At 31.0% G+C, this 115,343-nt stretch carries 95 protein-coding genes, 9 tRNA genes, 2 rRNA genes and 1 other RNA gene (1 of these 107 running past the window's edge); 28 read left to right on the top strand and 79 right to left on the bottom strand.

What is annotated here, in order from left to right; translation table 11 throughout:
* The 10 genes from prfB to ISS06_01690 all read right to left on the bottom strand — a co-directional run.
* Positions 1–978: the 5' portion of a peptide chain release factor 2 gene (gene prfB, locus ISS06_01735; GenBank protein MBL7053900.1), read on the bottom strand. 57 nt of this gene lie to the left of the window's left edge; only the first 978 of its 1,035 coding nucleotides appear in the window; its start codon is at positions 976–978; its stop codon lies off the left edge, out of view.
* A 70-nt stretch (positions 979–1,048) separates the two neighbouring features.
* Entirely contained in the window at positions 1,049–2,371 is a 1,323-nt protein-coding gene (locus ISS06_01730) for a trypsin-like peptidase domain-containing protein (GenBank protein MBL7053899.1), read from the bottom strand.
* Between the two features lie 12 nt (positions 2,372–2,383).
* Positions 2,384–2,884 (bottom strand): CvpA family protein, encoded by a 501-nt coding sequence (locus ISS06_01725; GenBank protein ID MBL7053898.1) that lies wholly within the window; start codon positions 2,882–2,884, stop codon positions 2,384–2,386.
* Positions 2,885–2,894: 10 nt separating this feature from the next.
* Positions 2,895–4,394, bottom strand: a complete 1,500-nt coding sequence (metG, locus tag ISS06_01720; protein ID MBL7053897.1) for a methionine--tRNA ligase — start codon at positions 4,392–4,394, stop codon at positions 2,895–2,897.
* A gap of 63 nt (positions 4,395–4,457) precedes the next feature.
* Entirely contained in the window at positions 4,458–5,132 is a 675-nt protein-coding gene (gene rsmI, locus ISS06_01715) for a 16S rRNA (cytidine(1402)-2'-O)-methyltransferase (GenBank protein MBL7053896.1), read from the bottom strand.
* A 7-nt stretch (positions 5,133–5,139) separates the two neighbouring features.
* Positions 5,140–6,492, bottom strand: a complete 1,353-nt coding sequence (locus tag ISS06_01710) for a hypothetical protein (protein MBL7053895.1) — start codon at positions 6,490–6,492, stop codon at positions 5,140–5,142.
* Between the two features lie 7 nt (positions 6,493–6,499).
* Entirely contained in the window at positions 6,500–7,627 is a 1,128-nt protein-coding gene (dnaJ, locus tag ISS06_01705) for a molecular chaperone DnaJ (protein ID MBL7053894.1), read from the bottom strand.
* A 29-nt stretch (positions 7,628–7,656) separates the two neighbouring features.
* Positions 7,657–7,730 (bottom strand) — tRNA-Trp (locus tag ISS06_01700).
* Positions 7,731–7,886, bottom strand: coding sequence for a 50S ribosomal protein L33 (rpmG, locus tag ISS06_01695; GenBank protein MBL7053893.1), 156 nt, complete (start codon positions 7,884–7,886; stop codon positions 7,731–7,733).
* Between the two features lie 24 nt (positions 7,887–7,910).
* Positions 7,911–7,982: transfer RNA gene (locus ISS06_01690), tRNA-Thr, on the bottom strand.
* A gap of 178 nt (positions 7,983–8,160) precedes the next feature.
* Between ISS06_01690 and ISS06_01685 the strand changes: the two genes are divergently transcribed.
* The 5 genes from ISS06_01685 (at position 8,161) to ISS06_01665 (ending at position 11,003) form a co-directional block, all read left to right on the top strand.
* Positions 8,161–8,937 (top strand): SIMPL domain-containing protein, encoded by a 777-nt coding sequence (locus ISS06_01685; protein MBL7053892.1) that lies wholly within the window; start codon positions 8,161–8,163, stop codon positions 8,935–8,937.
* A 4-nt stretch (positions 8,938–8,941) separates the two neighbouring features.
* A tRNA-Leu gene (locus tag ISS06_01680) sits at positions 8,942–9,024 on the top strand.
* Positions 9,025–9,039: 15 nt separating this feature from the next.
* Positions 9,040–9,122, top strand: a tRNA-Leu gene (locus ISS06_01675).
* A 14-nt stretch (positions 9,123–9,136) separates the two neighbouring features.
* Entirely contained in the window at positions 9,137–9,622 is a 486-nt protein-coding gene (locus tag ISS06_01670; GenBank protein ID MBL7053891.1) for a hypothetical protein, read from the top strand.
* 85 nt (positions 9,623–9,707) lie between these two features.
* A complete protein-coding gene (locus tag ISS06_01665) occupies positions 9,708–11,003 on the top strand; it encodes a nickel-dependent hydrogenase large subunit (protein MBL7053890.1) in 1,296 nt (431 codons plus the stop codon).
* Here the strand turns inward: ISS06_01665 and ISS06_01660 are convergent.
* The 7 genes from ISS06_01660 to ISS06_01630 all read right to left on the bottom strand — a co-directional run bounded on the left by ISS06_01660 (position 10,933) and on the right by ISS06_01630 (position 20,141).
* Complete coding sequence (locus tag ISS06_01660; protein ID MBL7053889.1) at positions 10,933–11,355, bottom strand: hypothetical protein; 423 nt, start codon at positions 11,353–11,355, stop codon at positions 10,933–10,935. The two genes, ISS06_01665 and ISS06_01660, sit on opposite strands and share 71 nt — an antisense overlap.
* Positions 11,356–11,367: 12 nt before the next feature.
* Positions 11,368–11,760 (bottom strand): iron-sulfur cluster assembly scaffold protein, encoded by a 393-nt coding sequence (locus tag ISS06_01655; GenBank protein ID MBL7053888.1) that lies wholly within the window; start codon positions 11,758–11,760, stop codon positions 11,368–11,370.
* Between the two features lie 16 nt (positions 11,761–11,776).
* Positions 11,777–12,964: a cysteine desulfurase gene (locus tag ISS06_01650; GenBank protein MBL7053887.1), complete on the bottom strand. Its 1,188-nt coding sequence runs from the start codon at positions 12,962–12,964 to the stop codon at positions 11,777–11,779.
* Between the two features lie 181 nt (positions 12,965–13,145).
* On the bottom strand, positions 13,146–14,831 hold the full coding sequence (locus tag ISS06_01645) for a hypothetical protein (GenBank protein MBL7053886.1): 1,686 nt from the start codon (positions 14,829–14,831) through the stop codon (positions 13,146–13,148).
* A 20-nt stretch (positions 14,832–14,851) separates the two neighbouring features.
* A complete protein-coding gene (locus ISS06_01640) occupies positions 14,852–16,063 on the bottom strand; it encodes a DNA helicase UvrD (protein MBL7053885.1) in 1,212 nt (403 codons plus the stop codon).
* Between the two features lie 35 nt (positions 16,064–16,098).
* A 5S ribosomal RNA gene (gene rrf / locus ISS06_01635) occupies positions 16,099–16,206 on the bottom strand.
* Between the two features lie 55 nt (positions 16,207–16,261).
* A 23S ribosomal RNA gene (locus ISS06_01630) occupies positions 16,262–20,141 on the bottom strand.
* A gap of 367 nt (positions 20,142–20,508) precedes the next feature.
* Between ISS06_01630 and tsaD the strand changes: the two genes are divergently transcribed.
* On the top strand, positions 20,509–21,585 hold the full coding sequence (gene tsaD / locus ISS06_01625) for a tRNA (adenosine(37)-N6)-threonylcarbamoyltransferase complex transferase subunit TsaD (GenBank protein ID MBL7053884.1): 1,077 nt from the start codon (positions 20,509–20,511) through the stop codon (positions 21,583–21,585).
* A 13-nt stretch (positions 21,586–21,598) separates the two neighbouring features.
* On the opposite strand, the gene ISS06_01620 is transcribed toward tsaD, so the two are convergent.
* Genes ISS06_01620 through lexA form a run of 3 tightly spaced genes read right to left on the bottom strand, consistent with a single transcriptional unit; the run spans position 21,599 to position 22,838 of the window.
* A complete protein-coding gene (locus tag ISS06_01620; GenBank protein ID MBL7053883.1) occupies positions 21,599–21,814 on the bottom strand; it encodes a DUF167 domain-containing protein in 216 nt (71 codons plus the stop codon).
* A gap of 8 nt (positions 21,815–21,822) precedes the next feature.
* Complete coding sequence (locus ISS06_01615) at positions 21,823–22,182, bottom strand: YraN family protein (GenBank protein MBL7053882.1); 360 nt, start codon at positions 22,180–22,182, stop codon at positions 21,823–21,825.
* An 11-nt stretch (positions 22,183–22,193) separates the two neighbouring features.
* Positions 22,194–22,838 (bottom strand): repressor LexA, encoded by a 645-nt coding sequence (gene lexA, locus ISS06_01610; protein MBL7053881.1) that lies wholly within the window; start codon positions 22,836–22,838, stop codon positions 22,194–22,196.
* A gap of 281 nt (positions 22,839–23,119) precedes the next feature.
* Here lexA and tsaE point away from each other — a divergent pair, with 281 nt between their 5' ends.
* Together tsaE and ISS06_01600 are read left to right on the top strand one after the other, a co-directional pair.
* Positions 23,120–23,566, top strand: a complete 447-nt coding sequence (tsaE, locus tag ISS06_01605) for a tRNA (adenosine(37)-N6)-threonylcarbamoyltransferase complex ATPase subunit type 1 TsaE (GenBank protein MBL7053880.1) — start codon at positions 23,120–23,122, stop codon at positions 23,564–23,566.
* The gene (locus tag ISS06_01600; GenBank protein ID MBL7053879.1) at positions 23,563–25,923 is read left to right on the top strand and encodes a valine--tRNA ligase; all 2,361 of its coding nucleotides are present in this window, start codon (positions 23,563–23,565) and stop codon (positions 25,921–25,923) included. Before tsaE ends, ISS06_01600 begins: the two co-directional genes overlap by 4 nt.
* A gap of 78 nt (positions 25,924–26,001) precedes the next feature.
* Here the strand turns inward: ISS06_01600 and ISS06_01595 are convergent, their stop codons facing one another.
* The 3 genes from ISS06_01595 to dnaA are packed head-to-tail and all read right to left on the bottom strand — an operon-like array spanning position 26,002 to position 29,941.
* Positions 26,002–27,696, bottom strand: a complete 1,695-nt coding sequence (locus tag ISS06_01595) for a type II/IV secretion system protein (protein ID MBL7053878.1) — start codon at positions 27,694–27,696, stop codon at positions 26,002–26,004.
* A 12-nt stretch (positions 27,697–27,708) separates the two neighbouring features.
* Positions 27,709–28,569 (bottom strand): hypothetical protein, encoded by an 861-nt coding sequence (locus ISS06_01590; protein MBL7053877.1) that lies wholly within the window; start codon positions 28,567–28,569, stop codon positions 27,709–27,711.
* A 13-nt stretch (positions 28,570–28,582) separates the two neighbouring features.
* Positions 28,583–29,941: a chromosomal replication initiator protein DnaA gene (gene dnaA / locus ISS06_01585; GenBank protein ID MBL7053876.1), complete on the bottom strand. Its 1,359-nt coding sequence runs from the start codon at positions 29,939–29,941 to the stop codon at positions 28,583–28,585.
* 215 nt (positions 29,942–30,156) lie between these two features.
* Between dnaA and rpmF the strand changes: the two genes are divergently transcribed.
* The 4 genes from rpmF to ISS06_01565 are packed head-to-tail and all read left to right on the top strand — an operon-like array spanning position 30,157 to position 33,730.
* On the top strand, positions 30,157–30,384 hold the full coding sequence (rpmF, locus tag ISS06_01580; GenBank protein MBL7053875.1) for a 50S ribosomal protein L32: 228 nt from the start codon (positions 30,157–30,159) through the stop codon (positions 30,382–30,384).
* 40 nt (positions 30,385–30,424) lie between these two features.
* Positions 30,425–30,847, top strand: a complete 423-nt coding sequence (nusB, locus tag ISS06_01575; protein MBL7053874.1) for a transcription antitermination factor NusB — start codon at positions 30,425–30,427, stop codon at positions 30,845–30,847.
* Positions 30,831–31,514 (top strand): ribonuclease III, encoded by a 684-nt coding sequence (gene rnc / locus ISS06_01570; protein MBL7053873.1) that lies wholly within the window; start codon positions 30,831–30,833, stop codon positions 31,512–31,514. The genes nusB and rnc overlap by 17 nt, the downstream gene beginning before the upstream one ends.
* Positions 31,515–31,516: 2 nt before the next feature.
* The gene (locus ISS06_01565) at positions 31,517–33,730 is read left to right on the top strand and encodes an AAA family ATPase (protein MBL7053872.1); all 2,214 of its coding nucleotides are present in this window, start codon (positions 31,517–31,519) and stop codon (positions 33,728–33,730) included.
* Positions 33,731–33,740: 10 nt separating this feature from the next.
* Here the strand turns inward: ISS06_01565 and ISS06_01560 are convergent, their stop codons facing one another.
* The 21 genes from ISS06_01560 to ISS06_01460 all read right to left on the bottom strand — a co-directional run bounded on the left by ISS06_01560 (position 33,741) and on the right by ISS06_01460 (position 55,948).
* Positions 33,741–34,781, bottom strand: coding sequence for a rod shape-determining protein (locus ISS06_01560; protein ID MBL7053871.1), 1,041 nt, complete (start codon positions 34,779–34,781; stop codon positions 33,741–33,743).
* 32 nt (positions 34,782–34,813) lie between these two features.
* Positions 34,814–36,277, bottom strand: a complete 1,464-nt coding sequence (locus tag ISS06_01555) for a proline--tRNA ligase (protein MBL7053870.1) — start codon at positions 36,275–36,277, stop codon at positions 34,814–34,816.
* A gap of 6 nt (positions 36,278–36,283) precedes the next feature.
* Complete coding sequence (locus tag ISS06_01550; protein ID MBL7053869.1) at positions 36,284–37,453, bottom strand: site-2 protease family protein; 1,170 nt, start codon at positions 37,451–37,453, stop codon at positions 36,284–36,286.
* 13 nt (positions 37,454–37,466) lie between these two features.
* Entirely contained in the window at positions 37,467–38,021 is a 555-nt protein-coding gene (gene frr, locus ISS06_01545; protein MBL7053868.1) for a ribosome recycling factor, read from the bottom strand.
* An 18-nt stretch (positions 38,022–38,039) separates the two neighbouring features.
* A complete protein-coding gene (locus ISS06_01540) occupies positions 38,040–39,095 on the bottom strand; it encodes a hypothetical protein (GenBank protein MBL7053867.1) in 1,056 nt (351 codons plus the stop codon).
* 2 nt (positions 39,096–39,097) lie between these two features.
* Positions 39,098–40,042, bottom strand: a complete 945-nt coding sequence (locus ISS06_01535; protein MBL7053866.1) for a hypothetical protein — start codon at positions 40,040–40,042, stop codon at positions 39,098–39,100.
* Between the two features lie 3 nt (positions 40,043–40,045).
* Positions 40,046–41,167: a glycosyltransferase family 4 protein gene (locus ISS06_01530; protein MBL7053865.1), complete on the bottom strand. Its 1,122-nt coding sequence runs from the start codon at positions 41,165–41,167 to the stop codon at positions 40,046–40,048.
* A gap of 8 nt (positions 41,168–41,175) precedes the next feature.
* The gene (locus tag ISS06_01525) at positions 41,176–42,432 is read right to left on the bottom strand and encodes a tyrosine--tRNA ligase (GenBank protein MBL7053864.1); all 1,257 of its coding nucleotides are present in this window, start codon (positions 42,430–42,432) and stop codon (positions 41,176–41,178) included.
* A 12-nt stretch (positions 42,433–42,444) separates the two neighbouring features.
* On the bottom strand, positions 42,445–43,449 hold the full coding sequence (locus ISS06_01520; protein ID MBL7053863.1) for a rod shape-determining protein: 1,005 nt from the start codon (positions 43,447–43,449) through the stop codon (positions 42,445–42,447).
* A 21-nt stretch (positions 43,450–43,470) separates the two neighbouring features.
* A complete protein-coding gene (locus tag ISS06_01515) occupies positions 43,471–44,490 on the bottom strand; it encodes an AI-2E family transporter (protein ID MBL7053862.1) in 1,020 nt (339 codons plus the stop codon).
* A gap of 33 nt (positions 44,491–44,523) precedes the next feature.
* Positions 44,524–45,804, bottom strand: a complete 1,281-nt coding sequence (locus tag ISS06_01510; protein MBL7053861.1) for an insulinase family protein — start codon at positions 45,802–45,804, stop codon at positions 44,524–44,526.
* Positions 45,805–45,822: 18 nt separating this feature from the next.
* Positions 45,823–47,148 (bottom strand): glycine--tRNA ligase, encoded by a 1,326-nt coding sequence (locus ISS06_01505; protein ID MBL7053860.1) that lies wholly within the window; start codon positions 47,146–47,148, stop codon positions 45,823–45,825.
* 10 nt (positions 47,149–47,158) lie between these two features.
* Positions 47,159–47,467, bottom strand: a complete 309-nt coding sequence (gene rbfA, locus ISS06_01500) for a 30S ribosome-binding factor RbfA (GenBank protein ID MBL7053859.1) — start codon at positions 47,465–47,467, stop codon at positions 47,159–47,161.
* Positions 47,464–48,138, bottom strand: a complete 675-nt coding sequence (locus tag ISS06_01495; GenBank protein MBL7053858.1) for a phosphohydrolase — start codon at positions 48,136–48,138, stop codon at positions 47,464–47,466. Before ISS06_01495 ends, rbfA begins: the two co-directional genes overlap by 4 nt.
* Before the next feature lie 16 nt (positions 48,139–48,154).
* Complete coding sequence (locus ISS06_01490; protein ID MBL7053857.1) at positions 48,155–48,385, bottom strand: hypothetical protein; 231 nt, start codon at positions 48,383–48,385, stop codon at positions 48,155–48,157.
* 29 nt (positions 48,386–48,414) lie between these two features.
* A tRNA-Glu gene (locus tag ISS06_01485) sits at positions 48,415–48,486 on the bottom strand.
* Between the two features lie 46 nt (positions 48,487–48,532).
* Complete coding sequence (tgt, locus tag ISS06_01480) at positions 48,533–49,645, bottom strand: tRNA guanosine(34) transglycosylase Tgt (GenBank protein MBL7053856.1); 1,113 nt, start codon at positions 49,643–49,645, stop codon at positions 48,533–48,535.
* Positions 49,638–52,532 carry an isoleucine--tRNA ligase gene (locus ISS06_01475; protein ID MBL7053855.1) on the bottom strand — a complete coding sequence of 965 codons (2,895 nt, stop codon included), beginning with the start codon at positions 52,530–52,532 and terminating at the stop codon, positions 49,638–49,640. The genes tgt and ISS06_01475 overlap by 8 nt, the downstream gene beginning before the upstream one ends.
* 9 nt (positions 52,533–52,541) lie before the next feature.
* Positions 52,542–54,281 (bottom strand): hypothetical protein, encoded by a 1,740-nt coding sequence (locus ISS06_01470; GenBank protein ID MBL7053854.1) that lies wholly within the window; start codon positions 54,279–54,281, stop codon positions 52,542–52,544.
* Positions 54,282–54,310: 29 nt separating this feature from the next.
* Positions 54,311–54,748, bottom strand: a complete 438-nt coding sequence (locus ISS06_01465) for a hypothetical protein (GenBank protein MBL7053853.1) — start codon at positions 54,746–54,748, stop codon at positions 54,311–54,313.
* 24 nt (positions 54,749–54,772) lie between these two features.
* The gene (locus tag ISS06_01460) at positions 54,773–55,948 is read right to left on the bottom strand and encodes a glycosyltransferase family 4 protein (protein MBL7053852.1); all 1,176 of its coding nucleotides are present in this window, start codon (positions 55,946–55,948) and stop codon (positions 54,773–54,775) included.
* Between the two features lie 53 nt (positions 55,949–56,001).
* Between ISS06_01460 and smpB the strand changes: the two genes are divergently transcribed.
* Positions 56,002–56,451: an SsrA-binding protein SmpB gene (smpB, locus tag ISS06_01455; GenBank protein ID MBL7053851.1), complete on the top strand. Its 450-nt coding sequence runs from the start codon at positions 56,002–56,004 to the stop codon at positions 56,449–56,451.
* 19 nt (positions 56,452–56,470) lie between these two features.
* Here the strand turns inward: smpB and ISS06_01450 are convergent, their stop codons facing one another.
* On the bottom strand, positions 56,471–56,650 hold the full coding sequence (locus ISS06_01450) for a 50S ribosomal protein L28 (protein MBL7053850.1): 180 nt from the start codon (positions 56,648–56,650) through the stop codon (positions 56,471–56,473).
* 72 nt (positions 56,651–56,722) lie between these two features.
* On the opposite strand from ISS06_01450, the gene ISS06_01445 reads away from it, so the two are divergent.
* The 9 genes from ISS06_01445 (at position 56,723) to ISS06_01405 (ending at position 62,273) form a co-directional block, all read left to right on the top strand.
* Complete coding sequence (locus ISS06_01445; protein ID MBL7053849.1) at positions 56,723–57,346, top strand: site-2 protease family protein; 624 nt, start codon at positions 56,723–56,725, stop codon at positions 57,344–57,346.
* A 47-nt stretch (positions 57,347–57,393) separates the two neighbouring features.
* Positions 57,394–57,813 (top strand): 30S ribosomal protein S12, encoded by a 420-nt coding sequence (rpsL, locus tag ISS06_01440; protein ID MBL7053848.1) that lies wholly within the window; start codon positions 57,394–57,396, stop codon positions 57,811–57,813.
* Between the two features lie 149 nt (positions 57,814–57,962).
* On the top strand, positions 57,963–58,430 hold the full coding sequence (gene rpsG, locus ISS06_01435) for a 30S ribosomal protein S7 (GenBank protein ID MBL7053847.1): 468 nt from the start codon (positions 57,963–57,965) through the stop codon (positions 58,428–58,430).
* A gap of 87 nt (positions 58,431–58,517) precedes the next feature.
* A complete protein-coding gene (gene fusA, locus ISS06_01430; GenBank protein ID MBL7053846.1) occupies positions 58,518–60,620 on the top strand; it encodes an elongation factor G in 2,103 nt (700 codons plus the stop codon).
* Positions 60,621–60,689: 69 nt separating this feature from the next.
* Positions 60,690–61,076: a transfer-messenger RNA gene (ssrA, locus tag ISS06_01425) on the top strand.
* An 89-nt stretch (positions 61,077–61,165) separates the two neighbouring features.
* Positions 61,166–61,669 (top strand): translation initiation factor IF-3, encoded by a 504-nt coding sequence (locus ISS06_01420; GenBank protein MBL7053845.1) that lies wholly within the window; start codon positions 61,166–61,168, stop codon positions 61,667–61,669.
* Complete coding sequence (locus ISS06_01415; GenBank protein MBL7053844.1) at positions 61,666–61,845, top strand: 50S ribosomal protein L35; 180 nt, start codon at positions 61,666–61,668, stop codon at positions 61,843–61,845. The genes ISS06_01420 and ISS06_01415 overlap by 4 nt, the downstream gene beginning before the upstream one ends.
* A gap of 13 nt (positions 61,846–61,858) precedes the next feature.
* Entirely contained in the window at positions 61,859–62,206 is a 348-nt protein-coding gene (gene rplT / locus ISS06_01410; GenBank protein ID MBL7053843.1) for a 50S ribosomal protein L20, read from the top strand.
* A tRNA-Asp gene (locus ISS06_01405) sits at positions 62,197–62,273 on the top strand. The genes rplT and ISS06_01405 overlap by 10 nt, the downstream gene beginning before the upstream one ends.
* 63 nt (positions 62,274–62,336) lie before the next feature.
* On the opposite strand, the gene ISS06_01400 is transcribed toward ISS06_01405, so the two are convergent.
* The 7 genes from ISS06_01400 to ISS06_01370 form a co-directional block, all read right to left on the bottom strand.
* Positions 62,337–64,928 (bottom strand): sulfatase-like hydrolase/transferase, encoded by a 2,592-nt coding sequence (locus ISS06_01400; GenBank protein MBL7053842.1) that lies wholly within the window; start codon positions 64,926–64,928, stop codon positions 62,337–62,339.
* 74 nt (positions 64,929–65,002) lie between these two features.
* Positions 65,003–65,074 (bottom strand) — tRNA-Arg (locus ISS06_01395).
* 11 nt (positions 65,075–65,085) lie between these two features.
* Positions 65,086–65,586, bottom strand: coding sequence for a hypothetical protein (locus ISS06_01390; GenBank protein MBL7053841.1), 501 nt, complete (start codon positions 65,584–65,586; stop codon positions 65,086–65,088).
* Positions 65,587–65,996: 410 nt separating this feature from the next.
* Positions 65,997–66,521 carry a hypothetical protein gene (locus tag ISS06_01385; protein MBL7053840.1) on the bottom strand — a complete coding sequence of 175 codons (525 nt, stop codon included), beginning with the start codon at positions 66,519–66,521 and terminating at the stop codon, positions 65,997–65,999.
* 13 nt (positions 66,522–66,534) lie between these two features.
* Positions 66,535–66,996: a nucleoside-diphosphate kinase gene (gene ndk / locus ISS06_01380; GenBank protein MBL7053839.1), complete on the bottom strand. Its 462-nt coding sequence runs from the start codon at positions 66,994–66,996 to the stop codon at positions 66,535–66,537.
* A 156-nt stretch (positions 66,997–67,152) separates the two neighbouring features.
* Positions 67,153–67,240, bottom strand: a tRNA-Ser gene (locus tag ISS06_01375).
* A gap of 20 nt (positions 67,241–67,260) precedes the next feature.
* Positions 67,261–67,343: transfer RNA gene (locus ISS06_01370), tRNA-Ser, on the bottom strand.
* A 516-nt stretch (positions 67,344–67,859) separates the two neighbouring features.
* Between ISS06_01370 and recG the strand changes: the two genes are divergently transcribed.
* Entirely contained in the window at positions 67,860–69,929 is a 2,070-nt protein-coding gene (gene recG / locus ISS06_01365; GenBank protein ID MBL7053838.1) for an ATP-dependent DNA helicase RecG, read from the top strand.
* A 94-nt stretch (positions 69,930–70,023) separates the two neighbouring features.
* Here recG and ISS06_01360 read toward each other — a convergent pair whose 3' ends face one another.
* The 13 genes from ISS06_01360 to ISS06_01300 form a co-directional block, all read right to left on the bottom strand.
* Positions 70,024–71,316: a hypothetical protein gene (locus ISS06_01360; protein ID MBL7053837.1), complete on the bottom strand. Its 1,293-nt coding sequence runs from the start codon at positions 71,314–71,316 to the stop codon at positions 70,024–70,026.
* 6 nt (positions 71,317–71,322) lie between these two features.
* Positions 71,323–72,726 carry a hypothetical protein gene (locus ISS06_01355; protein MBL7053836.1) on the bottom strand — a complete coding sequence of 468 codons (1,404 nt, stop codon included), beginning with the start codon at positions 72,724–72,726 and terminating at the stop codon, positions 71,323–71,325.
* 7 nt (positions 72,727–72,733) lie between these two features.
* Entirely contained in the window at positions 72,734–73,174 is a 441-nt protein-coding gene (locus tag ISS06_01350) for a hypothetical protein (GenBank protein MBL7053835.1), read from the bottom strand.
* 16 nt (positions 73,175–73,190) lie between these two features.
* Positions 73,191–73,730, bottom strand: coding sequence for a hypothetical protein (locus ISS06_01345; protein ID MBL7053834.1), 540 nt, complete (start codon positions 73,728–73,730; stop codon positions 73,191–73,193).
* An 8-nt stretch (positions 73,731–73,738) separates the two neighbouring features.
* Positions 73,739–75,655, bottom strand: coding sequence for a DUF87 domain-containing protein (locus tag ISS06_01340; protein MBL7053833.1), 1,917 nt, complete (start codon positions 75,653–75,655; stop codon positions 73,739–73,741).
* Between the two features lie 13 nt (positions 75,656–75,668).
* The gene (locus ISS06_01335; protein MBL7053832.1) at positions 75,669–76,334 is read right to left on the bottom strand and encodes a hypothetical protein; all 666 of its coding nucleotides are present in this window, start codon (positions 76,332–76,334) and stop codon (positions 75,669–75,671) included.
* Between the two features lie 13 nt (positions 76,335–76,347).
* Positions 76,348–76,776, bottom strand: coding sequence for a PrgI family protein (locus ISS06_01330; GenBank protein ID MBL7053831.1), 429 nt, complete (start codon positions 76,774–76,776; stop codon positions 76,348–76,350).
* Positions 76,777–76,787: 11 nt separating this feature from the next.
* Entirely contained in the window at positions 76,788–78,074 is a 1,287-nt protein-coding gene (locus ISS06_01325) for a hypothetical protein (protein MBL7053830.1), read from the bottom strand.
* A gap of 41 nt (positions 78,075–78,115) precedes the next feature.
* Positions 78,116–81,706 (bottom strand): MFS transporter, encoded by a 3,591-nt coding sequence (locus ISS06_01320; protein ID MBL7053829.1) that lies wholly within the window; start codon positions 81,704–81,706, stop codon positions 78,116–78,118.
* Positions 81,707–81,789: 83 nt separating this feature from the next.
* Positions 81,790–91,533 carry a carbohydrate binding domain-containing protein gene (locus tag ISS06_01315; protein ID MBL7053828.1) on the bottom strand — a complete coding sequence of 3,248 codons (9,744 nt, stop codon included), beginning with the start codon at positions 91,531–91,533 and terminating at the stop codon, positions 81,790–81,792.
* Between the two features lie 14 nt (positions 91,534–91,547).
* Positions 91,548–92,264 (bottom strand): hypothetical protein, encoded by a 717-nt coding sequence (locus tag ISS06_01310; GenBank protein ID MBL7053827.1) that lies wholly within the window; start codon positions 92,262–92,264, stop codon positions 91,548–91,550.
* Positions 92,231–93,091, bottom strand: a complete 861-nt coding sequence (rsmA, locus tag ISS06_01305; protein MBL7053826.1) for a ribosomal RNA small subunit methyltransferase A — start codon at positions 93,089–93,091, stop codon at positions 92,231–92,233. Before rsmA ends, ISS06_01310 begins: the two co-directional genes overlap by 34 nt.
* Positions 93,092–93,122: 31 nt before the next feature.
* On the bottom strand, positions 93,123–95,582 hold the full coding sequence (locus tag ISS06_01300; GenBank protein ID MBL7053825.1) for a leucine--tRNA ligase: 2,460 nt from the start codon (positions 95,580–95,582) through the stop codon (positions 93,123–93,125).
* A 58-nt stretch (positions 95,583–95,640) separates the two neighbouring features.
* On the opposite strand from ISS06_01300, the gene ISS06_01295 reads away from it, so the two are divergent.
* Positions 95,641–96,864 (top strand): LysM peptidoglycan-binding domain-containing protein, encoded by a 1,224-nt coding sequence (locus ISS06_01295; GenBank protein MBL7053824.1) that lies wholly within the window; start codon positions 95,641–95,643, stop codon positions 96,862–96,864.
* Between the two features lie 266 nt (positions 96,865–97,130).
* Here ISS06_01295 and ISS06_01290 read toward each other — a convergent pair whose 3' ends face one another.
* From ISS06_01290 to ISS06_01260, 7 genes are read right to left on the bottom strand one after another with little or no spacing between them, the layout of a single operon-like run.
* Positions 97,131–98,000, bottom strand: coding sequence for a PHP domain-containing protein (locus ISS06_01290; protein ID MBL7053823.1), 870 nt, complete (start codon positions 97,998–98,000; stop codon positions 97,131–97,133).
* 8 nt (positions 98,001–98,008) lie between these two features.
* The gene (locus ISS06_01285; GenBank protein MBL7053822.1) at positions 98,009–99,028 is read right to left on the bottom strand and encodes an aminoglycoside phosphotransferase family protein; all 1,020 of its coding nucleotides are present in this window, start codon (positions 99,026–99,028) and stop codon (positions 98,009–98,011) included.
* Positions 99,029–99,030: 2 nt separating this feature from the next.
* Positions 99,031–101,010, bottom strand: a complete 1,980-nt coding sequence (locus ISS06_01280; GenBank protein MBL7053821.1) for a UvrB/UvrC motif-containing protein — start codon at positions 101,008–101,010, stop codon at positions 99,031–99,033.
* Complete coding sequence (locus ISS06_01275; protein MBL7053820.1) at positions 101,007–102,095, bottom strand: hypothetical protein; 1,089 nt, start codon at positions 102,093–102,095, stop codon at positions 101,007–101,009. The genes ISS06_01280 and ISS06_01275 overlap by 4 nt, the downstream gene beginning before the upstream one ends.
* On the bottom strand, positions 102,082–103,554 hold the full coding sequence (locus tag ISS06_01270; protein ID MBL7053819.1) for a glycogen synthase: 1,473 nt from the start codon (positions 103,552–103,554) through the stop codon (positions 102,082–102,084). The genes ISS06_01275 and ISS06_01270 overlap by 14 nt, the downstream gene beginning before the upstream one ends.
* A gap of 9 nt (positions 103,555–103,563) precedes the next feature.
* A complete protein-coding gene (gene ruvC, locus ISS06_01265; protein ID MBL7053818.1) occupies positions 103,564–104,043 on the bottom strand; it encodes a crossover junction endodeoxyribonuclease RuvC in 480 nt (159 codons plus the stop codon).
* 3 nt (positions 104,044–104,046) lie between these two features.
* Positions 104,047–104,763: a YebC/PmpR family DNA-binding transcriptional regulator gene (locus ISS06_01260; protein MBL7053817.1), complete on the bottom strand. Its 717-nt coding sequence runs from the start codon at positions 104,761–104,763 to the stop codon at positions 104,047–104,049.
* A gap of 94 nt (positions 104,764–104,857) precedes the next feature.
* Here ISS06_01260 and ISS06_01255 point away from each other — a divergent pair, with 94 nt between their 5' ends.
* Positions 104,858–105,889 carry a bifunctional phosphoglucose/phosphomannose isomerase gene (locus tag ISS06_01255; GenBank protein ID MBL7053816.1) on the top strand — a complete coding sequence of 344 codons (1,032 nt, stop codon included), beginning with the start codon at positions 104,858–104,860 and terminating at the stop codon, positions 105,887–105,889.
* Positions 105,890–106,189: 300 nt separating this feature from the next.
* On the opposite strand, the gene ISS06_01250 is transcribed toward ISS06_01255, so the two are convergent.
* Entirely contained in the window at positions 106,190–106,708 is a 519-nt protein-coding gene (locus ISS06_01250; GenBank protein MBL7053815.1) for a hypothetical protein, read from the bottom strand.
* On the opposite strand from ISS06_01250, the gene ISS06_01245 reads away from it, so the two are divergent.
* Together ISS06_01245 and ISS06_01240 are read left to right on the top strand one after the other, a co-directional pair.
* Positions 106,707–107,591 (top strand): hypothetical protein, encoded by an 885-nt coding sequence (locus tag ISS06_01245; protein ID MBL7053814.1) that lies wholly within the window; start codon positions 106,707–106,709, stop codon positions 107,589–107,591. The genes ISS06_01250 and ISS06_01245 overlap by 2 nt on opposite strands.
* Positions 107,592–107,597: 6 nt before the next feature.
* Entirely contained in the window at positions 107,598–109,337 is a 1,740-nt protein-coding gene (locus ISS06_01240) for a sulfatase-like hydrolase/transferase (protein MBL7053813.1), read from the top strand.
* 60 nt (positions 109,338–109,397) lie between these two features.
* On the opposite strand, the gene ISS06_01235 is transcribed toward ISS06_01240, so the two are convergent.
* From ISS06_01235 to ISS06_01210, 6 genes are all read right to left on the bottom strand, one after another.
* The gene (locus ISS06_01235) at positions 109,398–109,790 is read right to left on the bottom strand and encodes a hypothetical protein (protein MBL7053812.1); all 393 of its coding nucleotides are present in this window, start codon (positions 109,788–109,790) and stop codon (positions 109,398–109,400) included.
* Positions 109,791–109,809: 19 nt separating this feature from the next.
* Positions 109,810–110,190, bottom strand: coding sequence for a hypothetical protein (locus tag ISS06_01230; GenBank protein ID MBL7053811.1), 381 nt, complete (start codon positions 110,188–110,190; stop codon positions 109,810–109,812).
* A gap of 19 nt (positions 110,191–110,209) precedes the next feature.
* On the bottom strand, positions 110,210–110,584 hold the full coding sequence (locus ISS06_01225; protein ID MBL7053810.1) for a hypothetical protein: 375 nt from the start codon (positions 110,582–110,584) through the stop codon (positions 110,210–110,212).
* A 203-nt stretch (positions 110,585–110,787) separates the two neighbouring features.
* Positions 110,788–111,129, bottom strand: a complete 342-nt coding sequence (locus ISS06_01220; GenBank protein MBL7053809.1) for a hypothetical protein — start codon at positions 111,127–111,129, stop codon at positions 110,788–110,790.
* A 12-nt stretch (positions 111,130–111,141) separates the two neighbouring features.
* Positions 111,142–112,056, bottom strand: coding sequence for a hypothetical protein (locus tag ISS06_01215; GenBank protein ID MBL7053808.1), 915 nt, complete (start codon positions 112,054–112,056; stop codon positions 111,142–111,144).
* A 3-nt stretch (positions 112,057–112,059) separates the two neighbouring features.
* On the bottom strand, positions 112,060–113,439 hold the full coding sequence (locus ISS06_01210; GenBank protein ID MBL7053807.1) for an extracellular solute-binding protein: 1,380 nt from the start codon (positions 113,437–113,439) through the stop codon (positions 112,060–112,062).
* Between the two features lie 100 nt (positions 113,440–113,539).
* On the opposite strand from ISS06_01210, the gene ISS06_01205 reads away from it, so the two are divergent.
* On the top strand, positions 113,540–115,343 hold a 1,804-nt coding region (locus ISS06_01205; GenBank protein ID MBL7053806.1), incomplete at its 3' end, for a transglycosylase domain-containing protein.

The raw sequence follows: 115,343 nt of genomic DNA, 5'->3' as shown, positions 1-115,343 counted from the left end.
ATTCACATCATTTGTCTCAAATTTTGTTCTTAAATCCTTAACCATTTTATATGGATGCAAAACATATGAACGAATTTGATTTCCCCATGAAGCTGACTTAAATTCCCCTTTTATCATATCCTTTTCTTCTTGTTTAACTGCCTGAAAATAATGATATAATTTTGATTTTAAAATTTTTAAAGCCCTGTCTTTGTTTTTAGACTGAGACCTAGCAACTTGCGAACTAGCTGAAATTTTAGTTGGCAAATGAGTAATTCGAACAGCTGACTCTGTTTTTTGCATATGCTGTCCTCCTGGTCCAGACGATAAAAAAGTATCAACTTTTAAATCATCTTGTTTAATAACAACTCCTATATCATCTATTTCTGGTAAAACTTGCACCATTGCAAAAGATGTATGTCTCGTTTTTTCAGCATCAAATGGAGAAATTCTAACTAAACGATGAACTCCTGCTTCATTTTTTAAAAATCCATAAGCAAAATCTCCTCTCACTTCTATTACCACGCTTTTAAGTCCTGCTTCTGTTCCTTTTGATTCTTCAACAATTCTAAAATCCCATTCTTTTTGCTTAGCATACTTTGAATACATTCTTAAAAGCATTTCAACCCAATCCTGAGCATCATCTCCTCCTGCTCCAGCAAATATAGACAACCATGCATTTTCTTGGTCGTATTTTCCATTTAAAAAACACAACTCTTCAAAATCAAGGAGTTGTTTTTTTACTTTAGAAAATTGTATTTCTATTTCTTTTCTTAAATTAACTGTTTGATCTATTTTGTCTATATTAGATATTTCTAATAAATCATTTACTTCTACTTTTATTTTTTGGTATTTGGCTAAATTTTGTTTTAATTTTTCTAATTTTTTTGATTCTGTTTCAGCTCTAACCCTATCTTCCCAAAAACTCGGCAAGGTCATTTCAACTTCGATTTTTTTAATAATTATTTTTTTATTAGCAAGGTCAAAGATATTCTCCAATTTCTTGAAGCCTCTTTTTAAACTCTTTTAATTCTAAAATTAATTCTTGCATAATTTTTTATAAAAAATTTTAAAACATTCCTTGTTTATATTCTTCTAAGGCTACCTCTATTTCTTTGATTTCTCCTTGATGATAAATCTTTAATTGGACCTTGTCTCCCGGCATATGTTTTTGAATCTCTCTAGCTAAAGAGTTTGTAGCTGTTATTTTTGTATTATTTATTTCTAAAATAATATCATTTTCAACCAAGCCAGCCTTATTAGCAGGAGAACCTGGGATAATAGCCAATTCTGTATCCTGCTCACCTCTTATAATTAAGGCTCCATGGTCATAATCCAAATTATTTTCTTGAGCTATTTTTTTATTATTTAAGACATATCTCACTCCTATATATGGCCTAATAATCCTGCCATATTTTTTAACACTAGCCACAACATTGGTTGCTTGATTGACTGGAATAGCAAATCCAATCAACTGCCCCTGTTTATTAACAGCTGTATTTATCCCTACTACCTCTCCATTTAAATCCACTAAAGGGCCTCCTGAATTACCAAAATTAATAGCCGCATCAGTCTGAATAACATCTTCCAATACTTCTGATTGACCAATCGAATCACTAGCAATAACTCTGCGAGAAATTCCGCTCACAACTCCTTTGGTTACTGTGTTCCTATATTCTCCCAAAGAATTACCAATTGCAATTACTGTTTGTCCTATTTTAATTTTATCTGAATTTCCAAATTTAACTTCTGGTAAATTGAATTTTAAATCATTAATTTTTAAAATAGCAATATCATTAAATGGATCACGAGCCAAAACTTCAGCATCATATTTTTCTCCACTATTGCTTATAACAGTATATTCTGCTTCATTCCCTGTCACAACATGCTTGTTTGTTAAAATTAATCTTTCCTTTGAAGAAACCACAAAACCTGTTCCACCGCCAACTTGTTGTGGTTGTTTCTTTTTCTCTTGAATAGGAGCTGGAAAAGGAATTTCATTACCCCTGAATCCCCATAAATCATTAAAAAAATCATCAAAAAATGGAGAATTAAATCTTTGTGATCCATAATAATGAGTAACATATTCTGAAACAACAATACTAACAACCGAAGGACTAATATTACTGACAGCCGAAATAGCATCTATTTCATCATAATTAACTATAATTTGTCTGGCCATTGGTGATTGTGTTTGTTCTTTTATTTTTTTGGGTGTTTCTGTTAGAGGATTTAAAAAAGTTTGATACAAAAAAGAATGTAGCAAAGGAGTTTCATTGTTCATCAAGTAATTAAAAGCATAAAAGCCTGATATTGTGCCAGCCAATCCGCCTACAATCAAGCTTATTAAAACAATAACAACAACTGATGATTTAAGTTTTAAATTTTTCATATAATACAATTATTAAAATATTTCTTTAACTTGTTTTAATGCTGCTGGTAATAATGGCAATAAAACTTTTCCAAAAGGAATTAAAAATCCTGCTAAAATAGAAGTTTCAATCATTTCATTCCAAGAGCCTGTAATTGGAAAACTAGTTGAAAAATATAAAAGAAGACCAATAATTAATCCTCCTTCAATTAAACCAAAGGCTGCTCCTGCTAAACGATTGAAAAACTTTAAAATAGGTAATTCAAAAAATTTATTAATCGCCTTAAATATTAAAAAGAGAATAAACCTAGCAAGAATAAAAACAGCGATAAAAGCCAATAAGCGCGCTAAATTAAAATTATCTCCCAGCCACGGCAAAATTTGCAACGCTATAACATCATACCATCTACTGGCTACAAAAACAGCTACTATTAAACTAATAATTCCTCCTATGGTTTGAATAAAGCCATTCCAAAAACCAAACCAAACAAACCCAAATAAAATTAAAAGGAGGATTAAATCAAAAAATACCATATAAATTTAATTAAAGTTTTGGAAATAAAATTTTTCCTTTATTAATCTTTTTAAAATCATTCTTAAATAATGTCTGGCCTTGTTTAATTGTCTTTCCTTTCTCCTTTAAAAGCCCTAATGATTCAAAAATGTCATTACTTTTATCAGGCATAAATGGACAAATCATCCATGACAAATGCCTTATCCCCTCTAAAAGATTGTAAATGATTTTTGTATATTCCTTGTTCTCGATAGATACTTGCCAAGGTTTTTGCTTATCAATATATTTATCAAGAAAACCTACAAAATCATTAATATTTTTTATAACTCTCTCAAACTTAAGTTTATTCATATTTTCTTCATATTCTTTCCAAGTTTTATTAATTTTTTGCTTGAATAAAGAATTCACTCGAGCAGGATGAATAAATTTTTTATTATTCTTAGTGGCTAAAGTTGTTACTCTTCTTAAAAGATTCCCAATGCCATTACAAAGATCATTGTTATATTTGTCATAAAACCCAGACATTGAAATATCTCCATCTTGCCCAAAAGGGAAAACTCCTAATAAAAGCCACCTTAATGCATCTGTGTCAAAAATTGTAGCTAATTTTTCCGGGTCAATTACATTGCCTAGTGATTTACTCATTTTCTGACCATTAACAGTAAAAAATCCATGAGCATAAAGTTTTTTTGGAAAAGGGGCATTAATTGCTAAAAGAATTGCCGGCCAAATAACAGCATGAAATCTTAAAATATCCTTGCCTATTAATTGAATATTAGCCGGCCAGTATTTTGGCCATTTTTTAAAATTTCCAGACCAACCAATGCCTGAAAGATAATTTATTAAAGCATCAATCCAAACATAGACAACATGACTATTATCCCATGGTATTTTTATCCCCCATTCAACTTTTTCTCTAGAAATTGCCAAATCTTCTAATTTATTTGATGTTAAAAATCCAAGAACTTCATTTCTCCTTTCTATTGGTTCAATTAAAAAATCTTTTTTCTTTATTAATTTAATTAACTTATCTTGGAAAGAAGAAATTTTTAAAAAATAACAATTTTCAGACAAAGCAATTGGTTTTTTATTATGAAAAGGGCATTTCCCTTTTTTCAATTCTTTGACAGAATAGTATCTTTCACATGGGACACAATAAAGCCCCTTGTATTCTCCTAGATAAATTAAATCTTTGGCTTTTAATTTATTTAAAATTGCTTCAACAGCTTGTTTGTGTTTAATATCTGTTGTTCTTATAAAATTATTATATGAAATTTTTAAAGTATCCCAAGATTTTTCAAATCTAGCCGAATTTTGATTACAAATTTCAATTGGAGAAATGCCTGCTTGCTGAGCTGTTTTAAAAACTTTTTCTCCGTGCTCATCTGTCCCGGTCAAGAAAAAAACATCTTCTCCATTCATTCTATGCCAACGAGACAAAACATCACAAGCAACTGTTGTGTAAGCACTGCCAATATGCGGTCTAGCATTTACATAATAAATTGGAGTAGTAATATAAAATCTTTTCATATTATCGATTATTATTAATCATTAATTATTTATTATTATATCAATTAAAATGAGTCAAGTAAATTATTTAGAAGAAATTGCTATTACAATCTCTCCTTTATTTATCTTGCTATCATTAGAACATTCTAACAAAACTTGTTTAATTGTTCCTCTATAAATTTTTTCAAATTTTTTTGTTATTTCCCTGGCTACCATAATCTGCCTGGCTGATAATTCAGAAATATCATTTAAGTTGTTTAATGTTTTAATAATTCTGTGAACCGATTCAAAAAATACAATTGTTTGCTTTGAATCTACTATATTTTGAAAAAATAACTGCCTATGTTTTTTCTTTGGACAAAATCCCAAAAACAAGAATTTGTCACACGGAAATCCTGAAACACTCAGGCAAGCTGTCACTGAACTTGGTCCTGGAATTGGGACAACCTCTAATTTATTTATTTTAGCTATTGCTAAATTAACTAATTTATTGCCTGGGTCAGAAATTCCTGGAGTACCAGCATCACAAACAAGAGCTAATGTTTTATCTTCTAATAATTCTAAAATATAATTAATTTTTTTAATTTTAGAATGTTGGTGATAAGAAAGTACTTTTGTATTTATTTTATAAAAAAACAACAATTTACTTGTTCTTCTAGTATCTTCACATAAAATTAAATCAACCTTTTTTAAAACTTCAATGGCTCTAAAACTAATATCGTTTAGATTTCCAATTGGAGTGGCTACAATATATAACATAAAAAAATTAAGCTGTTGGCAAATTAAATGGAGGTTCTCCTTTTTTACTGCCTGTTTTTTTAATTAACGGAGATGAAATTTTTGAACATGGAAAATGATAAATAGTTGCTAGCTCTTCTATGTTTAGAATATCTTTTTTCTGGTTTGAAGAAATCTTGATTGTTAATAATTTAGCAATTTTTTTAAATATTTTTTGAGTTCCTGTTTCAAAAGACCAACTAGCAGCCCTCTTTTTATAAGCTTTAATAATAGCTGTTTTTTTATAAGATATTTTTGCCTGATTTGGTATTATCCTAACTGCTCTTGTATTCAATTTTTTATCTGGCATTAAACCATTCATATCCAAGGTATTAATTGATTTTAAAGCACTTAATACTCCTATGACTCCTTTGTTTTCATTAAAAACTTCTTTGGTTGCTAAATAAATTAACCTAATTCTAATATTAAAACATGTTTTTGACAGTTTTGCCTCCACTGCATCCAAAACTCTTCTTTCTCCCGGAGTTAAAACTATTTTTTTGTCTTCTTCTTTTGGTTTCTCCACTGTAAAAATTTGTTCAATTATTTTAGAAATAAAAGCGACTGGAAAATAAATCATTTTTTCAAAAAAAGATTCTTTTAATTTTATCTTTTCTCCTTTAATTTTCTTTATTACATTTTTTCCTTGTTTTCTAATATCCTTATTAATAGCAGGAGTAATAATAATTTGAAACCAAGCCTGTTCTCCTGACTGAAGTTTGCTTAAAATTTCTAACATATTTCCCATTGGGTCTTTTAACTCTTTACTCATTTGATGCTCAAAAGCTGGATAAGTTTTTATGGGATATGGATTTGAGTTATAAAGAACTATGTCAGACCCCCAGATATCATATTTTTCATCTGGAAACTTATCCGGAGCACTATTAACATAATCATCAACTTCAAAAATCTCCACCAAAGGATAACTTGTATAAATTGCTGATTCAACTACATCTTTAAACTGAACTGGCATTCTAATATAAAATTGTATTTTTCCTTCAATGCTAGCGATTTCAACTGAAATACTAAGTTGTGATTTTCCATAAAAATATTTATCAATCCAATCCATGTCTGTCTTGATCCCTGAAAAACTAGCAAACAATCTTTCAATTGACTCTGGGCCTTGATCATTATCTCTAGGAATATTTACAGATAAAATAATATATTCTTGTTTAGCTAAAAACTTTCTCCTCATATATGATAGCCAATTTTGTCTAATCAAACGAAAAATAATCCATAAAAATAAATATAAAAAAATGGCAATCAAAAACCATTTAATATAGTAATAATATATTGGATTAAACAAAAAAGATAAAAAATTTAAATTAAGATTAATTTCCATAAATGTTTTACAACCCTTGTTGTTTTAATTCTTTTAGTATTTTCTTTTGTTTGCCTGTTAAATGTTTAGGAATTTTAATTGTTATTTTAACAATTTGATCCCCTCTTTTATTAGATGTTCTAGTAGATAAATATGGTATCCCTCTTTTTCTCAGTATAAATTCTTGCCCAGAATGCGTGCCAGCCGGAATTTTTAATTTTACTTCCTTGTCTAATGTTTGAACATCTATTTTGTCTCCTAAAGTTGCTTGAGAAATATTTATGGTTTCTTCTGAATAAACATCATATCCTTTCCTGCGAAACAATGGATGGTCTCTGATTAAAACTTTTATATACAAATCACTAGAAGCAACTCCTTGGCCACCAAAATCTCCTTGCTGAGGAAACCTAATAATTTGGCCATTGTCTATGCCGGCTGGTATTTTTAAATTAACATCTGAACTGCCTTTTAATTTGCCATGGCCATCACATTTAGCACATTTTTTTTCAGGGATTTGACCTTGCCCACGACATTGTTCACATATTCCGGTTGTTTGAAATACTCCAAAAAATGTTTGTCTAGCGCTTACTGTTTGCCCCTTGCCTGAACAATTAGAGCAGGTAACCAGTTTACTTCCTGAAGCAACTCCCTGCCCATTACATTCTTCGCATTTTATATTTTTGTCTAATTTTATTTTCTTAGCAACCCCAAAAGCAGCTTCCTTAAAATCAATTGCAATTTCTATTTGGATATCTCTTGCTTGCCTGCTCCCTCTCTCTTGTGTTCTACTTGAATTAAACAAACTATCAAAAATATCTCCCAATCCTTCAAATCCTGATCCATTAAAACTTGCCCCGGATGATTGACCTTTCATTGCATCAGCATATGTTGCCCAATCTCCAAAATTCTGAAAACCTTCAAACCCTCCCCTTGATTGAGCTTGTTCAAAGGCACTACCATACTGGTCATACATTTCCCTTTTTTTAGAATCTGACAGAATTTGATAAGCTTCATTAATTTCTTTAAATTTAGTTGCATCTCCAGTTCCTTTGTCTGGATGATGTTTTTGCGCCAACTTTCTAAATGCTTTTTTTATTTCAGGTTGAGAAGCGCTTTTATCAATTCCTAAAACTTTATAATAATCCTTGTCTGACATAATGTTATGGTTATTAAAAACAAAACAACTGGCAGGGGCGGAGGGAATCGAACCCCCGACAAGAGTTTTGGAGACTCTTGTGATACCACTTCACCACACCCCCCTATTTTGTTTCTTTATGCTTGGTGTGGTGCTTACACCATTTGCAATATTTTCTAAGCTCAAGTCGTTCTTTGATTAATTTTTTATTTTTTCTGGAAAAATAATTTATTCTTTTACACTCTGAACACTCAAATTTAATTAAATTTTCTTGACTCATAAATTAATTCTAATTGATTAAAAAAGCCGAGAGCGAGATTCGAACTCGCGGCCTATTGTTTACAAAACAATTGCTCTACCACTGAGCTATCTCGGCACAGGGAGTCAGTCCCTACTCAAGGGGGCCTAATCCTTATATTAAAATGCTATTTTTTTATTCCTTACGACCATAAGCATAGCAAATAATTAGAAAAATTTCAAGTGATGTTTTATTGACTTTAATACAAAACATATTATAATTAAAATAACATTTTATTATTAAAAGCTCAAAAAATATGAAAAATTTTGAAACTAAGAAAAAATATTTAACAATTATATTGCTAGTGATAGTCAGTGTTTTCTTGATTTTTTCTATTGCCTTGATATTTGTAAATATAAATAATAAAATCCAAACAGGAAAATACATTGGACAAGAAATTGAATTTAAAAACACAATCTATATAGCTGGCGAAGGCATTGTTTATGCTATCCCAGACACTGGGTTGATATCTATTTCAGTCATCACTGAAAAGCTAACCGTTGAGCTTGCTATGTCTGAGAATACAGCCAAAATGAATAAAATTATTTCAGGAATCAAAAAACAACGAGTAAAAGAGAAAGATATCAAAACTACTAAACTTAATATTTATCCGAAGTATAATTGGGAAGAAAAACAAAGAAAACTAATCGGCTATGAAGTCAGGCAAACAATAAAGATAAAAATTAGAGATTTAGATAAAGCAGGAGATATTATTCAACAAGCAACAAGCAACGGAGCCAATAGTATAAGTGATTTACAATTTATAATAGATAATGAAGATGAGCTAAAAAAACAAGCTCGCACATTAGCAATCAAACAAGCCAAAGCAAAGGCAAAAGAAATAGGCAAGGAATTAGGGGTTGAGATTATTCGAATTGTTGATTTTAATGAATCATCAACACAGCCAATAATGCCTATGTATAGAACAAAAGGACTTAGTTATGCCATGGAAGATTCTACTTCTGTCCCACAGATAGAAACAGGCGAAAACGAAATAAAAGTTAATGTCAATATAACTTTTGAAATAATATAAATAAGCCGGGATGGTGGAACGGTATACACGAGAGACTTAAAATCTCTTGGGCGCAAGCCCTTGTGGGTTCGAATCCCACTCCCGGTATTATTATTTTTTACAGCCCCTGTGGTGGAATTGGTATACACGACAGGTTTAGGACCTGTTGGCTTTTGGCCTTAGAGGTTCGAGTCCTCTCAGGGGCATTTTAAATATATTTATGGCAAAACAAAAAAAATTAAGAATTGGCTGGTTCAGTTTTACTTGTTGTGAAGACAGTACCATTGTTTTTACAGAGCTTTTAAACGATTATTGGGATGAATGGACAAAAGTTATAGATTTTTACCATGTTAAAATATTAAAAAGCAATAACAAATTAGACAATCTTGATGTCGCCTTTATTGAAGGGGCGATTTCTTCTTTAAGTCAAGCTAAACAAGTTAAAAAAATCAGAGCTAATGCCAAGCAAGTAGTGGCTATTGGTTCTTGTGCTATCACATCAATGCCTTCTGCTCATAGAAATGAATTCCCTAAACAAGTTCAATCTGAAATTGATTTTTTAATAAAAAAATTTCATTATGGTCAGAAAGTTAAAAAATTAGCACAAGTTATAAAAATTGACGAACAAGTTCCTGGTTGTCCAATGGATGAAGCAAAATTTTTATTAATAGTAAACAAAATGTTAAAACATTTCAAAATTAAATAATCATTAATCACTAATCATTAATAACTAATCACTAATCAATAATCACTAATCAATAATCACTAATCACTAATCAATAATCAATCTCATGCATCAATCTGATTTTAAATTAAACATAAAAGAAATCACCAAAGTCGAGGGCTCGGCTGAGCTTGAAGTTAAGGTTGTCAAATCAAAAGTAAAATATGTCAAATTCAAGATAAAAGATTTTAAAAGATTTTACACTCAAGCAATTCAAGGAAAATCAGCTTTGGCTGTGCCACAAATGCTAGCCCGTATCTGCGGAACTTGTAGCAACGCTCATTTAATGGCTTCTATTGAAGCAATTGAAAAGGCCTGTGATTTTAAGCCATCAATTCAAACAATGGTTTTAAGAAAATTGGCCTATCATGGATTAATTATTCGTGACCATGCTTTACATTTATATGTTTTTGTCTTGCCTGATTTATTTAATAAAGATTCTTTATTAGATTTTGATGAAAACAATCAACGAGAACATCAATTTTTACATGATACTTTTAAAGTAAAATCAGCTGGAAACAATTTATCAATTTTTACAGCCGGCCGAAGCGTTCACTCTCCCTATCCAGTAGTAGGTGGATTTCTTAAAACGCCAGCTGAAGAAAAAAAACAAAATATAATAGAAAAACTTGAACAAGCTCGACCAGCTGTATTAAGATTGATAAATATTTATAAAAATTCAAAATTCAATCTAATCAGAAAAACAGATTATGTTTGCTTAAAGGCAAATCCATTCTCATATCTTGAAGGGCAACTTTATAATCAAAACAAATTAATTGCTGAAGAAAAAGATTTTCGTCAACATTTTGAACATGTTGTCCTGCCATATTCACAAGCATCTGCCTATACCTTCAAAGGAAAACCTTATCAAGTCGGTGCTTTAGCTAGAATAAATATCAATCAACAAGCATTACATGATAAAACAAAAAAAAGTGCAACATCTGCACTTAAAAGTTTTCCTTCAAATAATATTTATCATAATAATCTTGCCCAAGCTATTGAAATACTACACTCTATTGATGAATCAATTGATTTACTTAATAATTTTAAATTCAAACCCGAAGAACCAACTAAACTAAAAATTAAAAAATCTATTGGCATTGGCGTGATTGAAGCCCCTAGAGGAACTCTTTACCATAAATTAGAAATAGATAATCAAGGCATAATTAAAAAAGGCGAAGTAATTGTTCCTACCGGACAAAATCAATTATCAATTGAACTTGATATTGCTGAATTTATTCAAAACAATATAGACATGGACCAGGCACAATTATCGCTTCAATGTGAAAAAATCATAAGAGCTTATGATCCTTGTATGAGTTGTGCTTCTCATTTTTTAAAATTAAATCTGACAAGAAAATAGATACTTCAGTTATTGCTTTGTCTTTATTATAAAACATTGGTATTCCAATAATATAAATACCAATATTTTTTTTAATTTTTTTAATCAATTTTAGATAAAAAGATAAGTCAAAATCATGAACCGTAATCATCTTTTTATTAACTGATATATCAGTAGCGTCAATAACATCAACTTTGTTAATTCCTTTTACAGTATCAATGATAATCAACGAATCGTTTGCATAAACATCTAATTCATTTGGATCTTTTGTTCGCCACTCTATCTTAGGGAATTTTTCTTTCAACCTCGGCAAGATTGAACAAGGAATTGAATCAAAATCTAAATCAAGGTTACCAAAAACATAAACAATCATATATTTTTTACTTTAAGCAGCTGCCTTGTTTTTCTTTTCCTTATAATCATCTAAGGCCGACTTTAATGCCTCTTCTGCCAAAACCGTGCAATGATATTTATGATTTGGAACTTCTCCTAATTCTTTCATTATTTTTTCATGAGAAAAATTTACTACTTCTGCTATTTTCTTTCCTTTTATTAATTCTGTCAAAACAGAAGTAGATGAAATTGCAGCTGCACAACCATATGTCTGAAACTTTACATCAACAATTCTTTCATCTTTAATTTTTAAATATAATTCCATTATATCCCCACAAGTTACATTGCCAACATGACCAACGCCATCAGGATTTTTCATTTTTCCCATATTTTTTGGATGGAGAAAATACTCCATTATTTTACTATTTTCATCAAAACATCCCATAAAATATACTTTATTATTATTTAATTGGTGAAATTTCTCTTAAACGAATCACTATTTGAATTAAATTTTTAATAGTATAATCAATTTCTCTTTTATTGGTCCACCTCCCTAAACTAAAACGAATTGAGCCGTGTGATGCTTCAGCAGACCTGCCAATTGCCATTAAAACATGAGAAGGTTGAAGCGATTCAGAAGAACAAGCCGAGCCAGTTGAAACAGCAATCCCCTTGGCATCCAATGAAATTAAAATTGCCTCGCCTTCTATTTTCTTTATGCTAATATTAGCATTATTTGGCAATCTTTTACTTGGATGTCCATTTAATTTTGTATGTTCAATTTTTTCTAAAACTTGTTGAATTAAATAATCCCTTAATTCTATTAATTTATCTGCTTCTGGTTTTAATTCTTGTTGAGCTATCTCGCAAGCCCTGCCAAAACCAAGGATTGAGGCTAAGTTTTCGGTTGACCCTCTTCTTCTTTTCTCTTGTTCTCCGCCATGAAGCAATGGTTCTAATTTTATCCCTGGTTTAACATACAAGGCTCCAATTCCTTTTGGTCCATATAATTTATGAGCAGACATTGAGAGCATGTCAACTCCCAAATCTTTTACATCTATTTCAATGTGCCCTGCTGTCTGGACTGCGTCTGTATGAAAATAAAGCGGATTTTTATTATTATTTGCTTCTCTTGTTTGTCTAACATTGTTAATTATTTTAGCCATGGCCTTGATTGACTGAATTGTGCCTATTTCATTATTAGCATGCATGATTGAGACCAAGACGGTATTTGGTTTAATTGCTTGTTCTAATTTATTAACATCAACTAAGCCATCTTCGTCAATTGATAAAAAAGTTGTATCAACTCCTTGTTTTTTTAAAAAATTATATGGCTCTAAAACAGCTGGATGTTCTATTTTGGATGTAATAAAATGAGGGGCTACTATGTTTTGTTTAAAAAATATTCCTTTAATTGCCAAATTATTTGCTTCTGTGCCACCACTTGTAAAAATTATTTCATCTGGATTACTTTTAATTAAGCTAGCTACTTGTTTTCTAGCTAATTCTACTCCCCTTTTACTTTCTTGTCCAAACTCGTGTAAACTAGATGGATTACCATAGACACGATTAAAATAAGGGAGCATTTGTTTTAATACCCTCTTGTCAGTTGGAGTTGTGGCTGCATAATCAAGATAAACTTTTTTCATATGTCTAATATTATCTTATTTAGGCCTTTTGTCAATATCTCTTTTTTCCTTTAATTAAATCATGTCCAGACAAAATATCCTCACAAATAAAATCCTCCAAAATATCTGTATTTATTATTTTCAAAACTTTATAAAGTTTGTTAATATAATTATCTTTTATAAGGTTTCAAATATTAATAAACTATTCCATGTCTGCTGTTTTTGGCCATAAATTGGATTGGTCTTCTATCAATAGTTTTTGTTTAGTTTTATTATTTTCCCTAACTGCTTGCTTAATGTTCTTAGTAAAAAGTTCTTTTAAAAAAAATTCTGCCTTGTGATTGTCTCCAAAGTAGTATTTTAATAATATGTCTTTTGCTTGTTTATATTTTCTCTGATAAAAATATGTTAAAGCTAAATTTTCATAAGCATTTGAATATTGGGGGGAAACTTTTAATGTTTTTAAAAATTGTTTTTCAGCTGAATCATAATCCTGTCTGTATAAATAAATAAGCCCTAAGTTATTGACTGCATGAGGGTAATGCGGATAAATTTTATTAGCAATTAAAATTTCTTGCTCTGCTTTAACATACTCTCTATCTAATATATGCATTGCCCCTAAGTTAGAACGAGACAAAACACTGTTTGGTGATTTAATAGCCGCTGACTTGAATAGAGTTTTTTCATCTTTCCATTCCAAGCTTCTGTCATAACTTGCATAACTATAAAAAAATATTAAGAATATAAAAATTATTAGCCAAACAAGATTAAATATTTTACTGGGTTTTAATTTTTTGATAAACAAAAAAAACAAAGCCAAAAAAATACATATGCCAGCACTAGGAAAATACATCAACCTCTCCCCCATAATAGTTCCAATTGGCCAACCTAAATTAGATATTAATAAATAAGGCCACCAGAAAAAATTACCAGCCAAAGATATGGTTAAAATAGAAGAACTTCTCTTAAAAAATGGCCAACAAATTAAAATTAAAAAAACCAAACTAATAAAAACACCTGCCAATGTATATAAATCTGTATATTTATCAACCATGGTTATTTGATTATATGAATAATCAGAAGAAAGATTTGTGCCTAATAAAGTTTTTTGTAAATAAAGATATAAAACTTTAAAGCCAGTTAAAACTCTTTCTTTAATGGTTACAAACTTTAATGGATTTTCTACAAGCGTAGCATTATTAGTTAATAAATTTTCTCCTAAAACTAAAATGCGGATTAAAAAATATATTAAAAAAGTAAATACTAAGCTTAGCCAAGAATAGATATAATTTCTAAAATCAAAAACAACTAGACAAAAGAAAATTGGGATAACAGCCATGGCTGTTTCTTTGCTTAAAAGCCCTGATAACAAAAACAAACAAGCTAGCCCAATTTTTAACCTTGATTTAGACTTATTCTTAATCAATAGAATAAAACAAAGTAAAGAGAAACCAAAGCCAAGTAATTCTGCTCGACCAATTATGCCTACTACTGCTTCTGTGTGAATCGGCAAAACTAAAAATAACAATGAACTTAAAATTGGTAAATATTTTTGCTTGCTTATTTTTTTTAACAACAAAAACAACAACCAAGAATTAATAATATGCAAAATGATGTTAATTAAATGATAAGACCAAGGTTTTATGCCAAATAAAAAATAATTCAACGAAAAACTAGCTACTGTTACTGGGCGATAAACTCCTGAAGTTTCTCCAGCGTAATAACTAGTAAAAATTTTAAAAAAATTACTTGGTTGCTTAATAAATTCATTATTTTTAACTCTTGGAACATCATCAAAAACAAAGTCATAATTAATAGTAATGCCAAAAATTAAAAAAGCCAAACAAATAAAGAGTAAAAAAATTGCCAAGGGTTTTAAAAAATTCATCATAATTAAAACAATTTTTTTTATTTTTTTAATTTTTTATTTAAAATATCAATTTTACCGTAAAAACCATCATAACCAGAATGTCTAACAACGTCTCCCTTCCTCATATTTATAATGGCCTTAGAAATAATCGGCTCAACAATTTTATTTAATTCAACATGGTTTACATTTAACAATATATTGAATTCATTTTTAAACGCCTTAATTAACTTAAAATATTGTTTGGCAACTGTTTTAGTTTTGGGCCCTTTCCCAAGCACTTGAGACAATATGTCCATTAATGGAATTATACTTTTATACTTGATCGCTTTTTTAGGCCTTATCCCCTCTATCCTGCTAGCCAAGTCATTAACTCTATGGACAACTCCAATGGTTAGTGGTCGGTGGCATTTTGGACAAATTTTTTTATGCTTGATTGTTTCAGCAGGACTCATTCTAATATTACAATTTCTGTGCCCATCTAAATGATATTTTCCTTGTTCTGGAAAAAACTCAATTGTATATTTAAATCCTTTTCTTGTTTTTATTGTTTTAATAATATTCTGATAACTGATATTTTTTATTTCAAACACATTTGCTTCTCTGCCCAAATTTAAAGGAGAATGGGCGTCTGAATTACTTATCAAAGTAAATCTATCCAATTCTGGCCACTGCCAACACATAAGCGGGTTTGCTGAAAGCCCTGTTTCTAAAGCATGAATATGTGGGGTCAACTCTTCAAAACACTCTGTAATAGAATCAAACCCGGATTTAGAACCAAAAACAGAAAACCATGGAGTCCAAATATGAGCTGGAACAAGAAAAGCCTTGTCTGATATATTGAAAATTATGGTGGCTAAATCCTTAACATCAATTCCTAAGATAGGTCGTCCATCTGACCTTATATTAAACCTTTTATCTAAGGTTTTATTTATTTTGGCAGCCACTTCCAAATTAGGAGCGAAAACAAGTAAATGAATTTTTCTAGTCTGCCCATTCTTTTTATAAATACACGAAAGTTCTGTTGTTATTATAAAATAAACAGATGATTCTTTAATCTGATAAAGCCCTGTGTTTACCTCTTTTAATTTTGTTTTCAAAATTTTAAACCAGGATGGGTGAGTAAAATCACCAGTGGCTACAACATTTATCCCTTTAATTTCAGACCATTTAGCAATATGCTCTAAGTCCATTTTAGGAGAAGTTGCTCTTGAATATTTAGAATGAATATGAAAATCAGTAATATATTCCATACAATAATTATAACATAAAAAAAATAAACCCATAATTCTGGCGCTGACCTACTCTCGCCCATTGGACTACCATCGGCCCTGAGAGACTTAACTTCTGTGTTCGAGATGGGAACAGGTGTTGCCCTCTCGGTAGAAGCGCCAGAATTATGAGTTTATTATATCATATAAAGATACAAAAAATGCTCGTTAGCTAAGTGGTAAAATAGAGATTTGATTTATTAGTACTCCTCAGCTGAATCCATTACTGGACTTACACTTAGAGCCTATATACCCGGTCATCTCCCGGGGATCTTCATTATTTAAAAAATTAAATAAAACGAAACCTAATCTTGGGGACAGCTTCACGCTTATATGCTTTCAGCGTTTATCAAAACCAAACATAGCTACCCAGCAATGCCCTTGGCAGAACAACTGGTGCACCAGAGGTTTGTCCTTTGAGGTCCTCTCGTACTATCAAAGGGACCCCTCAAGTTTCGAACGTTTACGATAGATAGGAGGCCGAACTGTTTTACAACGTTCTGAACCCAGCTCGCGTACCCTTTTAATTGGCGAACAGCCAAACCCTTGGGAGCTTCTTCACCCCCAGGATAGGATAAGCCGACATCGAGGTGCCGAACTTCGCCGTCGATATGAACTCTTAAGCGAAACCAGCCTGTTATCCCCGGAGTAGCTTTTATCCGTTGATCTCCACCGCTCCTATAAGCAAGTGTCGGTTCACTAAGTTCGAGTTTCCTCTCGGCTCGACTTGTAGGTCTTGCCGTCAAGCTAACTTATGCCTTTGTACGTCCAGCACGATTTCCATCCGTGCCAAGTTAACCTTTAAGCGCCTCAGTTACTCTTTATGAGGCATCCGCCCCAGATAAACTGCCAGCCAGATACTGTCTCCCGAATAAATCGGGATTAGAAATAAAAATATACAAGGGTGGTATCTCACTGATGCTTTGCACAAAAGTGCAAAGCTCCCACCTATTACTGAACAGGTGTATTCCTATTCCAATATCAAGTTACAGTAAAGCTTCACGGGGTCTTTTCGTCTTATCGTAAATAGAGCGCATCTTCACGCCCACTGCAATTTCGTCGAGTCCCTTGTTGAGACAGTTGTCAAGTCGTTACTCCGTTCGTGCAGGTCGGAAATTACCCGACAAGGAATTTCGCTACCTTAGGACGATTCATGATGTTAATCCATTTAACTAAATTGTCAATGGACCTCCCTTATTAATTTAAGGGCTCTATGTCTCCATAGAGATCGGACTATATCATCCGCTTACGCTTTCTTTCGAAATGCGCGCGGTTTGGCGTATAGTCTCTGAGGATTCTCTCTTAGAGAAACCAAAACATTGTTTTGATTATACTTGTGCGTTCTCCCTCTTCCTTTGTTTAATTTTTCTCTTAATGCCACAATTTGCTTTAACCCTTTGGTTGTTAAATGCTCTTTGTTGAGCACTAGTTTAGCAATCTGACAAAAAATGAAAAAATTTTTCTTCTTTGTTTGAGAGAGAAAGTTAAATCTTTTGAAAAAAGGAATCACCTTTTCTTCAATAGATGTTGGGTTGCTTACAGAATACATAAACAAGCCATCTTTTTTGCGTTGATTTAATCTACCACATCCAAGAATTTTCTTGAATTGAGAAAGAATATAACTTTCTTTTTGAGAAACATTAAAGGTTAACACTACTTGCCAACCAATTGTATGGTCTTCTCTTTTTCTCAAAGAAACGTTAAAACTTCCTTCTCCATCTGCAAAGCCAGCTAAATAATAGCCAACTTTTAATGGTATGTTTTTCAACCATTTTTCTCTGTTGTTCATATTTTTGAGAGTCTTTCCTGCGGATTGTCCTGTGCCTCACGACAATGAGGACTAATTAAAGGATTTTTACTGGCTTCGACCTTTTATTATTACAAAGCCGAGTACCTTTAATATTTAACAGGGTTTTCCCGCAAATAGCCAAATTTATTTAGATAACTACAACCGTCCAGTTTATAGTTATCGCCGGCGTTCATCAGCGCTTCAATTCAATGCTCAACTAATAAATTAGTATCACAAATCCTCTTAACGTTCTGACACTGGCCAGGAGTCAGCCCCTATACATCACCTTACGGTTTAAGCAGGGACCTGTGTTTTTGATAAACAGTCGCTCGACAGACTTTCGCTGCGGCCCTACCAAAAGTAGGGCAGGGTTTATCCCGAAGTTACACCCGCTTTTTTGCCGAATTCCTTAACAAGGGTTCTCTCGTACACCTTAGGATACTCTCCTCGTCCACCTGTGTTGGTTTACGGTACGGACTTAATATTTTTTAAATTCTTAGAAGTTTTTCTTGGCTCCCTCGACCCTAGAATTTCCCCTTACGAGGATTTCACTCATAACAAACTTTTACTCTTCGGATTTACCTAAAGAGCCCATTCATTACTTAGACGCAAATAGCCAGATTACGCTCTAAGCGAGAAGAAGCGTCACTCCATCAGAAAAAATATTAAGGGGGCGGAATATTAACCGCCTGTCCATCGCTCCACCCTTTCGGGCAAAAGCTTAGGACCGCCTAACCCTGGGATGACAATCAGCGCCCAGGAAACCTTGGACTTACGGTGGTTCGGATTCTCACCGAACTTTTTACTACTCATGCCAACATTTTCTCTTCTCTACGCTCCATCAAACCTTACGATTTGACTTCAATGCCTAGAGAATGCTCCCCTACCAACGCAAACAAAAGTTTACGCTCCTCATCTTCGGTACCAAATTTGAGCCCCGATACATTTTAAGCGCAGAATAACTTAACCAGTGAGCTGTTACGCTTTCTTTAAAGGATGGCTGCTTCTAAGCCAACCTCCTGATTGTCAAAGTCATTTCACCACCTTTAACACTTAATTTGGATTTAGGGACCTTAGATTGAGGTCTGGGCTGTTTCCCTTTCGACCAATGGAGCTTTGCCCCCATGGTCTGACTCTGCCTATAAATAATTTTGGTATTCGGAGTTTGGTTGAATAAGGTAGGATTTCTCCACCCTTACCCATTCAGTGCTCTACCCCCAAAACAAATTGAGACAGGCTAGCCCTAAAGCTATTTCGGGGAGAACCAGCTATTACTGTGTTCGATTGGCTTTTTACCCCTATCCACAGGTCATCCGATGGCATTACACGACCAACCGGTTCGGGCCTCCCTTCAAATTTCTTTGAAGTTCACCCTGCCCATGGATAGATCACACAGTTTCGGGTCTTTTCCATTATATAAAATCGCACTATTAATACTTGCTTTCGCTACGGCTTCGTTTATGTTTAAACTTAACCAAACATAATAGAAAAACTCGTTGGCTCATTCTCCAAAAGGAACGCCATCACCCAATTATCTGTAAACAGATAACAGGCTCTGACTCTTTGTAAGCATATGGTTTCAGGTACTTTTCATCGCCCTCACCGGGCTACTTTTCACCTTTCCCTCACGGTACTAGTTCACTATCGGTCACTAAAAGTATTTAGTCTTAGGTGATAGTCCACCTTGATTCGTACTGGGTTTCACGTGTCCAGCACTACTTGGGAATAATTAACTATTAAAACAAAATTTTTTTCACTTACGGGACTTTCACCCTCTGTGGTTGGATATTCCAAACCATTCAATTAAAAATAATAATTTTAACTTCATCTAGCAGGAGATAAAACATTAACTACCCCGCTACCCTCTATAAAATATTTTGGCCCTGTTACCTTTTAGCGAGTAAAAGATTATGTCAAAGACAAATCTTTTAAACACCTTAGATTCTATAGAGTTTAGACTGAGTTTATTAAACATAAGTAAACTTAAATCTAATAAACAATCCCCTTTCGCTCGCCGCTACTGAGAGAATATCTCTGTCAAAAGACAGAATTTTTTTCCTTTCCTCTGGCTACTGAGATGTTTCACTTCGCCAGGTTCCCGTCTGCTTTTAAAAAACAGACATCACGGTTTATGCCATGATAGGTTTCCCTATTCGGAAATCCCCGGATCAAAGGTTGCTTGCCACCTTCCCGAGGCTTATCGCAGGCTACTACGTCCTTCATCGGCTTTTAGTGCCAAGGCATCCACCATATGCAATATGTTCTCTATTTTACCACTTAATTAACGAGCAAAGTAAATTTTGCTCTTTAATTATTTTTTTGTTAAATTGTTTTAAGACAAGATAAATCCTGCCTCTTGCAGTGTTATTTAACAAAAAGAAGATACACTTAATATCTTTTTATTCAATTGTCAAAGAACAAACAAAAAAACCGCTTATCAGCGGTTTTGATCTGTGCTCTAAAAGCAACTAAATGATTTAACCATCTGATAAATTAAAATTAATTGGATTGTTTTTTTGCATTAAATTTAACATTAATTATGTTGTAAATTCTTTGTTATTAATATAATATAAATTAAAACAAATGTCAACTACTTCTAAGTGTGGATAACTTAAATATTTATGTTAAAATAAACATTATGAATAATAACCAAAAATACATTATTTTAGGAATTGAAACATCATGCGATGAAACAGCTAGCTCTGTTTTAGAAATAAAATCTTTATCAAAACAAATTAAAATTAAAACTATTTCTAATATTGTTTCTTCTCAAATAAAAATACACCGTCAACACGGTGGCATAATTCCAGAAGTAGCTGCGAGGGCTCATATTGAAAATATTCTAGCCGTGGTAAAAGAATCATTAAAAAACTTAAAAAATCCAGCCAAACAAATTGACCTAATTGCAGTCACTAATGGTCCTGGGTTAATAACATCTTTATTAGTAGGAGTAGAGACAGCCAAGACACTATCATTTGGCTGGCAAAAACCATTAATCCAAGTCAATCATTTAGCCGGTCATATTTTTGCTAATTTTTTTAATGAACAACCAAATATGTTTCCCTCCATAAGCTTGATTGTTTCTGGCGGACACACTGAATTAGGCATAATACAAAAACAAGGCCAATATAAAAAGATCGGACAGACAAGAGATGATGCAGCTGGTGAATGCTTTGATAAAATAGCCAAACTTTTAAACCTTAATTATCCTGGCGGACCAGAAATTTCAAAATTTGCTAAACAATGTACTAACGCTAGCTTAATCAAATTGCCAAGACCAATGATTAATTCAGCTGATTTTGATTTTAGTTTTTCAGGATTAAAAACAGCTGTTTTATATCTAATAAAAAAGAATAAAGATAAATTAAAAAATAAAAAATTTGTTACCTGTGTTTGCGCTGAATCCCAACAAGCAATTATTGATGTACTTGTCAGTAAAACAATCAAGGCAATAAAAAAACACCAAGCAAAAGCCTGCTTTTTGTCAGGCGGAGTAGCGGCTAATGACGAATTAAGAAATCAGTTAAAAGTAGCTGTTGATGACTTAAATGATAAAATAATTTTTACTGTTCCCTCAAAAAAACTATGTACTGACAATGCAGCCATGATCGCTTTAGCAGGTTATTTTAAGTATAAAACGCTATCCCAAAAAGAAAAAAACCAATTAAAAAATAATTGGCAAAAAATAAAATCCGACCCAAACCTAAGTATTTAATTATGCTTCTTAACTAAATTTCTATAATTTTATTTCTACTAGTTGTTCCTTTAATAATTTTTATATTAGATTTAGCTATTTTAAAATATTTAGCTAAAAAATTAATAAGCTCAATATTAGCCTTCCCTTTTTCAGGAATGGCTTTTATTTTTATTTTCAAATAATCACCCTTTTCTTCTGTAATGAGTGTCTTAGAAGAATTTGGAATAATTTTAATTTTTAATCTCATATTATTTACTAAGAAATATCTTCATAATGTCTGATGTCTATTTCTTTGCCCCTAATATCTATTGCAATCAAATCAAGTCGCCAATATGAACTAGAATGACTTGTGCCTGATAAATAATAATAAATAGCTTCTCTTAATTTTTTCTTTTTTAAATAGGTTAACTCTTCTTCTGGCAAACCAAAATCAGCACTTGTTTTTGTCTTTACTTCTACAAACACGAATTGATTATTTTGCTTGGCAATTATATCTAATTCTCCGTGCTTGCCTACAATCTTATTCTGCTCTATTATTTTATACTTTTTTTTCTTTAAATATTTAACTGCTAACTCCTCGCCAATCACACCAATTTTTTGCTGATATGTTCTCATAAATCTATTATTTAAGCGCTGAGAACATCTATTACTTTGCCATTAATAATAAAATCGTCCGACAAAGTAATATAAATTGGCTGATGTTTTTTATTAGTTGACTCAGGGAATAAACCAATCATTTTTTTATTAATTTTTTTAAAAACCTTCACAGTAGCGAGGCCATCAATAATTGTTAAAACCTGGTCGCCATTTTTAAACTCCTTTGTTTCACTGTCAACCAAAATTAAGTCATCTTCTTTGATTTTTTTTCCGTTTACTTTAGACAAGTTCATGGAATCTCCAAAAACTCTGATAGCAAAAACTTTTTTATTTTTTAATAATGCCTTGGATATTTTTAAGTATCCTTCAACATTTTGTTCTGCGAAAAAAGTTGGCAAACCCGCATTAGTTGTCCCTAAAATAGGAATGCTAATAAAATTTCTCTTAGCAATATCCATTACTTCTATTCCTCTCTCTTCAGAAGATCTTTTAATAAATCCTTTTTCCTCTAGTGCATTAAGATAAAAGAATACGCTTCTTAAACTTTTAAGTTTTAATCCCAATACAGCAATTTCTTGCTTTAACTCTCTGATGGTTGGCATTCGTCCATTTTCTGAAAAAAATTTTTTAATTGCTTGTAAAACTACTTTTTGTTTTGGTGTTAATATTTTCATAAATATAATTTATTGTTTGTTTATATTTCATAGTATAATGAAATAATAAAAGCTTGCCAAGAATTAATTGTGGATAACTCCCTTGCTAAAAACCTACTAAAAAGCAAATCTTATCAAGAAAATAAGTAAAAATTATTTGGAAGAGGGGGTAGAAAAATTACTGACAAAAATAAAAATGCCAGAAATTATTATCAGCATCATATTTTTTTAATTGATTTTATGTGGAAATAAGATATAATTACATATTATTACATTAAATATTATTTTACAATAGTTAATTTATGGAAATAATCACTCATTCTGAAAAAGAAACCATTAATTTAGGCAAACAAATAGCCAAACAACTAACTGGCCAACAAACAATTGGCTTGGTTGGTGAATTAGGGGCTGGTAAAACCATATTTATAAAAGGGGTGGCTCAAGGGCTGGGCATCAAAAAAACAATAACCAGCCCAACTTTTGTACTAATGAAAGTATATAAAGTAAGGCACAACAAATCAAATATCACTGACTTTGTTCACTCTGATGCTTATAGGCTAAGCTCTGAACAAGAATTGATTGACATAGGCATTAATGATTGGATAAATAAAGAAAATGTCATCACAGCAATTGAGTGGGCTGGAAAAATAAAATCCATTTTGCCATTCAATACAATTTTTGTTAAAATAAAACTTGGACAAAAAGATAATCAAAGAAATATCACAATATCAAATTTAAAAACAAAATAATTAAAATGGATAAAACATATCAACCAAATAAGCATGAAAAAGAAATTTATCAACTCTGGGAAAAGAGTGGCTTTTTTAATCCAGATAAACTGCCAGGAAATAGACAAGAAAATTTTTCAATTGTAATCCCCCCTCCAAATATTACTGGATTTCTTCATATGGGGCATGCTTTAAATAATACTATCCAGGATATCTTAATAAGATTTGCCAGAATGAAAGGCAAACGAGCTGTCTGGATTCCAGGCACAGACCATGCTGGAATTGCCACTCAAAATGTTATTGAAAAAAAGCTTAAACAAGCAGGACAAACTCGTCATGAAATTGGGAGAGATCAATTTATAACTAAAGCATGGGAATGGAAAGAAGAATATGGCAATTTAATTTTTAAACAATTAAAAAAAATGGGTTGTTCTTGTGATTGGTCAAGGACAAGGTTTACTTTAGACAAAGAATATATTGAAGCAGTCCAAACTGCTTTTATTAAATACCATGAAAAAGGATATATTTATCGTGGACCACGAATTGTTAATTGGTGCCCAAGATGTACAACTGCAATTTCTGACATTGAAATAAAATACAAAGAACAGCCATCCAAGCTTTGGTATTTAAAATATCCTCTTAAAGATAATCCTAAAAAATTCATTATCATTGCCACTACTAGACCTGAAACAATGCTAGGAGATACGGCCGTGGCTGTTAATTCAAAGGATAAAAGATATAAAGATTTAATAGGAGAAGAACTGCTGTTGCCAATTGTGAGTCGCACCATCCCTATTATAGAACACTATTTAGTTGATCCTGAGTTTGGCACAGGAGCATTAAAAATAACTCCTGCTCACGACAATGCTGACTGGCAAATAGGAAAAGATAATAATCTAGAAGTAATTAATGTAATTGACATTAACGGAAACATGGATAAAAATACAGGAGAATATGCTGGACTAAATGCCTTGCAAGCAAGAAAAAAAATTGTTGAAGAATTTAAAAAATTAAATCTTTTAGAAAAAATTGAAGATTACCAACACCAAATATCTCTTTGTGACAGATGTGATACACCTATTGAGCCACAAATATCAAAACAATGGTTTGTTAAAATGAACAAATTAAGTAAACCCGCCATTAAAATAGTCCAACAAGAGAAAATTAAAATAATACCAGAACGATATCAAAAAATATATTTGGATTGGCTAACTAATATTGAAGATTGGTGTATATCAAGGCAATTATGGTGGGGGCACCGTCTACCTGTTTGGTTTTGTGCTAATGATAAAGAAAAATATATTGTTTCAGATAAACAACCAAACAAATGTTCATTTTGTAAAAAATGTAAACCAAAACAATCAGAAGATGTTTTAGATACTTGGTTTTCTTCTGCTCTTTGGCCATTTGCTATTTTAGGGTGGCCTAATAAAACAAAAGATTTAGCCAATTACTACCCAACTTCTGTTCTTTCTACTGCGCGTGACATTATATATCTTTGGGTAGCTAGAATGGTTTTTTCAAGTACAGAATTTTTGGATAAACAACCATTTGATAATGTATACATTCATGCCACCATTCTTACAGCAACAGGAAAAAGAATGAGTAAATCTTTAGGAACAGGCATTGACCCATTAGAACTAATTGATAAATATGGAGCAGATGCAACCCGGTTTGGATTGATGAGACAAACAAATAGAGACCAGCAAGCAATGAGATTTGACGAAAGAACAATTTTAGCTGCTAGAAATTTCATTAATAAAATCTGGAATATAAGCCGATTTATAGACATACAAACAAAGGACGAACAAACAGAAATTACTAATATAAAAACAAACACACTAGCTGATAAATGGATTGTTTCAAAAGCCAACTCTTTAATTGTTTTGGTTGATAAACAAATTAAAGAATATGAATTTGGTAAAGCTTGTCAAAATATATATGAATTTGTCTGGCATGAATTTGCTGACTGGTATTTAGAAATAGCTAAACTTCAAACCAATAATACTGCCATTAAAAAATCTACTATTCGTATCTTGCGACTGATTCTTTGCATATCACTACGAATAATGCATCCTTTTATTCCATTCGTAACTGAGCAAATATATCAACAATTTAATAATTGTTCTGATCCCTTGGCTGACCTGCTAATAGTAGCCAAGTGGCCAAAGCAAAAAACAGAATTTATAGATAGTCAATCAGAGAAAAAATTTGCTGAAATTCAAGAAATTATCACCAGTATAAGAAGCTATAAAAAAGAAGCAACAATTAATAACAAGGAAATAATTGATTATAAAATTGAACCAAATGTAAAAAAATCTCTTGACCAAGAGCAAAGAGATTTGATTACCAAAATAGGCAAAGTCAAAATAGTTTAATTAAGATATTTTAATTTAAAAAACCCAAAATATTTTATATTTAAGGGGCTCGGCTTCCAAAAGGAAACCAGGCCTTATTTATTCTATAACCCTAAAGACCTCTTCAACACTTGTTACTCCTTCCAATGCCTTTAATAATCCATCTTGAACCATTGTTACCATGCCTTGTTTAACTGCTAATTCTTTCATTCTATATTCAGACATTTTTCCATCTAAAATTGCTTTTTCAATATCGCCATCCATGGCAAAAACCTCATAAATTCCAACCCTGCCCTTGTATCCAATCCCCTGACATTCATCACAACCAGCTCCTTTTAAAAATTTTAAATTAGATAAATCTACTTTTGTTTCACCAGAATTAACTGGAATTTCACTAAGTAATTTCTTTACTTTTTCCATTGTAGCTGTATCTATTTTTTCTGCCTGCTTACATTTTTTACAATTTCTCCTGCCTAATCGCTGTCCAATAATAGCATTAATAGCCGGGGCTAAAAGAAAGGGTTTTACTCCCATCCCTAAAAATCTTGGCAAAGCACCAGCCGCATCATTTGTATGAAGAGTAGAAATAACAACATGCCCTGTTAAAGCAGCTTGCATAGCAATTTCAGCTGTTTCTAAATCCCTAATTTCTCCAACCATTACCACGTCAGGATCTTGACGTAAAATTGATCTAAGCCCTTTAGCAAATGTATACCCCTTAGCGCTATCAACTTGACTTTGATTAACTCCTTTTAAATGATACTCAACCGGGTCTTCTAAAGTAATAATTTTCGTTTCTTTGTCATTAAGTTTATTTAAAATTGCATACAAAGAAGTTGTTTTCCCTGAACCCGTTGGACCAGTTGTTAAAACCATTCCGTTTGGTCTGAGAACTTCTCTTTCCAAAATTTTAAACGCTCCCTTCCTAAAACCTAAATCTTCAAAGGTTAAACTAGTTGACGAAGCTCTTAAAAGCCTCATTACAACACTTTCTCCATAAGCTGTTGGCATGGAAGAGACCCTCACATCAATTCTATCTTCCTTTAAATCAATCCTAAATCTCCCATCTTGTGGTCGGTTTGAAATATTAATTTTTAAACCAGACAACAATTTAATTCTTGAAATTACTCTTTTCCAAAACTTTTTATCAATTGAAGCCGCATCAACTAAAACGCCATCAATACGAAACCTTATCTTGATTTCCTCTTCCTCTGCTTCAATATGAATATCTGACGTTCTAGATTGAACAGAGCTAGCCATAATTAATGTAACTAAATTAGAAATTGACGTTTTTTGCACCTCTTTGTTTAAGTCCTTAAATGTTTTTATTTTGTTTTTTAATTTTTCAAATTCTTCTGCAGAAATATTAACTCCTGTTTCTATTTTACTAATTTTTGGTAATGTCTTATATCTTTCTAAAGCGATATTAAAACTATTACCTGAAATTAAATATAAGTTTATATCAAAATCATGGTCTTCTTTTATTAACTTAATAAATTCTTGAAAGTTTTCATCATCAGGATTTACCACTCCTATTCTGGCTGCTTGATCTGTTTTATAAAAACAAATTGCCTTATATTGAACTGACTGCTCTTGACTAATTACCCTGATAGCATCAGGAGATATTGGAAAACCATCTAAATTAATATAAGCAATCCCTGATTGCTTTGCCTTGGCAACCACCTTGCCTTCTTCTTTTTTTAATTTTATCTCAGTCAATTTTTCTTTTAATTCTGTCTGAGTTTCTGTCTCTTTGGTTGTTTTATTTTTTAACAAATCATCAATACTTGACATAATTTATTTTTTTTAAGCAATTAAACGAGCTTGGGTTATTAATTTTTCTAATTTAACTTGATTAATATTAATTTTTTTTATGGCATTACTCCCTTTAATAGAAATTAATTGTTCGCAAAAAATTATATTATTTAAAAATAATTTATTTCTAGAAGAAGTGTCTAGTCCTTTTAATATCGTAATTGGATATGCCCTTTGCTGTTCTATTAATTTTTCTAATCCTTGTTTTTCGGGATACTTCCAGCCAAGTAACCGAATTCCTTTACATTCTGAATATTGTTTAGCTGAATTTGAAAACTTTGTATTTGAAATAAGCCAAGGGAAATGAAATCTCTCACAGTTTCCCTGCCTAAAACCATCTCTTATGTCTAAAAATCTAGCCCATGTATAAAGTGTTTCTTTTATGCCGCTTCTTATCCCAAAAGCATTATGATACTTACATTCTATCATATAAGTATTTTTATTAATATTATTTTTCCATTGCAATAACTCAGGATGTTTGTTTGATTTAGCAATAATGTCAATTTCATGACTCACACAAGCCCCATTTATAATATCTGGTCTCCAAGCAGAATAATCAAATTTTTTAAGAAGAAAAACAATAAATTTTTCGAACACAAAACCAGCTGGACCAAGATTTAAAATTGCATTTTTTAGATTATAACGAATAGCGCTAGTTGGATTGGATGTGTTTAAACTTTTTAAAATTAAATTAAAAATTTTAGTTGTTCTAATTCCATTATAACATTGTTTTTTAACTAATTCTGTAACCTGCTTACACAAATTCTCGTCTGTTCCGGAATTTAAACATGCTTGAAAAATTTTAACATCACTAAATTTTTCTCTTTCTCCAGATGACTTTATCACATACATATAATATTATCTATTATTTGTTATAAATTCTTTGTTTTATAAGCTCTATTTCTTTTCTAGTAGAGCCCTCTTTTTTCACTTCTTTTTTTATTTTTTCAAAAGCATACATTGCTGTTGTATGATCTCTTTTGCCAACCTCTTTCCCTATCAATGGAAACGAAGCCCCTGATTCTTTTCTCATTAAATACATGACAACTTGTCTTGGAAAGGCAATCTCTTTTTTTCTTGAAGGCCCAATCATTTCCTCTGCGTCAATCCCATAAAAATCTGCTACAATTTTAATTATTTCTCTTGGCTTAACAAATACTTTCTTGGGCTCTACTTTTAAGGTAGATAAAATATTTTTAACCCTCTCTAGGTCTAACTCCATGTGATGAAATTCAAAATAAACAATCAATTTATTAAGTGCTCCTTCTAATTCGCGAACATTATCTTGAATATTTGATGCTAAATATCTTAATATATTATCATTTAAATTAATTTCTTTTTCTTTACATTTTTTTCTCAAAATAGCAACTCTTGTTTCAAAATCTGGCGGACTTATATCTACAATAAGCCCCCATTCAAGGCGAGAAGTTAATCTGTCCTTAAAAGCTGGAATTGCTTTTGGTAAACGATCGGAAGTAATTACAATTTGTTGATCATCCTCATAAAGACTATTAAATGTGTGAAAAAACTCCTCTTGTGTTCTTTCCTTGCCAGCCATGAATTCGACATCATCTATTAAAAAAAGATTGATTTTTCTATATTTTTCCTTAAAACCATCTATTGTCTTGTTTGTAATTGCATGAATAAATTCATTAGTAAATTTCTCAGCATTAGTATAAACAACACTTGCATTAGGATTTTCTTCTAGTCTTTTATTAGCAATTGCTTGGGCCAGATGTGTTTTTCCTAGCCCAACTCCGCCATAAATAAAAAGAGGATTATACTTCTTTCCATTATCTTTTGCAACTGCCAAACAAGCTGCATAAGCTAGTTCTGATCCACTACCAACAACAAAACTATCAAAATTATATTTTTTATTTAATTTATTTTGATCAATCTTAGGTTCAGCTGTTTTTAAAATCTTGTCCATGCTTACCGCCCTTAGTCCCTGTTTATTATCCGCTAGAGGTGGGTTAACACTATAAATAACTTTTTTTATTTTATTATCTGCTTCTTTCTGCATTGCATCAAGAATAAATTTATGATATTTTTCTTCAAGCCAATTTTTTGAAAAATTAGTTGGAACACTTATAACAACAATACTATCATTATCTTTTATTTCAGATATTGATGTATTTGCAAACCATGTTTTAAAATTAGCAGGAGACAGAGATACTTCAAGTTCTGATAAAACTATATTCCAAAGTTCTTTTTTGTTAATCATTTTTCTATATTTAAGTTTACTAAAAAATTAAAATTTATTCTTATTTATTATGATAGTAAATTATTTGAGTTGTTTTAAGTTAATAATATGTTAATAATATGTTAATAATTTATTTATATATTAATTATACATTTTTTCAAAAAAAAAGAAATAAACAATCTTGCTAAATTTTTAAAAAATGTTAAAATTAAAAGAAATAATTAATAAAAAATACTATGTCTGTACCAAAACAAAGAAAAACAAAATCACAAAGAAGAATAAAAGAAAATTCTTTTAAGATTAAAAAACAAAAATTTTCAAAATGTTCAAAGTGTAATCAGCCTGTAAGATCTCATCATGCTTGTTCTAATTGCGGAACATATAACAAAAAAAAGGTTATTGAAACAAAGCAAGATAAAAAAAGAAAAAAAGATGACAAAAAATCATCTTCTACAAAAAAATAAAGCAATTAAAAAAACAAAAAAAATAATTTAACAATCAATTATGTCTAAAAGACGATTATCCAGAACAATTGCCTTGCAAACCTTGTCTGAATGGGATTTTAATGCATCAATATTAAAAAATGACATTGATATTAAAAAAATTCATAGGAGAAATATTATTGAATTTGCTCCAAATAATTTTACAACTGATTTTTCTGAAAAACTATACATTAATACATTAAAAAACATTAAAAAAATAGATAATTATATAAAAAAATACGCTCCTCAATGGCCATTAGAACAAATAACAATAATTGATAGAAATATATTACGACTTGGCATACTTGAATTAATTTTTTTAAAAAATACACCTCCTAAAGTAATAATAAATGAAGCAATAGAAATAGCAAAAGCTTTTGGAGGAGAAACTTCTTCAAAATTTATAAACGGAGTATTAGGTGCTGTATATGAAAAATATAAATAATCTAGAAAAAAAAATAGGGATAAATTTCAAAGACAAAAACCTATTAAAACAAGCATTAATTCATAGTTCTTTCTTAAACGAAAATCCGAATTTTCCACTTAAAAATAACGAACGAATGGAGTTTCTTGGAGATGCTGTTTTAGAGTTAATTATTACTGATTTTTTATATAAAAAATTTAATGATTCTGAAGGAAAATTAACAGCCATGAGGGCGAGTTTAGTTAATACAAAATCCTTGGCAATTATAGCCAAGGATTTAAAAATAAAAGATAATATTTATCTTGGAAAAGGTGAAAAAAAAGAAAAGAAAAGAATTACTCAAACTATTCTTGCTAATACGATTGAATCAATCATAGGAGCAATTTACCTAGACCAAGGGATTACTTATGCTAATCAATTTATATTAAAAAATATAATTCCAAGATTAGATGAAATAATTAAAAGTCATCTTTACATAGATTCTAAAAGTCGATTTCAAGAAATTATTCAAGAAAAACTTAAAATAACTCCAACTTATAAATTAATCAAAGAATCTGGAGCCCCTCATGAAAAAAAATTTACAATTGGAGTCTATTTAGTCAACAAACTAATATGCAAAGGCGTTGGCAAAAATAAAAAACAAGCAGAAACAGATGCAGCCAAACAAGCATTAAAAAAATATATTTAAATATGCATTTAAAACAATTAGACATAATTGGATTTAAATCCTTTAAAAATAAAATTACTCTCAAATTCCCTCAAGCAAAAAAAGACCGACTCAACATGACGGCCATTATTGGGCCAAATGGAGCTGGAAAATCAAATCTAATTGAAGCCATTAGTTGGGGGCTTGGCGAACAAAGCTTAAAATCTTTAAGAAGTAAAAAGTCAGAAGATGTTATTTTTTCTGGAACAAAAAAGAAAATTCGTTCAAATTTAGCACAAGTTAATTTATTATTTAGCAATGAATATGTTTCTTCTGACAAAAAATATAAAGAATTTTCAATAATTAGAAAAATTTATAGAAACAATGATGGAGAATATCTCATAAATAATAGTCCAGTAAGACTACATGATATTAATTTACTAATGGCTGAAGCCAATTTTGGGCAAAAAAGTTATAGCATTATAAGCCAAGGATTGACTGATAAAATTATTACAAGTTCTAGCATTGAAAAAAAGAACTTTTTTGATGAAGCAACTGGCATTAAACAATATATTTATAAAAAAAATCAAATTTTAAGAAAAATAAATAAAAGTAAGGATAATTTAAATCAAGCTGAAATTGCCTTAAAAGAAATCAAGCCCCATCTCGCCTCTTTAACAAGACAAATAAATAAATTGTCTAGAAAAAAAGAAATAAAGATGCGGCTTTTTAATTTACAAAAAATATATTATCAAGAGACATTGTATAGATTAAACAACGAAATTAAATTATTAAAAGAAAAAAGAGAGTTAGCCAAGGTTGAAAAGAAAAAATTTGAAGAAAAATTAAACAAATACAGACAAGAATCAAAAAAATTAATCTCTAACAAAATCAATACTGAATATGAATATAATCAAGAAAAATATCAAGAAGCTCTTAGAAAAATAAACCAATATAAAGAATCAAAATTAAAAATAACAATAAAACAGAGCGAAGCAGTAAACAAAAAAAACAATGAAAGCATTACTCAAGCAGAAGTAGTTAAACACATAAAAGATATAAAAAAATATCAAGAAAAATTTGTCATAAAAATAAAAAACACAAATAATGTTAAAGAAATAGATATAATTATTATTAAAGCAAATAATATTCTTGCCAAAATAAAAGAACTTTTAAATAAAATGTCTGGAGAAAATATTAAAAAATCTAAAAAAGATTATTTTAAAAAACTTGAAGAAGAAAGAGAGACCATTAATAAAAAAATTGAAGAACTAAACAAAACAGCCAAAAATATAAATAAATTTTTATCTAAATTCGCAACCAAAGAACTCAATGAAAGAAAAAAATTGTTTTCATGGCAAGAAAAGGCACAAGTACAACAAAATGTTATCAATAATATTAATAACACTATCAATGAATTCAATATATCATTAGCCAGAGAAGAGACAAGAAAACAAGTAATTGAAGAGGATATAAGGCAAGAAAAAATAGAAATAAATACAACCAATATAGTTAAGCCAGCAAACAACTACACAATAAATATTGAGCAAATCAACAATTTAAAACGACAGATAGAATTAATAGGAGGAATCGATACTGAAGTTGAAAAAGAATATCTACCCGTAAAAGAACGCTATGATTTTTTAAGTTCTCAGACGTCTGACATAAAAGAAAGCCTAATATCTTTAAAAAAAATAGAACAAAAACTTGATGAAAAAATTAAAAACAAGTTTCAAAAAAACTTTGATAAAATAAATCAAACTTTTAATAAATATTTCAAAATTATTTTTAATGGCGGAAGTGCTAAAATAATATACACAAAATCAAAGACAGTCAACAATAATTCAAAAATAAATGATGAATATTATATAAAAAATCACACTGAAGAAAAGAAAGAAGAAACAAAAAAAGATGAAATAGAAATTTTAGCAAATCCTCCTGGGAAAAAAATAAAAAATATTCAAATGCTTTCTGGTGGGGAAAAAGCATTATCATCGCTAGCTTTAATATGTGCAATAATATCAATAAACAAGCCTCCATTTGTTATTCTTGATGAAGCTGACTCAATGCTTGACCAAGCCAATTGCCTTAAATTTATAAAAATTTTAAAAGAATTAAGAAAATATACTCAATTTATTGCAATTACTCATAATCAACAAACCATAAAAATAGCTGATATATTATATGGAATAACAATGGACCCCAAAAGCGGGGCCTCAAAAATAATGTCCTTAAAATTAAATTACTCCTCTAAGTAAAAAACTAAAATTAACTCCTGGCTGAAGGAATAAAAACCTGTTTTAAATTATTAAAATCATCTAAAATTAATCCTGTCCCTTTTATGATTGATGTACTTGGGTCATCTGCAACATAAACAGGAATTGATATTCTTTTTTGGATTAGCTTGTCTAATCCTTTTAATTTTGCTCCTCCCCCAGAAAGAATGAGACCTTTTTCGTAAATGTCAGAAACTAATTCAGGCGGAGTCATCTCTATCACATCATGAATTGCTTCAATAATATTTTCAAGCAGAGGCAGAATTGCATCTCTCACTTGCCTGTCATTAACAATTACTTTTTGAGGCAATCCACTTCTTAACTCTCTTCCCTTAACTTTTATCTCTTGAGACTTGCTTCCTAAAACAGCTGCCCCTATGTTTGTTTTTATTTGTTCTGCTGTCTGGTCTCCCAACAAAATACCAAACTTGTCTCTTACATAATTTATTATATTATTATTTAATTCTTGTCCACCTATTTTTAAAGACTTCCATGATACAATACCGTTTAATGAAATAACTGCTACCTCTGAAAGCCCGCCTCCTAATTCAACGATTAAATTGCCAACAGATTCTTGAACTGGCATTTTTTGTCCAATGGCTGCTGCCATTGGCCGTTCTACCAAGAAAACATCTCTTGCTCCTGCTTGTAAAATAACATCTTCCAATGACTTTTGCTCTACTTCTGTTACTCCCAAAGGAATTGAAGCAACTACTCTTGGCCTTAAGGCAAGTTTAAAAGCATTGTAATGAATTTTTTCAAATATAGATTTAATCATTTTTTCTGCTATTTCAAAATCAGATACAACTCCATGGTCTAATGGAGCTACAACCAAAATATATTTAGGGGCCCTTCCCTTCATTTTTAAAGCATTGTCTCCAATAGCAATTATTTGATTATTTCTAGCATTAATAGCAATTATTGAAGACTCTGATATAACCATTCCTCTTCCTTTTAGCGAAACCCTGACATTTGTTGTCCCTAGGTCTATGCCAATATCTTTTGAAAAAATATTAAAAAAATTTTTAAACATATATTTTATTTTTATGAATTTATAATATTGTTTTAATAACTTTTAGCAAAAAGCCATTTACGATTAGCTCGTTTATTGCAAAAAACACATTTTCCGTTAGAAACATTTACATTTTTATCATTCTCTAATACTCTTACAGTTAACTTTGTCTTGTTTTTTATTTTATCTTCGCAATTATTGGTTTCACACCATAATGCTCTGATAAAAACTTTTTTTGTTTTAGCAACTTCTTCAAACTCATCACGAGTTTTAATATCTATTGTCTGTTCTTTTTTGCTCTTGATTGATGCTGATAAAAGATTTGCCTGGATTTCTGCTAAAATTTTGCCGGTTTTTAATTTTATCTCGCTAAAAGCTATCCAGCCATTGCTAAAATTCTCTCTAGTAATAAATTTTATTTTTTTATTTTTAATTTCTTTAGCCCCAATTTCCATTCTTAAGGGCACTCCTTTTATTTCCCATTCATTTATTCTTTTGCCTAAAGAAAGATTAAAGTCCGTGTCTAGCTTAACTCTAAAACCACTTTTTGCTAACTCTTGCTTAATTATAATTGCCTCTTTGACTATCTTTGCTTGTTGTTTTTTTATTTTACTAGAAATTGCTATCACAACTATCTGCGGGTCTGCGATTTTTGGAGGCAAAACAATCCCAGAATCATCACCATGAGCTAATATTAATCCACCAATTGCTCTAGTTGATATCCCCCAAGAAGTTTGATATGGATAACATTTTTGACCTTCTTCATCTAAATAAGAGATGTCAAACACTTTGGAAAAATTATCGCTTAAATCATGAGAAGTAGCTGCCTGAAGCGCCTTTCCATTTGGAGCAACTAATTCAATTGAATAAGTTGTAGTTGCTCCAGCAAACTTTTCTTGATTACTCTTAATGCCAGAATATGAAGAAATAGCAAAATAATCTCTATAAAACTCTTTATACCATTTTAATGCTGTTTCAGCCATTATTATTGCCTGCTGAGCTGTTCTATGAACCGTATGCCCTTCTTGCCATAAAAATTCTGTACTCCTTAAAAATGGATATGTTCTTTTTTCCCATCTAATCACATTGCACCATTGATTGACTTTCAAAGGAAGGTCTCTATGGCTTTGAATCCATTTTGAAAAAGTTTTATACATAATAGTTTCAGAGGTAGGCCTAAGAACATATGGCTCTGATAACTTTTCTCCACCCGCATGAGTTGCTATTACAAGCTCAGGAGAAAACCCCTCTAGATGATCTTTTTCTTTGTTTAAAAGATGTAAAGGGATTAATAAAGGAAAATAATAATTTTCAACATCATTAGATTTAAACTTTTTATCTAAAACTGCTTGAAGTTTTTCCCAAATAGAATAACCTCCTGCCCTTATTACCATGCTTCCACGGACATCTGAATAATCAATTAATTTTGCTAACAAGACAACATCATTATACCATTTAGCAACATCTGTTGATTTTGGGGTTAAGTTTTTTTTTATAAAATTTATATTTTTTTTCATATAAAATTAAAATAAAGATATAATTTCTTTTATTGTAATATAAAACAATAAACACAAAAGCAAGAAAAATCCACCCCTAATAAGAGTTTCTTCAACCTTTGGCTTGATAGGCCTTCTAATTACTCCTTCTATAACGCTTGTTAAGATTTTAAAACCATCAAGAGCGGGGAAAGGAATTAGTTGAAATGCGCCAATAGCAACAGAAAGAAGTCCGAGAAATTGTAAAAAATAAATATAACCCGCTTGAGCAACACTAGCTGTAATCGAAGTAATGCCAACTGGCCCCATAACTCCTCCAATAACTTTGCCATCAACTAAAAGAGTCTTTAATAAAAGCCATATACCATTAAAAATTGACAATAACAATACTACTGAAAATTTTATTCCCATGAATAATGATTGCCAGAAGGGATAAGAAACAATTACTGCATTGGACAAAGAAATACCAATTACTCCGCCATGCTCATCTATCCCTTCTTCTTTCACGTCATGATTATAAACATCTTTAAATGGCAATGGAATTAATTTAATGCCTGTTGTTTCACTATTTTTCCTATCAATACTTATATGAATTTCTTGCCCCAAACTTGCCTTAATGTAATTTCTAACATCTTCTACTTTATTGAATTTATTCCCGTCAATATTAGTAATAACATCTCCTATTTTCAATCCAGCCATATTAGCAGGAGAATCTGGCGATATCATACCGATTTGTACCCCTATTACTTTTTTTATTTTTGCATTGGCTTCCAAAAAACCAATGTCCTGAGTTATGCCTGTTGAAAATAAAAAGCTAAAAAGCACAATCGCTAAGATAATATTCATGCCCGCCCCAGCAAAAGCCACTACTGCTTTTTTCCACCAAACTTGAGCAGAAAAACTATCTCTACTAGCGTCTCCTCTTATTTCTCCTTTTAATTTTGTAAATCCTCCAAATGGAATCCAATTAAGAGAATAAATTGTTCTTTGCTTAGATTGAACTGGTTCTTTATTCCCCCAAAAAAATTTAAATTTTCTTTTTTTAAAAGATTTAATTATAATTCCAAAAAATCTAGGAGGATATCCAATTCCAAATTCCTCAACTTTTATTTTTAAGCTCTTGGCAGCAAAAAAATGGCCAAATTCATGAAAAAAGACCAAAACGCTTAATCCAATAATTGTAATAAAAACAAACATAAAAAAATATTATTTAGGTATTACTCATTATTTCTTTTTCCTTTTTATCTCCTATTAATTTAATTTTTTCATTTTTGGCTGATATAATTTTATCAAGTTTTTCAAGTAAAATATACTTGTCATCCTCTGTAATTTCTTTGCTTTTCTCAGCCATAATAATGACTGTCTTGACCTTGTCTCTAATTGAGCGAAGTGAGATTCTGCTTTCTTCTGCTTTACTATGAAGTAGTTTAACCATCTTTTTTCTTGTATCTTCGTTAAGAGGAGGCAAATTTAAATGTATTATTTGTCCTTCTATGTTTGGGATTGCTCCTAACTCCATATTGGTTAAAGAATTAGCTATCTCTTTAATAATACTCTTGTCCCATGACTCAATCATAATGGTCCTTGGTCCTATCAAGCTTAAGGAAGCAACCTGTTCAAGAGGGGTCTTTGTGCCATAGACATTAATTAAAACATCTGATATTAATTCTGTTGTAATGCGATTAGTCCTAATTTTTGATATATTTTTTTCAAAAAAAGTTATACAATTATCAAAATCTTTTTCATGTGGTTCAATAATATTCATAAAAAAATTATATTAAATTTATTTAATAAATCCTAAATACAAAATACTTGAATCAACTGAATCAACCAACAATTTACTAGGGATTCTTTTGCTTGGTAGTGGCTTAACTGTCCAATTAATTCCGTTATCTACTGACAAATGCAGAGCTGTTTTTGTTAAATAATAAATAATATCTGAATTAACTGCATCAACTCCCACAGAATAAACTTTCATTTTTTTGCCTGACAACAATAACTTATAACTTGACCAAGTCATTCCATTGTCTGATGACTTGAGTAAACCATATTTATTTGCACTAATTATAGTATTTTCTTCTGATGGAGAAAAAATTAATTTATAGATATCATTAGATCCATTAAACTCCTTTAACCCCTTACTCAATGACTGCCATGTTGTACCTGAGTCAGAAGAAAGAAAAAGGCCATGTTTTAAAGTGACAATGTACATCTTTTTAGTATCATCACCATCAATTAATATCTGCTTTATTCTTGATTGGAAATTATAAATATTTTTCCAGCTGACACCATTGTTTTCACTTTTAATTAGTCTCCCGTCTGAAAGTCCGGCATAAATATTATATGGCAAAGATGCATCAATTGCCATAGAGTTTATTTCAACTCCTGACATGGCTTCTAAATAAACTCTATGCCAGGTTCTATTAGCATCATTTGTTCTAAATATTTTATTTCCTGATGACAAATATACAATATGCTTAAATTGAGGGTCAACCACAATAGAATTTATTGCCTTTGTGTCATCAAAATTCGTAATTTCTTGCCAAGATTTGCCTGAATTAAAACTTACAAAGGCTCCGTTTTTTTTTGTACCTAAATATAATGTTTTATTGTCTTGCGGGTCAAAAATCAAAACACTTATATCAAGATTACTTAAAAAATTTTCTTGCTCATCAAGTTTTAATAATTTATTTCTTTGAATCCAATTATTTCCACCATCTATTGTCTTAAAGATTCCTCCATCAAAGGAATCTTTAATACTAACCTTAATACAAGCACTTGTAGAAAAAAGAACAAACATAAGTATCAATAATAAATGGAATTGTTTTTGTTTTAACATGCTTAAAGATTGATTAAAATATTAGCTATTGCTAATTTTTTATTTGTATTACCTTCTATCCATGAGCGGGTTCTAATAATTAAATCTAATATAGTGGTCAGCTTTTTAATCGTATATTTAGCTGAAACTTTTTTTAAATTATTAGATAAAATAGATTCATTAATTAATGAATTGTTCAACTTTGATAAAATTAAAAATCTAATAACTATTAATAAATTATTTAAATCATCAATAGCTGTTTTAGAAGAATAATTAAATAACTGATATTTATTTTCTCTTTTATTACTATCTAGAAAATTTATAATTTTATTTATTTTATTTTTAAAAATATTTATTGTAGCTGGATTAGCAGCAAATTCATTTACAATTCTTAAACGATTCATTGCTAAATATATCATTTCATCAATTGCTTTTTCTTTTAATTTAAATGTTTTTTTTAAGCCATTTTTAATTTCTTCTTTAGACGGAGACGAAAATCTTAAAACCTGACAACGAGACCTAACTGTAGCTGGAATGTCATAAAAGCTGTTAGATATAAAAATAATAATTGTCTCAACAGGTGGTTCTTCTAAGAATTTCAAAATTGAATTAGCAGAAGAAATATTTAAATTATGAGCATTTTCTATTATAACAATTTTATAAGAATCAGAAAAGGATGATAAATTAAAAAATTTTACAACCTTTCTTAATCTATCAATTTTCATTTCCTCTGGCTCTTTAAGCCAAAGCAAATCTGGGTGACTTCCATTTAATACATGCTTGCAATTTTTACATTTTTTACAAAACGATTTATTTTCACAAAGCAACATAGAAGAAAACAACTCAACAACTGAACTTTTTTCAATATGTGATGGTCCATAAAAAAAATATGCATGAGAAATTTTTTTATTTTGAATGCTCTTTTTAAGAAATTCAATATTTTTTTTATGTCCAATAATATCTGCCATTTTTTATTTATTAAATTTATTCACCATAACATCAAATGTTTGTTGTGCGCATTTTCTCCACGAAAAATCCATAACTCTATCAAGCCCTTTAATTGATAAATTTTTCCTTAAATTTTCGTCTCGTATTATTTTTTCCATTGAATAAACAATATCATCTAAATTAATTGGATTAAAATACAAGCATGAATTTGCTGAAATTTCTAAAACAGAAGGGATATTACTAGCTATTACAGGGCAACCACAAGCCATTGCTTCTAATACCGGAATCCCAAACCCCTCATAAATAGATGGAAAAATAAAAGCAATAGCTCCTGAATAAAAACAAGGCAAGTCTTTTAATTCAACATATCCCATTTCTATTATTTTTGAATTATTCGAAATGTTTGACTTAACTTTATTATAACCATGTCCACGAGAACCAATTAAAACTAAATTTGGCGCTTTGCCTTTATCTAAATATTTTTTACAAAATTTTTCATAAGCAAATATAAGGTTAGCTATGTTTTTCTTTTTTTCTAACCTGCCAACATAAAGAAAATATGGTTGTTTTATTTTATATTTTGATAAAACCTTAGTCAAGTCACTCTTTGGCTTGTAAATATTTCTATTGTAAGCAATCGGAATAACTTTTATTTTAGATGGTCCAATTTTATATTTTTTTAATAATTCATTTTTCGTAAATTTTGACGGAACTATAATTATGTCTGAGAAATGTACTGCTATTTTATGAGCCAAGGGATAATATATTCTTTTAAAAAAAGAATATTGTTTTGGGAAAAAAGTAAAACCAATATCATGAACTGTTGTAACTTTGAATTTATTAAAAGTAAGCAAGGGTGGAAAATATGACGGGAAGAATATAACATCAACTTTACTCCTCAACAATTCCCAAGCCAACCTAATCTGCGTCCAACCAAAATTAAAAGGCCAATTTAATCTCTTAAAATGCCAATTTAATGGTGTGTTTTTAATTTTTTCAATTAATTTACTTGAATAATATATGACAAAATCGATATTTTTTACATGCTTAAGTTTAATCATGTGTTGAATCAAATAATATGAATACCATTCAACTCCTGTTTTTTGTTTACGATTTGCGCCTGAAAAGTCAATACCTACGATCATTATTTATCTTAAATTAACCATTTAATTAAAAAATATTTCTTTTTTCCTTTACGAATAATTGTATATTTGCCTCTTAATCTATCGGTTGTATTTATTGTTTGTTTTGATGGATTACATTTATGACCATTTATATAAATTCCTCCTCCTTTAATATGCTCTCTTGCTTGTGTTTTTGAAGCACAGGCCTTTATTAACACTAAAGCATCAATTAAATCAATTTCTGACTGTTTAGACATGCTTATTGAAGGTACGTTTACAAATGCTTGTTGAATTTCATTCTTTGATAATAATTCCAGCTTTTCAGAAAACAATGTTTGAGAAATTTTTTGAGCTTTTAACATGGCTGACTGGCCATGAATAAATTGAGTTAGCTCTTTGGCTAATATTTTTTGCGCTTCCCTTTTAGCTGGCTCTGCTTTAACTTTGTCAGCTAATTTCTGAATTTTTTGTTTATTTAAAAAAGTAAAATATTTTATAAACTGAATTACCTGTTCATCGCTAGTGTTTACCCAAAATTGATAAAACTGATAAGCATTTGTTCTATTTGGGTCAAGCCATATTCCATTTTTGACTGATTTCCCTAATTTTGAACCATCTGGACTTGTTATTAATGGCAAAGTAAGCCCATAAACCTCTTTTGATAAACTTTTTCTAATCAAATCAACTCCAGCCGTAATATTCCCCCACTGATCACTTCCCCCTATTTGTAATTCACAATTAAATTTTTTATTTAATTTTAAATAATCATATGCTTGCAAAACCATATAACTAAATTCTGTAAAGGAAATCCCCGATGACATTCTTGACTTTACTGAATCCTTGGCAAGCATATATCCAATTGGAAAATGTTTCCCAATGTCACGAAAAAAATCTATTATATTTATTTTATCAAACCATTGATGGTTTGTTATTATTTTTACAGATTTTTTAACTGGTTTTAATATTTGCTTTAACTGTTTTTTAATATTATGAGCATTTTTAAGAAGATCTTTTTTAGCTAATAATGGTCTCTCTGATTTCTTGCCACTAGGATCTCCTATCAAACCCGTGGTTGTGCCATTCACAACAACTAAAAAATGACCTGCTTTACTGAATCTAATCAAGGTGATTATTTGAAGAAGATTTCCAATATGAAGACTGTCAGCAGTTGGGTCAAATCCTACATATAAAAAAACAGGAGGGCTCTTTAATTTTTTATAAAGCCCATCATAATTAGTTGTTTGATATATTAATCCTCTAGACTTTAAGTCTTCTAATATATGCATAATAAAAAAATATTACGTAGACAAAAGACTTCTTTTATATGATTCAAGATTATCAAGAGCAAGCCCTGTTCCTTTTGCAACAGATAAAAGAGGCTCATCTGCTACATAAGCTGGCACACCAATTGCTTTAGTAAGCAGTTTGTCTAAATTTCTCAAAAGAGAGCTCCCTCCTGACAATATCATTCCTTTTTCAATTACATCTGCTGAAAGCTCTGGTGGGGTTTCATGAAAAACTGATTTTACTGCTGATACAATATCTTTTAATTCATCTTGAATTGCTTCTGTTACATCGTCTGAATCAATTGTTAGTATTCTAGGCAATCCACGAATCAAGTCCCTCCCCTTAATATCCATTTTTATTTTTTTATCTAACGACAAAGCTGACCCAATTTTAATTTTAATCCCCTCAGAAGTTCTCTCTCCAATCGCTAAATTATATTTTTTCTTTATAAAATTAGCAATAGCTGAATCAAATTTATTTCCAGCCACCCTAACTGACGTAGAGCTAACAATTCCTCCCAAAGAAATAACTGCTACTTCTGTTGTTCCTCCACCAATATCAATTATCATATGCCCTGAAGCAGAGCCAATTGGAATAGCAGAGCCAATCGCCGCTGCAATAGGTTCTTTTATGATATAAGATGCCTTTGCCCCTGATTTCATAGTAGCATCAATAACAGCTCTTCTCTCGGTCGAAGTAATCCCCCCGGGCACAGCTACCATGACTTCTGGTTTAAATAAATTTATTTTCCCAATGACTTTCCCTATAAAGTATTTCATCATTGCTTCAGTTGCTTTATAATCAGCAATAACCCCATCTTTCAATGGCCTTTTAGCTATTATTGTATCTGGTGTTCGCCCTATCATTTCTTTAGCCTCGTCCCCTACTGCTAAAATGCTCTTGTCAATGGTCGACACAGCAATCACTGATGGTTCATTAGTAACTATCCCTTTATCAGGAAGATAAACCAAAATATTAGTTGTCCCTAAGTCAATTCCTATTTTTTTTCCAAACATTATTATTAAATATAAAAAATATTACTCAATTAATTTTTGCTTATGTTCTATGTAATACCTCAATAAAATTGAGAAAATTGTAGCACAAGGTACGGCAACAATCATACCAATTGGACCAGCCAACTTTCCACCAACCATTAATGCTAAAATTATAATTAGCGGGTCTAATCCAACCGCTTTATGCATTATATATGGAGAAATTAAAATATTTTCAATTTGCTGAATAATTAAATAAAGACCAACAACAAATAAAACCAAGGCCGGAGATTGTGCCAATGTAATTATTATTGCTATTAATAAGCCAATCCAAGGACCAATATATGGTATAATCTCCACCAGTGCAGCTATAACAGCCAATGTTAGTGCATATTTTACTCCCAATATAGTCAGGCCAACATAGACCATTATTCCAACAAAAAGGCAAAGCATTGCCAGCCCTCTTGCCCATGCTCCAATTTCTTTTTGGACTGAATTAATAAAATTTTTAAAGAATTTTTGATATTTATCTGGAATTAACAAATTAGCAGCTGTTTCAACTCCTTTTTTTCTAATTGACAAATAAAACGCTAATACAAAAATCATTACAAACGACAATACTTGCCCAGCCACTGTTCCTAACACTGAAAAAATAGACATTGCATCAAGGCTTGACTTAGCAAACCACTTATCTACTATGTCTGCAAATTGTGCTTGTGATTCTGGTTGAATTTTACTCAAGATTGAACTTAGAAGTTCTGGCAGTTGCTCTGATAAAACTTTGCCCTGGCTTATTACGGTTGGAACAACCGTAACTCCCACCAAAGCTAAAATCATAAAAACGCCAATATAAACAAATAATGTTCCTAAAAAACGAGGGATTTTTTTTCGTTCAAAAAAAGCAATCATTGGAGAAATTATGGTTGCCAGAAGGCCAGCAATAAAAATAATAAAAAGAATATCTCTTATAAAATATAAAAACACTGCTATTAGAAGAATTATGGCTATTTTGAGGATAGACCAAACATCTATCTTAATTAAAGTTGTTTGTTTTTCATTAGACATAATTATTTAATTTAAAAGTTATGCTTATCTTTATTATACCCCTCTTTTTAATATTTGCAACAAAGAATTATTATTCTTAAATGGTCCTATTACACCCATTTTAATCCCTTGGGTGGTCATAAGATAATTTATAGCTTTTTGAACATCTGCCCGACTAACCCTTTTAATCCTGCTTATTTGTTCTGAAACAGAAATAACTTCATTTTTTAATAAAAGCTGCCTTGCATACCAACTTGCCAAACTAGCAGAATCTTCCAAAGAAATTCCTGTCATTCCAATAAAATATTTTTTTGCTTTTACTAATTCTTGTTTAGTGATGCCATTCTGTTTTAGCTTATTTATTTCTGCCAAAATCACTTTAATTGCTTGTCTTGTTTTGCTTTTATCAACTCCTGTTATTATTGAATATCCCCCAACATCTTGATGGACATCAAGATGGAACTTAATATAATATGCTAACCCTCTCTTTACTCTAACTTCTGAAAAAAGACGAGAACTCATGTTTCCTCCCAGAATTATTGATAAAATTTTTAAAGCATCAATATTAACATGATTATATGGATAGGCAAATCCTCCTAAAGCAATTTGGGTTTGCTTTAGGTTATTAAAAACAACTTTGACTCTATTTGATTTTATGTTAGCTGGAACCTTAAAACTAGTATAATTTGTTGCTCGTTTACTTGTTTTATATATATTAAAATATTTGTCTGTTAAATTAATAACCTCTTGTTTGCTTATATTCCCTGCCACAGCTAAAATCATTTTATTGTGATTATAAAATTTATTTTTATAATTCATTAATCCTTGTCTAGTAAAAGATTTAACTGTTGCTGGTGGCCCAACAATGTTTCTGCCAAGAGGGTGTTTGCCATAAAGAACTTCCTGAAACACATCTCCAATATAAAACATTGGATTTTCTTTATAAATTTTTATTTCTTCCAAGATTACTCCCTTTTCTTTAGTAATCTCATTTTTGTCAAAAACTGAATTAAAAAGCATGTCAGATAAAACATCAAAACAAGTATGAACGTTCTGCTTAATTGATTTAATGTAATAACCTGTATAATCTGTACTTGTAAAAGCATTGTACTCAGCCCCAAGGCCATCTAACTCACTAGCAATTGTTAAATTGTCTTTTCTTTTATTTGTTCCCTTAAACATCATATGCTCAACAAAGTGAGACATTCCATTTTGTTGAACTCTTTCATAACGAGAGCCAACTCCAAATAACGCTAAAACTGTTATTGTTTTAGCGCTGGTTGATGGCACTGTAATCAGATTAAGTCCATTTTTAAATTTTGTTCTTGTGTACATAAATATATTAATCAATAATCAATCGCGAATTCCTTCTCTAATATAATCTGGCAAAGCATTAATTAAAATTCTTTCTTGCTTCATTGTATCTCTATCTCTTATGGTCACTTGCTTGTCTTTTATGGTGTCAAAATCAATGGTTATTGAATATGGCGTGCCTATTTCGTCTTGCCTACGATATCTTTTGCCAATAGACCCTGTTTGATCATATTCGCACATCCATTGGCGAGATAATTCATCATATATTTGATTAGCTATTTTAATCAATTCTGGTTTTTTTGCTAATGGCAAAATACCTGCCTTAATTGGAGCCAACCTTTTATCAAGACGCAAAACAACTTCTTTAGCTTTGATTGACTTGGTTGTAGTTGTCCTCCCTCCATCAACTTCATCATAAGCATCAAGCAAAAACATTAAAAAAGCTCTATCCACCCCTATTGAGACCTCTACTACCCATGGAGTAAACTTTTGATTTGTGACTTCATCTCTATATTCCATCTTAATCTGACTGTATTCTTGATGTCTTGATAAATCCCAATCTCCTCTATTATGAACACCTGCAAACTCTTTCCATCCGCCAAATGGTGTTTTATATTCAATGTCCCATGCTTGCTTGGCATAATGAGCTAATTCATTCTTAGTATGTTCTCTCCACCTTAAATTCTCTGAATTAACAATATACTGTTTATACCAATCCATGGTTACTTGTTTCCATTCATCATAATGCTTGTTTGCTTCATCAGGGTTAACAAAATATTGCATTTCCATTTGTTCAAATTCTCTTGTTCTAAAAATAAAATTTTTAGGAGTAATTTCATTACGGAAAGCTTTACCAATTTGTGCAATTCCAAAAGGAAGCTTTTTACGTAAAGAATCTTTTACATTTAAATAATTTAAATAAATACCTTGGCAAGTTTCTCCTCTTAAATAATATTCTTCCTGCTTGTCTTTAACAACTCCCAAATTCGTTTTCATTAATAAGTTAAACTGCTTTGGACTAGTTAAATCGCCTGCGCAATCAGGACATTGATTTTTATTTAGCTCATCTTCTTTAAAACGATGATGGCATTGCTTGCACTCAACCAATAAATCAGCAAATCCTTGCAAGTGACCTGATGCTTCCCAAACTATTCTAGGACTTAAAATTGAACTATCAAGCCCAACAACATCTTGTCTTTGATAAACTACATTTTTCCACCATTGTTTTTTAATATTATTTTTTAATTCTACTCCCAGAGGTCCATAATCATAAAAAGAATAAGCTCCACCATAAATCTCTGAAGATTTATAAACAAAACCTCTTTGCTTGGCTAATGAAATTATTTTTTCCATTAAATTTTCCATTATTTATATTTTATTTCTTATCAATATTTATATTTGTTAAATCAACAAAAAATTTAATCCTTGGAACCCATTTCATTGATAAACGCTTATTTAAAATATCTTGAAGTTTGCCAGCGTTTTTATTAAAAATCTTTAAAATTTCTTCATTATATTCATCCGGGAAAATGCTTATCCATATTTTTGTCTTTACTAAATCCGCAGCTGTCTCAACTTTTGTTATTGTAACAAAGGAACCTAGTGGAATATTTATCTGCTTCAAAATAATACCTGATAATTCTCTTTTAATCAGTTCGTTTATCTTTATTGTCCTGTTATTCATGATAATTTAAAATCATTAATAATCAATCCAAATTTATACCCAAGACATTCGGCTGCTTTTCTACAATATGACATTCTATCTGTAAAAATTTCAAAATATTCCATGATTGAAACAAATTTTGTGTCTATTTTTAAAGATAATGAAATTATATTTTTTTGCTTATCAACAATTAATTTTGAATCTGTAACCGCATAATTTACCCTATTATGAATATCTTTGGTTATTTCTTTGATTGATTTTGCTTCTACTCTTGAACGACTAGTGTCTGACTTATCTGCCAAAACAACTATGGCTGATATTCCATTGGTTAATTTCATTGTATATTTATCATGATTTACAACTGCTTGAACAATAGATGTAATTTCTTTGGCAGAAAAAATGCAATCATCATTATTAGAAAAAACTTGATGAAATAAAACAGCTCCCCAATAATGATGTTGAGTTCTTCCCATAAAATTACCTGCATCATGACAAAATCCAACAATAGAAGCTAACTCCTGTTTATTTTTGTCTAACCCAACTTGTTTTGCCAACCAACCAGCTCTCTTAGATACAAGCTCTGCATGTCTTAATCCATGTTCAGTGTATCCAATTGCACTCATGCTTTTCGCGCTCTGCCTAATAAACTCTAATATCTGAAGATTTTTTTTTACTTTAACAAGTCTATTCATATAATTATTAAAAAAATTAAAGATTAAGCTTTTCCTTCAATCTATTAACATCAAATCCAACTATAAATTCTCCGTCAATTTCAGTTACTGGCACTCCCATTTGCCCGGTGGCTTCAATCATTTTTTTAGCTGCTGATTGATCACTACCTACATTGAATTCATTGAATTCAATATTATTTTCTTCTAAAAAATTTTTAAGCTGAATACAAAACCCGCAAGTTTCAGTAGAATAAACGTTAATTTTCATAATTCTTTTATTATTTATTATTAATTAAGCACCGCCAAGGGGAATCGAACCCCTGTTGCCAGAATGAAAACCTGGTGTCCTAACCACTAGACGATGGCGGCTCATTATAACAAGTATATAAATTTAAATCCCTTGTGTCAAGAGATGCTAAATGTCCCCATTTTTTATTAATTGTCTTATGTTTTTCATTAAATTAATGTAAAAAAACAAATTGTGAATTACTGCCAATCTTTGCCCAAAAGCTTCTTTAGTGACAAACAAATGCCTTAAGTAACTCAATGAATAATTTTGACAAGTATAACATTTACAATACTTAGATATTGGTTGAGTATTATTTTTATATTTTGAATTAAGTATTCTTATTTCTTTGTAAGATTTTTTATTAAAACTTGGTTTGATTTGTTCAGATATTTGAGCATACAAAAGTCCGTGTCTGGCATTTCTAGAAGGGATAACACAATCAAACATATCAATCCCTAGCATAACTGCTTTAAAGATTTGCTCTGGCTTACCAGCTCCCATTAAATATCTCGGTTTTTGTTCATCTAAAACTTGCTCCACTAAATTAATCATTTCATAAGTTTGATTGATTGGTTCTCCTAATGTAAGTCCGCCAATCGCATACCCATCAAACCCTATCTCCATAAGTTGTCGAGCGCTCGCTATTCTTAAGTCTTTATATATAGAACCTTGCACAATACCAAAAAGCAACTGTTTATTGTCTTGATTATTTTTTAAAAATTCTTGCTTACATTGTTTCGCCCATCTAGTCGTTCTTTTAATTGCCTTATCTGCTTGTTCGTAATTACTTGGATATGATACACACTCATCAAAAACCATAACAATATCAGAACCCAAAACTTTCTGAATTTTAACTGCCTTAGCAGGTGTTAACAAAATCTTTTGACCATCTATCTCTGATAGAAATTCTACTCCATTATTTTTAACTATTCTTTTTTTAGACAAAGAAAAAACTTGATAGCCACCACTATCAGTTAAAATAGGTTTGTTCCAGTTAATAAACTTGTGTAGTCCTTTATGGCTACTTATTACTGCCAAACCAGGTCTTAAAAATAAATGATATGTGTTTGAGAGTATTATTTGAGCCCCAAGCAATTTAATGTCCTCGGGAGACAATCCTTTAACAGCTCCTTTGGTAGCAATCGGCATAAAAAATGGGCTATCTATTGAACCATGAGCTGTTATTAGTTTGCCAATTCTTGCCTTTGATTTATTAGATTTTAATAATAAATTAAACATTTATTGCTAACACAACTACTTGATTGTTTATTTTTATTTGCTTTTGGGAAAAATCATTACTTATTTTTCTATCTAAAATAGATGAACTAATTGTATTCTTCTTTAATGTGCCTAAGTTTTTCTTTATTACTTCTTTTATTCTCTGACTTGTTGTCTCGTAATAAATTTCTATAGTGTCATTGATTGTTAATTTATTTTTTTTACGCAAAGAATTAACCTGTCTAACAACCTCTCTTATAATCCCTTCTTCTTCTAGCTCTGCTGTTAATTTTATGTTTAAAGCCATCAATATATCGCTATCATCAACCATAACCCAATCCTTTGACTTGGGAATTTTCTTAACCCAATCAACTTTTTTAACATTTAATTCTTTTTTAATTAAATTTTCTAGCTCTGCTGTCATTTTGCTTGATTTAATGGCCACACAACTTAATGGTTGTCTGACTTTAATGCCTGCCTTAACTCTAATGCTATGACCAATCTCGCAAATTTCCCGAACCAAACTCATTTTATCTTCCATGTCTTTGCTAATTGCTTGCTGGTCTGCTTTTGGCCAACTAAACAAATGAACAGATTCAACATCATTGTCTTGCTTGATTGATAAATAAATTTCCTCAGCCAAAAAAGGAGTTATGGGAGCTAATAATTTAATAAGATTAAGAAGCACAAAATATAATGTATAATTCGCCTGCTGATTGTCGGCTTGATTAGATAAATCTCTAAATCTATTTCTTGACATCCTTAAATACCATCTTGAAAAATCTTTTATTAAAAACTTGGCTATTTCTTCGGCCACAAAAGATGTATTATATTCATCTAATCCTGAAGTTGTTTTTAAAATTAAATTATTTAACTTTGAAATAATCCATTTATCTAAAACATTACCCATTGGTTGTGCTTTAATAATTTTACTCCCATGAGTTTTATAAAAAACAAAAATATTCCAAAGTACTAAAAGTTTATTTTGTGATTTTTGAATATTATTAAACCCAAAATAAAGATTATTAAAAGGATTGGAGCTAAAATAAAGCCACCTCATTGCATCAACTCCTGTTTTAGTAACCGCATCATCAAACCAAATTGCATTTCCTGCTGATTTATGCATCTCTTCTCCGTGTTCATCTTTTACTAATGCATATCCAAAAATTGTCTCTACTGGTGGACAATCCTCTAAGACAACGCTCATTACAATTAAAGAGTAAAACCAATTTTTAAACTGACCTGGAAATGATTCACAAACAAGATGAGGGGGGAACCATTTTTCCCAGTATTTTTTATCTGAATAATATTTAATAGTTGAAAATGGAACAATGCCTGCATCAAGCCAAGGATTGCCAACATCTAATATTCTTGAAATTTTATTATCACACTTTGAACATTTTATTTTCACTTTATCAACCCAAGGACGATGAGGAGAATGTCCACTAAAATCAACCCAGCCTTCTATCGCTCTGTCCTGTAATTCTTGTTTGGACCCAATTACTTCAAATTTTTTACATTTAGTACATTCATATATAGGCAATGCTAATCCCCAATATCGTTTTTTTGAAATTAACCAGTCACTCATATTTTTAAGCCAATCCAACTCTCTATCTAGTCCGTATTTTGGCAACCATTTTATTTTTTTAACAGCTTTTGCTAACGGCTTTCTTAACTTCTTCATTGAAATATACCATTCATCAACTAATCTAAAAATAAGCTCTGACTTACATCTCCAACAAGTAGGATAACGATGCTGATAATCCTTGATATCAAAAACAAACCCTCTTTTGGTTAAATCGTCAAAAATGACCTCATTAACTTCTGTCACAAATCTATCTGTTAAAAAATCAAATCCTTGTTTATATTTTCCTTGCTTATTGGTTGGGTCAATAACCGGAATATTAAACTCCTTGCTGAGTTGAAAATCCTCTTGTCCGCAACCAGGAGCAATATGAACAATCCCCGTCCCTTCTTCTTCTGTCACTTCATCCCATGAAATAACTGAATGCTTATATGACTTTAATTGTTGGCTAGGCTCTTTCATGTTATCAAACATTCCCTCGTATTCCATTCCTATTAACTTTTCACCAACAAATTTATCAATTATTTTTCCATTTACAACTAATTCTGATTTGCTTTCAAGTAAAACATAAATATTATTGTCTTTCCTGTCTTGGATTTTTACATAATTTAATTCTGGGTGAACAGCCAGAGCCACATTAGCAGGCAAAGTCCAAGGAGTTGTTGTCCAAGCCATAAAAAATGTATTTGGACTTCCTTTAATTGGCAGTTTAAAAAAGATTGACTTATGAGACACTTCCTTGTATTCCTCTGTTAAAATTTCATGCTGCGAAATGGCTGTGCCGCATCTTATACACCAAGGAACAACATCTTTTCCTTTATATAATATTTGTTTGTCTTTACATTTCTTTAAAAAGTTCCAAATTGCATAATTATTCTCGTCAGACATTGTATAATAAGAATTATCCCAATCCATCCATTGACCAAGGCGAATAGATTGTTGTGTTTGGATGTCTGAATATTTTGTAACCCTCTGCTTGCAATCATTAACAAACTTTTCAATCCCGTATGTTTCAATATCTTTTTTTGTTTTAAAGCCCTTGTCTTTCTCTACCTCTACCTCAACCCAAAGACCCTGACAATCAAATCCATTTTGATATCTTTGGTCATAGCCATTCATTGCTTTATATCGCTGAAAAATATCTTTATATGTTCTTCCCCAAGCATGATGAACTCCCATTGGATTATTGGCTGTAATAGGCCCATCTAAAAAAGACCATGCCTTTCCACCTGCATTTTTTTTTCTTAATTTAGTAAAAATTTTCTTTTGTTTCCAAAAATCTAAAATTTTTTCTTCAATTTTAATAAAATTTATTTTAGACATAAATATTATTTATTTTAATACAACCCCTGAACCATTAAATACCGGGTCTGCATTTAAAAATGTATTTAAAGGATTTTTTATTATTGAAGTAGAATCTTGAGTAAAATTGTCTTCAAAATTCAAAAATATATCTTTTGTTAAATCCATAACAGAGCCAACATTTGAAATTATAGGAGAGACAGACACTTCAAACCCGGCTTCCAACAAAGAGTATCCTCCTCCTCTATATGCTGAAATAGTTGGTATTTGCCAAATTACTTGCCTGGCCTTGGCATCATATAATATTAAACCATTGGTTGCCCCTGTTTTGTTTAAGTAAGATACATTGGTTGGCAATTTTGTTTTTACAAAAATATCTTTTATTGAATTAGTAGTATTTTTTATCCTCCAAAAAATCCAATAACTTGTTTCCTCTCCCATTTTAGGAGGAAGGTTACCGCTACCAATAGCAACCCTTTCATCATTATAATAACGCGCCTCTGCTTCAAGCTCTACAAATGTATTAATCCTTATATCTATTTCATTGCTTTTGGATTTCCACTCTTGGTTGTCTGAGAATATACCGCTGGCCATAGCATATATTAAAAAATTTGCATTTTTATAATTATTTTTACTTGCTTGAGTTGACGACTTCAATGGCAAACTAAAATTAACATTTCCACTTTCTCCTGGTAAAACCTTTTTTATTTTAAAAAGCAAGTCATCCTCTGAAATATAAGCATATTTTTTATTATCAATTCTCATCTCCAATACAAAATCTTCAACAACCTTGTCACTATCATTAAAATAGGCCATTTTTATTGAAACATCATCTCCCCAATCATAATCCTGAACAGGCTCTTTATTTTCATCAATACTCACAAGCGCTTTAAAACCAAAATCAGTTACATTTATATTTTCTGGCTGTAATGATTGATTATAAAAAACTTTATTATCTATTATCCCAGCATTTATATTAAAAAATGAATCTTTGTTTGGCTTATCAAAAAATCCTATTATTTTAAAATTTAATTCTTTTTTATCTATTTTATCAATATTAATATCTATATTATTAGATTGTTCTGTTGTGTTAACTTTTTCTTCTTTATTATTAATATTAATTATCTTTTTTGGAATAAAATTATCAGGGAAATTAAAAATAATCTTAATATTAGAAATATTTTCGTTAACAATGCTCTTTAAAAAAAAATCAAACTCTAAATCTTCATAAGAAAGAGCTTTATCTGGCATATTTACTGACAACATAAATGACGGCTCTATATTAACTGAAAAGGATAATTTTTTTTGAAAAACTGAAGAAAATCCCTTTAACTTAAAATTAATCTCTCCTCTAAAAACCTGTGGACTATTTATGTCTCCTAAAAATATCCCTGAAAACTTAATATCCTTTAGCCCGTTTTTGGCTATTCTATCTATGTGCCATGAACACCTGTTAGTAGATATTTCTTCGCACTCTAAATTCTCATGGATTAAATTAAATTTATCTGGAAAAAAAAGCGTAACCGTGATGTCTTCCAATTCTCTGATTTCTTTATTTTTGATAAAAACAAAAAAGCTATCTTCAACTCCAAATGACTGAACTGGCTCACCATGTATCCAAAAATCAATCCCAGAATTAAACCTTGTTTTATTATTTTTACTTAAATAAAATAATCCAACTGCTATAACAAAAATAATTAATAATATAAAGACAACAATTAATAAACTACCAGCCGCATTAAAATTGCTTCTGTTCTTAAAGCTATTCACTCTACAAAAATTAAATCAATTATGCTTTTTTATTTTGACAGTTGGCCAATTGTAGTGACTATTTGTGAATCTTCTTTCAATTCCTGAACAAATAAAACATTGTCAAGATTAATTTTCATCACATCTTCTGGCTGATGTAACTCATCTGCAATATTAACCAAAGAAAGCTGTTGTTGTGGCTGTGCTCCCTCTTGATCTGGAGCTAACTGTTGAACTTGTATGTAATAAACATTTGTTAAGGTCAAGAATCTTACGTCTTGCTTGATTATGTGACCAAAATAAGTTCTGCCATTATTTAGAAAAACAGCACTCCATGATGATGTTGCTTTCACAGAAAAAAACATTGTATAAGCCAAAAAAGCAACCAGCATTACCAATATGACAATACCAACTATCAAAAAAATTAATCCTCTTTTTTTTGATTTTGTTCCCCCCTCTTGTGTGTTTTGTTTAAATTCTTCTTGCATATTTTTTTTAATTAAACTTATTAATTATATTTTCTTATAAACATCAATGGTTTCTTTAGCACATTTATCCCAATCAAAAAATTTTGCCCTTTGTTTGTTGCAAGATATTATTGCTTGCCTTAATTCCTTGTTTGACAATAAATCATACATTGTTTGAGCTATTTTTTTACTATTATTTGGATTAACCAATATTGAACAATTATCTGTTATTTCAGGAATTGAGGAAACATTACTTGATATTACTGGCAAATTATTAGCCATTGCTTCTATTATTGGTGTTCCAAACCCTTCATAAATAGAAGGTGAAATAAAAATTTCAGCGCCTTGAAAAAGAGGACATAGTTCATCTGCTTCTATATATCCTGGCAATAAAATATCTTTTTTATATTTTGAAAAAGAAATCTTTCTACTTATATCTTTAGAATTTTCTCCAACAGCTCCTGCTAATACAAGTTGATAATCAAAAAATTTACTAGAATGTTTTATTTTTTTATTTAAATCAATTTTTTTATCTCTAAAATGTTCGTAAGCATCTATAATTCCTGTAATATTTTTTCTTTTATCAAGCGTGCCCAAGAAAAGAAAATATTTTTTCTTAATCTTGTATTTAATTTTTATCTTTCTTATACTGCTATCAGAAGATTTTTTAAAAAATCTTTTATCAATTCCATGATAAACTACTTTTATTTTCTCGGGATTTATATTAAAAATTTTTATTAAATCTTTTTTAGTAGAGTTTGAAGCAGTAATTATTTTGTTCGCTCTTTTTAATGTATCTGGGATTTCCTTTTTTAAATTAAAAACCTCTTTTTTGGAATATAATTCCGGGAACCTATAAATAGAAACATCATGAACAGTAACAACAGAATTTCCTTTGTACGACAAAGGCAAAGACGGCAATGGAGAATGGAAAATATCAAGATTCTCGTTTAACAAAACAGCGCTTTCTAAAAAATCAAAATAACGAAATTTTAAAAATTTTGTATAACTTATAAATGGAAAGAACTTGATTATTGTATTTTTTTTTATAAACTTCTTTAATCTTTTCTTGGGAATAGAACGATCAAAGAATAAAACATACGTATTTTGTTTGTCATTGCTTATCAAATGTCGAACCAGTTGATATACATAATGGCCAAGTCCAGCTGATTGACCTTTAGCAGGATTTAAAATTGTGCGACAATCTATTCCGATTTTCATATTTTTTATTATAACATTTTTAATTATAAAAACAATATGTTATAATTCATAATATGAAAATAATAAACAAAAATAAAAAAGCATACTATAACTATAAGATATTAAAAACCTTTGAAGCGGGAATCATTTTAACAGGCCCTGAAGTAAAATCAATAAAACAAGGTAATATTAATTTCTCAGACAGTTATGTTGACATTGGTCCAACTAATTCCTTGTGGTTGATAAATATTCATGTATCAAGATATGCTCCAGCCTTTAGCGTTCAACAAAACTATGATCCATCAAGAAAAAGAAAACTCCTATTAAACAAGAAAGAAATCAAAGAATTGATTGGAAAAATCAAGTCTCCGGGAACATCTGTAATTCCATTAAAGACATATCTTAAGGGAGGAATTATTAAAATAACAATCGGAATTGGTATTGGCAAAAAACAGACAGACAAAAGAGCCATAATTAAAAAAAGAGAATTAGACAAAAAAATTAGAAGAGAAATGAAATATTAATTCTAAAAAATAAAAATAATTAAAAGTTATTTTTTTTTTTAAAATTTTTTAAACATTTAGTGCAAAGCTTCATTTTTTTTCCAAGAATCTTTTTTGTTTGTAAATTTAAATATTGTTTTGTTTTATTAGCAATATTTGAATGGGTTCTGGAAACGCTTGTTTGTGGTCCTCGATTACAAATTGAACATTTTCTAGACATATATACTTGTTTATTTTTAATAATCCGTCATAATAGTTTAACAAATTAATAAATTAATGCAACTTCTGTAAAATGGATAAAATTTTTTTATACATTATTATTATTCTCTCAGCTGTATTTCACGAATACTCACATGGATGGATGGCTTATAGATTAGGAGACCCAACAGCCAAAAATGCTGGTAGACTAACATTAAATCCAATTTCACACATAGATCCAATTGGAACAGTAATCCTTCCCATATTTTTATTGATGTCTTCTGGAATTTTTATTGGCTGGGCAAAACCAGTTCCATTTAATCCATATAACCTAAGGGATTCTAAATACGGAACATTAAAAGTAGCCGCAGCCGGACCATTATCAAATCTTGGCATTGCTATATTTATTGGGTTAATTTTAAGGCTTTTATTTGTATTTTTGCCAACAAACATGATTTCATTATATTTTATCCAATTTTTAATGTATTTAAAATTAATTATTTATATTAATATTTTTTTAGCCTTATTTAATTTGATCCCCTTTCCACCTCTTGATGGCTCGAAAATCTTCGCAGGCCTTTTTCCAAACCAATGGAAACATGTTGAACAGTTAGGATTTTTTGGGATTCTAATAGCAATGTTTATTGCCTTTTCATTTCTTTCTCCTATAGCAAATTTTTTATTTTACATAATTACTGGTCAAGGATTTGGATTTTAAACATTAAGTTGTTGACTTTTTTTTAAAAACATATAAAATAGATTATTATGCCAACAATAAATCAATTAATAAAAAATAAAAGAAAAAGAACAAAGAAACAATCGCAAACACCTGCTTTGCGAAGTAATTTTAATACTCTAAAAAGAAAAAGAACACCTGCTAATAATCCATTTTTAAGGGGAGTCTGTCTAAAAGTAACAACTCAGACACCAAAAAAACCAAACTCTGCTTTAAGAAAAATTGCTAGAGTCCGCCTATCAAATGGCATGGAAGTAACTGCTTATATCCCTGGAATTGGTCATAATCTTCAAGAGCATTCTGTGGTTCTTTTAAGGGGAGGAAAAGTGAAAGACTTGCCAGGAGTAAGATATCATGTCGTACGTGGAGTATATGATACTAGTGGCGTTGAAGGAAGAAAAACAAGCCGTTCGCTTTATGGGGCCAAAAAGGAAAAAATTAAAAAATAATCAGTAATCAATAATCAGTAATCAATAATTAATAATCAGTAATCAATAATCAGTAATCAATAATCAGTAATCAATAATTAATAATCAGTAATCAATAATTAATAATCAATAATTAATAATCAATAATTAATAATCAATAATCAATCAACATGAGAGGAAAACAAGCCATAAAAAGAAAAATAAATCCAGACCCAAAATATAACTCAATTAAAATAGCTAAGTTTATTAACTATATAATGAAGGGTGGAAAAAAAAGCATAGCTCAAAAAATTATATTTGAAACATTTGATATTATTAAAACCAAAACTAAACAAAATCCCGTTGATATATTTGAACAAGCAATTAAAAATGTATCTCCTGTGGTTGAACTGCGGTCTCGCAGAATTGGTGGAACAAACTATCAAATTCCTTATAAAACAAACGAAGCCAGACAATTCACTTTAGCATCAAAATGGATTATTAGTTCTGTAAAAAAAACCAAAGGAAAAACAATGCCTGTTAAGCTTGCTGCTGAATTAATGCAAGCAGCCAACAACGAAGGGGAAACAATAACAAAAAAAGATAACATCTACAAAATGGCAAAAGCAAACAAAGCCTTTGCTCACTTTGCCAGATAAAACTTATAAAATTATTATATTAACTTATATTCCCCCGTTTCTTTTATTAAAAAGTAAGGGGGAAAATTTTTAACTTTATTTATTATTATGACTGAAACATCATTAAAACAAACTCGCAATATTGGAATTATTGCTCATATTGATGCTGGTAAAACAACTGTCACTGAACGAATTTTATATTATTCCGGTAAAAAACACAAAGTCGGAGAAGTTCATGAAGGAGAAGCTGAAATGGACTGGATGGAACAAGAAAAAGAAAGAGGGGTAACAATCACCTCTGCTGCCACAACTATATTTTGGGAAACAAAGTCACAAGGAGATATTAAAATAAATATTATCGATACACCTGGACACATTGATTTTACGGCTGAAGTCCAAAGGTCTCTTCGAGTTCTTGATGGTGGCGTAGTTGTTTTTGATGGAGTAGCTGGAGTTGAGCCTCAATCAGAAACAGTTTGGCATCAAGCTGATAAATTCAAGGTTCCTTTAATTGCTTTTGTAAATAAATTAGATAGAACCGGGGCTGACTTTTATTTTGACATGAAATCTATCCATGAAAGATTGACCAAAAACGCCATTCCAATTCAGTTACCAATTGGGACAGAAGCTGACTTTAATGGAATAATTGATTTACTGGAAGAAAAAGCAATAATTTATTTAGATGAAATGGGGAAAGAAACAGAAACAAGGGAAATCCCAACAGAAATGAAAGAACAAGCAACTAAATACAGACATGATTTAATTGAAAAAATCGTTGAAAATGACGAGGAATTAATGCAAAAATATTTAGCCAATGAAGAAATTAAAGTAACTGAACTAGAACAAGCACTCAGAAAAGCTGTTACAAGTCGATCTATTGTTCCAGTATTCTGTGGTTCTGCTCTAAAAAATAAAGGCATTCAGCCACTATTAGAGGCAATCTGTAAATATCTTCCTTCTCCTTTAGATGTTCCAGCCATAAAAGAAGCTGTAGACGAAGAGGAAGAAGAAAACAAACAAGAAAGAAAAACAAGAAAAGCAGATAAAAATGCCTCATTTTCAGCTCTTATTTTTAAAATTGCTACAGATCCTTTTGTAGGTCGTTTATGTTATTTTAGGATTTATTCCGGAAAACTAGAAGCAGGCTCATATGTGCTTAATTCTAGTACTGGGAAGAAAGAAAGGATTGGCAGAATAGTACGAATGCATGCCAATAAAAGAGAGGAAGTTAAGGAAATTTTAGCTGGAGATATAGCAGCAATTGTTGGCTTAAAAAATACAACCACTGGAGATACTTTATGTTCTCTCGATGACCCAATCATATTAGAATCTATTACCTTTCCTGATCCTGTTATATCCGTGGCTGTTGAACCTAAAACAAAATCAGATCAAGAAAAAATGGGGGTGGCTATAAATAAATTGTCAGAAGAAGACCCAACCTTTAAGGTTAGAACCGATGAAGAGACCTTGCAAACAATTATTTCAGGAATGGGAGAATTACATTTAGAAATTATTATTGACCGAATGAAAAGAGAATTCAACGTAGAAGCAAATGTGGGCAGGCCTCAAGTTGCTTACAAAGAAACAATCACCAAAGAAGTTGAAACCGAAGGAAAATACATTCATCAATCTGGAGGGAGGGGTCAATATGGACATTGTTTATTAAGATTAACTCCTTTGGAGAGAGGAAAGGGGTTTGTTTTTGAAGATGAAATAAAAGGTGGGTCAATTCCAAGAGAATATATTCCTGCAATTAAAAAAGGGGTAATAGAAGCCATGAGCACTGGCGTGGTAGCAGGATATCCAATTGTTGATATGTCTGTAGCAGTTTATGATGGTAGCTTCCATGAAGTTGATTCATCTGAAGCAGCCTTTAAAGTAGCTGCTACCAGGGGCATTCGCAAAGGAGTTGAAGAAGCAGACCCTGTATTACTTGAGCCAATAATGAAAATTGAAATCGCTGCTCCAGGAGACTTTATGGGAGATGTAATTGGTGACCTTAATTCAAAGAGAGCTCAAATACAAGAAACCGAAGCAAGAGAAAAAATAAAAATAATAAAAGCAATTGTTCCTTTAGGAGAAATGTTTGGATACACAACCACGCTGCGATCAATAACAGAAGGAAGAGGAAACTCATCAATGGAATTTCATTGCTATTCTCCTGTACCAAAAAATATTCAAAAAAAACTAACAGATAAAGACGAAGAATAAAGTAAATATTGACTTTTGTAAAAAATCTGTTATACTAATAAAATATACTGAAGTTCTTTGAATTATTTAGGGGATGTTAATAATTGACGAGATTATTACTCAAAAACAGCCTTTCGTTTTAAGAGATGCGTTAATTCTCTAAAAACAAATAAATGCCAAAAATTTATTGGTAAAAGCAAAACAGATTTTATCTGTTCCTGCTTTAAGCCCTGTGGTTGCATAAAATTGACAATCACTGCTGATGTTTACGACTCCTGCTAGCAAATATTGGTATCATTTTTGCAGGACAGATTAATTTTAATGCCCAATAAAATTAATTTAAATAAAATAGGGCTTTGGTAAAAAAAATTTTGTTTGGTTTCTATTTTTTTATCGAGAAAAATAACCAAACTATAAAGGTAGATATTTTTGTTTAATTGTTTGCGGACGCGGGAGAATTACCCGCCATCTCCACCATTTAACTAATAGTTAATCAGTAATCAATAATCACTAATCAGTAATCATTAATCAATAATCAGTAATCAATAATTATTTAATTAAAAAAATTGAAATATTATAAAACTAACAATCGAATAAAAGCAGAAAAGGTTCGTTTATTGGGCAAAAATGACGAACACTTAGGAATAGTAAAAATATCTGAAGCTCTTGAAATCGCTAAAAATGAAAAACTTGATTTAGTTGAAATTAGTCCAAAAGCAGAACCACCAGTAGCAAAAATATTAGATTTTGGACAATTAAAATACGACTTAAAAAGAAAAGAAAGCAAAGAAAAAAAGAGCCAAAAGGCCAAGGGAACCAAGGGAATAAGAATAACTCCAAGAACAGGAAAACATGATTTAGAATTTAGAATTAAAAATGCTACCAAGTTTTTAGAACAAGGCAATAAAGTTAAAATCGAAATAATATTAAAGGGAAGAGAAAAAGCTCATTTTGACCTTGCCTTTAATATGCTCAATAAATTTATAGATGAGATTGAGCAGGAAACAATAGTCGAGCAACGACCAAAAAGACAAAACAATAAAATAACTGTATTAATCAGAAAAAAATGAAAACAAGAAAAACAATAGCCAAAAGAATTAAAAAAACAAAGAGCGGAAAATTGCTACATAAAACATGTGGCCAAAACCATTTTAATGCCAAAGAATCTGGAAAAATAAAAAGAAACAAGAGAAATAAAAAAACATTGAGTAAAAGTTTAAGAAAAACAATTAGCCAACACATATAATAATATATATCTTATGCCAAGAGTAAAAAGAGGAAAAAGCCATTTAAAGAAAAGAAAAAAACTGCTTAAAACAGTTAAGGGCTATCGTGGTGGCAGAAAAAGCAAGGTACGACTAGCTAAAACAGCCTCGGCCAAGGCTGGCGTATATGCATACAGAGACAGGAAAGTTAAAAAAAGAACATTTAGAGCCCTTTGGCAAATTAAAATTAATGCTGGCTGCAGAAAACAAGGAATTAGCTATTCTGAATTCATTAACAAGTTAAAGAAAAACAATATTGATATAGATAGAAAGATACTAGCTAAATTGGCTGAACATCATGAAGAAATCTTTGCCAAAATCATAAAATCAGTGGTCCGGTAGATCAATTGGTTAGATCATCTGCCTGTCACGCAGAAGGCTGCGGGTTCGAGTCCCGTCCGGACCGCCAATCATATAAATAAAAACAGACATTAATTGTCTGTATTTTTTATTTATATTTTCTATTGAATGATTAAGGAGTCAAAAAATCTGTATAAATTTCAGTAACATGATAATTCTTCGTGAAATTTATTTTTTCATCCATTAAATTGATTGTATGTACATAGGTTGGAATTTCTCTTTCTTTTAATTTTAGTGGTAAATCTGTCTTAGCTCTATCAACAGGCATTGTTATGGCAAAAGAGCCATAAAATCGTCTAATTACATCCAATACATTTTTATTAGTCCCTCCATACCTATAAAGAGTCCATATAACTTGGTCATATCCCATTTCTTTAATTTTTGAAAAATTAGCAGGGGAATATATCTGTGGGATTACTCTTTTTTCATAATCAGGGATTATGGTTGATATCATTTTCAAGGCCTCAACATTATCCCCTTCTATGTCTGTGACAAGATAAGCATCCGGGTGTTTCTCCATCCAAGAAGCTAACTCTAATAAAGTACAGTTATGAAACATTGCTTTGGTTGATGCTAATTTCTTAAATTCATTTAATGTTAATTTTTCTTCTGTTTTAAATCCAAATGTATCCTCAAAACTAGACTCCCAGTCATGCAAACAAACTAACTTATTATCTTTTGTAAAAACAAAATCTATTTCAAAATAAGAAAACCCTTTAGCCATGTTGCTGTCTAGCGCATCAAAACTATTTGTGTATGTGCTTTTATTTATTCCTCCTCCTGCATGTGCAATCATCTTGGTTGAAAAATTATTTACACCCTTGTTAATAATTTTATGAATTTCTTCTATTGACAATCGAAGCGATGGAAAAGAATGCATATAATATTTTTTTTCTTGACTTAAATCAATTCTGGGAGTTAAATTCATGTAACTATACTTATTGTTTTTTCCAGCCAATAAACAAAAACTATCATTATCTATTCCTGTATTAATAATATAATTTATTTTAGAACATTCTTCTATCAATATAAATCCATTGTCCTCAACTGAATTAGTAATGCTCTCAATTAGAGCTAAATCATTAGAGGTAAAAAATCTAAAATTTAATATGGTTTCTAAATCATCATTTAGTTTAATAAGAATTGGGATTTCATATTCATTGTTGTCAATAAATATTTTTTTTTGATTCATATTTATTTCAATAAATTTTTCTATTTTTGGAAATTTCCAAAATTGTAATACATTAGACTTAAATTCACTTAAATTATCTATGATATTCTGAACCCTATTAGTTGATGATTCTATTTCAAATAAGTTTCGCCCCATGCCTATGTCCCCCTTATACCCTATAAAAGGAAGCATTGTGGATGCTATATCAAAATTTAATCCAGGATTATCTATTTTAGTGCCAGCCACACTATTTGGTTCATTTATTAAATAAAGAAGTTTTCTATCTCCCTTGTTTAACAATTCAGTAGCATCATTTTTTTGCCCAAGAGTATCTGAAACAATCACAATAACTGTTTCTTGGTCTAACTTTGATGCTCTAATTTTTTTAACAAAATTGCTAATCAAATAATCTGAACAAGCTACCACGTTTAGCATTAAATTGTTGCCGTCTTGATATTTTATATTATTACAACTCTTGGAAGGATATCCTCCATCAAGAGAAGGGTGTGTGTCTAATGTCAACAAAAACATTGCAAACTTATCTTGTTTTTTGGCTAATTCAACATATCTATTATAAGCCAAATCAAACAATGAATCATCATATATTCCCCAAGCACTTCTGTAATCCTGGTTGGGAATTTTTTCTAAAAGTTCATTCCTACCCTTAACATCATTAAATTTGTGAGTTAAATAAAACTTCCCCTTGCCTCCAAAAGAAAGCGGGGCTCCACCATAGTAAGTTAAATAATAGCCTTCATCATGTAATAAATCCCCTAAACAAATAGCTGATTCTAAATAAGTATCCATGCCAAACATTGAATTAGCCCCTACAATAGAAAAAGACGGAATTATTAATGGAAAACCACACTGCCCTGCAACCATGCCCCCAATAGTATGTTCTGCATATGGACCTTGTGACAAATCCATAAAGGAAACACTTTTTGACTCAATTTTTTTTAAATTTTTAGTTAAATCAGGGAAAATGGCTTCATCAAAATATGTCCTTTCTAACCCTTCAGCATAAATAAATACAAGATTTTTTGATTTAGCTATTTGCCTAATTCTGGGATGTTTATAAAATTCATAAAACACTGAATCTTTATCCATAATAATATTTTCTTTATTTTTAAACACCATTTTCCCTAAACTAACTGTAACTGGATTTAATGCTAAAGAAACAAACAAGAACAAAAAAACAGCCAAAAAAAATATAACATTATGTTTTTCTTTATGATTCTTTTTAAGAATTATCCAAATAGCCAAAACTATTCCAAATAAAAGAAAAAGACTCGCTACTGAAATTAAATTAATGTATTCTAAAAAATCTACTCCTTCTAAACCATATTCCAAATAATAAAAAACAGCATTTGTTATTCCGTTGCCAGTAAAATAATTTGCAATAAAATATAACACATAAAAAAATATAGAGACCAATGTCCCTAAGCTAAATAAAATTTTAAAAAAAATAGAAACTTTTATTCTTTTATAGAAATAAATTGATAAGCACAAGGCAATAAAGCTTACTAATAACATATAATTTATATAATTTCTTTTTTAAAAAAAATAGGGAACAAAATCCCTGAATCTAGTAATTAATAATCAATAAATGCCCCTGCCAGGAATCGAACCTGGGTCTTATCCTCCGCAAGGACACGCTCTATCCATTAAACTACAGGGGCCCCAGAAAAACCTATATCTTTAACCAACGACTCAAAGCATCTATTATCGTCTCCTCTGGTCTTGATAAATCTTCTTCTAAAAATTCTTTTAATATTTTTCTAATCTCTCTTGGATCCTGGTCTTCAACAGAGACGGAAAAGTCATGTAACCAGCTATCTTTAATGTCAATATATAATCTTTTTGTTTCTGGAGGTCTATAAATTAATCGAAAATTTTCGATTTCAAACCATTCATAAAATTTCTTTCCAATAATTATCCCTTGCTCACAAATTTTTATTTTAACATCCATTGGTGTTGCTTTCTCCTGTAAGAAAACAATAAACACAACCAATGCCAAAAAAATAGCAAAAAGTAAATTGGCAATAATTATTGAGTAAATAAATATAATTAACCAAATTCCACTAACAACAACTTGCCATGAACGCGTCTTTTTATATTGAGTATATTCTGGAAATTCCCATGAGACAAGAACCTTCCCAAAATCAACTTCTTGTTTTTTTTCTTGTGTCATAATTTTTTATTAGATTTTTTAAATATTTTTTGTTCTTGTTTTAGACACACATCTTTCAAATCATTTCTACCTATCTTAAAATAAAGAAAACCTAATACTTGATAATATTGTCTTGATATTTCTGGATAAGCAGGTGAATTGGTCTTAGTTATAAGATAAACCGATTTTTTAACTATGTCAATTGCTTTTTGGTCATCATTGACCTGTTAATATGCCTTAGACAACATTAAATAAACAGACAATAAAAATAAAATTAAAAACTAAAAAAGAAAGATTTTTAATATTTCAAAAACATTATGAAGTTTTAATGAAAAAAATAATTGTATAAAAAAACAATTATTAACCAAACTACTTCTAGGACAATATCTATTGGCTTTTGGTCAAAAATTATTTTAATATTATTTTCTTTATCAATCTATTTGATAAAGATATAGAGGAGGATGTCCTTGTTTCTTAAAAACCCTAGTTGGCTCCCATTCCTTGATTGGAAATGCATTTGATATTATTCTTGTGCCCGTGTTTAGTTCTTTTACAAATTTATGTCTTAATTTTGAAGAAGATTTTGGCAAAAGATAAAAATAAATAATATCAGCATCCTTTAAATTTGCTTTCCAAAAATTTTTATAAAAAATTTTACAATTTTTAGAATATTTCCAACATTTAATTTTTGATAATATAAATGGGAAAAAAGAAATTTCAAAACCAACACTATCTGCTCCTTGTTGGCCAGCTGCTAACACCATTCTGCCGTCTCCACTTCCTAAGTCATAAAACTTTTCTCCTGGTTTAATTTTGGCAATTTTTAACATTCTATCAACCTCTCCCCTGAACGAAAAAACAAAAGGCGCTGCACTAAAGAACGCCCAAGAATAACTAGAAAAAACAAATAAAAAGAAAAAAAATATTATTATAAATAAAATTGATAAAAAAATCATAAAAAATTAATATTTATTTTTCATCTTCAGCATAAACCCATTTCCAGTCATCTTTTGGATAATCAAACACCTCTTTTTCAGCAAAAAATCGTTTAATTTCAATGTCTGCTGCTTCAATAGAATCTGATGCATGAACAATATTATTTGAATGACTCATAGAAAAATCTCCTCTAACAGAGCCTGCGTCCGCTTCCCTGCCAACAGTGGAACCAACAATTGCCCTAACAGCATTTATGACATCATATCCTTCAATCACAATAAATATCACAGGGGCTGATTGCATAAATCCTTTTAATCCACTAAAAAATGGTTTGTCTTTGTGATGATTATAATGTTTGTCTATCTGCTCATCAGAAATCCTGCCCATTTTCAGGCCAGCAATTTTTAATCCTTTGTTTTCAAATCGCTTAATAATCTCTCCTAAGAGGTTTCGTTGTAAGCAATCTGGCTTTAAAATAATAAGTGTTTTTTCCATTATAAAAATTATCTTTAACTCCCAATCCCCACTAAAAGCTTCGACAAACCAAGACAGAGAGGGTTGATATCCTTCACTCCTTGAGATAGAGAATACCTCTTTTATAAAAATTTTAAAAGCTTGAAACTTTTGTCATTCCACTGCTTTAGTATAAAATGGCGGAGGGGATGGGACTCGAACCCATAAGCCCTTGCGGGCGCCGGTTTTCAAGACCGGTTCCTTAGCCAATTCGGAGCACCCCTCCAAATCCATTTTTATTAAAAACGGAGAGAGCGGGGATCGAACCCGCAAGCCTAAAAAAGGCGCCAGTTTAGCAAACTGGTGGAATACCATTATCCGATCTCTCCATTATTCTTTTTTAGATTATACTAAATAAAAACAAAAAGTCAATATAAGATTGATTTATTCAACTCATATGCAATCCTCAATATGTGCGACATATGTGCGACATCCGATATTGCACACTTTTATGTGCTTATTTTCTACTTAGGGGCAAGGCCTCTAAGTAAAACCCTCAGTGAGGTAGTTGATTATTGATTACTGATTATTGATTTCTACTTTACTTAGGGGCAAGGCCCCTAAGTAAAACCCTCAGTGAGGTAGTTGATTATTGATTACTGATTATTGATTTCTACTTTACTTAGGGGCAAGGCCCCTAAGTAAGTAACCAAGTAACTATTTGAAGTGTGCGACATCCGATATTGCACACTTTTTTTATAATTACTTAAATTAATTAATTATTAATTTGATTTTAATAGTTTGATTTTAAGGTGATTTTATGTTATAATATTATATCTTTAATTAGAGGATGATATGGCTTCTCTTTTATTCACAAAACAATAATATCAAATAAATAAAAAAACATGATTGAATTGAAAACTCCAATTAATAAATTGACCAGTGTTGGCAGTGCAATCTCTAAAAAATTATCCAAGATAAACTTATTAACAATAGATGATTTAATATTCCACTACCCTTTTCGCTATGATGATTATAGCGAAGTCCTTACAATAGACAAGATTAAAGCAAAAAAAACAGGCACAATCAAGGCAATTATCAAGTCAATTAGCACTCATTCTTCTTTTAATAGAAAAATGTCAATTACTGAGGCCTTGGTGTCTGATAAAACTGATTCTCTTAAAATTATCTGGTTTAATCAACCATACCTAACTAAAAAATTCACCAAAGGTCAAACTGTTTATTTTGCTGGAAAAATTATTAAAAACAAAACACATGGGTTTCAATTAATAAATCCCTCTTATGAAACCCCTTTGGATAACAAAAACCCTATTCATACTGGCAGGCTGGTTCCAATCTATCCCCTAACATCAAATATCACTCAAAAACAAATAAGATTTTTAATAAAACAAACAATTCCTGTTATTCAAAAAATAAATGACTGGTTACATAGAGATATTAGAGCTACTAATAATTTAATTGACCTTTCTTTTGCATTAGAACAAATACATTTTCCTAGCGATAAAAAAATAATGACCAAGGCAATTAAGAGATTAAAATTTGATGAGCTATTTATAATTCAAGCCAAAAATCATTTAATACGCCAAAATATCAAGCATAAACAAGCACATAAAATAAAATTTTATCTTGCTAAAACAAAAAAATTCGTAAAAGAACTGCCTTTTAAACTTACAAATGCTCAAAAAAGATCTGCGTGGGAGATTATCAATGACATGGGAAAAGATAATCCAATGAATAGATTGTTAGAGGGAGATGTTGGTAGCGGAAAAACAGTCGTGGCTGGATTGGCTATCTTAAATGTCATACTAAACAGTCAACAAACATGTTATATGGCTCCAACTGAAATACTAGCTGAGCAACACTTTAATACATTTTCAAATTTGTTTAAAAATTTTTCTTTTAAAATAGCATTATTAACCAGCAATAGTATAAAAACAAATTTTAAAAAGAAAATAACTAAAATAGAATTAATTAAAAAATTAGCCCAATTAGACATTGACCTAATTATTGGCACACATGCCTTGATTCAACCAATTATAAAATTTAAAAAATTAGGATTAGTAATCATCGATGAACAGCATAGATTTGGCACAAGCCAACGTCAACATCTATTAGAACAAACAGTATCTCCTCACTTTCTTTCAATGACTGCTACTCCAATACCAAGGTCTGTGGCCCTGACACTATATGGCGACTTAGACATTTCAATTATAGATGAAATGCCTAAAGGAAGAAAAAAAATTATCACCAAAATAATTAAACCAATTGAATACAAAAAAACTTATGAATTTATAAAAGAAGAAATTACTAAACAAAAACAAGCATTTGTAATTTGCCCGTTAATAGATGAATCTGATAAATTGGGAGCAATGTCTGTTAAGCAAGAATATATCAATTTAACAACTAACATATTTCCAAACCTTAAAATCAAAGCACTTCACGGCAAATTAAAATCTACTACTAAAGAAAAAATTATTAAAGATTTTTTAGCCAAGCAGATTGATATACTTGTCTCAACAACTGTTATTGAAGTTGGCATTGATATTAAAAACGCATCAATAATGTTAATTCATGGAGCTGAACGATTTGGATTAGCTCAATTACATCAACTTAGGGGAAGAGTTGGAAGAGGAGAAGACCAGTCATATTGTTTTTTAATGCTAGACACAGATTCCATAACCGCAACTGAAAGATTAAATGCTCTAATATCTACAAACAACGGATTTGAATTAGCTGAAAAAGATTTAGAAATTCGTGGACCCGGAGAAATATTTGGTACACAACAATCTGGATTTATTACCAGTTTAAAAATAGCCAAACTAACAGATGTAAAAATAATAGCCCTAACAAAAAAAATAGCAAAACAACTATTTTATCAAAGTCCTCGCCTTGAAAAATATCCCTTGATCAAGAAAAAAATTCAAGCAAGTATTATGTCAACCCACTTAGAATAAATGCATCTCCCGAATTAATGATTAATAATTATTTTATAAAAAACCTCTGTTTTCTTAACAGGGCTTTTTTATATAATTAATAATACTACTAATTTTATTTTAACTTAATATATCTTAACCTACTACTATTTTCGTCAACAAAATAAAGATATTTATCATCATTAGACACATAAATATCCTTGACATCATAGCCCCCCATAGCCCCTTCTGCTAAAAAAGAAACCTCCCCGGTAGAAACATTTATTTTGTAAAAATTATCTCTAGATCCTTCTCCTAATTCTTCAATCATACCAGCTCCATCTGGCAATGTTTTTGGCACAGCACAATAAAGTTCAGCCCCATTAGAATTAAAAGTGCATTTATGAGCCCATGTTTCTAGTCCTGTGCTTATTTTATTTCTACCTATATCATCTCCTTGGGCATCAACAACATATAACCTTGGCTTGTAATCAAACTCTGAACTGTAAACACTATAAACAATTTTGCTTCCATTTGGCGCCCATTTTGGTTCAAATCTCCTGCCGTCAATAACTAATGATTTAAAATTTTCGCCATGCTGACCAATTAATAACATTTCTTGTTCCCACATTCCTCTTGGGTCACCAGTAGATGAAAAAGCCACTACTTGATTATTAGGAGACCAAGAAACAGTAACTTTATCTGCGTTTTCTCCCATGTGTTCAATTGGCTTTGCCTTGCTTCCATCTGGCCTGGCAATAGCTAACCAAGTATTTTCTGCATATTTACTAATTGATTTGAAAGCAATTTTGTCAGCCCCAATATCCCATGAAAAATCTTCCCAATTTTTTGGCAAAGTATATTGTTTTTTCTTTTTAAAATCATACATTACCTTAAAACCGTCTGGATATTCAATAATAGCCCTTTCTTTAGTGGGGGCCCAATTAACATTATCAACATTATAAAAGACCTGGTCTGTCATTAATGTTTTGTTCCCATAAATATCAACTTCAAAAAATTGACCTGTCTCAGGATTATAATAAATACTATTTAACCCATCCTTTGCTAAAGTGGGCCATTTTACTTTATCAATTGAAACCGGGGAAACCCATGTTTTCCCCCCTTTAGCTATTTCATCAATTTTAGGAGCAACCTTCCTAGTAACAGGAATAGCTGGAATTTTAGAAATCTCTTTATCTAGCCACTCAAATTTTGGCAAACCATTAGTAACTCTTTGTTCTACTGTCATTGCTTCCCAATCATCTTGAGTAACAGGCAACCTTACTTGTTCAGGTAGTTCTTCAACAATATCTGGGGCAACCAATACAACTGGTTTTTTAAAAAACACAGAATATAAAAGCCAAGCCATACCAATTACGACTAAAATGAATAAAATTACTAATAATATTTTCTTGGTTTTTTCTGACATATTTATTTATTGTGAACAAACACGATTTGTATAAACTTTTATTTGACCATAGTAAGAAGTTGCTCCCCCACTACTGTCATCTGCTATTATAATTTTAAAATCTTTAAAAATATCATTAGGATTTGGGTTATAATCCTGATTAGATGTATTCTTGCAATAATCATCATCAATTCCAAAACAAGCTCTTACTCTTATTACGGCATCATTACCACTGTCGTCTCCTGGATTTATGCAACTAAATTCTGTGCCAACATCATTATGATTATTTCCTAAATAATCAGTCCAATGATTGCTATTCTTTAGTGTTTTCCAGTCTTTTTCGTCCATATTATTCATGGGGCAACCTTGCTCATATGCGTCATCAACAGCTAAATATATTTCTATTTTAGTAATTTCTGATTCTTTCAACACAAGATCTTGTATTTGACTTGTTAAAGAAATTACATGATCTTCGCAATACGGATCTGGGCTTGATGTAATATTAAAACAACGGAAATCATCTATCTCATATATTGCTGTTTCATCAGGGCAATCAGGTGGGGGTGGTTGACTTGCATCTATACAATCCCTGGTATCATCTGGCCACATAGCAAAATCTTCAGGAGAAGTGAAAAAATTAATAGCCCATTCATTGTTTCCATACGGATAATAATTATTATTGCCACCTGTTTCAAACCCTACCTTTAACATACAAGTTTGTTTTGGGTTATTCTCTCCGCAATCAGCCCCAATATGTGTTCTGGGTTCATAATACATTTTTCCACAATCATAATATTTTTTAGCTTGAAAATTTTCCTCCTCTTCATCTTCATCCCCATCTTCATCTTTGTATTTATACTGCACCCTCATTTCTGTTTTGCACTCGCACTGCCCTATGCTTTTATCCTCATTTTCTCTAATCTCTCCATAAATACAAATACCATTTTCTCCACATTTTTTATTACTAATCTCTGCTAAATCCACTACTGGTGCAACATTTAGATCTCTAAATCTTGTTAAAGAAGGATTAATAAAATTAAGCAGAAAAAATGACCCAAGGGCAATCATTACTCCAATCAAAGCAGAAATAATTCTTTCTTTTGCCTGACCGATTTTACTAGCATTGCCAGTAGAAACCATCCATTGAAATCCTGAAACAATAATCACAATAATAGCCAAGGTTAAAACAGCTCTTAATCCCCAATTGTAAATTGCAATAATATATGTTGCAAAAGTGCTACCACTGATTATAGTTGCCTGTCCTGGAATAAAATCTGAATTAGGATTAGGGATTTGAACTTGTGGATAAAAAGCTGGAGATTCGTATTCGTTTCCATTTTCTTGAGCAAAAACCGGCATACTTAAAAAACAAGTCAGCAAAAACACTACTATTAAAACACTAAATAATTTATTTAAATTTTTTATTTTCATTTATAAATCAAAACATTGATTGAATAAAACTTACAATTTCTGTTCCAAATATATTTACTGCTGCCACTGGTCCAATTAATGGCATGGCTGCAAGGACTAAAAGCAAAACAATAAACAAAGTAATTATAAGTACTAAAAAATCTATTAAAATAAGAATTGCTATTTCTGGTAAAGTTAATTTAGGAATTTTCTTGAATCCAAGTATATTTCCAAAAATTAACTGAGCATTCATTATTAAAAAGGTGATAATAATTCCAAATACACTCGCTGCTGAACTTGCATTTGACATCCTATAAACTCTTCTTAATTTTTTGATTTTTTCTTCTGTTTGTTTAGTATTCTGAGAATCTTTCTTTTTTTTTGATTGAATTATTCGCTGTCTTTGCTGTTGTAATAAAAGTTCTCTTTTTCTCTCCAATTCTCTTTGCTGTATTGTTTGCTCTCCCATAAAAAATGATTAAAAGCTATAAATCAAAATCAATACTATTAACTTTCCATTTGTCAGCTTGTTTTAGCCAAAGAATTTCACCTGTTTTATACTCAATCTCATCCTCAACCACACTAGCAAAAACTCTTGTTTGTTTAACATTAACAGAATAAACAGCCACTTCATTATTATGTCTTCTTGCTTCAACTGACAAAACACTAGTCAACAAAGAAGCAAAATCTGGTTGATTTATGTTTTGTTCAATTTGTTCTAATGATTTTTTTATAAAACTATCAGTCATTTGATTTAATAACTCTTCTCTGTTTTGATAAGCATTTTCTTTTGAATAAGTACCCATGTATTGAACAAATGCTCTGGCTTGATTTTTTAAATCTGTTTTAATAATTTTAATTTGAGCTGCCTTTGCTTTTTCTTGCTCTTGCTTCTCAATATCTTGTTGCTTTAATATTTTGTCATCAGTAGGAATATCTTGTTCATTTTGGCTGGCAAACATAAAAATAATTCCAACTATAATTAAAATGATTATTAAAATAATTACAATAATATTTTTTTTCATAAATAATTTTATTCTTCTTTTTTAGATTCTTTAGCAAACTCTTTTTTAGATTCTTCAATTTCTAATAACTGACTGGGGTCTGATGTTATTAATTGGTCTTCTGAATAAGAAGCAACTACTTTTATGGCCGCGTGTTTGGGTCCAGCAAAGAATATGCCTTCACCCAGCCCACATTCTAATAATAAAAATTTTTCTCCTTCTGTCAGCATAAATATCTTTGATACCCTGTCAACCGAAGCTGGCGACTGTTTTAATAATAATTGCATGGCTGAGTTAGTGACAATTGCCCTGCCATAAGGAGAGTTAAGAAAGTCATTTACATCCTGTGTAATTGTTGTTACTCCCATATAATATTTTCGGCAACGTTTAACAAGAGCAAATATAAATTTTGCAGACTCTTCATTTTGCATTAACCACCAAGCCTCGTCAACCAATAAAATTCTTTTCTTTAATTTTGCTCGCACAGTATTCCAAATATAATTCACAATACTATAAATAGCCATTGGTCTTAATTCGTCCTCAAGATCTCTAACTGAAAAAGCTATAAACTGGTTATCCATTTCAACATTAGTAGGACGATTTAAAAATCCTGAAAATGTTCCGGCTGTATATTTTTTTAATCTTTCAACTAAATCATCTACTCCCTCCATTCCTTCTAAAATTTGCTGAAAATCGCTTAAGGTTGGCATTTGAACTTTTGTTAAATCACATCCTGGTATAATGTCTTTTTTAGCATAAGTTTCTAAAAGTGCACTATCAAGCAAGGAGTCCTCTTTTGGCGTAAAAGCATTATCTTTCTTTCCTATTGGCTGTCCAATCATTAGCTTTAATAATCCTTTTACTGAAATAACTCCACTTCTAATTAGATCGCTTGTTTTTACATCTTTTGAACTTGACCTGGGCAAATCAAATGGATTAATCTTGGCTTCAGAAGCAAGCGAGATGTTAATAAACGTTCCCCCTACAGCGTCAGATAAATGCTTGTACTCTTTTTCAGGGTCAATAATAATAACATCCGTGCCCATCATTAATGACCGCAAAACTTCTAATTTAGCAAAATAACTTTTACCCGAGCCAGAGGTAGCAAAAACCATAAAATTAGCATTAGGCATTGAAAATCTATCAAAAAGAATCAAACTATTGTTATGTCTATTAATTCCGTAGAGAATGCCATTGTCTGACGTTAAATCAGCTGAAATAAAAGGGAAACTAGAAGCGCAAGGAGAGGTATTAATATTTATTGAAACCATTATTTTGTCATTTGCTAAAGGCAAGGTAGAATCAAATCCTTGTTCTGCTTGATAAAAAGCTCTTCTAGTATAAACTAGTTTTGATGCAAAAATGTTCTCTACTTTTTCTGTTGTCTCATCCAACTCTTTTTCCGTGTCAGCATAAATAGTTACATATAAAGAAAATTGAAAAAAATGCTCTGTACCAGTAGTTAATTGATTTCTTAAATTCTCAATATCTCTCAAAGCTGTTTCCTTTAAAGGGTCTCTTGGCATACCTTTCTCGTATTCTGCTCCAAGCTCTGCTTCTATATTACCAACTTTTTTTTGTAATTGTTTTAAAATCACTTTTGTTTCAACCGGATAAAAAAACATTGATACATCCAAAGAAGAATCAAAGCCAATTAAAGGAGAAAACCAACCAACTGTAATATATCTTGGGAAGGCAACTACAAAAAGTGTTCTGAGATATTTGTTTCCCAACTGTAGATAGGCTGGAGTTGCTCTCAAAGCAGAAGGAGCAATCAAATCACGAACAGAGACAAGTCCTTTGCGATATGCTTGCTCTGTCTTTATGACATCATCTAATTCTATCTCTTTTTTAATATCAACTTGCTTCTGTTCTTTTTTAGACAACTGTTTTGGTTGCTCTGCTAATTCTTCTTTTGTTTTAATAATTGATGGGTCAAAAACCATAATAAAATTTATTTTAATCTTCTAATCTTAATTTTTTGACTTCTGTAATTTTTTGCATTTCAGATTCAGCTGGATTATATGAGTTATAAAAAAGTTCTATTAAACTTTGTGTATCAAGCGGCACTCCACTTACTCCCATAGAAGAAAGAGCCGAGGTAACAATATCAACTCTTCTGAAAAGCTTTTCTTTATATTTTTCAATTTTTATTCTATTCATTTTAACTGTTCTAGCTGCACTAAAAAGCTCTGAAATCCTAGCAAAAAATCCAATTTTTTTATCACCAGCTGGATTATACAAAAGAACAATATAAAACTTTCTACTCATTATCTCTCCTAAAACAACCAATTCTTTCACAAAACTAGCATAATCTGCCATTTGAATTTTTAACAATTCATTTGTGTGTTTTTTTCTAAGACTTTCCAATTCAGCTAGATATGGTTTGATATTAAAAGGTCTTGATTGGATAATTATTTGCATTGGGAAATCTATTGTGTTTAAAAATGATATATAATTTTGAATCACTGCTTTTTGCTCGTCAGATGACTTAAGCCCAAAATTAATTGAAGATGACAAAATAACAGAACATAATGATCCATTTTTCAAAATCACACAATCATTTCTAATTTCAGAAATGTCTAAATATTTTTGAGTAGAAGATACATTGCTTTTAGTTGCCATATTATTTTATTATTTATTCTTCAAAATCCTCTTCATTGTATTTGCCTCCTGTATCAACCATTAATGAAATTTGTGAAAGCCGAGTTGAAGGAAGTGACTTTCTGACAACAATTGGTCCTTTGTCTTTTTTCTTTTCTTTTACTTTTATTTCAACTGGCATCTTGGTTTGTTTTTTCCACACCCTTAAGTTTGGCTTTTTGAAACTATTCCCAATATTAAGTAAAAAATAATGCAATGGTTGGCCATTAACCTTAAGAAACATAAATGACCCCCCTACTGCCACAAAAATAATTGCTTCAATTGTGAATAAAGCAAAATCAGCTAACTTATATGCTAACACACATAATAATAAAGTAACAATGAAAACAACGAACTGACGAGGCGAAATTGGCCCAATGATTTTTGGTTCAACATCAATAAATTGTGGAACTAAAAATTGCATATATATATTTATTAAAATCTCAAAGATTGATTTAATTCAACCACAGCATTAAACTCTTCTTCTGTTAAGGTTTGTTCTTTATTGCTTTGCCTGCTTAAAATAACATCCCTAATTGATGACCCTGAATTAATCGCTTGCTCCCCTATTTTTAAATATAATTTGTTAATGGTTGATTCTTTCCATGCCTTAATTCCTTCTGCCTTTTTTAGCAATGATTCTTCTTCTAACAAATTTATTTTGTCTTTGATTCTGGTAACAGCATCAGCTGTTTTCCCTAATCGTCGCCAATCAACCAAAGAAAATGTTCTTAATTCATCAATAGGACTCAATGTTCTTGACCTAATTTCAACTGGCCCAGACAAATCCTTAACCGGCCTTGGTGTTTGATGTACTAACGGTTTACTTAGAGGCCTTGCCCCTAAGTCAGGTTTTGGCTGAGAAACAGGATAAGGTTTTGGTGTTAATACTTGCTTTTCTTGACTCATGTCTTTACTTAGAGGCCTTGCCCCTAAGTCAGGTTTTGGTTGAGAAACAGGATAAGGTTTTGGTGTTAATACTTGCTTTTCTTGACTCATGTCTTTACTTAGAGGCCTTGCCCCTAAGTCAGGTTTTGGCTGAGGTTTTGGAATTGAGCCAGGAATATCAATTGGTTCTTGAGCTAATTTTAATTCTTCTGTCAAATCTTTAACCTTTGTATTTTTGATTATTTTAGGAGATTGATGCTTCTTTTTCAAGGCCTGTATTATTTTATCAACCATCTCGTCCTCAATCCCCATTCCTCCTATCTTTGGGTCTCTTTTTAAAACAATTTTTGTTTCAATCTCGCTTCTCACTTCTTTTAAAAATGAAACAACAATATTACTAAACCTAGTTGCCATAACATCTCTTTCAAAAGATATTTTAAGTTCATCTATAATCTGTTGAGCTGTTTTTTCTAAAGAAATTTCTTTATCTGGCACAAACTGGCTTGATTGTTCTTTAAGAATCTTTCCCCCTAATTTAGTAATAGATGGACGAAAATCAATTAATAAATATTCTTTTAAAGGCAGTAATCTTTGCTTAATAACTTCTATAATAAGTTTGTTTGCTTTATCTATGCCAACTCCCATTCCCTGCAAAACGACTGTTAATTCATCTATATTTGATTGTTTTAATATAATTTTTCGCAAGGCATCAAAAACAATTGACTTTTGTTCATTTGTTAATTCAAAGTCTTTTATAATCTTTTTATTAACTGCCAATGTTTGGTCACTTAATAAATTGTCTTTTACCCAATCTGGTAAATCCTTAAATTCCATGTTTCTAATTTGTTTTTATTATATCAATCAATAATTATTAATTATTCTGTTTCTGTTGTCCCTTCTGTTGTCCCTTCTGTCTCTGATTGCCCTTCTTCTAGTGGTCCTGCTTCTTTCTTTTGTTTTTCTAAAATTTCTTTTATCCATGCAGTATTTTTAAGGTTGGGAATGAGTTGTTGAGCTTGGTCATCCCCTTTGTTTGCTTGGTTGGCAATGGCTTGTATTATCGCTTCTGCTATTTCTTTGCTCACTCCTTGCAAATCTGTTAATCCTTTTGCGCCTTCTACTCCTGCTAAATTAACAGCAATGGTTGGTGCTTGTTTTATAACATCAACTGCTTTTTGAGCATTGAGTTGATTAACCTCTTCTCTTTCCCTTGAATTAGATAAATCATATTCTTTGTTATTAACTGTCATCTTTCCTTTTTCAGACAAGTCTTGGCCGACAGGGAACATATCTCTTAAATTAAAAATCTTTGCCAGTTTTTCTTGTCCGCCTTTATGCTTGATTAGCTCCTGAGCAAACTCATTTAATTCATTTTTGTCCATTTTAGCAATCATTTCTTTCCCTGCATTCTTTGATGCTTGTAAATTTTTAAATGATTCTAAAGAAGCAGAACTAATTGTTTTCGCTAATTCGCCACCTTGTTTAGTATGGTCTTCTACTATCATTATAGCATCTACTGGTTCTTCAAGGTTATTATATTTTTTGGTTATCATTTCTTTTCTTTCTTCAATTTCTTGAGTAGTTATTGTTTCAATCTTTCGGACACTTGATTTATCTACTTTCTTGCCCTGTATTTTTGTTTCTTTTGTTTTTTGTTTAGTTGTTGTAGATATTTGTCTTTGAAAAAATTCTGAGTTGGAGAGAACTTCTATCTTTTCTAGTGCTTCTTTATCTCCTGTTGAAGCTTGTGCTTGAATTTTATTGGTTAATTTTTGTGCCAATCCTTGATTTTTACCATATAATTTCATAACATCGCTAGCTGTCATTCCTTGAGATATTTGACTCAATACTTCATCTTTTTGCTTTTCATTAATATTTTCCCTATCAATATCTAAATCTCCCAAATCACCTGATTTAATTGTACCATTTTTTATCCATTTAGAAAGATTAGCACACTTGCTTTCATCAAACTTGCCATCCTTGTCTTCAAAGACCTTGCTAATATCTTTTCCTTTCTTGGCTTTAATATAAGTTGTTTGAATCTTCTTATAATCTTCTTTTTCAGGGTCTTCTAATCCTTGATCGCTTTCCTTTTTTTGATAATTCTTCATTATAGCAGGCATTTTTTCTTCCAAAAGATTTTCCTTTCTTTTCGGTGACATTTTTTGAATATCTTCTAGATTTGCTGTCTTTACGACCAACTCAGCCACCACATCATTCTTTAAAGCCATGTCTGACTGTTTAAGTAAAACATCTCTATTCTCTTCCATTTCCAATTTTTTAACCATGTTTTTGTTATTACTTTTTTGTTCTTCTGTTTCTGGGTCATCCACAAAAGCTAAATCAGCCCTACCAGCATCAATCAGTTTTTGTTTATCTTTTTCTTTAATTTTTTCCGGCTTTATGTCTCCAAAAAGTGCTTCAAATTTATCCTGAACTTTTATGTCCGTAGATTTAGCAAATTTATTAAAATCCTCTGTTTTTATTTCAGATAAAATATTCTGCCCCACATCACTTGAACCAAGGTCCTTTGTTGTATCTTTATCTAATTTCATTAATTGGGCTACCCCAAAATCTCCTGATTTAATATCTTTAGTTAACTGCCCTGGATTATCTTTATAAAATGTATTATAAGCTAAATTAGCATCACCTTTCTTTTTTAAATGGTCATCAAAGGACTTCCCTATAATAGAATCTGATGCAAATTTGTTTCTAGCATTAGCCACCGTGCGCTCAACTCGTTCATTGTTCTTGGTTGTTGTTTTAGCTTTTTTCTTTAAATCCTCATTCTTGGTTGTTAATTCTTCAAACTCTTCTTGCTCCTCTGTGGTTAAAGTGTCTGTGGCATCACCTTGTTTTAATTCTTCCAATCTTTTATTGTCTTTAGTCGGTAATTTTTCAACTTTGGTTGTTTTTAATAATCCTCTTTCTGCTGCCACAAGAGCATATGCTTCGTCGTTTTCTGCTCCTACAATTACATCATCATCATGTTTTGATTGAGCTTGTTTTTGTCTTTTTTCAAGTTTATCCCTCCTAATTTCCTGGTTAATTGTTGTGTCTCTCCCTCCTGATTTATCATATTCTTCACTTAATGCCTGGGCTGCTTTATCCATTATCGTTCCTTTCCCTTTTCTAAGTCTTTCTAAACGACTTTGTTTTCTTTTTTGCAATCCTTGAACTGCACTACCTTTTAGTTGTCTAATTGATTCAATCGGAGTTGCTGTCTTTTCAATTCCCTTACCAACCCATTCTCCGACTTTTCCTGTTTTTTGTAATTTTTTGCCCCCAAATTTTACTCCAGCCTTTAATCCCCTAAGAGGTGCTTTAACTGCTGCTCCTGCCAAGCCCTTGCCAACTTTCTTTAAAGGGGCTCCTACTCTCTTGGCTGCTCTCTTGGCTACTCCTTTTGCTTTGCCAATGGCCATGCCTTTCATTTTGCTAACTGCTCCCCCAACCATTTTTCCACCAGCTACTCCCATTTTTTGAGCCATCATTAAAGAGCCGATCAACATCGCAATGCCAATTAAAAAGTTAAATATAAAACTCGGCTCTCCGGTTACGCCTATGGTAGCTGAATTCCCGCTAGATGAATCAATCATTCCAGAAGACCCCCCTGTCGAGACAACTGAAAAAGATATCCATAGAAAAAAAGCCAAAACAGGGCCAATGATTACTTGTTTTATAAAATCAGTCCACCATTGACTAGCATAGCTTTTTGTCCCCGGTAAAATAGTTGCCATAAAAGCCATTGGCGAAAGCAGGACATAAAACCAAATCATAACAATCCTGGCTACTAACAAAAGTGTCATTGTCATTATAACTCCAAGAGCAACCAAAACCATAACAAGTCCTAAAAGCAAAGCCCCAAACATTTCTCCTCCCGAAATAACCACCCCTGATTCTATGTTATCTCTTAATTCCAACATTTTAGTCAACCCAAAAATTTCAACAAAATCAGCTGTAGCAGCTGACTGAATAGCAGATATAAATGTAAGCATTAAAACCTGAGAAATATCAATTATCACTCCGCAAATCAACTTGGAAAAATTAATCAAAACAGCTGAAACAATAAATACTGGCATTAATCGCTTGTATGAATATGTTTCTATTTTAAGAACCGTCGCAAAAGCAATTACTAACAAGATAATAACAAAAAACATATTAAATATGTCTCTCATTAAAATCCACCCTTTTGATACGGCTGGTGAATTTATAAAATCATTATACTGAGCCACTTGAACTAAGAGCCAAATAAAAAACGAAGTTAATCTTCCCAAAAAATTAATCAAAGCCATTAAGGGAGGAGCAATTATGCTATCTATAATACTAAAAGCAAATACTATTTTAGGAACAAAAATAGCAATACCAACAAAAACAAATAATAATAAAAATCTTTTCACACCAATGCTGTTTATTGGTATTAATTTTTTAAGAGAAAAATTAATTTTTTTTAATCTATTTAACATTAAATAAACACAAATACAATTAACTAAAAATGGTTTGAATTATGCTAAAAGGTCAGACCCATTTAAAAGGGGCCTGCCCTTGTTTACTGAGCGTATATTACTATTTTTCCGTTATAATCAACCCACCCTTGTGTGTCTGAACAATCAAAAACTCCATTTGTACACCAGCCCCAATTATCTTTTATCCTTACCCTTGGTTTGAAACAACAAGCATTAGTCAGCCCCCCGCAAAAACTAGAATTCCACCCCAAACTACCAGAACCAACACAAGTATAAATACGGTTAAATACATATGGTTCGTCAATACACCCATCTGATGAATCTCCGAAATTAGTATTATCGCAAGTAATTTTATGATTTTTAGCTGTTACATTATGTTGTTCAATCCCCATCTCAGACCCTGTGCCTAGCCAGTCAATTTCGATTTCCCTGACTGGCATTTGGTTTTCATTGGCCCAAGCATAAAACTTTAATGTAGCCGGATAAGCTGCCGTGCGTGCAACATCAGCATCACTAGAATCACCAATGGTAATTTCTCCCTCTATTTCTGACATGGAAGCAACCTTGGGAGCATTGATTGTATTTGTTGCCGTCTCTGTATTATCCCATGATGTACCAGCTTGTTCAATATAAGCACTTCCATTCCAATGATATTCATTTCCTGACACAGCAAATAATTGCTTTAAAATACTGGTGCCATTATGAATAATTGTGCCAGCCAAAGTGATAGGATATCTAGCGAGCAATGTTCCTGGAATTGTGTAAGAAATATTTATATTACAATCATTTCCAGCCCAATCAGCATGTGGTAGAATTATTTGTGAATCAAGGGCAAGGGATCCTAAGTTGCCATAAAACTCACAACCATCTCCATGATTAATACCACCCACTGCTGACTCATTATAAATAACATTTGTAAAAGCTTTAGCATCATTCCCAGCAGGGATAGCAATAATCTTGTTACACCTATGTTCTACAACTTCTTCAGGAACAGGGGTGGATCCATAATCAAGAACAGGATATGTTATAGCAGAACCATTATTATCTGAAAACCAACCAGAATCACCATTGCCATTCCTAGTACAATGCACATATCTCCAAAACTGACTATGCGATCCTTGCCAACCACACCACTGGTCATCATCCCAATTCTCTCCCTTTGTTTCACTAAGAGTGTAATTACTGTCACAATTTGAAGAGGAAGGTCTAGGATTATTAGCACAACCATACCCATCTTCATAACGTGTTTCTTCATAAATCTCGCCTCTATATTCCCATCTGTCAGAAGCATCTATGCAAAAATATTCTGTCTCTCCTTCATATCCGGCTGAAGAAACCTGATTGAAAACATCTGGGTCACCCATGCCAGCACCAGGCCACCAAGTAACACAAGCCCCTAAATCTCCAGCACCTTCCTTTGTATCATCTAATTCAATACAATAATCTCTTAATCCAACCACTTTTTGACCCTCTCCTCTATTAACACAAGACCCTGCAATGCTGTCACAATCAGTATCACTAGCGCATGTTCCCCCCTTGTTGTTCCCGCTAATACAGGCCTTTGAAGGTGCAGTGCCAAAAGTTGAATCAGCGTAATTATAATAAAGATTCATGCCACCATATTTAACTTTTAAATATGAACACTGACAATCAGAATAATCTCCCGAACTTGAATTATCGTTACATGAATTCACTCCTTGATATAAGACATTTTTGTCCTCTTTTTCCCAATTTTTGAAAGGAGAGTCCTTTTCAGGAAATAATCTGCATGTTTTATCTAAAGTTGAATCATTGCCATCTATACCATCTTCTATACCATCTTTGTCTTTGTGGGTTAGTTCATAACCATCTGTGTCTGTTCCCGTGAGAAATAATTTTTCCAAGGGATAAACATTATGTAATGAATGTCCTGAATAATCCATGCCCGAGAAAGAAATATCCCTATTTTTATAAACATCCTCTGTTAAAACAACTTCCTCTGGCTCTACAAATCTGACACATTCTGTTGCCTCTCCCGAGCTTATCAATTGATTGCATCTTCCCATGAACTGACAAACATCCCTATATGCCCCTAAATTAGCATCCCATTCTTGATTAGAGCTAATACAAGTAAGCCACTCTCCACAAATTCTATCCCTATCAACTTTTAAAATTAGATTGGTATCATTTCCAAGCTGATTGTTTGGCAAACAATATTTGCAATAATCTGTTGACTGATTAATTTCTTCTTCACAATCAATTACTGGCTCTGGCGAACAACTAATCGCATCAACCAAAGCTCCTGGAGGAGTTTGTTCTGACGACTTCTGATAAGTTGCAAAAGAATTATAGTATGAATTAATTTCCCCATCCATATTTATATCGCTTGAATTTTGTAAGAGAATATTTCCTTTTTTTAATGAAACAGAAGTAGCTTTATCTAATTTATTATTATCAATGTAATAATATTCTGCAAAAGAAGAAGGAGACAAAACCAAGCCAGTGACGTAAGCATCTACCTCATTATTTACATCTGGTTCAAAATAAACGCGTGTAGAAGACGGATAACTCACAAAAACACTTTTTTTAATCCATTGGTCATTGCTTTCAGTACTATCTATGGAAACTATTTCTTCGTCTGGTTTTGATAAATCACCGAACTTCACCGTGCCTTTCCTAACAAAAGCATAAATACTATAAAAGGCCGGACCATTATAAGAAAACTCTCCTCCAGTCGGACTACCAATATCTCCTATGAAGCCGGCTTCAGTAGAAACAGGACTATTAGTATAAACATGATATGCATTTATCATTCCCGAAGGCAATTCAACTGAAACGCTGTCAGAATGTGAAAAATTACAAGAAGAATCTTGTACTTGAGTACAAGTGCCCGTCTGGGCATCACAAAAATTATTAGTAGTGGATTCACAAGGTGATGGTGATGAAGTGTCACAATAGCCATTATATTCTCCATTTAAAATACAAACATCAAACCCGCAAACATTCCCGTAATCATAAGTACATCTATTATCTCCGCCTTCAAAACATTCTATGTTTGAATTTGTATTACAAGTGCCAACTCTCTGACATGGTACATCTGTAGCACAAGTATCTGTTCCAAAAGGATCACAAGAGCCAAAATCTCGAATACAAACACTATTAACAGGACATGTACAAGCATCTCCCCCATAACAACCAGTTGTTCCTCCGGTACATGATTGCACAAAACTAAAATTATCTGAATCGTTATAACAATTATTATAACCCTGTGAACAAGTTCCAAAAACACATTCTTGAGAACCCTTCCCAACACAATCATCGTCTGAAATACAACTTTCCTCTACGGCAAATTTACAATGACCTGTTGCGACAAATGTAGAAGCATCACATGACTGAGAAATATTACCATCACAATCAGAATTACTATTACAAGCTGTACCTGTATAATAACAATCATCATAATAACAACTATCATTAACAGTAGGGCATTGATTGTTGTTTGGGTCACAAGCACTGTTATCATATTCACATGCCCACTCTGTTGGAGTATCACTTGGTATATTACAACTATTATCACCTGAAGAACAATCTGCCCCAGTGCTACATTCAAAAGAAGCATTGCCTCCACAAACAAGGACATTTGTACAAGTTCCCGTGGATGTAGTTGTATTACAGCCACTATCATCAGTACAAAAACTATTATCATGACTGCAATATGAATTACTACCTTCGCAAGGCCCAGTACCAAAGCACTCTGTTCCAAAAAGATCACAAGTCCAAGATTCGCAAGCTGTGTTAGAATAACAAACATTGTTTTCATTACTACCAACCCCACAAATACCAGTTGATACTTGATCAACAACTTCAACTTGCCAACTTGGATTATTATTAAAACTATCAAACCAACCATCTGGATGATTATCGTCATCATATCCAACATCTTCGTTAGCAAAGTCACTATTATTTATTAAATTCTTTGTTCCGCCACCCCAACCAGGGTCAACAAATTCAGTACACCCAACTTGTTTCTTTGGACAAATACCAACATAATTATCATAATTTTCTTGACCTGGAAAATAAATGCCATAAGTAAGGTCATCTATTATGTATGGTCCCGTATTTTCGTAATAACAAGCTTGGTCTGTGTCTTTTTTAAACCAGCCTGATTGATTATTTCCATTAATTGTTTTGGTTTTGTATTCACATAGTTTTGCTTGCTTGATTGGGTCTTTGAAATAATAATTATCAGAATATGCTTCACACCCAACCCCGTCAACATCACATAAAACCATGCTCTTGGATTTATAGTTATCAGGATTATTTTTAATAAAAACATCTGACCACATACTAATAGACCCATCATCTTCGATTTCTGGCAGGCCTAATCTTTCACACCCTTTATTGTTTTCATGACAATAGTTTTCTTTTTCAACAACATAATACTCTGTCTTGTCTGCTAAAATTGTTATTTCATCATTATCTGCTCCTGCTTGATTAAATTGCCATTCAAATGGATATGAATAATTTTGAGTATTAATATAACCCGCACAACCAACTGCTTGTTCAGGGCACATTTTACTAAATTGTTTGAAATAATGCTCATCATTATTAGTATCAACATATTTAGCACAACCAATCATATATCCCTGGCTATAATTTCCCTGATAATCAATATCACAAGAACCCTGAGTTGACCATGAATCATTTATCAAATAAATATTATCATCGATTTGCTCTAAAATAACATTGTCAATATAAAAATCACTAGTTGCGAAAATATTAAGTTTTTCATCATTAGATGGAGTAGTTGAAAAATAGAATGGCCCAAACCTCATATTCTGCCACTCATTAACTAAACTAATATTTTGCTCTATTCTATCAGTTGAAGTAAAATAAACCTCTATGGGATCACTTGATGCTGTTTTAATCCAAAAAGATACAAAATAAATTTTATCTTTTTGAGTCAAGCCAGCCACTGAACGCTTTAGTTCTCCGGCTCCATTATTTTTTAAAGAATAACCGGAAAAATTATCTGTTTCTGAAGAAAGGTCACCAGTAGTCCATTGCCCCGTACCAGCTGTAAAATCATCTGAAAAAACAGAATTAATATCACCTGCTAAAGGCCCTTTGTATTCCTTGCAACCATTGTTTTGAGAACTACACATTTCTCCTTGTGACGGCATAGCCATGTAAATGGCTTGATTAATACTTCGTCTGAATGGATAACATTCTTCCGAACAAGTAATGGTATTTTTATATAATCTATAATAAATTTGCCCTGCCTCATTATAAAACTGCTTGCAATAAGGATTAGTGGCTGCATGGTCTTCGTTCCAACAATTTCCCCAAGAACTTGGAGGAGAGGTTGAAACTTTTTCCGGACCATTGTCAGTGTCAATTTTTAGATAATATTTTTTTAACTGAAAGCCACTTGTTTCAGACCCAATCCAAGTATAAAAATACCCGCAAGTATCAGAATCTGGTGGCATTATCTCGTCTGAATTACTATCAATAATTGCCCTTGCTTGTTCATCTGTTTTTACACATTGTCTTAAATAAGAATAATATTCCGTCCCTTCTCCGCCCTGATTCAGTGTATCTAAATTAGTAAACTCTTCACACCCTGGCACATAACATCCCTGGGCCGTTGATGGGATAAAGCTTTTCCAATCAACATTAATATCAAAATTGGTTGGTATTTGCCTAAATGTTTCATACCCAACACACTCAGGAGCACATTCATCTTCTCCTCTTTTTACGGCCGAGAAAGAAACATTATTACTTATATTAGTGTAAATCTCGCAACCAATATCTTTGGCATCGCATTGCTGGGCATAGCCATCACAATCCAAATTATCTGCCTCATCATAAACACTGCATGTTTTCCATTCCCAATCCCAATTGCCATTACCATCTTCTACCCATTGTCTTTGCTTGGGAATTGTCTTAAAATACTCCTTAACTCCTGAACCATACTCTTTATAAGCCGAAGACAATGCTCCATATTCTAGTTGAATATTGTCAAAATAAACCTTGCCATTGCCATACATAATAGGAGCAATCCAGACATAATTCATGTTATCAGGAGCAACTACTGTTTGAGAATGTTCTTGCCATTCATCAAGGTAATCAAGTATAATTATTGTCTCTCCTTTATTGCCAATGTCATAATTGTCTCCGTCTTCATCCCAATAATAATTAACAGTGGCAGTCGAACCAGTCCCCGTGACAGGAGTGATTATTTTTATTTTAGCAGAAATAGTATATTTTTGCCCTGGTAATACAGAAACTCTTTGCCATGCTCCTGTATAATCCCCCATATCATCTCCATTAGAATGGACAAACTCATAACCAAATAATCCATCAAAAGCTGCATCCTCAGTAAGAACTTCGTCTCCTTCCCACTTTTCTATCCATCCATCAGCAATATCATCAGCATTCTTGTCAAGTTCAAACCCACTATTTGGAATTAAATTTATATTTTCTCCTAATTTAATGTATTCATTACAACCCTGTTCTTCAATTTTACAATCTTCTGCTTTTAAATTAAAAAATATTGCATTGTCATCATCATATTGAGAATAATCACTCTTGCCATCTGGATAAGATGAACTACCTGGCTCTACGCAAGCCCATTTTCCATCAGACCCAATATCATTGTCCCAAACAGAACAATACCAATTACAACCATTGTCATTTTCCGTACAAGTTTCAAAATCTATTGTATTGCTAACATAAAAGGCCTGTTTTTTATCTGACAAACGAACATATGTTTCACAAGAAGCATATTGTTTGTCACAAGCAGTTCCATTAAACTGCCAAACATTTTTCTCTCTAGTACAATATGCCCAAGTATCACAATTGCCATCCTGGTCTTCGTGTATGCAATCCTTTAAGTCAACACAAGTTTCTTGTCTTTGGTTGCTATTTTTTAATGGAATAGCTGAATAGCCCATTAAATCACACTGATAAGTAGAGGCCTTTAATACCCAGTCAGGGTCAACTAAATGACAAAAAGGCGAGGCAGATTCCCATGAGTAATCATTAGGAATATTATTGCCTTTTACAAAATTTACCTGGTCAACATAAACAGTGCCCGTGCCACCATTATTAAATATAAGTAGCATGGTGCAATCAGTTGCATCATTGTGAGTTGTAAAAGTTCTATAAAGCTGTTCCCATGATGAGCTAGCAGAAGAAATGCTTGTGTCACCAGCATCAGTCGTATAATTAAAGTTTCCGCCAGAATCAGAGTGACAATGGAGAGAAAGATTAAAACTGCCCGTATTTATTGCCTCTGCTTTTACCATTACCGAAACAGTGTACTGGGTGTTTGGCTCAATGTCATAAGGCTCATGGCCGATTCCATAATAAGCATTTGCTGTATGTGTTGAATTTATTTTATAAGAAAAAGAACCGTGATAATATTCATTATCTACACTTTCTCTTGTTCCTGTCCCGTCACTATCATTCAAAAACCAATTACCTGGCACACTTTCCCCTGTTTCAAAACTCCCATTTAAGTCAATTGTTGAACAGGTGCCAATAGAATTTTCTACATTAAATCCATTAACAATTGATCTTAATTTATATTCCTGGTCACCCATGGTTTGATTATATATTTTTTCAGCCGCTATTTCCATGCCTAAAGGAAAAATTCTATATCTTCTTAATTTTTTAAGATTAGCATAACTAAATAAACTACTAGTATCTCCTGGACTACCAACACTAGCACCAGGATTAAGCAAATTTTCATCCAAGGCCTCCCCAATAGTCATTTTGCCTTCAATTGCCTCAATCATATTACTATCAATCAAACAATTAGTTGGCAATTCATACGAAGGATCATCCAAACAAACAGCAAATTCGTCATAAATGCTCATTTTTCCACCCTTGCGCATTGGAGCTGATTTTAGATCTGAAAAATCATCTCTAATATCTTCAAGGTCTGGAACAACTGGTGGTTCATCTTCTCCTTTATCTAAAAATGGCTTGGTTCTATCTGCTTCAACAGTTGGATTAAACCCTTCTTCAAAAATTCTTTCCATCAGTTTTTTCATTAAAGTGCTAGAAAAAATATTGAAAGCATCTGCCAAAGCTGCTCCAGTATATTGTTTATAAGTGGCCGAACCTTCTTTAATAGCTGTCCTGGTTGATTCATCAATATATATTGATGGTGTTTTAGTTATTCCAGAAATATTAGTACTAACATCGTTCATCCTGCCTTGCAAGTTCTGAAAAAACTTAGATTCTTCCATGGCTTTGGCTTGTTTATCAAAAAAATCTGATTTCATTTTAATGGTTGCCCCAATATCACTTCCTTCTGAAGATGTAACTCTACGAACCTCGTCTAATGGGTCTGTCTCTGGAAGGTCTTCTTCTTCTTCAAGCGCCTTGTGTGTCTCTGTAATCATGTCTTCTAAAGTGGCATACCAATCTGCTATTTTTTTAGCATAAGTATTCATTCTTTTAGAATAAGTAATTACATCTTGATAATGTTCGTTTGAATCGTTACCAAAAGCTAACGCAGAAAGAGTAGGACAATGTTCTGAGGCATAAAAATCATCTGAACTTTCTTTAGCACATTTAGCTGGATAAGTTGTCCACCAACCAAGATAATTCTCATTATCTTTTGATGAATCTATTTCCCATCCCTTGTTTTCTTTTTTTAGTCCCCAAACTCCTTTTTTTAGTCCTGATGTAGGATCAGGAGTTTCATCAATTAATTTTTTTAAATCTTTTATTACATTCTTAATTCTTAAAGATTTGTCAATGCTAATATAGTTTTTAGACCATTTATCAATGTAAAGAAATTTTTCAACAAGATTATTTATTTCATCCTGTAGTTTATCGCAATATTCTGGGTCATCTTGGTTTGGACATTTTTCGTTTCTTTCTGCTTGTTTATCTTTTCTTATTTGTTCTACTTCTTCAAGTTTTTTAGTGCACCAACCTGGATTGCCATCCTTGTCTTGAACAGCACATTCATAAGCATTAATAATTTTTTCAAATTCATCTTGAATATTGCTTAATTTGTCAATAATATTTAATAAATCTTGAGCCCCATCATTTACCCATCTGCCAAAATTGTTCCTCTCATCGACAGAAAAACAAGTATTATCACAATTTGATGAAGTGCAATTTTCTTTACATTCACATTTTAACATTCCCCAGACAAGTTTTCCTCTTTTATCACAAACAAAATTCCCATCTGCTTTGTTTATGGTTGTGTCATTAACAATAGCAACTTTTATATCGGTTTTAAATTTTTTTGGTTTTCCTTCTTTTACACCTGCTGAAAATTCAAAAAGCTTCTTACTAGAGGCCTCTTTAACTCTTTCGTTAATTCTACTTAATGGACAGATGTCCATTTCGTTTTCCTTAAATTGCTGTTCCTTGTATTTTGTATCAACCGATACCAGCATATTAAATCTAATAGTAGGGTCAATCGGGTCGCATAAACTTTTTACTCCCAACCCTTCTTGGGCCACCTCATTAACAAGTGTTCCTAATAAATTATCTCCCATCTTAGACCAATAAGTAGGGTCGCTTATAAAGGCTGGTTTTTGACCCTTGCCTCCCGTGGCAACATATTCTGCGCTTTGTCTAGCCATCTCGCCTAAATAAAGATTTAATCCTTGCTTAAACACAACCGCCGTAAACTGATGTTTACTTTCTTCCCATAATGCTTCACCAATCTTCCAAACATACTCTCCTACACTAGAAAAAAAATGCCCTATTGTCGCCCATTCATCTCCTAAGGCCAATACTTGTCTTGGTGCAAACAAAGTAAAACAAAAAACAATCACTAATATTATTAAAAATATTTTTTTCATTTGAGAATTCATAATTTAAAAAATTATTAAGGGGTCAAAAGAGTTTGTAAAAACATTGTCTCCAAAATATTGTCATCTAATTTATTTAACATCTGCTCATCAACTCCTTGATTTATTAAAATTTGCCTAAGTTCTGGAATAGTTAAATCAGAAGGTTCCGAAGCTCCTTGACTAAATGGCTTGGCTTGATTTATGTTTTCTAAATCAATACCTGTTTCTTGTTTAGCTTCATTATACAAGTTTATTAAAGTTTTGTCATCAAACATTTTCACAACATCCTTGTTTATTCCAATTGAGTCAATCAAAAACTCTCTTATTTGTTGATTTGTAATTTTTTGAATTAACTGATCTTGTTCTGTTGGCAAAATGTCTATGATTGTATCCTCTTCGTTCTTATCTTGATTCTCTTTAACTACCCCTAAAAACGACATTGCGTCCAAGGGGTCTGTACCAATATCAATTTCATCTTTATCAGTGACTCCATCACTATCAGTGTCTGCTAAATAAATTGAGGTATTGTAAGTATATTGTTCATCAAAGTCAAGCAAGCCATCACTGTCAGTATCTTGATTAATAATTGCTTGTGTTTTAATATTTTTTACTTGTGCTTCTTCTGATTGGTCAACCCAAGTAGACGGAGAAAAAATAGTTCCCTTTATCTGAACATAGGCCAATAAAACAAAAAGCATTGTTAAGATGCTTAAAAATATTAACTGTCTTTTAGTTGTGTTTTTTTTAGACATATATTGGTTAATTCAATCCATTTAGAAACTGCTAATTCTTGAGCTCTAATCTTTGGATTTATTTTAATTTTTTTAAACAAATCTACTCCTTGCTCTTTACTTATAATACCATATTTAAATAAATTGTTAAGTAAATATTTACGAGGAGAAGTGAATCCCGCTCTAACTATCTTAAAAAATTCTACTGGCGTACTTTTTAATTGCCAATGTTTATCACAATAAGGACATAATTTGATTATAATTGAATCAATACTTGGTTTTGGATAAAAATTATTCCTACCTACATTCGCAATAATTTGAACATCAGCCCAAAACTGGACAAAAACAGATAAAAACGACATTTTGGGGGGATTGGCCACTATTCTTTCTACAACCTCTTTTTGGAGCATTACTATAATTATCTCTGGCTTGATTGGCTCTAGTAATATTTTTTTTAAAACAAACCCAGTAATATTATATGGCAAGTTGGCTATAATTTTATATTGTTTGCCTTGTTTTTTAATTATCTCTTCCCAACATTTCTCGTCCAAAATACTATTAGAAATAACTTCTATATTGTTGTAATTTTTTATTTCTGATTCAAGAATCTGAATTAAGTTTTTATCAATTTCTACTGCCATAACTTTTTTCGCATGGTCTGCTATTTTGCTTGTTAAAATGCCTGTACCGGCTCCGATTTCTAAAACAATATCTTTGGATGTTATGTCTGCCTGTTTTATAATTTTAACTACTATTTTTTCATTAATTAAAAAATTTTGCCCTCGCCTGCGCAAGGGTTTAAATTTATTAGTATAAAATAAATTTCTAGTATGTTTATACAATGACATGTTGATAAATAATAATTAATAATCAGCAAAATTACAAAACAAAGTTAATTATTTTATCTGGAACAAATATTATTTTGCTTGCCTGCTTGTTTTTTAAATATTTTTGAATTTTTGCTTCTTGCTTTGCTAATTTTCCTGCTTTTTGCTTTGATAAGCCAGCATCTACTTTTATAATATGCCTGAACTTGCCATTAATCTGAATAATCAAATCTATTTGTTTTGATTTTACTAATTCTAAATCATGTTTCGGCCATTGTTCTTGAAAAATGCTATCTATGTCTGAAATATCAGAATTTATTTTATGCCATAAATCTTCTGACAAATGCGGAGCAAAAACAGACATTAATAATATTAGTATTTTAATAGAATCAATCATGTCTTTTGAGCCACAAACATTGTCTTGTTTATTGTATTCCAAAAGATTATTAACATATTCCATTAAACAAGCAATAGCTGTATTAAACTTAAGGTCCTCAATATCTTGACTCACTTTTTTAATTGTTTGATGTTTTATTTGCTCTAAATTTTTAATCACTTGCTCATCTGAGTTTATTTGGCTATCTTCTAAATTTGATTGAGTCAGCTTTATAATCTTCATTAAAAATCTATCAATGCCATCAATTGTTTTTGAATCCCATGCAATTGCTTGGTCAAATGGCCCCATGAACATTTCATATACTCTTAATGCGTCAGCGCCATGATTTTTAATAATATTGTCTGGATTAATTACATTGCCTAAACTTTTACTCATTTTTACTCCCCCTTCTCCTAACACCATTCCGTGTGAAATTCTGGCTTGATATGGCTCTTGGCAAGGAACAACGCCTATGTCATACAAAAATTTGTGCCAAAACCGAGAATAAAGCAAATGTAAAGTTGTATGCTCCATGCCACCATTATAAATATCAACTGGTAACCAATATTTTAACTTTTTAAAGTCAGCTAACTGACTGTCATTATTAGGGTCAATATATCTTAAAAAATACCAACTTGAACCAGCCCAATTTGGCATGGTATCTGTTTCTCTTTTGCCCGGCCCATTGCATTTAGGGCATTTAACATTTACCCATTCTTTAATTTTTGCCAAAGGAGATTCTCCTGTTTCAGTTGGTTCGTATTCTTTTACTTTTGGCAAAATAACTGGCAAATCTCTTTCATCAACCAAAACTGCTTTACATTTTTCACAATGGATAATTGGAATTGGCTCGCCCCAATAATGTTGTCTTGAAAAAACCCAATCTCTTAGCTTGTAGTTAATAATTGGTCCTCCTTTTTTATTTTTTGCCAACCATTTGGTGATTTGCTTAATTGCTTGAACAGATGTCAACTTATCAAACTCTCCTGAATTTATTAAATTTCCATAATCCGTATAGGCTTGTTTAAAAACATCCCCCCCCTTAATAACTTCTATGATTTCCATATTATGCTTTTTAGCAAAGACATAATCTCTTTTATCATGAGCCGGGACGACCATCACAGCTCCCCCACCATACGAGGAAATAACATAATCAGCCATCCAAATTGGTACTTTTTTCTGACTAACTGGATTAATAGCAAAAACTCCTTTTAAAATAACTCCTGTTTTAGTTTTATTAAGGTCTGTCCGTTCTAAGTCACTTTTTTTACTTGCCTGTTTAATATAGTTTGCAACTTGATCCCAATTTTTAATCTGAGATTTCAGTTTTCCAATTATTTTATGTTCTGGAGCCAACACAAGAGATGTGACCCCAAAAATAGTATCTATTCTAGTTGTGAAAACCTCTATGTCTATGTTTTGTTTATCTATTTTAAATATTGCTTGTGTGCCTTTACTTTTTCCTATCCAATTAATTTGTTGTGATTTTATTTTATCTAAATAATTAACTCCATCTAAATCTTTAATTAATCTGTCAGCGTATTTTGTTATTTTAAGCATCCATTGTTTTTTTTCTTTCTTGACTGTGATGGACCCACATCTTTCACATTTGCCAGCTATCACCTCTTCATTAGCGAGCCCAATTTTACATTTTGAACACCAATTAATTGGAATTTTATCTTGGTAAGCCAATTTATTAATAAACAATTTTGAAAATATCCATTGAGTCCACTTATAATAAGCTGGCGAAGTGGTATTGATTTCTCTTGACCAATCAAAACTCATGCCCAGGCTTTTTAGTTGCCTTTTAAATAATTTTACATTTGCAGCAGTTATTTCCATGGGATGAATTTTTGACTTAATAGCATAATTCTCGGTTGGCAAACCAAATGCATCCCACCCCATTGGATATAAAACATTAATTCCTTGCATTCGTTTTTTTCTTGCTAAAATATCAAGAGCAGTATAACCTCGTACATGCCCAACATGCAATCCATCTCCAGATGTATATGGAAACTCAACTAAAATATATTGTTTGGGTTTATCTGTATTAAAGTCCTCTGCTTTATAAATATTTAACTTATCCCAAACCGCTTGCCATTTTTTCTCTATTTTTTCAAAATTATATCTCTGCATAACATGTTAATAACTTATATTGATTATTATTAGATATGTTTTATAATATGAACTAGCTATGAAAACAAAAACCATTGTAGATAATAGCACCAAATTTCTATCTAATCAAGACAATGTCTTAAAAAGAATAGGACATACTGTTGTTTTGACATTTGTTTATATTCATCAAGCATTAACAAGGCATAATATAAACACAATTTTTTCCAAGAAAATATTAATTCTTGGAATTATTTTTATTTTTTCAATGTTTTCTTATTCAGAGGTTAATGAAGTTTATAAAAATTCTTTTAACAATAGTCTATTTTTTTCTTTTATAGACAAAGAACAAAAAATTATTACTGAAAATACATTGCCTGAAATTAAATTACCAGTGAAAGCAGGAACAGAACCCGACTTTAAAATAGCCGCCATTAGAGAGAAAAACAATTCACCTGAGTTAATCCTATCTCTTAATAACTCTGCACTAATCTCAACTGAAGTTGACTTAGATATGTCCCAACCATTAACTAGAACTAAAGTTGAAAAATATATTGTTCAATCAGCCGATACCATAATAAGCATTGCTGAAAAATTTGGCATCAGCGTTGATTCAATTTTATGGGAAAATAATCTAACCCTATATACAGCTAGATTTATCAAACCAGGCGAAACATTAATGATTCTGCCTATAAATGGATTAAGACATAAAGTAAAAAATGGTGATACCATAGACACAATTGCTAAAAAATATAAAACATCATCCCAAATCATAATTGAGTTTAATAATTTAGCTGACTCTGGAGATATATTTATAAATGACGAAATACTTATTCCAAATGCCATCAAGCCAAAACCAAAGCCAAAACCACGCAAAATTGTTCCAAGAGCAACCCAAGAAGATGTTCGACTAGTTGAGACCCCGTCAAGCTATAAGACTTGGGCCTATAGCTCAAAGAGAAAATGCCATCGATTTTATCCAGGACAATGCACTTCATGGGCTGCTTATAAATGGGCAACTGAACTTGGAGTTTGTACTACTTGGGTTGGACATGCCAAAAGTTGGATGGGGAATGCCAGGAGTAAGGGATTTAAAATTGGGACAACTCCTAAAAAAGGAGCAATTATTTTATTAAAAGAATCTGGCTGGGCAGCCAGAATATATGGACATGTTGCTTATGTTGAGTCATTTGATGATAAATATGTTTATTTTTCAGAAATGAACTTTAAGGGCGCCTGGAAAGTAACTCATAGAAAATACAAACTTGACAGCTGGCGAGTGCTTGGCTATATATACCCATATTAATTACTGATTACTGATTAGCACTCTACTTAGGGGCAAGGCCTCTAAGTAACTCTACTTAGGGGTAAGGCCTCTAAGTAGATATTAATTACTGATTACTGATTAGCACTCTACTTAGGGGCAAGGCCTCTAAGTAAATAATTACTGATTACTGATTAGCACTCTACTTAGGGGCAAGGCCTCTAAGTGACTCTACTTAGGGGCAAGGCCTCTAAGTAAAAAAAAAGGGGCCCTAAGCAAAAAAGAGGGCTCTTTTATAACTAAAACACTTAAAATATTTTAGTAAAATCTGGATGATTAGTTATTTTAAAATAATCCCATGGACTATTAACAACAAACCCCCATTCTTTTGGAACATGTCCGTGAAAATCACTGCCAATTGTAATAATTAATTTGTTTTGCTTGGCAAATTTTTGCCAATGCTCCATTTCAGCCCACGAATGATGTGAGCTTATTGCCTCTATGCCATCAAGTCCCATGCTTTTTAACTCTAAAACAATATCATCTTCATGCCAAAAAAAATGTTGCCCTGGGTGTGCCAAAACAATTGTTCCGCCAGCAGTTTTAATTAACTTGATTGCCTGCCTAACTGGTATTTCAGCTTCTTTATAAATTCTGCCGTATTCTTGAAATAAATATTTATTTATAATCTCAGTAATGGGAATAATCATGCCTTTTGTCCAGCCAAAATCCTGTTTTATCCTTTCCCAATTATCTCGATTATTTTTGAGCGCTTCAGCCAGATGAACAGAACCAATATAAGCAGATTTATTATCTAATATATCTGTGTTTTTTATTTTCCAACCATTGTTTTTTAAAATTTTAATTGTTTTTTTTATTTGAATAATATGTTTTTTTTGTAAGTTTTTAAAAGTTGATTTTATTTTCTTATTATGAACATCAAAATTATACCCTAAAAAATGTATGTGCTTGCCTTTGTAATGACTATAAATTTCTATTCCTGAAATGAATTTTAACTTATTTGCATGGCAAGCCACTGCAAACTCTTCAAGCCCGTCAATGCTGTTATGGTCTGTCAGACAAACAAAAGAAAGGCCATTTTGCTTGGCCTTAATTGCAATTTCTTTTGGAGAAAAAACTCCATCTGAATAATATGAATGTAAGTGTAAATCAATCATATAATGTATTATAATATTTGTTTTAATTTTTTACTAGCCCTGGTTATCAATGTATTAGCTCCATTTATTTTATTGTCCTTATTTCCTTCTACAAAGCAATGAATGGCGGCCATCTCTAATATTTTTTGAATCTCAAAATAAGTCAACAAAAATTCCTCTTGATGGGTTAAATTATTTTTAAAATATTTTTTTATAAAAACATCTCTTATTTTCTTTCGCCAACCCAAGAAGTCACTCATATAATAACGAAACATTGAATCATTTTGAGCTAAAAAACAAGCAACATCTTCTAATGGGTGGGCCCATGAACCCCAACAAAAATCAATAACACTAAAATCATCTTTGTTTTTAATCACATTGCCCCAATGAACATCTCCGTGAACAAATCTAAACTCATTATTATCAAAAAACTTTAAATTCTTTTGATTAACTGTCCAGAGGCCTTTTAATGTCTTTCTAAAAAATGGATAAACTTTTGGACAGCATTTTTTTGTTAAAAAAAACCAATGTCTCCTTTCTTTTATATCCTGTTTTCTTGTCTTTATAGGCAAAAAATCTGGTTTTCTAGAAATTTTATGCATTTTCCTTAAAAAATCAGCTATTTTAAGAGAAAAATCTAAATAAATTTCAGGATTTTTATCATTAAATAATCGTTCAAAAGATTGACCTGGAGATTCTTTATAAAAAAATATATTTAATGATTTGTCATAATACAAGGGAATAGGAACATTATTTATATTATTATCCCTTAACCATTTTATTGATTTATAATCCCTAAAAGGAATATCTTTATTATTATGTGCTCTAGCTCTAATTCTTATATTTCGCTTATTAGTTGTTATTTTATAAACCAAGCTTATATTTCTAAACTTGCCCATAAAATTTCTATTTAAATAAATTTTTATTTTTAAAATTTTTTCTTGCTTATTTAAAAATTTATTTTTATTTTCTTTAAAAAAAGAAAACATATATTCTTTATTAATCGTTTTCTTTATATTTATTTTATTTTTTAATTTAATAAAAATCATAATTATTTTTTGGAAACCCAATTAAATATTTTATATTTTATGCCTACTCCCTTGGATGAATACTTATATGGAACAATCGCAATCAGTTGATTTTGTTTATTTTTTGAAAAAAATATTGGTTTATATTGATTTTTTTCACATAAAACAGCTACTTTTAAATATTTACCCTGACTAATATCGCTTTGTTTTAATAATATTAAAAATTTATTCAATAAACTCTGAGCATTGATTGTTATTTTAAGTTTATTATTAAAATATTCATAATCACACTGCCCCTGACTATGATATTTTTTGTGTTTTTTAAACTTTAACAAGCTCATTGCATCCCATATTTTTGTACCAACATAATATTCGATATAATTAGATGGAACCTCACAAATATGAAAAACATTATACTTGTCTCTAAAAAAGCCCAAGGGATGAGATTCTTCTTTTTTTAAAAATGCTAATTTTATTTCATCAAAAAGTTGTTTTGGTTGTTTGGTTTGAAATTTTTTCTCATTAAAACTAACAAAATTCTCTTTTGCGAATTTTGAAAAATCTTGAACATCATATTCCCAATAATCTTTTAATGATGGCAAGTTTCTATGATTAGCCAAATCATCAACAACATGTAAAACATCAAATATGTCTGTATCTGCTTTTAATTTATAAATGGCATCCCTCCATTTAATCGCTTTTTCAAATTCCTTATTTTTAATTGCCTTGTTCATCTCGTCTTCAAATTCTAAAATCATTGAATTAAATTGACCAGCCAAAACTCTTTTCTTAAAAGATTTTTGTTTTAATGTTTTATATTCCTCTCTGTAAGCATTGCGAATTTTCCCCTGTCTTTGCCATTTAAAGGCCAACCCTAAAATCTGATTATAATAATCTTCTGCTATTGCTTGCTTGTTTTTAGGGATGGCTGTAATTGATAAAACCACCTTTTTTAAATCAAATGCTCCTTGCTCTATCATTTCTAAAGACCACCAAGGTCTAGCAGATGCCCACCAATACTGGTCGGAATGCAATGCCTTGTCTAATAACATTCTTGTTTTTTTGTAATGCTTCTGTTTTTTGGAAGCTTTATTTACCAATTCTATCACAAAATAAGTAAAATCCCACTGAAGCTTATGAATTGGATTTTTGGGGTCAGACCATAAACTAAAAGAATGTTTTTTTTCTTTTTTAAGCCAAAAATCTTGCTCTTCTGCAGACCAAGTACTAGGTCTAATTTTAATTTTTTCATTTACAGAAAATTCTTTTATTAATTTAGAAATAAAAACCTTGCTAATTTGTTTATCTTCATAAATCTCAAAAAGGAATTTCTCTAAACCTGGTCGATGATGACCAAAAGTTTCTGCATCCATTAATGTTAAAAGGTAGCGATTTTTATTTATTTCTTCGTGACCAAACTCACTAATAAAAGATTCCATATTTCTAGTAATTGCTGACAAAATCAAATTACTTGCCCTCTTGTCCCTAAAAACAACCTTGAGATTTTTAACATCTTTTATTTTATATATTTTTTGGAATTTTTGCTTCTCTAAAGCAGATAATTCTTCTAATAAAACCCAATCAAACCCTGCTTGTCTAATTGCTTTGCCAACCTTGGTATTATAAGCCATTTCTGGAGAAAAAAATCCTACTGGATTATAAACTTTTCCAAAATATTTTTTATTTGTTTTAGTGTTAATGTCAATTTGTCTTTTAATTTCTTTAACCGGCAAAAGAGGCAAAAAGGGGTGATATTTTGCTGAACCAACAAATTCAATTTGTCCTTTAATAGCACAATCTTTAATTTGTTCAATTATATCATTATAACCATTTTTAGCTAATAACTCAGTTAACCCTGCATTTATATTGAGATTTAATTTCATGCTAGGATTTCTAGCCAACCCTAACAAAATTTTTCTATAACTCTCGTTAACAACTCTTTCTAAAATATCTTTTTGTTGATTATATGGTTGATAAAAATGTAAAAAAAATGACCATTTCATATTAATAATTTAATAATTTCTTCAAACTGATTTAATCCTTTTTTGATTGGACTTTTACTCCACCAAGGGTTAGCAGATGCCCACCAATACTGGTCAGAATGCAGTGCCTTATCTAACATGTCCCTAGCTTGCTTATGGTTTGGATTATCTCTTGAATTTTTAACAATATTTAAAACCAAATAAGTAATTTTCCATTGCAGTTGATGTAACTTGTTTTGGTTGTTGTCCCACAAAGGATATGGTCTATCTTTTTTTATATCATCAATTTCTGTCGACCAACTAGATTTTATTGGAACAATTTTGTTTACCTGTTTATTATTCAATTGCTTTAAATATTCTGAAAAAAAGATAGTTTTAATTCTATTATCTTTTAAAATATTTTCCCAAACATCAATCAAAATTGCCTGATGATGCCCTAAACTTTCTCCATCAAAAGCTGTAACCAAAAACTCACTTGAGCGAATGTCTTGATTAACTGCTTGCCAAAATTTCTCAACTGAATCAAGCCATTTATGAAAAAATAACAAACTGAGACCTCTGTTTCTAAAAATTATTTTAAAAGGTTGATGTTGTTTATCAAAAAAATCTCTTAAAAAATATTGTTGGTCAAAGCAAACCTCTCCAAAACTATTATTATAAGCAATTTCATCTAATATAATCCATTTATATCCCAAGGATTTGATAATTCTAGCTGTTTTTTTACTATAAGCTAATTCTGGGAGAAAAAAACCTGTTGGATTATATGTTTTTCCAAAATATTTTTTATTAAAACTATTATTAAGTTTTATTTGTCTAATAATTTCCTTGGTTGGCAAAAGAGGCAAAATAGGATGATATTTAGCGGAATCAACAAATTCAATTTGCCCCTTAATGGCTAATTTTTTTAATCTATCCACAATCTCATCATATCCATTAACAATCAATTGTTCTGTTAGTCCAGCACAAATATTTATATTAACTTTTGTACTTGAATTATTTTCTAAAACAAACAAAATCTTTTTGTATGATTGTTCTACAACCTTATCTAAAATTTCTCTAGTTTGCCAAAATGGCTGATAAATATGTAATAAATTAACCCAATTCATGTCTTTGTTTTATAGCCCTCCTATATAATCCAATATATTTTTGTGCGGGGATTTTCCATGAATAGGACTCCTTCATTGCAACGCGAACAAGTTTTTTCCACTCTTTTTTATGCTTGTAATTTTCAACAGCTCTGGCAATGGCAAACAATAAATCTCTTGATGTATATGAATTAAAAACAAAACCATTTCCCTTGCCTGTCTCAGGATTATAATCAACTATGGTGTCCATTAGTCCACCAACTTCGTGAACAATTGGAATTGACCCATACCTTAAGCTTATTAACTGAGATATTCCACAGGGCTCAAACCTTGATGGCATTAAATAAATATCAGAAGCAGCATAAACCTTTCTACCAACATCTTCTTTAAAGGGTGTAATAAATAATAATTTTTTGGGATATTTGGCTGCTTGTTTTTTAAAAATACCCTTGTATCTGCTTCCTCCGCTTCCAATAATAGCTACCTGAATATCTGATTTTAACAAATAATCCAAAATCTTAACTATTAACCTAAATCCTTTTTGTTCTGTTAATCTGTTAGCCATGCCAATTAAGGGAATACTTGGATCAACTTTTAATTTATATTTTTTTTGCAAATATAATTTATTACTTGTTTTGTTTTGTAATGAATTAGCTCCATAATTAACATAAATATTTTTATCAAACTTAGGATTAAAGATATTGTAATCAACTCCATTTATAATCCCGTAAAGATCTTTTTCTCTTGCTTGTAAATCTTTCTCCAACTTACAACCAAATTCAGGAGTTAAAATTTCTTTAGCATAGCGCATGCTGACAGTATTTATAATGTCAGAATAAATAACTCCCCTTTTTACAAAATTAAGATGTTTTATTTCTTCCTCATCTTCTGCTGGGATTCCTTGGCCATTATCCAATTTATTTAAAGGTGTATTCCACCAATCCTCAGGTCCTTGATATAGTAAATTATGAATTGTAAAAATGACAGGAATATTTTTAAAAAGCAAATCCTTGTTATATTTTAATTTTAAATAATTTGGGACCAAACCAGTGTGCCAGTCATGACAATGAATAATGTTTGGATTTAATTTTAATACTTTTATTAACTCAATGCTAGCTAAACTAAATAGTAAATACTTTAAAGCTTTATCTGAATAGTTATACACATTGCGACTACCAACAGATTCAAATAATTTATTCTGACAAATAAAAAAAACCGGATATTTGTCCGGACAAATGATTTTTTTAATTCCAAATTTATAAATAATACCAGCAAAACTTACTGATATTTTTTGTTCTAAATTAATTACCTTCCATTTTTTTCTTCTAATAAAGCCGTAATATGGCGTAATTACTGCAACATTATGTCCTAGTCGCTTTAATGATCTAGGCAACGACCTAGTAACATCTGCCAGGCCTCCTGTTTTTGAATACGGAGATATTTCAGAAGATAAATGAATAATATTTAATTTCTTTTCCATACATACCTTTTAATTGAACGTTTTTCTCTGTGAACAGACAATTGCAATCGCCAAAGCATCGGCTGCATCATCTGGTCTAGGAACCTTGTCCAAACCAAGAACCAATTTGACCATTTTCTGAACTTGCTGTTTAGATGCTTGGCCATATCCCGTAATTCCTTGCTTTACTTGTAATGGAGTAATCTCTAAAATTTCTGCCTTTGTTCTAGCTGAAACCAAGATAAGCACCCCTCTTGCTTGCCCAACATTTATAGCTGTTTTAACATTTTTAGCAAAATATATATTTTCTATTCCTATCTTGTCAGGATTGTATTTTTTTATTATCCCTTCTAATTCATTATATATATCAAGTAATCTTAATGGAAATTCCTTTTTAGAAGGCGTCTTGATCGTTCCATAATCAACCAAAGCAAGCTTATTGTCTTCGGAAAAATTAATCAGACCATATCCTGTCGTGGCTATGCCTGGGTCAATTCCAAGTATAATCATATATTATTCTATATTAGTGTAACAATCACTTATGTCTGGGTCATCTTCTATTTCTGCTAAAAGGGAATCAATTTTTAATTGGATTGATTTATCAATTTTAATTAAGTCCTTGGCCACAAACTCTATTCTAGCATCTCCTATTTCTGCTTTTTGTTCTAATTCTTTTTTAATTTTTTCTAAATCCCCAGAACTAGTATAAAAAATAACTTCATCTTCTTGTTTAGCTATGTCTTGAACATCTAAGTCAATGGCCATTAATTCAACCTCGTCCATGTTTTTTATCTTATCCTTATCAACTCTAATAACTCCCTTTTGTTCAAACATCCATCGTACTGTATTTGGTTCTCCCATGCCTCCTTTGTATTTTTTAAAAATTGTTCTTAAACTATTTATAGTTCTGTTTCTATTGTCAGTTAGGGCTTGAATTATTATCTTTACTCCGGCTGGACCAAAGGCCTCATAAATTACTTCTTCTATTTGTTTATCGCCAGTATCTCCTGTTCCTCTTTTAATAGCTCTCTCAATATTTTTATTAGGCACATTTGCTTTTTTAGCTGTTTCAATGGTTAACCTTAACTTAAAGTTAGCCTCTGTGTCCCCACCTCCTTCTCTGGCTGCCACAGTAATAGCATTGCCTAATTTTGTAAACAATACACCTTTTTTTGCATCACTAGCTCCTTTGGCGTGTTTTATTTTATGCCACTTAGAATGTCCACTCATAATTATTACTTATTTTATTATCTGCCTGTATGGTAGCAAAAAAATAACTGCTTGTCTATTGTCTAAAAATAGAAAAATTTGATATAGTTATTGCATGACAATTATTGACGACTTAAAAAAAATAAAGCAAATAGACAAATCAAATATGATTAATGACTTAATTAAAATGCCTGCAACTTGGCTGGATGCCTATAATTTGTCTAAAAAAATTAAAATATCATATAAAAAGAAAAATTTTAAAAATATTTTTATATGTGGAATGGGCGGTTCTGGGATTGGAGGTGAATTAATAAATAACTTATTAAAATCAAAAATCAAACAAACAATCATAATAAATCGCTCCTTTAATATTCCTAAATCTGTCGGGCCTAATGACTTAATTTTTATCAATAGTTATTCTGGCAACACGGCCGAAACAATAGCCTGTGCAAAACAAGCTTTTAAACAAAAAACAAATATATTTATAATAACTCATAATGGTTATCTTAAAGAATTAGCCAGCGAAAAAAAAATTGATATTTTCAAAATAAAACCCGAATTATTGCCTAGAACAGCTTTGCCTTATTTGTTTATGCCTATTTTATCTGTTCTAAAAAAATTAAAAATAATAAATAATTTAGACCTTAATATAACTAAAGAATTAACTAAACTAACAATTTTTAATAAATCCCTTTCAATAAAAATACCAACTGAAAAAAATATGGCCAAACATCTTGCCTATTGTATTTTTGATCATTTACCTGTAATCATTTCAAGCGAAGAAGTATCTGCCCTAGCTAGAAGAATGAAGACACAAATAGCAGAAAACAGCAAAATGTTTTGTTTTTTTGAAAATGCTCCAGAAATTTTTCATAATTCAATAACTAGTAATCAGCCAAGGAGAATGAAAGATGAAATTATATTTTTAATTTGGGCTAATTCAATTAAAAAAGAATCTTTAAAGAAATTCAAAAAAATAATTACCAAGCAAGAAATAAGATATGAAATAATTCCTGATTTTAGTGATAACCTTTTAGGCAATTTACTATGCTCTATTTTGTTAATTGATTGGACAAGTTTTTATTTATCAATTCTTAACCAAATAGACCCATCTCCAGTAAAAATCATAGAAGAGTTCAAAAAATAATCAATTATCCTTTCTCTGCACAAAGCTTTGGCAAGCACAGTAATAATTATTGAGTTATCAATATATGATAAAAAAAATTAATTTAAGAATAAAACAATGGCCTTGGTTGAGCTATTTTTTAGTTTTTAGCATTAGTTTTATTATTTTCTTATATGTTCTAACTCCTCCTGGAATTATTGGACCAGATAGCTTCTACCACACAAAAATGGCCCTAATGATGAAACAACAGGGCATTATACAGGATTTTCCCTGGCTTCAATTCACAACCTATAAAAACTTATTTGTTGACCACCATTTTTTTTACCATCTATTGCTAGTTCCTTTCATTAACATCCCTTCTCCAAGCAACCTTGACCCACTGGCAATGGAAATAGAGCCCTTGATCAAGACAAAGCTTGCTACAGCTTTTTTTGGTGCTCTTTGTTTTTTGTTTATTTTTTGGTTTTTAAAAAAAATAAAAGCAAAAATCCCATTTTTTTGGACAAGTATTGGATTTTTTATATCATGGTTTTTATATCGCCTATCCTTAACTAGAGCTCCTGCTCTTTCAATCATAATCTTGATTATGGGTATTTTTGCTATTCTTAAAAAAAGATATTTTCTTTTATTTTGCTTATCTTTTTTATATGTATGGACATATGGTGCTTGGCCATTAATTTTAATAATTGTAATTTTATATTCTCTAGCTAGTTTATTTGAAAAAATATCCAAACAAGCAACCATGTCTTTTGTGTCTTTTAAAATTGCTCTTAAATCTTTATTTAAAGCGCCAAATATTAAACTTGGTTTTAGTTGTCTGACTGGATTACTGGCTGGCATGATAATCAATCCTTATTTTCCAAAAACATTTCCATTTTATTGGTTTCAAACATTTAAAATAGCGGTTCTTAATTATTCTTCCAAAATTCCAGTCGGCAATGAATGGTATTCTCCCGAAATAAACAACTTTATGATTAGCCTTTTCCCTCTTTTAATTTTATGGCTAATTTCCATGGCTTGGTTTATTTTCACAATCAAACAACAAAAGAAAAAACATTGGTTTTTTCTTTTATTAACAATGTTTTTTCTTGCTTATACTCTAAAAAGTAGGAGAAATATAGAATACTTGGTTCCTTTTATGATATTTTTTAATGCTGTTATCTTTACTCAAATAATTAAAAAAATATCCTGGCAAAAAATAACAAATCAATTAAAATCAATTTTTTATTCTGACCAAGGAATATTTTATTTTTTACTAATATCTATTATAAGCTTTGTGTCAATTTGGTTAAGCATTTTTTACTTTAATAACAGTATAAATAAATTACACGATAATTATAAAAACAAAAGCATTCCCTTAAATCATTTACAAGCGGTTAGTAATTGGCTAATCAAAAATACCCTGCCAAAAGAAGTTATATTTCATAATAGATGGGACGACTTTCCTGAATTATTTTACTTTAATCATCAAAATTATTATATTAACGGACTAGACCAAACATTTATGTATGAATTTAATGATAAAACATATAAACAATGGGAAAAAATTATAGGCCTAAAAATAGCCCCAAATAAAACAGGACAAACAATCAAGCAAGCTTTTAAAACAGATTACATTTTGGTCAATAAAAAAAATAAAAAATTTGCTGACTGGCTCAAGAAAGATAATTCCTTGAAAAAAGTATTTGAAGATTATCAAGCCATGATTTACAAAATCAATTAAAGATAAGTGGAAATCAAACAAACTAAAATTGAATTATTTCTATTTACTTTCTGTTATGTTAGTAATTTTTTTGTTTTAATAATTTTGTCTTTATATTCATCCCAACCAGCCATAGAATTATTTAAATTCATTCAAATAATAGCTTTTATTATTGTTTGTTTATTTTTTTTAAAAAAAATAAACAAACTAATTGCTTTTATTTTTTCTAATATAATTTATTTTTTTTATTTAATTTTAATAACATTTTTAATATTAACTCAAACAAAACTTAGCTTTTCTTTTTTGAGCAGAAACATCCAAGACATCAACAGTATCTTGTTTTATTATACTTGGTTAATAATATTATTATTGATTATTTCAATAATAAATTCTAAAGCATTTTATAATTTTCAAAAAAAAATAAACAAACAAAAAATATATTTAATTTTATGCTTAATTATTGTTATTCCTTGGTGGCTACCAAGTAAATATAACAATGAATTATTTTATTTTATAAATAACATTTATAAAAAAGATAACATAATAAATTATTATGAAGAAAATACTCGCCAACAATTAATTCAAACTCTTATTCAAAACAAGGCAAACATAATAACACAAGCACAAAATATAGACACCAAAAACCTTCCCAGCTATCTTGATAATATTATTATTCTACAACTAGAAAGCTTAAACAGTTTTTTAATAAACGAGCAGAATACTCCTAATTGGCTTGCTATTGCCAAACAAGGAATATTGTTCCCAAAATTTTATAGTAATAGCGTTGAAACTATTTTTGGCCAAGAAGCACTGCTATGTTCTCTGCCTGTTTCGTTTTACTCAAACCTATCCACGAGCAAAGAAGACAAAAAAATAATATGTCTGCCCGAAATATTCAAGCACTTAAAATATAAAACGTTTTTCTTTAAAACCTACAATCTAAATTTTGCCAAAACAGGACTATTTATGAAAAACCTGCAATTTGATGAAGTTCATGCCGATGATATTATGAAAGAAAAAGACCCCAAATATTTATGGGGGTATCGAGAAGATATTTTTTTTGAAAGAATGTTTGATTTTTTCAAAAAAAATAAACAACCAAATAAAAATTTTCTTTTTATAGAAATAGGGCCAACAAATCATTGGCCATTTTTAACTCCATCTAATTTAAAAAATAAAGTACCATATAAACTTCCAAAAAAACATCAAGAAAAATTAATCAATACAACTTTTTTACAAGATAAATATTTAAAAATTGCTTTAACCAAAATAAATGATGTTTTCCCTAACAAAAACTACACTTTATTTATATTAAGCGACCATGGTTGGCCAGCTGAAATACACAAAAATAATGTTTTTAATAAAAAAAATTCTTTTGAAGAAAACTTCTTGAGTTCCATGATAGTAATCTTTGGCAATCACCATCAAACTAAAAATAAAATAATTAACACAAAATATAGCCAGATGGATTTAATACCAAGTATTATGGACCTCTTTAAGATTGATTATCCAGCTAATAATTTTAGCTCTTCTTTTGTCAGCGAAATAAATGATAAAACCATCAACAATTCAACTATGATTTTAATCCAACCATTTTCTGATAAATATTTAAACCTTATTAAAGAAAATCTAAAACACCAATACAATGCCACTAGTCAAAAAATATTACTTTATAACTTAACTAAAGACCCTTTAGAAAAAAATCCCCAAACAATTGGAGATAATCAACCTACTAACCTAAAAATTATAAAAGAGTTATTAAATTAAATATTAACAAAAATCTGGCTTGCATATATATAAGCCAGATTTTTATATTCTATAAATAATTTATGAGGTTGGAGGAGTTGAAACCTCCATTAATTGTTTAATAACAAATTCAGTAGCAGCATATGATAAAAGAACAATTACCAATCCAATTACAGCAGCTCCTATCATGCCTTTGGCTTTTTTGATTTTATCTTCATTGCCAGCTGAAGTCATCCACATAAATCCACCTATTATAAAAAACACCAATAAAATCAGTGACATTAATTTCAAGACCGCTTTAATCAATCCCCCTACTATCTCGCTAGGAGACTTGTTTGTAAGCCCTGTTCCCTCCTGTGCTTCTTCTAATGCCGTTAATGGATTTATGTCTCCTTGTGCTAAAACTGGTTGAATTAAAATGAGCAATGCCAATAAAACAACTAACCAATTAATGTTTTGATTCAATTTATTCATAAACAAAATATAATACTTGTTAGCTCGCTACTGTGACTGTGCTTAATTGAATGATGATAAATTTAGCAGCCGCATAAGCAATTAAAATAATTACTATACCAATGACAGAGGCTCCCATCAATCCTTTTGCTTTTTTAATTTTTTCTTCATTACCAGCTGAAGTCATCCACATAAATCCACCTACAATCAAAAATATAACAGCAATCATTCCCATTAAACTTAAAACAATTTTGATAACATTTCCAATAACTGTTATTAAGTCAGCGTTCCCAATTTCAGCTACGCTTTTAACTTGCCCTAGGTCTTCCAACCCAAGATCTGGTTGAGCTAATACGGGTAAGGCAAATAAACAACAAGATAATAATAAAATTAAACTAACACTTTTGCTTGTGTTTCTCATAAGCACTATTTTATCTGCTTTATGCCGTGGTCACTGTGGCCAATTGATTGATAATAAAGGAAGCAGCTGCATAAGCAACTAAAACAATTACTATGCCAGTGACAGCAGCACCCATAATGCCTTTGGCTTTTTTGATTTTATCTTCATTACCAGCTGAAGTCATCCACATAAATCCACCTACAATCAAAAAGATGGCAGCAATCATTCCCATTAAACTTAAAACAATTTTGATAACATTTCCAATAACTGTTGTTAAGTCAGCGGTTCCAAATCCAGCTGCGTTTCCAAAATTTGTCAAATAATCATTTCCTAAATTTTGAGCTGATACAAGTGCTGGTAAGAATAAAAAACCAAGCATTGCTATTAAACTAATTAACAATGGAATTTTTTTCATTTTAAAATCCTCTTTTTTATTTTTGCTTTTTAACAAAAATAAAATTAATAAATTAAACGACCTTAATTATTATTATTTATATCAATAGACAAAAAATCTGTCAAATACTAAAATATAAAAACACATAAGCAGTAATCAATAATCTCTCTTACGCATAAAGCACGGATGGTAAGAAGATTTCAACAGGCACGAAATTAATCAAATCACTCCATTAATACACCTAAAATAAAAGCAAGTGCTGCATAACTAAAGAAAATAAAAGCCATTCCTAAAACAGCCCAAACAATTGCTCCCCTACCTTTCTTAATTTTTTCTGGATTACCACCTGAAGTCATCCACAAAAGTCCACCATAAATAAACATAACCAAGGCCAATACCCCTATTATTCCCATTACTGATTTAATGATATTATTAACTATCTCGGGAATTTCTTTTCCTCCCAAAGGATCTGTTAGTTCTTGTGTTTGAGCAAAAACAATTCCCGTAATAGCCAAAATAGCCAAGGTTATCACTCCTGTAAATAATATTTTTTTTGATTTAAACATATTTATAAAAAATTAATTTGAACAAGATATTGCATTAGTAGATTCATCTCCACAACATCTTTGCCAGGTAGCATTACCCACCCATCCATCTGCTCCCCCCCATCCCTGTGCATTTTGAAATGCTAAAACGCAACTCCTTGCTTGTTGGTTATAATAATTATTACTGCCTTCACATCCACAACCAAGCAAATTAAGTGCATTTTTTAATTGATACACATTATAGTCCTGACATCCTTTTGGATTATCTGCTGTGCCTCCTGGCCAATTACATCCATCTGAATCATCGTCATAACACCATTGAGCATTCATATTTGGGCCAGGTGGTGGGCATGGCTCCCATGTAGATGGGTCATCATCCCCCTCATCTCCCTGCTCTTCCCCATCTCCTTGCTCTTCCCCATCTCCCATCAAGGGGCCTTTTAATGGCCCGTCTGATAAAATAATATCTGTTCCAAGAGATTTTTCTATTGTTCTTATAATTAGAGAAGAAGACATTATAATCACTATACCAATTAAAGCACCAGTAATAATTTTTTTTCCTGTTTGTACTTTATCTGGCACCCCCCCTGAAGTCATCCATCTAAGACCTCCTAAAACAAACATAAGTAATGCAAAAACTCCTGTATATTTTAATATAATATTAGCTAAATTAATGCCAATTCCAATAAAATCACTCAATTGACAATCCCCACAACAAGCACATACTGGATGAGAAATAATTCCACCAACATGGCAATCATTAACCTCATTTGCAAGGTTTGAGCCACCTCCTTGACACTGACAATTATAAATATTATCTGACGCTGTTACTTGGCAAGACGAAGTCAATCCACGCCCAATAGTCCTTGATATGCTTGCCTTTGATATGTTAATACCTCCAAGCAATAAAAATGAAATTAAAAATAAAAATAATATTTTTTTAAACATATTCTAATATGTTAAATTAATTCTTTTAACAGCATACTCAATTGCTTTTTTTATTGTCTCTCCATTATATAATACATTGTCAACCATTTCTTCAAATGCTTCCTTAACCAAAAGATAATTCTTCCCCTTATACCAAGTTTGAGCAGTTAAAACGCCTTTTACAAAAGGTTGTAAATCAAAATCCTCCATTTGCCATTCAATCAATGCTCTGTGAGCAGTTGGTTTTTTAGTTCTTTCTAAAAATGTTTTTGCATTAGCATCCTTTGATGCATGAAGCACAAAGGCCCATGCCTCTTCTGTGTGCTCTGATTTTTTTGAAACCGTCTCCAACCAATAACGAGCATAATTAACCTCTTTTAATGTACCTGATATTTGTGGAACTTTTGCCATATCAAAATTTAATTTAGGGGCCTGTTTTTTTATTGCCGAAAGATAATCTGAATAACCAAAAATAAAGCCTGTTTTGCCAGCCACAAAAGCATCTAAATCACTGGGCATGTCCTTGTTCCAAGTATAGCTTCCGTTTGATGGACTAGCAAAATTAACATAAAACTGTAATGCTTCTTGGCCTGGATAATAATCAGAATCATCCATTGATTCTTTATCAAACAAAGCTCTGTTGTCATTTGACATGTTTGTCCCACTTTGCATCATTAGTAAAGAGATAATATCAGGCATGTATTTTATATTTTTTGACGTGCCAATAGCCGCTCCTGATTGAACAAAATTACCATAACGATCTTGTAGAGTAATTGCTTTTGTTTGAGATACAAACTCGTCCCAATTTTTGGGCGGATTGACAATGCCTTTATTATTTAAAAAATTACGATTATAATACATTGTTAAAATATCCAAAGAAAGAGGCAGGCCATAAATCTTGTTATTATCAACCACAATATCTTTTGGAACTACTTCGACAAATGTTTCTCTTAATCCCCTTAAGGTTGGTGTTTTTATTTTTTGCTCTATTATTTTCTTTTCTTTTTTAATTGAGCCAACAATTATTGTTTTAGCCATTGAAAAATCTGTGTTCATTGACAATAATGAGATTTTTGTTTTATATTTTCCCAACCAAGTGTTTGGTATTGAAAAAATGTCCGGACCCCTATCTTCTGCCCAGGCCTCTAACAATGCTTGTTCATATTCTTCCGCTCTAATAAGCTTATAAGTAATTGAAATATGAGGATATAATTTTTTAAATTCATTTATAATATAAGAAAAAGAGTCTTGTCCATCATCAACTCTCCAATAAACTAAATTAATTGGTTTAATTTTCTCTTGTAATTCTTTTGGTGCTCCCTTGCACCCTATTCCTGAAACCAATAAAAATATTAAAATCAATAAAATAATTGTTCCCTTGGGTTTATTTTTCTTTAAAAACATAAATATATTATATTATTATTTTACATAAATGTTAATACTTAGATATTAACACTTAAAATAAAAAAAGACAACAAAAAATATATATGTTATAGTTATTTTTATGGAAAAGAAATGGAAGACAACCAAAATTAAAAAGAAAGCCCAAGCCAGAACACATCATCAGCCTAAAAAATCTTGGCAAAAAAAATCAAAATCAAGATTTTCTAGCCGCCGAATAAAACAAGCAAAGCCCGGTTTATTTAAAAAAATAATAATTCTAGGAATTGTTTTGTTTTTTATTGGCAGCTCATTAATTGTCGCAACAATAAGTTGGCTAAATTATACTCTCCCATCTCCTGAAAAACTTTTAGAAAGAGACCTTGCTCAAACAACAAAAATATACGACCGTACAGGAAAGGTTATTCTTTATGAAATCTTTGCAGAACAAAGAAGAACAATGGTTAACCTGACTGAAATACCAAAAAATTTAATTCAGGCTACTTTGGTTGCCGAAGATAAGGATTTTTTTACTCATCCTGGATTTGATTTAAAGGCAATTCTAAGAGCAATTATTGTTGACATTATTCAGGGAGGAAAAGTGCAAGGAGGGTCAACTCTTACACAACAATTTATAAAAAATGCTTTTTTAACAACCCAAAAAACATATAAAAGAAAAATAACTGAAATTTTACTAGCATATCAAATAGAAAAAAAGTTTTCTAAGCAAGAAATTCTTCAAATGTATTTTAATGAAATTCCCTATGGCTCAAATGCCTATGGAGCAGAAGCAGCTAGTCAAATTTATTTTTCAAAAACAGTTAGAGACATTACTCTTGATGAAGCGGCCTTGTTGGCATCGCTACCAAAAGCACCCACTCATTACTCTCCTCACGGAAATTATCAAGATGAACTAATAAATAGAAGGAATTACATTCTAAATGCAATGAAAGAATTAGGATACATTACCAAGCAACAACAAGTTAGCGCCAAGAAAATCAATACACTTGAAAAAATATCACCAAAGCACGCCAACATTATAGCTCCTCATTTTGTAATGTATATTAAAGATAAACTTACTGAAAAATATGGAGCCAAACAGATAGAACAAGGTGGTTTAAAAATAATAACAACCATAGATATTGCCAAACAAACAATTGCCGAACAAGCAATTGCTAAATACGCTGAAATTAACCAAAAAAAATATAATGCCAGTAATGCTGCCTTGATTTGTCTTGATGTTCAAACAGGAGAAATACTAGCCATGGTTGGCTCTAAAAATTTTTTTGACAAAGAAATTGACGGACAAGTTAATGTAACAATCAGCAATCGTCAACCAGGTTCATCTTTTAAACCAATTGTCTATGCTGCTGCGTTTAGCAAGGGATATACCCCTGAAACAATCCTGTTTGATGTTGAAACTAATTTTGGTCCAGCAGGGCCAGACAAAATAGATTATATTCCAAAAAATTATAATGAAGAATATTTTGGACCTGTTAGCATTAGAAAAGCACTGGCTGGCTCATTGAATGTGCCTGGCGTAAAAACTATTTATTTAACTGGCATGGACAGTGTTTTAACTCTTGCTCAAAAAATGGGCTATACAACTCTTGATGACAGAAAAAGATATGGCCTGTCACTAGTTCTGGGAGGAGGCGAAGTTAAATTATTAGAACACGTGTCTGCTTTGGCAGTCTTTGCTAATCATGGGAAAAAAGCCACGATTATTTCTATTTTAAAAATAGAAGATAATAATAAAAATATATTGGAAGAAAAGAAAGATGCCAATCTTTCAAGCGAAAAAATTATTTCTCCTAATACAGCCAATTTAATAACCAGCATTTTGTCTGATAATGATTCCAGGTCTTTTGTGTTTGGAGAAAAAAATTCACTCACATTACCAGACAGACCAGTAGCCGCTAAAACAG

The organism is Patescibacteria group bacterium (assembly GCA_016784145.1).
Classification (GTDB): domain Bacteria; phylum Patescibacteriota; class Patescibacteriia; order UBA2591; family UBA6264; genus BS150m-G65.
This window is presented reverse-complemented; position numbering and strand designations above follow the sequence as displayed.

What these genes read in the sequence shown, in the direction of transcription:
- ISS06_01730 (MBL7053899.1), bottom strand. Translation starts at nt 2,371, where the DNA reads ATGAAAAATTTAAAACTTAAATCATCAGTTGTTGTTATTGTTTTAATA.
- ISS06_01725 (MBL7053898.1), bottom strand. Translation starts at nt 2,884, where the DNA reads ATGGTATTTTTTGATTTAATCCTCCTTTTAATTTTATTTGGGTTTGTT.
- metG (MBL7053897.1), bottom strand. Translation starts at nt 4,394, where the DNA reads ATGAAAAGATTTTATATTACTACTCCAATTTATTATGTAAATGCTAGA.
- rsmI (MBL7053896.1), bottom strand. Translation starts at nt 5,132, where the DNA reads ATGTTATATATTGTAGCCACTCCAATTGGAAATCTAAACGATATTAGT.
- ISS06_01710 (MBL7053895.1), bottom strand. Translation starts at nt 6,492, where the DNA reads ATGGAAATTAATCTTAATTTAAATTTTTTATCTTTTTTGTTTAATCCA.
- dnaJ (MBL7053894.1), bottom strand. Translation starts at nt 7,627, where the DNA reads ATGTCAGACAAGGATTATTATAAAGTTTTAGGAATTGATAAAAGCGCT.
- rpmG (MBL7053893.1), bottom strand. Translation starts at nt 7,886, where the DNA reads ATGAGTCAAGAAAATTTAATTAAATTTGAGTGTTCAGAGTGTAAAAGA.
- ISS06_01685 (MBL7053892.1), top strand. Translation starts at nt 8,161, where the DNA reads ATGAAAAATTTTGAAACTAAGAAAAAATATTTAACAATTATATTGCTA.
- ISS06_01670 (MBL7053891.1), top strand. Translation starts at nt 9,137, where the DNA reads ATGGCAAAACAAAAAAAATTAAGAATTGGCTGGTTCAGTTTTACTTGT.
- ISS06_01665 (MBL7053890.1), top strand. Translation starts at nt 9,708, where the DNA reads ATGCATCAATCTGATTTTAAATTAAACATAAAAGAAATCACCAAAGTC.
- ISS06_01660 (MBL7053889.1), bottom strand. Translation starts at nt 11,355, where the DNA reads ATGATTGTTTATGTTTTTGGTAACCTTGATTTAGATTTTGATTCAATT.
- ISS06_01655 (MBL7053888.1), bottom strand. Translation starts at nt 11,760, where the DNA reads ATGGGATGTTTTGATGAAAATAGTAAAATAATGGAGTATTTTCTCCAT.
- ISS06_01650 (MBL7053887.1), bottom strand. Translation starts at nt 12,964, where the DNA reads ATGAAAAAAGTTTATCTTGATTATGCAGCCACAACTCCAACTGACAAG.
- ISS06_01645 (MBL7053886.1), bottom strand. Translation starts at nt 14,831, where the DNA reads ATGAATTTTTTAAAACCCTTGGCAATTTTTTTACTCTTTATTTGTTTG.
- ISS06_01640 (MBL7053885.1), bottom strand. Translation starts at nt 16,063, where the DNA reads ATGGAATATATTACTGATTTTCATATTCATTCTAAATATTCAAGAGCA.
- tsaD (MBL7053884.1), top strand. Translation starts at nt 20,509, where the DNA reads ATGAATAATAACCAAAAATACATTATTTTAGGAATTGAAACATCATGC.
- ISS06_01620 (MBL7053883.1), bottom strand. Translation starts at nt 21,814, where the DNA reads ATGAGATTAAAAATTAAAATTATTCCAAATTCTTCTAAGACACTCATT.
- ISS06_01615 (MBL7053882.1), bottom strand. Translation starts at nt 22,182, where the DNA reads ATGAGAACATATCAGCAAAAAATTGGTGTGATTGGCGAGGAGTTAGCA.
- lexA (MBL7053881.1), bottom strand. Translation starts at nt 22,838, where the DNA reads ATGAAAATATTAACACCAAAACAAAAAGTAGTTTTACAAGCAATTAAA.
- tsaE (MBL7053880.1), top strand. Translation starts at nt 23,120, where the DNA reads ATGGAAATAATCACTCATTCTGAAAAAGAAACCATTAATTTAGGCAAA.
- ISS06_01595 (MBL7053878.1), bottom strand. Translation starts at nt 27,696, where the DNA reads ATGTCAAGTATTGATGATTTGTTAAAAAATAAAACAACCAAAGAGACA.
- ISS06_01590 (MBL7053877.1), bottom strand. Translation starts at nt 28,569, where the DNA reads ATGTATGTGATAAAGTCATCTGGAGAAAGAGAAAAATTTAGTGATGTT.
- dnaA (MBL7053876.1), bottom strand. Translation starts at nt 29,941, where the DNA reads ATGATTAACAAAAAAGAACTTTGGAATATAGTTTTATCAGAACTTGAA.
- rpmF (MBL7053875.1), top strand. Translation starts at nt 30,157, where the DNA reads ATGTCTGTACCAAAACAAAGAAAAACAAAATCACAAAGAAGAATAAAA.
- nusB (MBL7053874.1), top strand. Translation starts at nt 30,425, where the DNA reads ATGTCTAAAAGACGATTATCCAGAACAATTGCCTTGCAAACCTTGTCT.
- rnc (MBL7053873.1), top strand. Translation starts at nt 30,831, where the DNA reads ATGAAAAATATAAATAATCTAGAAAAAAAAATAGGGATAAATTTCAAA.
- ISS06_01565 (MBL7053872.1), top strand. Translation starts at nt 31,517, where the DNA reads ATGCATTTAAAACAATTAGACATAATTGGATTTAAATCCTTTAAAAAT.
- ISS06_01560 (MBL7053871.1), bottom strand. Translation starts at nt 34,781, where the DNA reads ATGTTTAAAAATTTTTTTAATATTTTTTCAAAAGATATTGGCATAGAC.
- ISS06_01555 (MBL7053870.1), bottom strand. Translation starts at nt 36,277, where the DNA reads ATGAAAAAAAATATAAATTTTATAAAAAAAAACTTAACCCCAAAATCA.
- ISS06_01550 (MBL7053869.1), bottom strand. Translation starts at nt 37,453, where the DNA reads ATGTTTGTTTTTATTACAATTATTGGATTAAGCGTTTTGGTCTTTTTT.
- frr (MBL7053868.1), bottom strand. Translation starts at nt 38,021, where the DNA reads ATGAATATTATTGAACCACATGAAAAAGATTTTGATAATTGTATAACT.
- ISS06_01540 (MBL7053867.1), bottom strand. Translation starts at nt 39,095, where the DNA reads ATGTTAAAACAAAAACAATTCCATTTATTATTGATACTTATGTTTGTT.
- ISS06_01535 (MBL7053866.1), bottom strand. Translation starts at nt 40,042, where the DNA reads ATGGCAGATATTATTGGACATAAAAAAAATATTGAATTTCTTAAAAAG.
- ISS06_01530 (MBL7053865.1), bottom strand. Translation starts at nt 41,167, where the DNA reads ATGATCGTAGGTATTGACTTTTCAGGCGCAAATCGTAAACAAAAAACA.
- ISS06_01525 (MBL7053864.1), bottom strand. Translation starts at nt 42,432, where the DNA reads ATGCATATATTAGAAGACTTAAAGTCTAGAGGATTAATATATCAAACA.
- ISS06_01520 (MBL7053863.1), bottom strand. Translation starts at nt 43,449, where the DNA reads ATGTTTGGAAAAAAAATAGGAATTGACTTAGGGACAACTAATATTTTG.
- ISS06_01515 (MBL7053862.1), bottom strand. Translation starts at nt 44,490, where the DNA reads ATGTCTAATGAAAAACAAACAACTTTAATTAAGATAGATGTTTGGTCT.
- ISS06_01510 (MBL7053861.1), bottom strand. Translation starts at nt 45,804, where the DNA reads ATGTACACAAGAACAAAATTTAAAAATGGACTTAATCTGATTACAGTG.
- ISS06_01505 (MBL7053860.1), bottom strand. Translation starts at nt 47,148, where the DNA reads ATGGAAAATTTAATGGAAAAAATAATTTCATTAGCCAAGCAAAGAGGT.
- rbfA (MBL7053859.1), bottom strand. Translation starts at nt 47,467, where the DNA reads ATGAATAACAGGACAATAAAGATAAACGAACTGATTAAAAGAGAATTA.
- ISS06_01495 (MBL7053858.1), bottom strand. Translation starts at nt 48,138, where the DNA reads ATGAATAGACTTGTTAAAGTAAAAAAAAATCTTCAGATATTAGAGTTT.
- ISS06_01490 (MBL7053857.1), bottom strand. Translation starts at nt 48,385, where the DNA reads ATGAAAATTAACGTTTATTCTACTGAAACTTGCGGGTTTTGTATTCAG.
- tgt (MBL7053856.1), bottom strand. Translation starts at nt 49,645, where the DNA reads ATGTTTAATTTATTATTAAAATCTAATAAATCAAAGGCAAGAATTGGC.
- ISS06_01475 (MBL7053855.1), bottom strand. Translation starts at nt 52,532, where the DNA reads ATGTCTAAAATAAATTTTATTAAAATTGAAGAAAAAATTTTAGATTTT.
- ISS06_01465 (MBL7053853.1), bottom strand. Translation starts at nt 54,748, where the DNA reads ATGCAAGAAGAATTTAAACAAAACACACAAGAGGGGGGAACAAAATCA.
- ISS06_01460 (MBL7053852.1), bottom strand. Translation starts at nt 55,948, where the DNA reads ATGAAAATCGGAATAGATTGTCGCACAATTTTAAATCCTGCTAAAGGT.
- smpB (MBL7053851.1), top strand. Translation starts at nt 56,002, where the DNA reads ATGAAAATAATAAACAAAAATAAAAAAGCATACTATAACTATAAGATA.
- ISS06_01450 (MBL7053850.1), bottom strand. Translation starts at nt 56,650, where the DNA reads ATGTCTAGAAAATGTTCAATTTGTAATCGAGGACCACAAACAAGCGTT.
- ISS06_01445 (MBL7053849.1), top strand. Translation starts at nt 56,723, where the DNA reads ATGGATAAAATTTTTTTATACATTATTATTATTCTCTCAGCTGTATTT.
- rpsL (MBL7053848.1), top strand. Translation starts at nt 57,394, where the DNA reads ATGCCAACAATAAATCAATTAATAAAAAATAAAAGAAAAAGAACAAAG.
- rpsG (MBL7053847.1), top strand. Translation starts at nt 57,963, where the DNA reads ATGAGAGGAAAACAAGCCATAAAAAGAAAAATAAATCCAGACCCAAAA.
- fusA (MBL7053846.1), top strand. Translation starts at nt 58,518, where the DNA reads ATGACTGAAACATCATTAAAACAAACTCGCAATATTGGAATTATTGCT.
- ISS06_01415 (MBL7053844.1), top strand. Translation starts at nt 61,666, where the DNA reads ATGAAAACAAGAAAAACAATAGCCAAAAGAATTAAAAAAACAAAGAGC.
- rplT (MBL7053843.1), top strand. Translation starts at nt 61,859, where the DNA reads ATGCCAAGAGTAAAAAGAGGAAAAAGCCATTTAAAGAAAAGAAAAAAA.
- ISS06_01400 (MBL7053842.1), bottom strand. Translation starts at nt 64,928, where the DNA reads ATGTTATTAGTAAGCTTTATTGCCTTGTGCTTATCAATTTATTTCTAT.
- ISS06_01390 (MBL7053841.1), bottom strand. Translation starts at nt 65,586, where the DNA reads ATGACACAAGAAAAAAAACAAGAAGTTGATTTTGGGAAGGTTCTTGTC.
- ISS06_01385 (MBL7053840.1), bottom strand. Translation starts at nt 66,521, where the DNA reads ATGATTTTTTTATCAATTTTATTTATAATAATATTTTTTTTCTTTTTA.
- ndk (MBL7053839.1), bottom strand. Translation starts at nt 66,996, where the DNA reads ATGGAAAAAACACTTATTATTTTAAAGCCAGATTGCTTACAACGAAAC.
- recG (MBL7053838.1), top strand. Translation starts at nt 67,860, where the DNA reads ATGATTGAATTGAAAACTCCAATTAATAAATTGACCAGTGTTGGCAGT.
- ISS06_01360 (MBL7053837.1), bottom strand. Translation starts at nt 71,316, where the DNA reads ATGTCAGAAAAAACCAAGAAAATATTATTAGTAATTTTATTCATTTTA.
- ISS06_01355 (MBL7053836.1), bottom strand. Translation starts at nt 72,726, where the DNA reads ATGAAAATAAAAAATTTAAATAAATTATTTAGTGTTTTAATAGTAGTG.
- ISS06_01350 (MBL7053835.1), bottom strand. Translation starts at nt 73,174, where the DNA reads ATGGGAGAGCAAACAATACAGCAAAGAGAATTGGAGAGAAAAAGAGAA.
- ISS06_01345 (MBL7053834.1), bottom strand. Translation starts at nt 73,730, where the DNA reads ATGAAAAAAAATATTATTGTAATTATTTTAATAATCATTTTAATTATA.
- ISS06_01340 (MBL7053833.1), bottom strand. Translation starts at nt 75,655, where the DNA reads ATGGTTTTTGACCCATCAATTATTAAAACAAAAGAAGAATTAGCAGAG.
- ISS06_01335 (MBL7053832.1), bottom strand. Translation starts at nt 76,334, where the DNA reads ATGGCAACTAAAAGCAATGTATCTTCTACTCAAAAATATTTAGACATT.
- ISS06_01330 (MBL7053831.1), bottom strand. Translation starts at nt 76,776, where the DNA reads ATGCAATTTTTAGTTCCACAATTTATTGATGTTGAACCAAAAATCATT.
- ISS06_01325 (MBL7053830.1), bottom strand. Translation starts at nt 78,074, where the DNA reads ATGGAATTTAAGGATTTACCAGATTGGGTAAAAGACAATTTATTAAGT.
- ISS06_01320 (MBL7053829.1), bottom strand. Translation starts at nt 81,706, where the DNA reads ATGTTAAATAGATTAAAAAAAATTAATTTTTCTCTTAAAAAATTAATA.
- ISS06_01315 (MBL7053828.1), bottom strand. Translation starts at nt 91,533, where the DNA reads ATGAATTCTCAAATGAAAAAAATATTTTTAATAATATTAGTGATTGTT.
- ISS06_01310 (MBL7053827.1), bottom strand. Translation starts at nt 92,264, where the DNA reads ATGTCTAAAAAAAACACAACTAAAAGACAGTTAATATTTTTAAGCATC.
- rsmA (MBL7053826.1), bottom strand. Translation starts at nt 93,091, where the DNA reads ATGTCATTGTATAAACATACTAGAAATTTATTTTATACTAATAAATTT.
- ISS06_01300 (MBL7053825.1), bottom strand. Translation starts at nt 95,582, where the DNA reads ATGCAGAGATATAATTTTGAAAAAATAGAGAAAAAATGGCAAGCGGTT.
- ISS06_01295 (MBL7053824.1), top strand. Translation starts at nt 95,641, where the DNA reads ATGAAAACAAAAACCATTGTAGATAATAGCACCAAATTTCTATCTAAT.
- ISS06_01290 (MBL7053823.1), bottom strand. Translation starts at nt 98,000, where the DNA reads ATGATTGATTTACACTTACATTCATATTATTCAGATGGAGTTTTTTCT.
- ISS06_01285 (MBL7053822.1), bottom strand. Translation starts at nt 99,028, where the DNA reads ATGATTTTTATTAAATTAAAAAATAAAATAAATATAAAGAAAACGATT.
- ISS06_01280 (MBL7053821.1), bottom strand. Translation starts at nt 101,010, where the DNA reads ATGAAATGGTCATTTTTTTTACATTTTTATCAACCATATAATCAACAA.
- ISS06_01275 (MBL7053820.1), bottom strand. Translation starts at nt 102,095, where the DNA reads ATGAATTGGGTTAATTTATTACATATTTATCAGCCATTTTGGCAAACT.
- ISS06_01270 (MBL7053819.1), bottom strand. Translation starts at nt 103,554, where the DNA reads ATGGAAAAGAAATTAAATATTATTCATTTATCTTCTGAAATATCTCCG.
- ruvC (MBL7053818.1), bottom strand. Translation starts at nt 104,043, where the DNA reads ATGATTATACTTGGAATTGACCCAGGCATAGCCACGACAGGATATGGT.
- ISS06_01260 (MBL7053817.1), bottom strand. Translation starts at nt 104,763, where the DNA reads ATGAGTGGACATTCTAAGTGGCATAAAATAAAACACGCCAAAGGAGCT.
- ISS06_01255 (MBL7053816.1), top strand. Translation starts at nt 104,858, where the DNA reads ATGACAATTATTGACGACTTAAAAAAAATAAAGCAAATAGACAAATCA.
- ISS06_01245 (MBL7053814.1), top strand. Translation starts at nt 106,707, where the DNA reads ATGATAATCAATCCTTATTTTCCAAAAACATTTCCATTTTATTGGTTT.
- ISS06_01250 (MBL7053815.1), bottom strand. Translation starts at nt 106,708, where the DNA reads ATGCCAGCCAGTAATCCAGTCAGACAACTAAAACCAAGTTTAATATTT.
- ISS06_01235 (MBL7053812.1), bottom strand. Translation starts at nt 109,790, where the DNA reads ATGAATAAATTGAATCAAAACATTAATTGGTTAGTTGTTTTATTGGCA.
- ISS06_01230 (MBL7053811.1), bottom strand. Translation starts at nt 110,190, where the DNA reads ATGAGAAACACAAGCAAAAGTGTTAGTTTAATTTTATTATTATCTTGT.
- ISS06_01225 (MBL7053810.1), bottom strand. Translation starts at nt 110,584, where the DNA reads ATGAAAAAAATTCCATTGTTAATTAGTTTAATAGCAATGCTTGGTTTT.
- ISS06_01220 (MBL7053809.1), bottom strand. Translation starts at nt 111,129, where the DNA reads ATGTTTAAATCAAAAAAAATATTATTTACAGGAGTGATAACCTTGGCT.
- ISS06_01215 (MBL7053808.1), bottom strand. Translation starts at nt 112,056, where the DNA reads ATGTTTAAAAAAATATTATTTTTATTTTTAATTTCATTTTTATTGCTT.
- ISS06_01210 (MBL7053807.1), bottom strand. Translation starts at nt 113,439, where the DNA reads ATGTTTTTAAAGAAAAATAAACCCAAGGGAACAATTATTTTATTGATT.